Origin of the sequence: Cognatundibacterium jejuense (genome assembly GCF_014284255.1) — a bacterium.
In the GTDB taxonomy this organism is placed as follows: Bacteria; Pseudomonadota; Gammaproteobacteria; order Burkholderiales; family Burkholderiaceae_D; genus Undibacterium; species Undibacterium jejuense.
The window spans coordinates 57,672-159,646 of the sequence record NZ_JACOFV010000013.1 but is presented as its reverse complement, the minus strand read 5'-3'; the positions used below and the strand labels follow the sequence as shown (position 1 = coordinate 159,646).

Here is a 101,975-nt window from a genome sequence, read left to right as displayed (position 1 = left end):
GTAATGGAATTGGAATAAATTCAGGAACTGAGGTGACTGGTGTAGCTTGCGCCGACTGTATCGTCAATTGTTCATGAGCCCTGATCCAAATGCGGACCTGATTGGCGTTTAACTGGTAACGTAAAGCTGTAGCTGCAATTGAAACTCCCGGTTGTTTGCAGGCTTGAATTACCTGAGCCTTGAATTCGGCACTATGTCGCCGACGCCGTCTAGGCGTATCGATTCCATCTTCCATCATGTACAAGTGTCCACTTAATAAGTGGACACGATCATCTACGCTTACGCTCTTAACTTCAAGATGACTTCACCGGGTGCTTACAGTTTAAAACCACAGCCTTTAGCAATATGAGAAATTTCGAGGATGTAAAAAGTTTTAAGTACGCCGGCAGAGTGGTACGGAGTAAAGGGTGAAAGTCCCGAACAATAAAGATTAAGTGATGTTGGCGCGCATCCGATATTGAACGTTCGATGAGGCAAAACACATGCTCACACAATTTGAGACCAAATGGGGCAAGGATTACCAGACCATCGCTATCCTGGCGACGCAACTGGGCACTCATCTCATCACGCCGTTCTTTGACTACCAGCCAAAAAATCGCAAAGCCATTCACACCACCGACGCCATGGTATCGATTAATATGAGCCTGCGCAAAGTGATCAAAACCCGCAGTTCATTTCCGACTGACGACCTCGCCAGTACACATTGCTTTACCTGACGCGCAACAATATCAGTACGAAGTGGACGATGCCGCTGCTGTACTGGAAAAACGAGCGCAACCGCTTCACGATGCAGCTTGAAGATCGGATATACCACGCTTAAAAGAAAACCCGTTTACACAAAATTCCGCATACCCTCCAAAGCCCTACTTTAAATATCCATTAATAATTCTCGTAATTTCACCTGATCGTTCCATTTCTGAAAACTTTAGTCTCATGCTATCAACAATGGATTTATCGGTTTTTAATGAAGCGGCAATCCAATAATTGGTTTTATGCACATTACCATTACAGACATAATTTCCGGGATCTGCGTTAGCGTTAATTGCCGTATACCTACCAACGATTTCCGAGGTATGCCAAGCGGGGATATGAGAGACGGCAATTTTTCTGAAATTTAAAGTATTGTTTGAAAGTGCCTCAATATTTTTGAATCCATTATCTACTAAAAATTTTTCCGTTAATCCTCCAGCGTTGACACCGATACGAACTAATTTTTTTGCATCCTCAACAGAATTGATCGGCCGATCTTTAAATGTAAAAAAACAATTCATATCATCGGATATTTTTCCGATCCATTGCACCTGTACCTCACGATCGACTGTACGAGTGAGAGTGGTAAAGACTATGTTTTCCTCTTTTGCCATTAACATCATTCGCTTGACAGAAACGACAGAAGTGCCTTTTTTTATGTTTCCCGAGTCTTCTATCAAATGATTCAGAATGTCCGCGCCAATACCGGAAAGATTGGCATTGTTCACTATTGAAAATGGAGAATACTCAAATCCAGCAATAAGAATTTCCGCTCCGACCGCTGTTCCTGTAATTGCAAATAGCGGCAGACACAAGATAATCAATTTCATGAGTATTCCCCCATCGAAATTAGTGCAAGAAACGAATTGATATCCGAAACAATTTTTTAGTGCCTCATAAGCAGGTATTTAACGGATGTCAGTGCTTTAAATGAGCATTACCCAAAATGTAGATCTGTTTTTTAAATCCAAGAAAAAATATTGCGCTAAAACACCAAAATAACCCTTTACGATAAAATCGATGCCCCTAACTAACGTTGATTTTAAACTGCTTATTTGTATATCCCACAGTTTATAATGAGATCCCCCTGCTTCTTAAAGTACATTGCCTTATTTTCAATTTGCTTAGTCTCAGGATTTACAAATTTATAATCTTGCCATCCTTCGCCCTTCGTCTTTGCCATCTCAATACGTTCGCGGTAAAAAGGTTTGCCGTCAGCATCTTTCATCTCAAGCAAATTTTTCCCTTGTATTCTTGCATTCGCACCATGCGCAAGATTAATCCCATTCATGTCATTAATGGAGATATATAGGTCCCGATCACGAAAGCGCCCTTGTAAATTGTTTACTTCTGCGATTGTTTTGTCTTTTCCGTTAATCTTCATAAATGCAATAACTTTATTTACCATTGCTACCGCTTCATCAGCAGTTCCATGGCTACCTGTCGCAGCTAATGCAGTGTTCGCAAAAAAAATAAAAACCGATAAGAATAGGGAAAGTAAAAACTTGCTCATAAATCCTCCTTGGTAAATAAAACAGACAATGAATAAATTAAATAAAAGCACTAACAATTGCATTCTGAAAATGGCCAAATTGAAATTCCATTGATCAGTTCTCGATTGATTTCGACTGCTCTATTAGCGCCCCAATCATAGTATCAAGCAAGGCAAGCAACTAGAAAAATATAACCTTCCCCCGCTCAATGTTACATCGTTATTCTTCAATGCGATTAATAATCTACATTCCTAACAATGTTGGCAGCGCTAAAGAAATCATAGGGACATAGGTAATGAGCAGCAAAAATATGACCATTGTAAATAACCACGGCAATACCGCAACCGAGAGCTCAGATATGCCCATTTTAGTAATACCAGACGCCACATAAAGGTTGAGTCCGACCGGGGGATGGCACATACCAACCTCCATATTCACCATCATCAAGACACCGAAATGAATCGGATCAATGCCTAATCTTGCCGCTACTGGAAATAAAATTGGCGCCATAATCAAAACGATAGAGCTCGGTTCCATTACATTTCCAGCGACTAGCAACAAAATGTTGACTACCAGAAGAAACGCAACCGGACCAAGCCCTTGTAAGGTAAGCCAATCCGCCATTTGTTGCGGAATATTTTCGCTTGTCATCAAAAATGAAAACAATACTGCATTAGTAATGATATATAACAACATAGCAGATAAACTAGCGGCATCAAGAACTACCTTTGGGACATTCTTAAGCGATAAGTCTTTGTACACAAAAACAACGACAAAAAATGCATAAACAGCTGCAACCGCGGCCGCCTCCGTTGGGGTAAAAAGACCAGAATAAATACCTCCAATGACCAATATAATAATAGAGAAGCCCCATGCTGAATCTTTAAATGCATTCCACCGTTCTACCCAATTCGCCCTCTTCATTCGCGGATAATTATTTTTACGCGCAATCCACCACGTAGTTAATCCGAGCATACTTGCCAACATCAATCCTGGTATAACTCCTGCCATAAACAACTTGCCAACGGACGTGTTGGTCGATACAGAATACAACACCATAACAACAGATGGGGGTACAAGTATTCCCAAAGCTCCGCTCGTCGTAATAACACCAGCGCCAAATTTCTTGGGAAAACCCTGTTTGACCATTGCTGGCAATACAATAGAACCGACCGCAACAACTGTGGCCACGGATGATCCAGAAATTGCTGCAAATAATGCACAGGAAATCACGCCCGCCAGCGCCAAGCCGCCATGAAAATGACCAACCATGGTTGTTGCGAAATGAATCATCCGTCTAGCCACCCCACCCTGAGTTAACAGACTCCCCGCTAAAATAAAGAACGGAATGGCCATGATGCTGAAATTTTCCAGGCCAGTAAAAAGTTTCAACGCAACCGATGTAATAGGAACATCGGTCATCGTAAATAAAAATGTTAGTACAGTAAGCCCCAGTGAAATACTAATTGGCATCCCGGTCAAAATTAAGCCAATTAACAGTGCAAAAATAATGATCGCATTCATTTTGCACCTTCGTAATTTTCTAAACCTTCGACATGTGCAATGTCGTGGTGAGGTAAATCGCCGGTTCTAAAAAATACAATCGCCACCTCGAAAAATCTAAAACACATCAAATATGAACCTAAAGGAATGCAAAGATAGATAAGCCACATTGGTATATGAATCTCTTCGGAAATTTGATCTGTATGAGCAATGCCCCATACAAACATAGCCCCTAATGTGCCCACGGTTGCGGTAAACAGCATCCCACCACAAAGTCCAAATAGAATTAATTTTTGGCGGTTCTTAGGATGCAAGCGGTTCAATAACACATCGACACCAACATGAATTCCTTCTCTTACTCCATAAGCAGCACCAAATTTTGCCATCCACACAAACATGAAGACACAAAGTTCCTGGGCCCAACTCAAATTAAGTGCCAATAATGGATCTTGAATAAATGGAACGGGGATGGTTGAGGCAAACCTATGCAATACAGCGATAAAAATGATGCAGGTAGCGGATATCATTAAAGAGGTTATTAACGACTCCTCTAAACGATTGAGGTACTTCATACATGTCTCCAGTATTCTATTTAGAATTATTTGTAGTATTGCAAAATGGACTGAGCGCGAATTAGGACGGGGCGATCGATCATCTTGCCATCCAATTGTGCTACTGCGGATGTCTCTGAAAGTGCTAATACTTGTTGAGCCCAAATAAGCTCTTGATTACTTGGGGCAAAAGCTTGGCGCACTAATTCAATTTGTCGTGGATGAATGCAAAGCTTTGCACCAAATCCAGACCGGTAAGCGAACGAAGAATCACTTGAAATTATCACGTCATCATGAATTTCAGGAGTAACTCCTGCAATTGGCATTAAAAGTTCAGCTGCCCGAGAAGCAATGGTAATCACAGAGCAGGGATAAGCCAGATTGCTTGTATCCGCAGAAATGTGGAGATCTGTCGCATAATCGAGATTGCCGAAAGCGAGTCGTTGAACGAGACTGCTCATCGCTATACGCGCGCAGCTCAGAACGCCTTTAGCAGATTCAATAATTGGCACGGCAAATCCATCCGCAGGGAGCACCGACACAAGTGATTCCACCTGATCGTAACTCTCGGCTTTAGGCAGCATTACTCCCTTTACTCCGGACGCATGAACTAATTCTCGATCAGTTGAAAAATCAAACGATTGCGCATCATTAATTCGGAGTAAAATCCGCTCGGAATGATCTCGACGTCGCTCAAACCAATTGGCAAAGGCATCCCTTGCCAAAGACTTATCGCTTAAAGAAACTGAATCCTCAAGATCAACGATAATGGCGTCTGCCCCTGAGTCAAGTGCCTTATCAAAACGGTCCGGGCGATTTCCAGGAACAAATAGGTAGGTGATCGGATATTCTTTCATATAAATTTATTCAACATTCATATCTAAGTTTATTACTTATTCAAAATATCGTTATGTTCTTGGCTGCTCATAAATTGACGATTTCAATTAGTCGCGAGTTCTTTACGGACCGCGTCTAGCACATCTTTACCAATACGCTTTTCTTGTTCCGGATAGATTGAGGTGAGTGCGGCCTTTAAACTACTTTGATTTTCTGGCGTCAATGCTAATAGCTGAGTACGTCCGCTTGCCTTAATTTTAGCCAGCGACTCTTGATTATCTTGCTCCGCAATTTTATTGACGTAGTCGGTTGATTCTTTCATCGCGGCCTCCAGAACGCTCCGAATCTGCGGCGTTAAACCGTCCCAGAATTTTTTATTAACGACCACTGCATATCCTAGATATCCATGATTTGTTAAGGTAATAAATTTTTGAACTTCGAAAAATTTTTGCGTATAAATTTGCGAGGGGGTTTGTTCAGTACCATCGACAACCCCTGTCTGCAAACCTTGATACACCTCAGAAAAGGCCATCACTTGCGGACTGACACCTAAGGTCCTCATTTGAGCATCAAGTATTCGTGAGCTTTGTATTCTCATTTTTTTTCCACGAAAATCTTTCAACGCAACCAAAGGCTTATTTGCGCTCATTACTTTAAAACCATTGTCCCAGTACCCTAACCCCTTAATACCTTTTGTACTTAATGATGTAAGTAGTTGTTGGCCTATTTTTCCATTAGTTACTTTGTGCAAATCGTTGTAATTGCTAAATAAGTAGGGGAGATCAAACAGTTCAAATGCAGTAAACCCCATAGGGCTAAATTTTGACAATGAAGGGGCTAACATTTCAACGGCACCCAATTGCAGCGCCTCCAGCTCTTCTTTGTCTTTGTAAAGTTGACTATTGGGATAGATTTGAACCTTAACGTTACCCTTGGTTCGCTCCTCCACTAATTTCTTAAAATATTCGGCCCCCTTTCCTTTTGGTGTATCTGGTGTCACCACATGACTAAATTTGATGACGATAGGACTAGAATTCGCAGGGGTGATACAAATTGATCCTAGAATTAAGACGATGGAATAAAGCGTATGTTTAAAAAAACTCATGATGGTCTCCTGTTATTGTATAAATTTTTAAATAGCATTAGCTTGTCGCAGCAGTTTGATTCGCTCGCGTGTATATCCCAGATCCACCAAAATTCCTTCAGTGTGTTCTCCTAGTGCTGGAACTGCATCCATGCGAACATTTCTAGCGTCTGAACCGGGCGGTAGCAAGGCGGGTAACTTACCTACAGGAGAGTCAATTTCTTGCCAGCGATTACGCGCCATTAACTGAGGATGTTCCCACACCGCCTGCATGTCATTGACCCTTGCATTCGCAATTTGGGCTGCGTCAAGCAGGTCAATCACTTTTTCTGCCGTCAAGCTAGCGAACGCATTGACAATAATTTTTCGCAGCACAACACGCCCTTCACTGCGTCCGCTGTTAGTAACGAAACGAGCGTCTGATGCCAGATCAGGTAGTCGAAGAACTTTGCTACAAAATGCGGACCACTCTCTTTCATTTTGCAGTCCGAACATGACCGTTTTCCCATCTCCTGTAGGGAATGGTCCGTAGGGATAAATAGTGGCATGGCTTGCACCGGAGCGTTTCGGCGGAGCAGCTCCCTCATAAGAAAAATAGAGTGGAAAATTCATCCATTCAACTAACGATTCAAGCATGGAAATATCGATATGCTTCCCCTTCCCGGTTTTATTTCGTTCTAATACTGCCGTTAAGATATTTGTATAGGCATACATACCGGCGGCAATATCTGCAATGGAGGGACCTGCTTTTGACGGTTCCTCTTCGGTTCCTGTGACTGACAAAAAACCGGATTCACTCTGAATCAATAAGTCATATGCCTTTTTGTCGCGATACGGACCATCATTGCCATATCCAGAAATGTCGCATACGATAAGGCTAGGTTTTTTAGACGACAATAGTTCGTATGACAGTCCGAGACGGGCAGCGGCACCTGGTGCAAGATTTTGCACCACGACATCGGCTTCCTCCAAAATCAACCGGGATAAGATGACTTGAGCTTCTTCTGTTTTGACATCCAACGTCATACTTTCTTTGGAACGATTCGCCCAAACAAAATGAGACGACAAACCACACACCCGTTCATCATATCCCCGCGCAAAATCGCCCCCCCCTGGACGTTCAATTTTTATGACGCGTGCACCAAGATCGGCTAATTGTCTGGTTGCAAACGGTGCCGCGATGGCATGTTCAAGCGTCACGATGGTAATTCCAGTTAACGGTTTCATCATTTAATCTCCGCAATTGCATCCATAGTTAGATAACCCTCGTGATCTTTGGCCCACAAATGAATAGTTTTGCCATCCTTCAAAGGCTCACCACAGACAAAAAAATGATGCAGGTCAAACGTAGGACGAATTGCCTTAAATTCAAAACTAATAAGTTCTGCGTCTGGGTAGTTCCAACGAAGTAAATCCACTAGTAATGTCGCAATTAATGGACCATGTACTATCAACCCTGGATAGCCCTCTATTTGAGTGACGTAACTTCGATCGTAATGAATACGATGCCCATTAAAGGTCAGAGCTGAATATCTGAAGAGGAGCACTTCGCTAGGAATCCACTTACGTTCCCAAGCTGAAGATAATGGTGCTGCCAATGGGATTGTAGGAGTATCATTCACTTTTAAGGCATCGCGATAAACGATATCGTGCCACTCGGACAGCGCTATTTCAGTTGACCCAGAGATGCGAATATCATGACGTACAGTAACGAAAATCAATGATCCTGTTCGTCCTATTTTTTCTGTAATACTTTCAATTTCAGATGTCCGGGATACTGCATCGCCAATACAGACAGGGGCATTAAATTTAAATCGCCCACCTGCCCACATTCGTCGTGGTAAGGTCACCGGAGGTAAAAATGATCCTAATTTTGCATGTCCGTCTAATCCGATTTCAGACTGTAAATGTTTAGGCAAGAAATAGAGCCAATGCCAAAGTGGGGGTAAGGACAAGCCCGGTTCAGCCAGTTTTCCTTGTCGATCTAAAGTTGCGGACAAGGCAGCGTATGGAGCTTGAGAAATCACGTCACAGATAACTTCAGTTTTCCCCAGCCATTTGCTCAATTCAATGTGGTCGTTTTTCATAATTGACGATTCGTAGATTTCCAGTTAATGTGTTTTACATGCGCCCATAATCAGATGAATTGATAATTTGTGGAATTTGTAAGTTTAGAAGACAGTCTTTGAGAAAATAGAACCCTTGCGATACGACCTAGTAGACATGAAGCTTTTTATGCATATTGCCGAAGCAGGCAATATGACACGCGGTGCCGAGAAAATGCACATATCCGTATCTGCAGCAAGTTTGCGTTTAAAAAATTTAGAAGAAGCGCTAGGAGTTCCTCTCTTTGAACGACTGGCAAAGGGTGTTGAATTGACTGCCGCAGGAGAAAATTTTTTAAGTCATGTCAGAAAAATTCACTCAAATCTTGAGCGTATGCATGCTGACTTAAATGAGTTTTCCTTAGGAGTAAAAGGAAGTTTGCGTATTTATGCAAATACCAATTCAATCAACTCATACTTACCCGAAAGTCTCTCTACTTTTTTAGCTAACAATCCGAGTATTAATATTGATCTGCAAGAACACAACAGTAATACCATTGCGCTAGCGGTAATGGAAGGCGTTGCAGATATAGGGATAATGGCTGGCAACATCCCCACTATGGGACTGGAATTTTTACCATTTCGAACTGATCGTTTGATTTTAGTCGTGCCAAAAAATAGTAAATTCGCGGACGAATTATCTATTCCATTTAGTACCGCTTTAACTCACAATTTTGTATGTCTTGACGTTGACTCGGCCATTCAAATTTTTCTACAGCAGATGGCGACCCAGATGGGGCAGCGGCTAAAAGTTCGGATACATGTGCGTAGTTTTGATGCAATATGCCGCATGGTGGCAGCGGGAGTCGGGATTGGCGTAGTACCACATAGTGCTGCTGAGGAGCACATCCAAGCTGGAAAACTATCAGGTATAGAACTAGCGGATGATTGGGCTATGCGAGAAATGAAAATTTGCTTCTTGAATTTTAATAAATTATCCAGTTACGGGCAACAGCTTGTACAATTTCTTTCAAGTGGTTACTGTGGAATAAAGTAATTTATACAGCTACAGTCAAGGATGAACACCTTAACGCTAATATGACCTAAAACTTAGTGCGTTATACCATCCCCACCTGCCTTTTATTGTATTTTAAATAATTTTATCGACATAAACGAAGCTCTTCAGGTAACTAATGGCTTTACCTGAATTGAGAATTACTTATCAGTATCGAATCTAAAATATCTCTTTTAGAAAATTAAGAACTACTGACAAATTCGCTTCAGCCCCATTTGGATTTCGTGTGTGATCAATCGTAGATGAACCATGTATGCTCGTTGTTTTTGCTACGTAATGGACTTTCCTAACGCTTCCAACCGCCGAAAATAACGCGTGTGCTGCGGACACTTCAGTTGGCGTTGCTGCAGAAGTAATGAATACTGGTGCAATGGTTTTTGACGCCGCAGCTTGTGTCCATCCATCTTGTTCAACATCGGTCATTTCCGCAGAAAAAGAAAGTACGGCTTTCACCCTATTTGGGTATTTCGCTGCCAAGCCAAACACTAGTGAAGCAGAATCACTGCTCCCCCAAACTACAATTGGTAAATTTTGTGTAGCCCCCCATTTTAATGCGGCTTCTAAATCAGGAAATGCATCAATATTTTTCGAATCTTTTCCTTGAAATTTTACAGTCTCATTGATCTTATTGAATGCATCGCCACCGTGACGTTCGTCAATGGCAAGCGAGCTGTACCCCTCTCTCATTAAACGGGGAGCGATGTTGTAGTACTCGGCATAGTTCGAATTCCCTTGATGAAAAAACAGAATCAATGCACGCGGTGCGACCGCTGAATAATGTATCGCAAATATTTTAGTACCGTCTGTCGCTTTAATCTGTAACGGAATGCCTAATGGGGCGGAAGGTGCAGCAGGACTGATTTGTTGGTTCATTGCAAAAACGTCATTGCAAACAAGCTGAAACGTAAAAATAATGAATAGGCCGATAACAAAGCATAATCTGCCACTAACGACACTAAAAGTCCTATAAGCGTTGGATAATTGACTCATATCTAAAACTCTCTCAATAACGTTGAATGCGGTCAGCATGATTAATGCTAAACCTATGCACAGAAGGGACGATAAAATAGCTAGAAGTCAAATACAAATTATATCCTTTTCAATTTAAAATTAACCGCGTAAAAATAAGCAAAATAGCATTGCCAACAGAGGAAAACTAAGCGATGGACAAAATTGACAGAGTAATTATCGCAAAGTTGCGAAGCGATGCGCGAATGAGCTATAAAGAATTGGGAGAGAAAATATTTTTAAGTGCTAACGCAGTGTCAGAGCGAGTACGTCAATTAATTGCAAAGAAAATAATTTTAGGCTTTACCACTAACATTAGCTTGACTGAACTCGATTTGAATGTACAGGCGATCATTGATGTGAAACTAGCGACAGGGACTACTGCTGCCTATTTTGAAAGCGTGATTGCATCAATCCCTGGAGTACTAGAAGCAACCTTAATGACTGGAAGCTCCGACTATATGTTAAAAGTGGCATGTACTGACCAGATAGATTTAATGAGGTTGATAGAATCATTGCGGGAGCGAGCAGGCGTTCAGGACACTTATAGCCGACTGATACTTAAGCAATTTATCGTTCAAGAACCAATTAGCTGAAGTTAATTTTTTACAATGTAATCAATAATATTTGCATCCCTGAAGAATGCAAATACACACGGACTGCCTGGACACTTGGACAAATCAAATTTTCAATCGTGGAAGATGAACCTGTCCTGCTCCACCAGCTCCACTACCATCTGTTTTGTCAACTACATAGCTTTTAATGATGTTGGTATCATTGGCAATCTTCAATGCAGGTTTGTAGTCACTGATGATCTCCAAATCTCGTTTAGTCGGTTTATAGCCTGTAATTTGTTCTGGTCTGAATGCCCCTGATAAAACTGCTTGGAGAAAAATTTCGGACCTGAATTCGTCACTGCCTGTCAGGTGAAGCCCTTGCCAGCCTTTTTCTACGGCTAATCTAATCGCTACTTTGATTTCTTCGTCCGTGCCACTCGCTATTTTGATTTGACTACCATAGTCATAAATTTTTCCGCCACCATTGAGATTGATTTGAAAACATGTGCCAATCTCGGTTTCAATCTCGTCCACTCCTTTGCAATCGCTGGCAAATATCTCCAACAAAATCGGAATGTAAGTTCTGGCAAAAATCGCTTCGCGGTATTTTCTACTGTTCTTTGTGTCGGTTGGGTTTAAGAATAAATGCTTGGATTTTTTTGCTTGAACAATTTCTTGCTGGATTGGATCGGCTTCACCCTCCAATTTCAATGAAGCGATTAATTGTTTACTTTTTTCGTTACTCATATTCTTCTCCTGAATTAGTGTGTTGAGTGCCTTTCGTTTTGAGGTAATGCCTCGTTTATCCATCGCATGGCAATTTGCGCCGACATGCACAGTCGGAATTTGGTCCACCCCCTGGTCTTGCAAGCTGCGATGGTCTATGCGGGATTTGCTACTTGCAATTGACAGCCTTCTATTACAGTGACTCGCCCATTGTTCGCGCCATCCCTCTAATTGCTCTTTACTATTCCATTCCCTATTTTTCTTGCCGAAGCCATCAAAAGTGATATTGATTTCACGAGTGTTTAGCAAAATATGTGCATGTGGATTGCCTGGCTTATTGTGAATAACAACGTCGGCTATCATGCCCCTGCTTGTGAGCTGTGTATGCACAAATCGTTCAAGCAAAATAATGTGCTGTGAAGGGCTTAATTCAATCGGTAAGGCGACTTCTATCTCACGAGCTACCTGTGCATCCTTTCTGGTTTCGGACTGCTCTACAGCATTCCAAAGCTGTTCACGGTCTTTCATCCATTGCGGTGCATTGGGTGGTGTAAAGATACGGCGATACGACACTTCTTTTTTGCGGGTGTAATCAAAAAATTGACCCGTGCGGCGATCGTGGATTTTTTGGCCAGCTCTATATGCTGCACTAGCGGTTGAACTTCTCCCGCTGGACCTTGAAATAATTTTTACACTCAAATGGTATATAGCCATATTTAATTCTCCTGAACGTCTTTGTTTGCGCATTCAGCTTTAAGCACACGTTGAGAGATTTATCCTCAATGTATAAGTGCGCATTTCGCTGTTTTATTTTTTTGCCTTTTGCTCTTGACGTTTCTTTTTTGTTTGTTATTCCTAGTACTACAGTGTGAAAATGAAATGTCAACGCTCACACAATAAAAACAGGAGATTAAAAAAAATGAGCAAACCGAATTTGAATAAATTACTTCAGCAGAAAGCAGAACTAGAAGCCCGTATTCAGCAAACGAGAAATCGTGAGGCTTTAGAGGAAAGAAAACGCGATACCAGAAGAAAAATTCTGGCTGGTGCTTATGTGATTAAGCTTGCTGAGAATGACTTGAAAAAGCTTGGGAGGGAATTGATTGCAGCAGGAATGTTGGAACCAAGAGACTATGCCTTATTTGGAGTAGCAAATGATCTTGACGGCACTGATCCTGATCGCCTGGCTTTGGTCTGATTGATTTTTATATATAGTAATATTGGAAAAGTATTTAGATGAGCTATTCGGGAAAAATTGGTCGCCCAATCGCTAATGTGAAAAATGCGTGCGCGGAGCAGTACTGCCAATCCCAGTTAGTTAAGGAAACACGACGGACAGAACCCCGCTGGACGCTTAAATTACAAGCGGCCAAAATACAAGTAAAAGAAAATTGACCATGACTTTCCAATTTAATTTCAATCGTGAAGAAAACTACCTTGTTAACGCCACGCTGTCTACGGATGGCGTTGAGGTCGAAGGAGTGTCTTGTAAGTTATACTTGCCTGAGCGGATTTACGAAAAACCGTATCTAGTTCTCAAGCCAGCTCAACATGAGGCAGGGAAAATTTTTCATTTGTGGAAAGCAGCGTTAAAAGCTAGGGTAATTTCACTAAGTGGAGAAACCGAACTCGCAATAGATGCCCCAGAAGTATATTTTTCCAATGTTTCACGCAGAGCTTTGGGTGGTGGTTTATCTGAAACGACAATGCCAGGCGAGCCACAAGATTTACATATTGTTCAATATATTCACGGCAGTAAATCTAATAAAAACAGGACCAAGATCGCCTTCTGGATTAGTCAAAATAAGACACTCACACCTAGCGCGATTTGTACCACCTCGTACACTGGGGAAGTCAAGTACGAGACCGTACGGAATTTCGAATTCACGCTGAGAGATGGGTTAAAAATCTCATTTGCAAACCACTTTCGGAACAAAACGGAAAAAAATAAAAATCTCATTCAGTGGTCATATTTAGTTGCCGGTGCTGAATTGGAAAGTGCGGCTGATGACGTAGAATCGATAAAGACTCGAGCTCTTGAAGATGTCGATGACTTCCTATTATTGACATCATTTGCCACTAGGCATAGAACAATGTGCCTGGGCTGGACTGCATCAGATGACCAATCATTGACAACATTTTATCGAGGAAATTATGCATTTCCGAAGCCAGAAGATAGCGCTGATGAACGCGACGAAATAGTTGACATTCAACATTTCCAGATGTTCGTTGAAAGGTGCTATCCAACTTTTTCTCAGTTTAAAAATAAGTTGGCTCTTCGCAGTGCACTACATGCAACCGTGACCTCCAAATCAAAAACGATAGAGAATTCGTTTCTGAGTTTATTTGCGGCACTGGAAACGCTGGTTTCAGACTTCAGAAAAAGCGAAAACATGGAGTTTGTTTTGCCTGAAATCGAGTGGAAAAAACTAAGAGATTATTTGCAATGCTGCATAAAGAAATCATCGGATCCCGAACTTATTTCAGACCAAAGAGCCACCATCTATAAAAAGCTTAATGAACTAAATCGCGTATCGCTCAGAGATGCGTTTGAGGCATTTTGTAAAAAATATTCGATAAATCTTACTGACCTATGGCCTATATTCAGCACCAATGGAATTTTGGGACTTTCAGATGTCCGGAACAAATTAATACATGGCGATCCATTTCCTGAAAACTTAATTCAGCCACTCTCGATCGCCAACGAAAATTTACGATATACCGTAGAGCGGATTGTCTTTCATATACTAAGATGGGAGATCGAAAATACCAACCTAAGTATTAGTCTGCTTCGTCAGAATACGAACATTCTGAATCTACATTCTGCACAGACAAGCCTTTCCACACCTATCAATTAGTAAATTGCATTTACTTGCCTACTGCCGCCGCTAGGAGGACTCTACATATTTGTAGAATGTCATATATTGCATATGGTCTTAAGCATATTTCTGAAGGCTTCTTCGTTATTCGGCTTCATACGGACCTCTAGTGGTCGGGGTAAGTTATATTCATCAGAGCGACCTGAAACTTGAAAAAAAATTGCTGTTTCGTTTGCAACACTGCTACTGTCAAGCTTACATGCCTCATTTTTGCTTGCTGACAATTCAAAGTCCATTAATTTGTTAGATTCCAAATGAATAGTAGGAATAATAGTATTTTGATTTGTAGTTGGCTTCCATCTTGTAGAAACAACTATTGGAATTAATCCTTGATTATCTATACTTTTTTCAACTCGCCCATCCCAGTTGGCATACAAAGTATAGTCTTGATAACGCTGAGGAATAACAGTCATTGCACATACGACTTCATCATTTCTTAAAACACAAAAGTTTGTTGTAATAATGATCGGGTTTTTCTTGGCATCAAGCATACGTCTATTTTCTTCAGTCAATGCTTTAGAGCTAAAGTGATGCAATGCCTCAGCAGAAAATTGATTTCCTGTGACCACGAATAAATAAAAGGCGATAGGATATATTTTAGATGATGAGCTGAATAGCTTTAGAACTACCTCATCTTTTAGACCTAATTCGGTTTTAATTTTTCTACGAATAAACCCAAAGTATTTAATTGCACCAAATATGATAAATAATAGATCGCAAAAAACAGATGTAACCACTGTAAAACTACCTTGAAGTAGCGTTGGTTTTGGGGAGATAATTACTATGTGCGAACAAAGTTCTCCGATGAACATTGATAAGGTTCCATAAAAAATCGCTGCAAATATTGATAGCACACCAAATATAAAAACGCTTCTAAAGTCTACGCTGATTTCTTCAACTATTTTTTTTGCGAAAAAAAACGCTACAAGCAGCTCCAAAGAAAGATAAATAGTCAATAAAAGAAATGGGGATAACAACACTGCAACTGGGCTTTGAAGAACTGCTGTATATATCAAGGAAAATTCCCAAAGACTCGGAAAGGCAGTCCCCAATAATATTGTTATAACTATTCCCATTAAAATAGTTGGCAAACATAGCAAAAAAATCAAACTTGCAATAATATATTTTTCATTTTTCTTTTCAATTTCGTCTGTTAAAAATAGATTGAAGTTCGTATCAAAAAACTTAAATCCTAATTTAAATCCAAGAGCTGCTGGCTTTATTAAGCTTTTTGCTGCGTTCAATAAGAGTTTGATTCCAGAAATTTCGTTATCCGCCATCGTCTGCTACCACCTTAAATTTTATTTGTATCCGTTGATTGAAAGTGACCTGCTCCCGTGAATTAGTATGATGATAATCTAGAGTCTGCCCAACGGGAGGCAGGCATGAAAAAGCGATTTACCGAAGAACAGATCATTGGCGCCCTCAAAGGAGGCCGAGGCCGGCGCGAAGGTGGCCGACGTGTGCCGCTACGACATTGCCGATGCGACGTGTGGAGCTACAAGGGACAATAGTTGACTTACTTTTGAATCACTTCACTCGAAACGTATCTCCTAGTCAAGTTTGCCGTCAGAGGGTTTTTTGTCTCCAAATATGCGCGATATTCATTAGGTTCTCGAAGAATTGCGAGATCGTTTTCGTAAAATTTGTTATCGACACATTTGACCGCCGCTAAACCGATTATTGACCCCTCGCTTGGGAATGTAGCCTGGAAATTTTTTATTGAATCCTCGAGAACTTGATTAGAGAAATTTATGTGACCACTTATGCTTTGTCGAACTGTTGTATGTGCTTTCGACAAACCCTCCAAATAATCACGAATTAAAAATTTCAGATCGATTTTTTCTCCAAGTGCTTCTAATTCCTTCAAAACTGTCTTATTAAAATCACCAGTGCGTAATTCATCTGGGCGCAGGTATGGATCAACTGTGTTGCGATTGAGCCCCTTTTTTTGCGTGTCTTGCTCAATCCATTGAGAGTGATAAGTCGTGCCGTGCACGGGGAGCCCTTGATGCTGCACGAAATTTCGCAACTTACACATTGTCCGATAACCTATTCGTGCGTCGTATTCTGTTGAAAATGAGGCTACCGCTGATTCAACTTTACTCTTGTCTCGCAAAAAAATATTATTCAGGTGTTGCTTTGCAGAGTCGGTATACGCTATTGCAGTCGTCAGAAAATTCATTATTCGCCGATCAAAAGTCGCTCGAGTGACTTGAAACCACTGGTGATTTTGGCCACCCAAAACCATGTCACGAAAACTTGATTTGAGCAGAGCTTCCTCAAATTCAATATAGTTCTCTACAATGAAGTCGAATTTCTGCTCCAAATAAAGTGCCTCGCGAAGAACCATCTTAGCTTTGGCGATTTCCTGGTATGTCTCTACCGAAATCGGGAGGAATGTTGACGAGGCAATGACCAACCGTTTCAAACCGTATTGAATTTTTTCTTCCATTTTTATTTAACTTTTTTTGCAGATGTTGTCGTGAGTTCTTAATTGAACTTTAACCTGCATGACACGCTTTGTCAGTGGAAATTTAAAATCCTTCACATCACTTCGATAAAGTTAATTTTAATTTCTATTGGTTCTGCTCGATTCTGCTCTTCCAAAAACTCGCGTAGAACCGGGAAAGCGTTGACACACATAGCTCTTTCCATAGGTTCTGCGGTTCTACTCAAAATATTGATATAAAGAAGAAGAGCAGAAAGCTTACTGCGCTTTTTATCTGTACCTAACTTGTGTCGTTCGCGCAGAACCTGCTTTTTTGTCTGAAACACTGATGAATGTTGACTCTTACGGTTCTACTCGCAGGAGAATCAATACCAGCATAGATTTCACAATAAAAGTGTTACTGGCATTGGCTTTCCCGGTTCTGCGCATTTGGCATGATTGGACATGACTACCCCAGAAATGCAAAAGAGCCTTGCGGCTCTTCGTTCATTGCAGCTCAAATTAATCAGGCTTGCTTCTGGAAATTGACGATATTGGATTTGTCGTCGTTGGACTTCAATGCACTCTCATCTTCATAGTCAAAGAAAACCATCGTTGGCTCGGCATTGCAAATATGTCGTGCAAATCGTTTCATGCATTCAGCTCGGCTTGGCAACTGATAAAAATAGCCCTGAGTTTTACTCTTCCAGTTGGATCGCCAATTTGGGTTGTCCTGGTCGAAGGCAAATACCTTGCTCATGGCTTTACCCATTTCGTCGGCACTGGGCATAAAACGGAAACCAAGGCTTTTGCACCACTCTAGGCAGTCGGCATAGAAAGCATTACGATAACAACGGCTCTGGGTGCTATCAGGAGCCTTCACAATCGTTTTATTCTCTACCATGGCTGAACCATTCAAGACTTCATAGATAAATCGCTCTGGCAATGGCAAGCTACGAATCATTAAATTCATTCGTGCTTTGGTGTTAGGAAAATCTCGTGGTGCAAAGCTAGAAATATCACGAGTTTTAAGTGCATGGAAAATTGCTTCACGACCTCCGTTTTTAATCCACTCATTGTATTGATGAAAGAACTCACCTGGCTTGGTTTTTCCCTTATAACGAGGGCTACCATCAACTACAAAGAAACGACGATCTTCTTCACCCACTGGTACACACCATTCTTCATTGGAAGCGACAAAAATACGGGAATAATTACGGACTTGAATTTCAGGTCGTCCTTTGTCATTGATTGTATTCGTGCCCTCGGTGATCATGGCTTTCAATCGTCCTTCAGCAGATTTGTCGCCACCCCAAACCGCTTCGTCCGCAAAGATAACGAAAGCATTCAATAGATGCCCATTAAATGTACCCGTTAAGCTGTTGGTAGAAGATAAATGTTTATAGTTGTCTGTAAATTCGCCAATCGTCTTCATGAGCGAACCTTTACCGATACCTTGGGTTCCGCGCATCACGATTGCAACTTCTGGTAGCTCGGCTGGTTTTTGGACCATGTGTGCCAAGTAGTTCAATAAGTAGGTGATACAGGTCTCGTCGTCGTTACACAACGCGGCGATCAAATCCAAGAAAAGTGAAATGTCGCCTTGCTTTGGTTGAACTTTAAATCCTCGCCATAAATTCCAATATTTCTTTCCACAAGTTTCTGAAGGGTCAAAGACAATGCCTTCATAACGAGTCGCCTGCTTGTCTTCGAGAAATGCTTGAGTTACAAGCACTTTTTTATCCTCACGAGACTTACCTGACTTAGCTTTTCCCTGTGGGACGAAATGATAATGGTGGGCATTGAAATTATGAAAGTCCACAATATTTTGAAACTCAAGACTTTGCAAATAAGTGTCTTCCCAGCAGATATATGTTTTTCCTGTGCGATTAATAATTGCATATTTTTTACGGAACTCCTGCAAGTCACGAAGTAATGCAATTTCGTTTGCAATACCGCCCTCATTGTCATCAGATTTCATATTCTCATTTTTATTTGCAGCCACACTCACAGTGACTGGAGCACCAAAAAATGGGTCAAAGGATTCTTCATTTAAGTTATCTGTCGTGTTCATGATTTTTCCATAATTTTGAGTTTTTGTTTTCCATGGATACGGTGGAACTTCAAAGCCTACACCCGCAGACCTGAACCGTTGTGTCACCGTGAACCCCGCTGCAACAGGACTCTACACATAGGTACGTCGCTGTAATTGGAATTGAATCGCGATTAGTGAAAAGTCGCGGTGCCGCTGGTTTCGTCTTTGAAAAGTAACTTCAAAGAAAAGTCGTTGCCCAATTGATTGAGCTGAATGGTTTTAAGGTCAGTGACAGAATAGCCTTTGTGGGCAATATCAATAATCAAAGCGAACATAATGCCCATTGCTTCACCGTCCATAATGTCATAGAGACCGTCAGTCAAATTCACCCAAAGTGCAAGGCTGTCTTGAGAGAGCTTTTTGTCCAAAGCAATGCCAGCAACATCGGCAATGTCTAAGATCGTTTGAATGCCTGAAACGGCAGAAATTACTGGGTGCTTTTTTTGTTTGGTTGACATAATGTTTCTCTCTAAAAATAGTGGATTGTTTTTACTGCTACTTTTTTTCTTTTTTCCTAATCTCAGGTAGTGACCGGTGATTTCGGATTGCCGCTACTCCCGGCAAGCTCGCTCTATTTTTTGGAAACTTTGTCGATGTATTTTTTACCGCTTTGTATTACCGACTAACCCACTGTCAGTGCTGCTTATCGTGGGCTAATTTTTTCTATGCTGTTTTACACCTGGGAATAAATGGTGGTGATTACTGGGTCGTTCTTGACATAGCCTTGCCTTGGTTTAGCAAAGTGCTGGTCATGTATCACACTGACTGCTTGGATTTTTTTCATATCCAATAGCTTCCAGCCGACTTCTTCTGTACAACTTGTTCCACCCACTTGAAAGCCGCGCACATATTCTTGTCCTGCTGAATTTGCGCCAACAATATGGGCTTCAATGATTCTTGGTAGTCCCTTGTAACAAACCATTAAGACCTGCCTATTTTTTATCGATTCTTGAATCTCTTGCATGGTGGTTCCTTTCGTTTAAATGTTTTTTACTTCTCCTTGTGCTACAAAACTTCGGTGTTATGCGATTTATTTTCAATCGCTGAATTTGCTACTCAATCAGTTGTACAGTGCTTCGTAATACTTATTACTGAAATTTTCAAAACGATCTGTTTGTCCGTCATAGGGAAAATCGGTATCACCTGATTTAATGCGTTGTTCCAATTCGTAAAATGTTTCACAACGGGCGATATAAGGTGCATAACAACTCTTAGGCTGGTAATTTTCCAGAAACCACTCAATGGCTAATTCCTCGGTAAAGCCACTAGAAATCGTCTCGTTGAATTCACCCATATCCCAATAGCCAATCACATATTTCCTTAACTCCCAAAAATCTTCTTCACAGTCGTATTTGCAGGATGGGCAGCCATTTTTCGTGAATTCGTATTCGGTTACGGTATCGATATAATCATTCCATTCGTCTTCGGTCAACCTGCTGGTTTCAATCAATTCAAATGCGCTAAGCCAGAAACCAACATCAAAGTCGTCGTTATTTTCGGTGTTCATATTCTTTCCTTTATATAAGTTGTGTTTGTGGGGGAAATTATATAAATTTTGCGCATGTAGGAATATTGATCGTTCTGGCAAAACAAGGCTTGGTAAAATCACAATAATTACTATCGTAGAAAACTACCCTCTTTCTTTATCGCAATCAAAAATGAACACCATTAAAAAAACTGACAAGAAATTGACGGGATTACCGAAATTAAAGAACCAGCTTTGGTTAGCGTCCGTAATAGAAAGGAGCCAACAGGTATCCCTTGAGCAAACGTTGTATTGGCTGTATCAAAAAGGGTTGGAAGGCGATTCAAACAAGTGGTATCGGTATAGTGCTTGTTCTTCAAAGCCACGACCAGAACTCATTAGCGAGGTAGATAAAATATTGCCTGGCACAGCAAAAATATACCGTTCAGGGTCAGAGCGGTTTCCCCTGTTTCTTGTACTAGACAAAAATGAAGGTGTTTGTAAAAGGGTGGTATCTAGCTTGCTTGCGGATGCACAGCTCTATAGGTCAGGGCAAACTCTTACCGAAAAATGCCACACATTATTTCAGCACATTGCTGAAATAGATTTTCAGCAAGCTTGGTGTCGCCCACACTATGATTTTGAAAAACTGCTTGCCGAACCGACTGCAAATGCAATAGGTGAGAGTATTAAAATACAGAATTTATCGTCACGGACTATGCTTGCAATTATCGCACTGTGGAACGTTACCATTTTGCAGAACGATATTATCGCGACTAACTGTGCGGAATACTTGATGTTTGGAATTTTAGGTGCCCCAATGGAAGAAAATTTCGGAAAGCCAGTTGCTGAATTCGTTTCAGAAATGTTTCATATGGCGGGTTAATTCATATAAGGACATGGCAATCCAACTATCTCTCTCGTCCGAAAAAATAAACATCGCCTCTCTCTACGGACTACCGTTCAGAGTTATTCCTTTGCTCTTGCCGCCTCCAATTTTATAGCAAAGAACATCAGCGCATATGCGATGTCATCGCACAAGGTATGGAACTTATCAACAAAATTAATTGATGAAGTTAGAGGCTTCACAATCGCGTGGTCAGCCCTTATACGGTATCCCTTCACTTCATCAATGATGATCGTAGCCTTCGGCTCGATCCCAGCTTTTGTTTCGAGTAGCTGTAGCTGCTGGAACGTACTTAAAGCTCTTTTAGACTTATGAGTGAACTCATCTTCCTTGGTGCTAAAGTCTTCTACCAAAATCTTTTTGATAGTGGATGCGACCAAGCTATCGGTACCAATAATTTTGAAGAGCTCGCTACACGCATCGAAAAACGCTTTCTCCGTGTTCTCGAAAGGAATCCTCAAGTGCGGATTGTCCGTGTGTTTGAACAAGACAAGTTTATCCAAACTGCTATTAACATATTTCACGGCTTCTACAAAGTTTTCCAACGGATTTTCATAATCTACAAAAGCACCTTCAAAAGTTCTTTGCATGAACTTGGAATAGTTCTGGTCAAGGCTAGCAACCTCAGGACTAGAGATTTCAAATCCATGCCAATAACGCTGCTGTGCTTCATCAAGGCTAGCGAGATCTTTGTATGGGACTAAGACAGCACTTCTTCCATTTGCGAGCTGTTGCCGCCCATGCCTTACATAAATATGTGTTGCCTCATTAGCAGTGTTGGAACGAATCGAGCCACCTGAGAGAGAATCTTCAACATCATAGAACTCTGGCCTATCAAGGTATTTTGCAAGCACTTCTTCAGAGAAGTACACCATTGCATATTGATGTGATCCCTTGTGGAGTCGTTCAACATATACGGGTAATCCTTGCCGTGCTAAGTCTGAGCTGTAGAAATAATCAGTCAGAATTTCGGGGGTGGGGAAAATGACATGGGCAATCGTCGCTTTCTTTGCAATCCTCATTCTTCCTTTACCAATGCTCATAGTGAAGAGTTCTGCATTTTTGTTTAAGCGGCATTTACCTGCAACCTCTAAGTCAATCATCGCTTCCATGACTTTGCCATTGGATGCTCCGATACGTTTAGCTATGTCAATACTAGTGATCCCAGCATGCGTCTTACTCCATTGCTCTACGGCGCAATCAAGTATCTTTTGGTCCAACGTCTTCGCCATGTTTTTTGAGTTCTCAGTCGTTGTACTTCATTGAATATTTTGTGGAGTTGATCTCTCAAGCTGATTACAGAGGTTGAATAAGTTAATCACTTTATGTAACATCGACGCCTACCGAGGTTATTGAGACCATGCTGTCTATTTAAATTGCAGTCATTCCAATTTATCTATCGTCACTGTTTTAACTCAGATTTTCCCATCGTTTTCTTCAAGGCTTTTGGTATCGCCTTTAGGCTTAAATTTCTCACTAAACTGCTCAACCATTTCAGCAGATTTTTGGTACTTCAAAATATTTTCCGCAAGATTTGTAATTTCTTCCGCCTGTGCGAAGAGATTTCCAGCAAATGCTCTGAGCAAAAATAAGTGCGATAAATTCACACTGGAGGAAGGATGGCTTATCTTCTCTGGCGTTGATTTTTCTTTTTTGGGTTTATCCTCTGGTTCTGCGCTTTGATGCACCGAGCCAGTCAACAAAAAATCAGCAATATGGAAAATAGAATAGTAAACACTGCGCCCAATATTTTGGTGCGGAATGGGAAATTTATTCTCTTCCCTAAGTTTGCTTTGCTGTTTTGGTGAGATTGGAATTTCTTCTGCCAACTGCTTGGGGGTCATCACAAGCTTGCCATTGGTTTTGCCTTTGAGATGTTCAATTAGTTGGTTCTGAATTTCCATTCTTACTCACTTAAAAATCTACTAAAAAGGTTATAATAGCGGGCTTGAGGTCGCCATCGCACAATGGATAGTGCAATCCCCTCCTAAGGGATAGATGCAGGTTCGATTCCTGCTGGCGATACCATTTCATACTCAGACATACGCCCGCAACAAACTCCATTATTAATACTTGCTATTTTAATCGCCAACCATATGTATTGGCGAATTTCGTTCGCCCGACCAAAATAAAGAAAATTTTATTGGGACAAATTTGGGACAATCTGGGACACGAAATTAGAGGAAACAAAGGGACTAGAAAGGACTTAAGCGATTGAATTTATTGAGTTTTTTATTTTCTCAAGGGTAGGATAGTTCGCTTAGGAGGCATACGTTCTATCCATTGAACTACGGCGAGACACGGTGTGAACAAGCGTCCAGCCATGTTCAACAAGCCCGCCATATTACCTGAGCGAAGCGGAACAATCAAATCAAGCTTTTAGAGCCGATTTATTTGATCGTTACTCAGTCACTGAGCCTCTGGATCAACATCCCGTAACTGAAGAAAATACTTCTCAAAAAAAATCCGACCTTGCTTTGATGTAAAAAGTATTTCCATAGCGTCTGAAATGCTTCTTCATTACCGCTAGCAAGTGCATTACCAAAGACACAACTACAGACAGAACTAGAGGCAGAACTACAGGCATGATTACATTCGTAAAATAAGCCATCAACAAAGTCGCTTAAAGTTCATTGCGAAAAAATACAAATATCCTATTCTGTAAAACATCGGATGTGTTTCTCAGGTTCACGACCTACCAATTATTCTGCCAAGAAATAAATACGAAGAAACAACGAGTAGCGACACCGACATTCAAAAAAATTATCGCTGCCTTTTGACTTCACTTCTGCAGAATGTTAGTCAGATAATCAAAGTAAAGCCTTGTTGTAAAGCCTTGTTGTAAAGCCTTATTCTCAGCTTTTTACCGTAGGAGGCAATATGAAAGTATTACGTTCATCGTTCTACATCTTTGGTCTTGCTTACATGCTGACAACTCAACCGAATCTACTCAAAGCCGAAAATTTGGTCACTGAAGATTACCCACCGTTTAATATTGTCAATCCAAAAACGGGCGAAGTTACCGGGATGTCCACAGAAAAAGTGCAGGAACTGATGAAGCGTTCCGATGAAAAATATACCATTGCTGCTTACCCATGGTCTCGCGCAGTACAAATGGCGCAAAACAATCCAGAGACTTGTGTATTTTCAACGTCGCGCACTCCTGGACGCGAGAATCTGTATAAATGGGTAGGTCCCTTAGTCAGAAATAATTGGACCATCTTCGCCCGCGTGGATGACACCCGACACCCGAAAACCCTAGAAGACTTACGTACCTATGTCATCGGTGGATACAGAAATGATGCGGTAGCAGAATTTTTTTCTTTAAAAGGTTTCGAAACCGACCTAGCCAATGCCGATGCAGATAATCCACGCAAATTGCTGGCTGGACGTTTTGATTTCTGGGCTAGCGGTGAGTTACTAGGTATTAACATTCTCAAGCAACAAGGCTTGACCAAACTGATCGTTCCACTATTTACTTTCAATCAAGCTGATATGTATTTGGCATGTAATTTAGGCTTACCACAAGAAAAGATCGACAAGTGGAATCAAATTTTGAAGAATATGGAAAAAGACGGTACCAGTGCAGCGATAGAAAGGAAGTATAAATAATCAGCTTTTCGGGGCATCAGCAGGCAAATACCTGCTGCCCCGTCAATTTAAGCCATAGACGATAGTTTATCTGCACTTCCTCCACAGGCAGACGTGGAATGCACGCCGGTCTCGCGTACAATACGGGTTTTCTCCAATTTAGTCCGGCCTTTTTCGCCGCTGACCTCACAGGTATTTATGGCAGTTATCTCATTAAGCGATGCCCAATTGGCATTCGGTCACGTTGCCCTGCTCGATCATGCAGAGTTTTCCATTGAAGCCGGCGAACGTGTCGGTTTGATCGGCCGTAACGGTACAGGTAAATCTTCTTTACTGAAAATCATCGCACGGACATCCAAAATTGATGACGGTTTGCTTGTCATGCAACAAGGGATCAAAATCGCCTATGTCGAACAGGAACCGCAATTCTCACAAGATTTATCGGTATTTGATGCCGTCGCTTCAGGTCTGGGCGAATTGCCTGGGCTCTTGCAAGAATATGAAGAATTGACAGGTCAATTTGGCGGTGACAATGACGATGCATTGATGGAGCGCATGCATGATATTCAGGTCAAACTGGACGCCGCTGATGCGTGGAGCTTAAATAATAAGGTTGAAACCACACTCGATAAACTGAACTTAGCCAAAGACGCCATCATGGGCACCTTATCTGGTGGTATGAAAAAACGCGTAGCACTGGCATGCGCCTTGGTAAGTGGTCCAGACGTGTTGTTGCTTGATGAACCAACCAATCATCTGGATTTTTCATCGATACAATGGCTGGAAGGTCTGTTAAAAGACTTCAAAGGCAGTGTGTTGTTTATTACCCATGATCGTAGCTTCCTTGATAACGTGGCAACACGCATTATTGAACTCGATCGCGGTAAATTAACCTCATTCCCCGGCAATTTTACGACCTACCAAACGCGTAAAGAAGAACAGTTGGAAGTTGAAGAAGTAGAAAATGCCAAGTTCGACAAATTCCTGGCTCAGGAAGAAATCTGGATACGCAAAGGCGTGAAAGCTCGTCGTGTACGTGATGAAGGTCGGGTTAAGCGTCTTGAACAATTACGCGTTCAGCGCAGCGCCCGTCGCGAACAACAAGGTCAGGTAAAACTCGACGTGTCGTCGGGTGAACGCTCAGGAAAAATCGTAGCTGAGATGGAAAATATCAGCAAAAACTTTGGCGAGAAAATCATCGTGCGCGATTTCTCCAGCATTATTTTGCGTGGCGACAAAGTTGGTTTGATTGGTCAAAACGGTGCTGGTAAAACGACTTTACTAAAAATGATTTTAGGTGAAGATCAACCAGATAGCGGCACGATTAAACAAGGTAGCAAATTGCAAATCGCGTACTTCGATCAGATGCGCGCGCAACTCAATGAAGAAGCCAGTCTCGCCGAGACAATCGCACCAGGTAGTGACTGGGTCGAAGTCAATGGTCAGCGCAAACATGTGATGTCCTATCTCGGCGATTTCCTATTCGCACCCGAACGTGCTCGCTCACCAGTCAAATCATTATCAGGTGGAGAGCGCAATCGCTTGCTATTGGCGCGTTTATTCGCTAAACCTGCCAATGTGCTGGTGCTCGATGAACCGACCAACGATCTGGATATCGATACGCTGGAATTGCTCGAAGAATTGCTAGAAGAATACACAGGTACCGTGTTTTTGGTCAGCCATGACCGTACCTTCCTCGATAACGTAGTGACGCAAGTCATCGTTGCTGAAGGTGAAGGTCAATGGCGTGAATTTATCGGTGGCTACAGCGATTGGGAACGTTATCGCAATACGGTCACCTCTTCGAAATCGACACCAAAAACTGAGGCCAAGACTAACTCATCTAACACCTCTTCTGCGTCCGCTGCACCAGCCGCAAAGGCGAAAAAGCTCAGTTATAAAGAGCAACGAGAGTTAGACGAATTACCAAAACTTATTGCACAATTAGAGGCTGAACAAAAAGAGATCACAGAGAAATTAGCTGATGCTGACCTGTATAAAAACGGGCCGGAAGCAGCAAATAAACTCAATGCACGCTTTGAAGAGATAGACGGCTTATTACTAGAAGCTTTGGAAAAATGGGAAGCGGCAGAAACAAAAGCCAATCCCTAAACCGAGTCAAACACACCCGAAAAATGTCAGACCGGTCGTTTTTACTGACCCGTCTGACAATTGTCAGGTTCTGGTAAGTCATACCTGGCACTCAATCACAAGTAATCAATCACAAGTAATCAATCACAACATAATTAATATTTCACAACTATAGTGAATGCTATTGCAGTAAACTAATTATCCCTTTGCCGATATATAAAAATATCGCTGTCGATAAAGTGAGATGCGCCTGAAATATTGATGCCCCTCTCATTTCGTCCACGTTGTTAGATGGATTCAAGAGGAGCGCATGTCGAGTTCACCTGCCAGTATACCGGCACTGCTTGTCTTACCCTTCGTTGGTTTGCTTTGCGCGCTCGTCCTGACACAATCCACGTATGCAAAAACTGTCTATCATTGCGGCAGCTCGTATCAAGACAAACCTTGTGGCAATTCCGACAAAGAACAAAAAGCGCCGATTGCAAATAAGACGCCTACCAAAGAAAATGCAGACAAGCCCGAAATTGATGCACAGTGCAAACAGCGAGGTGAGGACGCTAAGAGAATTATCTGGATGCGAGGCGCTGGCGCAACACAAGACCGGTTATTAGTCGATGCTGAGGGAGACTACCGCAAACAACTCATCAAAGATATTTATGCACAACAAGGAAACGCCTCTGACGTCAGAGCGGCGATAGAAAAAGAATGCATGAGCGCAAAAGAAAAAGATGCTGGAAAAACTGCCAATGCACCGACACCGGATGCCAAAGCAAACAGTGCAAGTCATGCTGAAAAAAACATCTCTTCAACCGATGCTGTCTGCAAACAGCTCATCGACTTTGTAGCAGGGATAAACAGCGTAAAACTCAACGATACAACTGGTACCACAACGGCTATCGTTCGCCAGCAAAAACAACAACTCGAATTACAAATAAAGAATCTGCACTGCCGCTAGCAATAGCAATAGCAATAGCAATAGCAAATTATGCAGTATGTATCCGATGAAATTCTGCGCACCATATTAACAATTGTTCGGCGGGCATAGGCTTGGCAAAATAAAACCCCTGAATCTGTTCGCACCCCATGTCTTTGAGCAAATTCAACGTTTTCTCGTCTTCGACACCTTCAGCGACGACAGGTAAGCCAAAATTATGTGCGAGATCAATAATGCTCTTCACAATTTGTCGGTCTTGCAGAGACTCGATCATCCCTTGTACAAACAATTTATCGATTTTTAATTCATCAATAGGAAAACGGCGTAAATACGCAAACGATGAATAACCAGTACCAAAATCGTCAATCGATAAATGAAAACCCAAGCGTTTTAATTCGCATAAGACTTCAGTCGTTTGAGCGACATCCTGAATCAATGCGCTTTCAGTAAGTTCCAGACCTATCCTCGATGGATGGGTAAGCCAGATATTCATCTTATGCGCCAACGTCGCAGTCAAATGCGCTTGCGCTAATAGCCTGGCGGATAGATTAATCCAAATGAGTACATCCAGACCGGCGGCCTGCCATTGCGACGATTCGCGTAAGACAATATTGATCACCTGTAATGTAAGTGCTTCCACCAGACCGCAACGTTCAACGGTTTCAATCAAAACATTTACTGGAATATATTCGGGATGATCGGAAGGGCAACGCACCAATGCTTCGACCGAATGAATACGCATGGTACTTAAGTCAACTTTAGGCTGATAGACGACGTTTAAACCATTCGCCTCAATGACCTCAGCGACTAATTTAGGTAGGTTTTCAGGTAGCAAGTTGGTCTGAACATTACCGCTGGCAAAGCTGAACTTTTGATGTTCGTTTAATGCCTTTTTTTGGGCGTTATCAGCAATCCGCAACATTGTCAGCGCATTCGCATCCTGGATCGGCGTACATACGACACCAATGCAAGGGCTAAAATAGACATTGCCTCCATCCACAGGAATGGGTGCCTCAAGTATCGCCAACAACCTGTGCGCAGCAAGTAGCGCAAGCGCGGGTACCGATAAGTCTGGCAACATTACCCACAACTCATTCGGACTCACAAACACCATGCTGTCCCTGGAACGCAATATAGGTTTGAAACGCGACCACAAACTTTCTTGCAATTGGCGCGCTTGCTTGTCAGAGAGTAGCGCTGCAATTCTGTCACTACGCTGCAAATTCACAACCATCAAACCAAGTACCTGATTTTCGGCCGCAAGCGACATTTCTACTTGTAATTTCTCGGCGAATTCACCGCAAGAACTAAGGCAATGCGGATCACCTTTAACAGAACCATAGAGTTGGTTATTCATGATTTAGCCACGTAAAAACTGCGGCTATCGATGCCATACGCACCATCGGGTAAACCGCGTAAGATCCGGATCGGTTCGGCATCTGGTGATTGGTGCATCAGATTTAATACCCAAGGATGTACCAATGCTTCTTTGTCCGCATTGGTGAGCACCAGAATTTGCGGCTCCAGACGCCGCAATTTATTGTGTTCCAACACAATTGCCGCTTCCCCTGTGGAGAGCTCTATCATACTACCGATAGGAAAAATGCCTATCGCCTGAACAAACTCCTCGACCAGCGGCGCATGCAATTCCAACTCAGCCTGTTTAAATAATTCTTTCATGGCATCAAATGCTGAACGTGTCGAATCGTACGCACGCACCGAAGTCATCGCAGCAAAACTATCGACGATAGCAGCCATACGGCCATAGATACTAATTTCCTCTGCTTTTAAACCCTGAGGATAGCCGGTACCGTCTAAACGCTCATGATGTTGACTAATGCCCAAATAAACGTTATGTGACAGTGGCCCATTTTGTTGTAATTTATGAAGACTGGTTGCGACGTGCTGACAAACAATCAAACGTTCTTCATCATCAAGCTTGGCCGGTTTTTTCAAAATTTCTTCCGGCATACTTAACTTACCAACGTCCATCAACAAACCTATCATGCCCAGTTCATTAAGCTGCTGTCTCGCAAAACCTAAATGTCGCCCTAAAGTCATCATATACACAGCCACTTTCAAGCCATGCGCATAAGTTTCTACGTCCTCACTCTGCATACGTATCAACCACATTAAAGCGGACGGATTGGCAATGACACTCTCCGTCAACAACTGCACAGCGGGCCGTACCTGATCTAGTTCCAGCTCCCTTCCATCATGAATGTCATCGGACATTTTCGCTAAGAATTCCTGCGTTCTGCTGACAGCTACCGAGGCATGTTTAATTTCTTCCTGCATCGGCGCCCGGTCTTTATAGATCACCAGATTTAGCGTTGAAGGAATGAATTCCGGATGCTTTTTCCGTGCAATAAATTGCTTTTGTTCACGTGTACTTTGGTAAGGTTTCGCCGCTTTCCACTTGATAACCCACCCTTGTATTCGCTCATAGAAATCGAGTGGTGCGTAGATCACATCCCGCGGGTACAGTTCCTCGATGAATTGGCTAAAAGAAGCGGTTGATGGCGGCACTAATTGCGCAGTGCGTTCAGCCATACTCACATCTTGCGCCGCAGTAGTAACACTGGCATAGCGCAAATAATAAGGAACGGGTTGGATAAAATTTTGCCTTGAATTGCTAGAATTTTCTTGAAAAACCTTGCTCTTCTTGCGTGCGGAAGGCGCATCCTCGACACCGGTAAAGGCTTGCCATATTTGTTTTACGCCATTGGTAACAACACCTAAACTATAGCGTTCATCGATTTTCGCGGGCGGCGCTGAATAACTAACCCGGACAGTCGTTTGCTGCTCTATCGCAGGTTCATCGTCTTCGGGCGGAAGGTGAACACTGTCCCATGGCAAATGCAATAAGGCAGTTGGGTCACTACGACTTGGATCTATCGTCAATTCACGTACCATACTTTGCAAAGTCTGGCAGTCAAGCAGCTCTGTCAATAAAAAACCTTGCAGCAGAAACGATGTTTTTTCCCATGGCCGATCTAACTCGACCACGAACATGCCAACGCGCAGATCGCTAATACTGATCAATAACGCATCCCGTAATTTTCTTTTTTTGCGTATCAAGATAAATGAATGACGTTTTATGCAGACTTCAATTTAATGCTTTTATCGCTAGTCTACGTAGTTACGAATAATAAAATTTTACGCGCATCGTAAAAATATTTTTGGGGACATGCACAGAAAGAAGCAATTTGACGCAAACACCCATTTATTATCGCATCAGTTACCGATTAATTAAGTTCTTTTGACATTCGTTTACATGCAAATTTGTTGTCAATTGTTACATAGCAAAAAACTTAAAAAGTTTATCCTCCCCTTACTTGGCTCACAGCTTATTAAAAAGCTATTATAGACAATGATAAAGCAGGGACAACCCGCTACCAATATCTTGCGTCCATTAAAAATGACCTCATATACTCCCCATCAGTATTATTTCAAGGTCTATATTTAATATTGCGAATTCGTTGAAAAATGGCTCTAAAGGTGGGAGTATATTTATTTCCCCAAAAGATATTCATCATGCTATTCGGTATAGGAAAGCACTCTTTAATAAAAATTCGGCTCGATTTCTAACTCGACACCAAATTTTTTCAGAACATCAGATTGAACTGTCTGTGCCAATAGCTTTACCTCAGCACCAGTGGCATGTCCACGATTGACCAGCACTAAGGCCTGCTTTTCGTAGACCCCCGCGGCGCCCAAACTACGCCCCTTCCAGCCAGTTTGTTCAATCAACCAACCTGCTGCGAGCTTGAAGTCACCTGAGGGCTGAAGATAGCTGACCAGATCAGGATATTGTGCGAGCAAAGCGTGACGAATTGAGGCCGACACGACAGGGTTCTTAAAAAAACTGCCTGCATTACCAATCAATTGTGGATCAGGCAACTTAGCTTGACGTATAGCAATAATTGCTTGACTAATCTGCAATGCATTCGCTTGTTGAATTTGAGCCTGCTCCAGCCATTTCATCACATCAGCATAAGCAAGTCGGGGATGCCACATTTTTGGAAGTGCAAACGTGACATTTAATATCACCATACGATCACGCAAGCTTTGCTTAAAAATGCTATCCCGATAGGAAAACAAACAAGCCGCTTTGTCCAAAGTGACCACTTCACCAGTAGCAAAATCAAATGCTTCCAGACTGTGAAAAACGTCCTGAATTTCGACCCCATATGCACCGATATTTTGGATAGGCGCAGCACCTACAGTGCCGGGAATCAATGACAAGTTTTCTAACCCTGGCCACCCTTGTGCCAGCGTCCACTGAACGAATTCATGCCAATTTTCTCCCGCAGCAGCAGTCACATAATAAAAATCCGCATCATCAGAAGTCAACTTCTTACCTTGCAGGCACATATGCAAGACCAACGCATCTATCTGATCAGATAGAACCAGATTACTGCCACCACCAAGAATTAAACGTGGCAACTGCGACAAGGAAGGATCATTGCGCACCGCCTGCAATTGCGCCAGTTCAATCACTGGTAAAAACAATTTTGCCTGCGCTGCAATACCAAAAGTATTGAGCTTTTGCAGAGAAACATCGCGAGAAAGGGTATTAATAGTCGTCATAAGTCGCAAATTATAGCTGCTAGGCTTTGTAAGCGTCCCGCATTTGATAAAATGCGCTATATTTATTTTTTCACCAAGGAAGCACTATGCCCTCATTTGATACCGTCTCTGAAGCAAACATGGAAGAAGTAAAGAATGCGGTAACGCAATCGAATAAAGTCATCACCAACCGCTTCGACCTCAAAGGCACCAGCGCCAAGATCGAGCTCAAGGACAAAGAGCGCGAAATCGTCGTTTTTGGCGACTCCGATTTTCACTTAGACCAGATTATCGTCGAACTGACCCAGACACTGGGTAAGCGCAAAGTTGACGTGCGTTTTCTCGACATGGGCAAAGTGGAAAAAATTGGCGGCGACAAAGTCAAACAGGTTATCAAAGTCAAAAACGGCATTGAAACTGAAGACGCAAAGAAAATTGTCAAAGCAATCAAAGATAGCAAAATGAAAGTCCAGGCCAGCATTCAAGGCGATGCAGTGCGCGTACAAGGCGCAAAGCGCGATGATTTGCAAGCGGCAATGGCTTTATTACGTAAAGAAATCAAAGATCTGCCACTGGAATTTAATAATTTCCGTGATTAATTAGTCTTATATTCAAAGCTGCTGGATAGATGCTGCGTCGATTTTTTGCAAAATCGACAAATCCGTTGTTCCTATCTGGCAGCCTGCTTCTTGTACCCCATCCATAAAAGGCTTGCCATGAAACGCATTGTTACGCTGGCTTTAATGGGGTTTAGCACATACGCAGCAGCAACTGATGTCGGGGTAGTTGGCTTATTTCCCGGCAAAGCGATTCTTGTCGTCGATGGCGCGCCACCGAAAACTTATAGCGTCGGCAGCATAATCAGCAGCGATACTAAGCTGGTCGACGTTGACCACGATACCGCCACCATTGTCAGTAATGGCAAACGTTCTGTGCTCGCAATGGGTCAGGCCGTTGCGCGTACATCCCCTGGCAAGAGCAATCAAGTTGTATTGCAAGCGGGTGATCAAGGACATTTTATTGCCAACGTTAGCATCAATGGCGTGAGTATCAGGATGATGGTCGATACCGGTGCCAGTCTCGTCACCTTACCTGCTAGCGACGCAGTACGTCTGGGCATTCATTACACGAATGGCACACACGGTAGAATGAACACGGCTGGCGGTGTGGTCAACGCTTACGGCGTGAAACTTGATAGCATCAAGATTGGTGATATCGAACTTTATCAAGTCGATGCCGCCGTCCTTGACTCCGGCTTAAGCATCCCCTTATTGGGTATGTCCTTTTTAAACCGCATGGAAATGCGCCGCGAAGGGGATCAAATGACCCTGAGCAAACGCTTTTGATCCAGACTGCAGAATATACGCGCTAACAAAAATGCCCCTCATAATTCTGTTCCAGCAGCACAAAAAGTGCAGTCAGGAACAAAATCAAGGGTGGGGCTTTTCTCTGTTTCTATATCCGGTCAGAAATCAATCTGGCTCAGCTATTTTTTCTAAGACAAATTTTCTATTTACACCGCAGATTGCACGAGACGGCGTTGTTTAACTGCGTTCGCCAATCCTTCCAGCACAGCGACGCTAGAATCCCAATCGATGCAACCATCGGTCACTGACTGACCGTAGACCAATTCTTTACCTGGTACCAGATCCTGACGTCCCGCGACCAGATGCGACTCGATCATCACGCCAACTATTCGCGTATCGCCAGCAGCAATTTGATTACCAATATCTGCGCAAACTGGGATTTGATTGGCAGGGTTTTTCGAACTATTTGCGTGTGATGCATCAATCATTAAGCGCGAAGCCAGACCTGCATTAGCGATATCTTTGCAAGCTGCATCGACACTGGCAGCATCATAATTCGGTGTTTTACCGCCACGCAAAATGATGTGGCAATCTTCATTGCCATTGGTGGAAACAATCGCAGAATGGCCGCCTTTGGTGACCGATAAAAAGTGATGTGGTTGCGACGAGGCTTTGATCGCATCGACGGCAATTTTGACGTTACCATCAGTGCCATTTTTAAATCCCACCGGGCAGGATAAGCCAGACGCCAACTCACGATGAACTTGGGACTCTGTGGTGCGCGCGCCGATCGCGCCCCAGCTAATTAGATCAGCGATGTATTGCGGGCTGATCACATCCAGGTATTCGGTTCCGGCAGGCAAGCCAAGTTCGTTAATATTGAGCAGCAGTTCACGAGCGATACGCAGGCCGTCGTTAATCCGGAAACTATTGTCCATATAAGGATCATTGATCAAGCCTTTCCAGCCAACGGTGGTGCGTGGTTTCTCGAAATAAACACGCATAACGATTTCTAATTCGCCTGCGAAACGCCCGCGCTCAGCAGCGAGTTTGCGTGCATATTCCATTGCTGCTTGTGTATCGTGGATGGAACAAGGTCCGATGACGACCATCAATCTGTCGTCTTGTCCGTGCAGAATTCTATGCAATGCGGTGCGGGCATTAGCGGCAGTTTCAGAGGCCTTTTCGGAACAGGCAAACTCACGAATCAAATGTGAGGGTGGAACCAATTCCTTCATTTCACGAATACGTAAATCATCGGTGCGCTGCATGTTTTCTCCCGTTTTTCTCAATACTAGGTAACTACTATTTAAATGCTATGTGAATACTAAATGAATACTAAATTCTAAAATTTCTGGCAAAAAAAAACCGCCACAGCTGGCGGTTTTTACGAATTCTGGTTGGGCTCTTTTTCTTTGCGCGCTTACCTTCTTCCGACCGCCTGAGGCTGGGAATAGCTAAAGTAAAAAAAGAAAAAGAAGTGTGTCATTTTCATGAAATTAGGTGCTTGAATGAAAAGCCTGTATTAAATTCTGATAAAACCTGAAAAGTCAGACTTTGATATTGCATCAAAATTTTGCAATTAGCAAGCCTAAAAATCAAAAACCTCGATTATTTTTTCCAAAGTGGCGGCGGCTCTGGTGGAATATCACTATCCGGATAGACATTCATCACCGGATTGCTTTTTTCTGACACTTTGATTTGGGGTGCATTGCGCGCAACCCAACGGCGCATTTCTTGCAAATTGACCACGATATCTGCCCTACCCGGCCCCAGACGTACCGCACGCTCAAGCAAAGCCAGGGCTTTTTCATAATCGCCCTGAGCCGCAACCGCCACTGCCTGATTATTGATCGCAGACGGATCAAACGGATTTACTTTAGCTGCTTCGGCAAATTTTTTGCTCGCTTCTGCATTATCGCCTTGCGAAAGTTGAATCCTGCCTTCTGCCTGTAAATCTGCTGCAAATGAAGCAGTCTGAGCAAAGAAAGCGAGTGGTAACATGGCTACCATGAATAAACGTCTCAAAATTTTACCCATTTGCATTAATTTCCCATGTAATACGGCTTAGGTGCCACTGGTGGGAACGACACCGGACCGCGCTTAGGCTCAAAGGTATAACGTAAGTACACCAGGGCAGATGCATCTGTGAAATCACCTGAGTTATCAACCGACATGCGTCCACCCAGCGCAAAATGCGGCGATAGCAAGTATTCTGCCGCACCAGCTAATTTATATTGAATACCTGTATGTGTTTGCCCAGCATATGTCGTATTGATGCTGACTTTTGGATTCGCCGCAGCAAATAACTCTAAAGAAGTCTGATCAGCACTGACCAGCGGGTAATACGGTGCAGCATCGACGCGGAACGATTGTACGCCTATCGCAGCGCCAAGCTGATACGACAATTTGCCGCTACGGCCACTTACTTCAACTGGCAGGTTCAATGCGTAATAAGATTGTGGGCTAAAGTAGCCACCATTTCCGTAGGTAAAGTTTTGCAGATTTTTCTTATAGAACATGGTGGTCAAATTGAGTCCCACCGTGACACTGGTATTTTTGGTTTTATAGACGCGCCAGTAGGCACCACCGCCGAAATCCAATGCCGTATTTTTGACGACATTGGTTCCCAATAATTCTGCAAAACCAAGACCCCCGTAGACACCGCCATCATCCTCGTTGTAGGCAGCGTCAACCCGCAAGCCGTTCTTGGTCACACCACCCCAGCTTAATCCATAGATGCTATCACGTGCCCCGGCATAAGAGAGGTAGCTATCAGTAACGGAACGGCGTGCCAGTTCAACGCTGAATTTCATGTCATCAACCTGATTGCTCCAACGAATTCCACCAACAACATTCTTGATCGGAAAACCAATAGGACTCGATCCAATATCGACTTTAAAGCCAGAGAGTTCGTAACTCAGACTAAGCGCAACACCTTTCGCGACTTGATCAATCGATGCTGCATTAGACAAGCCTTGTTGTCGCGCAATCGTTGTGAACGGGACATTGGCGAATTGCGCCTGCTGACTCAAAATCACATTTTTACCAAACAAGCCGCCGCTATTCGGATCATTCAAGTTTAAGACGCCTGGATCTACCGTCACCGGAATGATTTTCAAACCAGATTGCCCGTAACCCAAGGTTGAGACATGCGCTTCAATGGGTATTTCCAGGTCTTTAAGTTGTGACAAGCCGCTTTGCCCACTGCGGGCACGTGCAGACAAGCCTACTGTCACTTCTGAACGGTTTAACTCATTAAGCGAATCAATCTCTCTCATCAGCGCCTCTTCTTCAGGGCTGACTGCCGGTCCACCCTTAGAAGACGTCGGCATTGAACTTGTTGAAGCAATAGCGCTCGAACGACCATTCATTGCAGCAGTTGTATAGGTATTCTGAGCGGGACTTTGCGTCGCAGCTTTAGCAACTGTATTGCTATTGAACGTCGTATTTTGACTTGTGGGCGAAATCTTCACCGGAACAGGCACCTGCACAGCAGCAGGCTGTGTTGAAGGTAAGCTCGGTACGCTTTTAAGGACAGGAGCAGGGTTCACCGGAACTACCGGGGCCGTTGATATGCCGACACTTGCAGGTGCCATACTGGTAACGGGAGCAGTTGCTGCAGCGCCGACAGCAGCGGCAGGAATTGTTACCTTCAATGCCGACGGAGCGGAAGTTGTATACTGCGATGGTAGTTGCGGCACTTCTTTTAATGCAGGACCAGCGACCGTCTTAGTCACTACTGCTTCAGTTTTGCGTTCGGCAAACGGATTGACTTTAAAATCGCCAACGTTGACAACAGGTGCTACCGGATCGACTAAACGCAGACCACCAGCACCACTTTTTCCATCACCGGCCAATGGTCTCTGCGCTTGCTCCATTGCCAGCGCTTTTTTGAAGTAGCCTAGTGCTTTACCATTTTGTCCTTGCGCTCTGGCCACATTACCCGCTAAAGCGATAAAGCGTGGATTATCTGGTTGCAGATGCATCAACTTATCAAGATTTTCTTCAGCGCCTTTGAAATCTTTGACCTGTATCGCTGCAAACACCAGTCCTTGTAAAACCTCAGGGTTATCTGGTTCGGTTTTCAGCACCTTGACATACAATTCTTTTGCTGAGTCAGTATCACCAGACGACGAGTAAATGCGAGCAAGAGCCAATAGCAACAGATTGTCGTCTGGATTTTCGATCAGCATTGGCTGAATGTAGGTATAGGCACTAGCGTAATCTCCGGCTTCACGGGCACGGTCTGAGTAGCGCATCGCCAGGGCTTTTTGCAGCTGTTTGAATGCCGCAACCTCATCTTCATTCAGCTTCGGCATACTTGCAACCCGCCGCATAACAGCCTCTAATTCGGCCTCTTGATTAGCTTGCATCAGGGTTGTTGCGTATTCCAACAACAAGCTCGCGGATGGCTTTGGCGTGTCTTGCACCGCCTGACGTATCATCGCGTAGCCGCGCTCGGTATCGCCCAGCTTGATATATAAGGCGGCAACGGTGCCAACAAATTCCGGATCTTTATCAGCGGCAGCGTTGATTTCCCCTAAAATTTCCCTGACCTGCTCGGTCTTGCCGCGCTTATTCAACAAATCGATACGGTCAAGCTGAACACGTATCCACAACCTTTTTTGCAGCGTGAACATTTCTGGTCTGCGCGCATTGGGCGGAATACGCTCCAATGTTGCCAAGCCTTCCCACCACAATTGTTGTAACTGACTGAGCAAGGCACTTACGTACAAGGCCTCGGCTTCCGGTTTATCAACATTGGTCAGCACATCAAGCAAGGCTTGTGCTTGACCGGGCATATTCCGCTTCAAATAAATCTTAGCCAGAGCCATGCGTAACCAGGCATCTTCAGGCTTGATCAAAATCGCATCTTCCAGTGCCATTTGCGCACCGTTAATGTCGCCTGCTGCCTCTAGTTGCTTGGCTTTTTCAACTAATTGCGATGATTTCAAATTGGCCAAAATCGCCAATTGTCGCGGTAACATGTACGGAGTCAACGCTTCCATATCAGCAAGCCGTTTTTGTACATCATAAATTCCGACCAAGCCGTCCAAGGCGCGCATATTGGTTTTGTCGGCGTTAAAAACGCGCTTGTAGTTTTCCTCTGCACCGACCATATCGTTATCAGCTTTGAGTGCATCAGCTAACTGCAAAATACCTGATGGTTCTTTACTGTTGAGCGCGATGGCTTTACGTAACAAGGCAATGCCCTTTGCGCTATCGTCATCTTCAAATGCACTACGAGCCTCTTCGATGATCGCCCAATAGTTTGCACCGTCATACGCTTGCTTCCAGTTGCCCCTGCCGCTACTTGAAGATAATTTCAAGGCTTTTTCTAGATACTTACGTGACTCGACAAATTCTTCCTGACGCATTTTTACCAGGCCCATACCACCATAGCCAACGGGGTCTTTAGGGTGAGTCTTAATCAGTGTCGTGAATTCTTTTTCCGCCGTTGGGACATCGTTGTCGTCTAAGGCAGCAAAACCAGCTGACTGGCCTTTGACAAATGCTGTGTCGACCTTAGGCTTATTTGGCGCACGGCGACTTTCCACTGCCTCTATTTTGGGTACCTTGCCGATGTTGGCAAGTTTAGTCTGTATCATTTTATCGTCAGGATGTTTTTCCAGATAAGCACGGTAGTATTTACTATCGCTTTGTGCCACTCCCATCCAACTTAATGCCTGACGCCAGGCTTCATTCGCCTGTTTAGATACTTCCGGTTTATTACTGAGGTTTTCTAGCAATCCTATGCCTTCATGACGATATGCATCACGATAGGTCAAGGTTTGGGCATAGGCCAGCGCATATTTCAAATTTGTCGGATTCTCTTTGACCAACTTTGCCTGACCAGATTTAGCCTCGTTGTAACCATTCAAGGTACCCGCCAATACCTGATAATATTCGAGCGCAGCATCTCCCTTCAGACGGGACGGATCGCCGAGCAAACGAAAGCTGTCTGCAGCTGCATCAACATCGCCTTGCCGCGCTAATTTACGAGCATCTTCCAGTTGCACCTTGGGATTCACTGCTCCGCGACGTATTGCCTCGTCAACTGGACGAATTTGCGCCTGGGTCGCCTTTAGCTGTTTGAGTTTTTCCAGATAGGTTTTTGCTTGTTCAGGGTGACCGCTACGCGCCTCATACATACCGAGCGCAACCAGCGCATCGATATTATCCGGGTCAACTTTAAGCAATTTGCCCCAGGCATCGGCCGCATTGTCATCACGGCCGCGCTGTTCCCAGAATTGGGCTTGCTCAATTAATTTTTGTTGCAGAGGAGAGTTCGCAAAAGCCACATCGAATTCGAAGTACATCGCCAAAAGCGCTAGTACCATCGCTTTTCTTTTGAAAACCATTCATTTCCCCTGTTAAATCCCTGTTAAATACTTGACAGACCGCGTGATGCCGCATTCTCAGACATCATAAAACTCTTAAAGGTTTTTTGACATTCTAACCAATCAGACCGCAACAAAGCGGCCTGATTGGTTATTTTTTTACATTCACTTATGTACTGCGAATGACATTAGTTATTCATTGCCGTCATTGACGTGCAGGCGATTTGCCGCTTTTCTTCTCAAATAACGGAATAACATCGTTGCTACAATGAGTGACGCCAGCATCAGGAAAATAATCAACACAATCGGGCGAGTTGAAAGACTCCATTTAATCATAGTCCAGAGTGGAAGATGTCCAGAGTAATAAGTGTCACCTACCAGAGCATTGACTATTTTATCTCCTTTAATCAGTACCAAATCCCCCTGAAATTTACTACGTAAATCTGCCTTATTCAATCCGCTCACCACATCAAGTAGGCTCTCGGCATTACCGCCGGTGACTACAATTACTGAGTGTCCAGATGATAAAGGAGACTCAAACTGCATCATCGCTCCAAAAGCGTTCCCGGTTTTTGCTAACATTTCTCCGGAACGACGCTCGACATCATCCAGATCCTTGCCTGCCCATCTTGCCAATACGCGCAAAAAACCACGTGGGATTTGCAAATGATTGCCAGTATCGTCCATGCTCATAGGCATATATTTTGACCACTGTTTCAATAAAGGCTGATCACCATTCGTTGCAATCAACAACAAGTCTTTATCACTGTGTTTGTCAACATCAACGCTACGTATCACCGTACTATTCGTCACCGGGTATCCGGTAGACTCGCCCATACGTCCCATCATATTTAGGAAAACTTGAACTTCCTCGTTACTTGGACGATCAGGCATCACTACGGCTGAAGCAGATAAGTCTGCAAATTTTGTGAATGGGAATCCCGCATTAGCGACATAGGCGAGATTAGGAAAGGTCGCATAATGCGGCATATCCGAAAAATCAATGGTCGAATCCGGGTCAATCGCAGAGCGGACATTATCCAGATAAACGTCCTTACATTGTCCTTGCTTTGGGTAATCGTAAAAGAACTGGAATTGCAATTGATTTTCGGCACCAATTTTAAACAAAGGTACTTGAATTTCTTCTTGCGCAAAGCGATGGCCCTCTTTGAAAAATAACATCACTGATTCTTTGATCTTACCTTTTTCTGTTTCGGCACCGGACAGCGGCAAAGAACGAACAAAGCCATTGTTAATACCGACATTGAGAGTTGATTTATCTATCGTTGGTCGCGGTGTAAAGCGATAACGCAAATCGATAGGTACGCCGTCACGCTGCCAGGTGAACAGATCTGGAGCAACCCGCATATTCAAGCGGATGACATCCGGGTTCATTCCACTCACCTGCAAATCATCGACGGATAAGACTTCACCAAATTTTACCGGGCGATTGGTTGGGAACCAATTCGGTGCATCGTAGGCAGCGCGTAATTCAGGCTCCTTGAAGTCTTTAATCAACGCACTCGGTCCAGATAATACTGATTGCCCCAAAGTTAAAGCCTGAGCCGCAATTTTCAGTTCGGAATTATCACGCCCCAAAACCAGTAACAATTTATATTTAGGATTGGCGGGATTAGCAACGACCATTAATGTTGGGCCATTGATCGTTGGAATTTGTATACCCGCAGGCACTTCTTTACTAGTAGCAAATACGATCGCATGTGCTTTCGGCAGACCTTCTGTCGATACTGGGAAACGCGCGCCACGATACGAGGCAAGGTGACCAAACCATGAGGCGACAACACCCGCATTGCGCAACATGTCTAAGGAAGCTTGTTGTGGCAGAACGAAAGGTAAATCCAATAATTTAGAGTCACGCCGATCAAAGAATGGTGCTGGCAACAATGCCAAGTCATTGGCTAGATCCAGAGAATTCACGGTGAGTTCGAGATAGCTGGTGTTGCTGATTTGCGCCCACAAGCTGGAATGATATGGGTCTTCGCAGTCTCTGGTGTAGTGACCAATCAATTTGAATTTAAGTTGATTGAAGTCAGCGAAAAAACGTGGATCAATCGTATCTTCACGAACGATACCCTTCGATGTTTCTCTTGGTAGAGGAACGGCACTTACTAACTCATTATTGACCAACACTTTGAGGTGCGACAACTCAGGTAATAAGGCGGGAGAATAGGCAACACCATATTTTACTTTCGCTGAAGTAATGACCTCGTCGCTGCGAACCGTAAACGGGAAGCTACGTTCTCCTTCTATGCCACGCAACTCAATTGCATCGCCAGGCAACATTTGTTTTAAGGTAATCGTGTAGACCTTTTGATTGCTTGAAGGTGCAGCCGCAGGAATAGCAGTTGTAGATGGGCCCGCTGGATCATCGCTAGTCTGCTCTTCGGCTGGCTTGCTGTGTTTTGACTTAGCATAAACATTGTCATGCATCGTCAATGACAAACCAGCAGCAATCGCTAATACCAAAGTCGTTTTAGCGGCGCGTTTCCAAGGTAGTTTGGTTTTATTTTTTTTCACAATGTCAGCTTCAGTATGTGTATTCATATTTTCAGATCTTTTTTCCCAGTATTGCTTTAGTCCTTCGCCAAATCTGACGAATCCCTGTACGCTATGAAAAGCAATTTCCTTTAACCCATTCAACGGATGATCAATATTACGATCATCCGACCAATTCAACCAGACATCAGCCCGCCCAACCGTACAACTAATTAAATCTTTTTGTTGTTGCAAATCCAATTCTAAAAACTGCACACTCAGCACGTTTTTCTTCACGAAGATCACTTTAGAGGGAAACAGGCATTCTCCATTTGTTCCGTATAACGAAACCAGAAGTAAATCATCCTTTTGCATGGCAAAACCATCTGGGACTTTCAGGGACATTCCCCCCATAGAAAAATCTTCGGTTTGACAGACGATAGAGTGGCCATTCGATAAGCGCAAGGTAGCGTTTAAGATAGCCCTCACCCTATGCGTTCTGCGCACCTGTTTTGTCTCCGTTGCCACAGCTAATGTAGCGCCTAAAATTACCAGGTTATAAATGGTCCACAACATGTTCAGAATTACGGTATCGAGCTCAAAAGTATTCCACCATAATGCCCGTCCAATGCCGATCAGAAATCCAAGGACATTTAAAGTCAGCATGACCAGATATGGTTTAGAGATCACCCAGTCGAAGTGTTCCTCCTGAACCAAACCACCTTTTGCCGTCACATTGAACGTACCTAATTTAGGGTTAATCAAGGCGACCAGAGTCGGTCGGAAAATATACCAGGCCAATGTAGCTTCATACACTTCAGCCCAAAATGAATGCCGGTGTTGGCCTTGGATACGGGAGTTAGTTAAGTTGGCGTGCAATAAATGAGGCAATGAATAGGCTGCAATGGACAGTGCCGAAGCCTTAATAATGTGAACTTCAAAAAATAGGTAAGAGATGGGTGCCAGCAAAAAGACCATGCGTGGCAAACCGTAGAAAAAGTGGAGCATCGCATTGCTGTAACAAAGGCGCTGCCCGAACTTCAAACCTCTGCCAAATAAAGGATTATCAATCCTAAAAATCTGTGCCATACCCCTGGCCCAACGGATTCGCTGCCCTACGTGAGCGGACAAACTTTCGGTTGCCAGTCCAGCCGCCTGAGGTAAAGCCAAATACGCTGTGTTATAGCCGCGTCTTTGCATTTTGAGGGCTGTATGCGCATCTTCAGTCACGGTTTCTACGGCAATACCCCCGATTTCCTCAAGATAACTACGTCTCAAAATCGCGCATGAACCACAAAAAAAAGTTGCATTCCAAAGGTCATTGCCATCCTGGATCAGACCATAAAAGAGTTCCCCTTCGTTCGGCACGTTTCGGAAAGTTTGCAGATTTCGCTCAAATGGGTCTGGCGACAGAAAATGATGGGGGGTCTGTATCATTGCCAGCTTTGGGTCAACTAAAAACCAGCCCATGGTGTATTGCAAAAATGACCGCGTCGGCATGTGATCACAATCGAAAATTGCAACGTATTCGCCATCTGTTCTTTTGAGAGCGGCATTGATGTTGCCGGCTTTTGCATGTTTATTGTCGGCACGGGTATAACATTTCACGCCTATACTCTCAGCAAATGCTGCAAATTCAGGCCGTCTACCGTCATCCAAAATAATAATGTTTAGTTTATCCCGCGGCCAATCAATACCCATTGCCGCCATCACGGTTGGTTTAACGACACTTAAGTCTTCGTTATACGTCGGAATAAACAAATCAACAGTAGGCCAGGTTGACGTATCCGCTGGCATCATGATTGGCTTACGCTTTAACGGCCATGCCGTTTGCAAATAGCCTAATAACAAAACCACCCATGCATACACTTCTGCCATGACAAGTACCAAGGCAAAAAATAAGTCCAATGGATTTTCACTGCTTATTGTGTAGGTGATACGCCAATAGATGTAGCGACTGGTCGCGCTGACGGAAAACATCACCATGATTAATGAGATCAGGGTTCCGGTATAGCGCCGTAGATAAAGTGCCGTTGAAAAAATAATAGTGGAAAAAAAAGCCTGTAGCGGCAACTCCATAGGAACGCTAATCGCAGCCCAATACAGTAAGGATGCAGCAATTAAAGCCAGTGCACGAGGCACCTTGTGCTCCCACCCTGGCCAGTTGACCATCGATAAGCCAAGCTCATTGAGGCGACCATACAAATAACGAGAATTAAGTATCGAGCGCATTAATCGACCAATCCAAAATTTTTCTGCAACCAAGTCGTCAGGTATTGCATATCCTGAGTGGCAGAACTATGTTGAGCGTAGTAAGAAACTGGCGTCTGGCAAGCGAGCGCTTCACTAACAGCCTCATCACGATGAATGGCCGTAGGCACGAAGCGTTCACCCAGATTTGAACGCAACATCCCAAATACATCACGACACAGTTGTTTAGAGGCATCCATTTGATTCAGCACATAGCAGTAACCTAGAAAATCCTTGCGCCCCTTTGTATAGAACTGAATCAGGGATTCAATGGATGGGATTGTAGAATACGAAGCGGCATCTGGCTTGAGCACAACCAAACCAATATTGGCCACTTTCAATACTTGTTGCAGATAAATACTAGGACCAGGTGGTGTATCAATTAAAACCACGTCGATTTCATTCAGACCAAGGCTGTTGAGGTGTGATAGTAACCAATTCGGTTCAGTCTTGATTGTGTGTTCGAATTTATCCCGCTGTTTTTCGTCAACTGAGCCATACGGCAAAAAATCGACGCCAAAACTACTTTCATGCAAGGCATTTCGCCACTGCCCTTGTGGCAGGTTATAGGTAGCAATCCCGGCAGCATCGTTATGAGGCATGCCAAAATGCAATCTCAGCGCATTTTGCGGGTCTAAATCCAAAACGGTAATTACTGCACCGAGGCGAGCTAAGGAAGCTGCCAGATTGGCGGTCACTGTTGTTTTACCAACGCCGCCTTTGGGAGAAATAACTGCAACAACCCTCATGGTCTGAATATTTTTTTGAAAAATGAATTGACTGGCGCTTCGACTTTTTGTGGTTGTTGATCTTGATTGAGTAAACGCTTAAAAACTTCCGACACTGAATGTGATTTTGAAGAGAGTGGAATAGCACTTACTGAAGCTGATATTGACGCTGTTGTTGATGCTGTTGTTGATGCTGATCCAACAGGACGAGAAGAAAATAAGGAATTCACTTTATTCTCTACAGGTGGTGTAACTACTTTGGTCGCAAAAAGAGATTGTTTGATCTCAAAAAAATCATTGGCGGCAGGAGCAACCGGTGGTGTTGAGTTCAATGCCGCTCCATTGACTTTAGGCGTAGCAACTTGTGACAACAGCGATTCTGCAGTGGCATCAGGAGGAGCCATGATGGCAACTCCAGCCTCTTCGAATTCGTGGCTCAAGTCCTGGGGTGCTTCATTCACACGCACATCACGCAGGAGAGGCCAACGTTGTTTTGCCTGTTCACTATCAATATCACGATTAATTTCCTGATACGAATTCGTTGTTTGTCCAAATTTTTGAAAAAGATTTTTAACATCATCATTCATAATTTTCACCATCCTTGTTTAATTTCCAAGCACGCTACGTAATGCGACCTAACGACGCGTGAAATAAGACGGTTCTTCCACTTGCTTTTTCAACTGGTACACAAACAACTGCCCTTCTTCTAAAACATTATCGCGCTGGGATAAACGTAAAGATTTATCCATTCCCAATCCATCAAACCATTGTGCATAAATGCCCTCCAACAAGGCAGGGGACCATGACAAAGCCTCATTGCCAAATGCCACTTTTAAGGGCGATGCATGATGGGCGATAATCAGGCTATCAACCTCTTCAATGATTTCAACCCAACCCCAATTCAAATCCGACCAAATTTTATTCATACCTGCCTCTAAGGAAAGTAAGCTGCTTCCGTCGCCAATTGAAAATTCCAGAGCCATCGTGCGCCCCAACTGGTGCATAAAGGTACGAAGATCACTGGTGTCCCCTTTCGATGCAAACTCAACGGAAAAAGCTTTCAAAAATGCCTTCCATTGGATCGAGCATTGTTGATTTTCGTAATATTCCGCGCTCTTAGTCGACATAGGTGCAAACTTCCCTGTACTGTTTTATGGCTAAAATTAGATTTCGAATCAATGAACTATTGATATGCAATTACTTTATCATCCTGCGTCCGCAAAAATCTATGCTTCCACCATGCTCAAATGTCAATAAAGTATAAAAAGTAACAATTTGTAAGAGATCCAAGACGGTCGCCCGCCATTACTTTTATAAAGTGCTGGAATTCCTAAGCATTGAGTTATTCAGCAACAATTTTCACACATTGGTTTACGCCAAAAATTTTCGGCTAAATTCACCGATTAGCCACCAAAAATGGCGAATATGTATCCATTTAACCACGAATTCGTGACCCGATAATGTCAAACCAGTAACTAACTGTTGGATATTTTCATCAAGAGCATTACATATGTTTTTTTGAAACAGTTATCCAGAATAAATTAAACAACATGTAATAAAAAATACATGCCTAAAAAGCAACCAAAGAAAACTTGTTAAAATTTTAAAGTAGTTAATACTAGTTAACGTCCTAACAAAGATAAAAATGAACCAAAAACATGAAAAATATCAAATACATCACGATAATTTACAATTGCCTAACAGCATTTTTCTTTGAAACCGTTGTAGTACTAAGTAACTCAGCTGCGTTGCGCGATACCAGCAAGCAACCAATCGATGATTGCCTGTAGATTTTCGGCGGCAGCATTGGTGGGTTTGTATTCTAAAATCGGACGTTCAAAGGCAAGCGCCTCTTCTACTTCTGCACTTTCGGGAATAACAAAAGGAACCATACGATTACCAAGTCGTTCGGCAAAAAGTGCGAGCACATCCTGAGCGAGCTGGCGTTTGGCGCCTTGGTTAATGATATAAGCAGAGCCTATACGTGCACCGGAATGCCCGCCATAGGTTGCAATTAATTCTTCCATCTCAGGCAAAGTTGAATACGAAGCTGCGTCAGCCAACATCACTACGAGTAAAAAATCAGCCGCATGAACCGCTTGCTTCAGATAAACCGAGGGCCCCGGGGGGGTGTCCAACAAAACAATCGTATCCGGATGAAGATTAGCACTTTGCAATTTTTTGAGCAGCCAATCGTCTTGGTTTTCTAATTGCGCTTCAAAACGGAGACGCCTGCTTTCGCCGCCGTTGCCATAAGGAGTGAAGCTGACGCCATAAGGACTGGTGTGCGTCACTCCTGCAAGACGGGTACGACTGGCGTTTAAAGCGCTAATTCCCTTACAGTCATTTTGATCCAGTCCACCCAAGTGCCATTGCATCGCATTTTGCGGATCAAGGTCGATAATTAAAGCCGGACGCCCTCTCTGTGCAATACCGGCACCAAGATTTGCGGAGATCGTAGTTTTACCTACACCACCTTTAGCAGAAACAACGGCGATAACGTACATGGAAATTATCCAACAAATAAAAGAAGTAAATAAAAGCCAAAGTCTGCTTCTTGCAAAAAATTTCCCACACTTCGATCATCTCGTCATATAGAAAGACAACCAATACAGTTCACAAGGTTTGCTTAAGCAGTACCACCAACAGTTAAGCCTTCGATTCTTAAACTTGGTTGACCAACACCGACTGGTAAACTTTGCCCTTCTTTGCCGCAAACTCCGATGCCGGAATCGAGACGTAAATCGTTACCTATCATAGAGACATGATTTAATACTTCTGGTCCATTGCCGATCAAGGTTGCGCCCTTCACCGGATAGGTAACTTTGCCGTTTTCTATCATGTACGCTTCGCTGGCTGAAAATACAAATTTACCATTAGTAATATCAACCTGACCACCACCAAAATTAACCGCGTAAAGCCCGCTCTTGACTGAAGCCAGGATTTCTTCAGGATCTTTATCGCCGGCCAACATATACGTATTCGTCATACGCGGCATAGGAAGATGCGCAAAAGACTCACGGCGGGCATTGCCAGTAATATCCATTTTCATCAGACGGGCATTCATAGTGTCTTGCATATAGCCCTTGAGAATGCCGTCTTCAATCAAGGTGCTGCATTGTGTCGGGTTGCCTTCATCGTCGATATTTAAGGAGCCACGACGGTGTTGCATGGTACCGTCATCAACCACGGTAACTCCTTTCGCAGCTACACGTTGACCAATGCGACCAGAGAAAGTACTGGAACCTTTACGATTAAAATCACCTTCCAGACCATGTCCAATCGCTTCATGCAATAACACGCCTGGCCAACCAGAACCGAGCACCACCGTCATTGGTCCGGCAGGCGCCGGACGTGATTCGAGATTAACCAGCGCCGACTTCACAGCCTCATCTGCATATTGTTCTAGCAAGGCGTCAGAGAAATACGAATAATCATAACGACCACCACCACCGCTCGATCCCGTCTCGCGCCGGCCGTTTTGTTCAGCAATGACAGTGATAGAAATCCGCACTAAAGGACGAATATCAGCAGCAAGTAATCCATCGCTACGCGCCACCAGCACCACATCATACTCACCCGCCAAGCCTGCCATCACTTGCACAATTCGCGGATCTTTAGCACGGGCAATTTTCTCTATGCGTTCCAACAGCAGCACTTTTTGGTTCGCGTCCAAAGAATGCAGCGGGTCTTCACGCAAATACAGGTCACGCCCCATCGCCCCTTGCAAACTTGAAGCCACTTTAATTTTGCCGTTGCCTTGCGTTGCGATCGTACGAGTCGCTTTGGCAGCATCAAATAAAGCCTTTTCAGAAATCTCGTCAGAATAGGCAAAGGCCGTTTTATCACCTGAAATTGCGCGAACACCAACCCCTTGGTCTATGGAGAAATTGCCTGTCTTGACGATACCTTCTTCAAGGCTCCAGCCTTCACTGCGGGTAAACTGGAAGTACAAATCCGCATAATCGACACGATGCGTAAACATGGACCCCAGTACTTTGGACAAATTACGCTCATCAAGACCAAACGGCGTCAATAAAACATCGCGTGCAATCGCGAGGTGGCTCAAACTAGAATCATATGGAGTCATGGATACTAACCAATACTAAAAAATGCGATGTTTGCATTGTATAAAATTTAAAACGAAATGATTGAATTGAAGTGAAATTCAGTCATAACAAAAAGTACTATCGGGCGAAAGGCAATTTATCGACGATTTATAGGCAATAAATTAAATTTACACCAATTTGCCAAAACGATTTATGAATTTGTTTTAAAACATACTCGCAGCCTTCAGGCGTCTGTGCTGTAATGCTGGCAAACTCTCTCTGACACTGCGGATCAATGAGGCGTCGAGCTCTCCGACAACAATGCCTTCTCCTTCGACGAATTCGGAAACAATCTTACCCCATGGGTCAATCAACATACTATGACCCCAGGTGCGACGACCGTTTTCGTGTTTTCCGCCTTGTGCCGACGCCAGTACATAACATTGGTTCTCAATAGCGCGGGATCTTAACAAAATTTCCCAATGTGCCTGCCCTGTCGTATAGGTAAACGCAGCTGGGACGACGATCAACGAGCAATCACCCATAGCGCGATACATTTCAGGGAATCGCAAATCATAGCAAATCGACAAACCAACCCGTCCCACTTCAGTTTCAACGCTGACGACTTTATCACCAGCACTGATCGTACGCGCTTCTTCATACGATTCGTCACCTTTGCGAAAACCGAATAAATGTAACTTGTCGTAGCGGGCTTCGAGCATTCCCTGCGGGTTAAATACCAATGTGGTGTTTAAGACTTTACTTTCTTCTGGTGACTGCAAAGGAATCGTTCCACCAATCACCCACACGCCAAGCGCTTTCGCCATGTCAGCGAGAAAATCCTGCAATTGCCCATGGCCAGGAGCCTCAGCAACGCGGAGCTTATCAGTTTCATGCATTCCCATCAAAGGCCAGTACTCAGGCAACAATAATAGACGAGCACCAGCATCAACCGCCGAGATCATAAGGCGCTTTGCAGTGGCCATGTTGTCAGCAATATTTGGCGTAGAAATCATTTGTATCGCAGCGATTTTCATTATTCACCTTTCTTACCTGGGGCTTGGTGCAATTTATTAGCAGCATCAATTGCTTGTTGATGATCAATTTTAGTGACCTGTGGAGCCAACCACGACCCGCTGATCGTATATTCAAAAGTAAATGCGCGAGCGAGCGGTTCTTTCAAAAATAACTGTGCCAGGAAAGTACCAAGACCGATCACTGGGTTCACAGCCAAACCATATACCACTGAGGCTGCGCCGGCATTCACCACTGGTATGACTGCGACTTGCATTTGCTGTGTCTCATTAACAATGTCTGCAGTGCCACTCATTAATACCGTAGCACTAACGCCACGCATCTTCAAATTATCGGTTTTTGCACTTCCCTGTTCGATTTGTGCCGATCCTGTAATTGCGTCAAAAGCAAAGCCTTCGGAAAATACATCGCTAAAATCCAACGTTAAGCGTCGCGGTAAAGCCTGCATGCTCAACACGCCTAGCAATTTAGCAGCACCCGGATCGACTTTTAAAAACTGGCCTGCAGCGAGATCGAGCTGAACTTTACCGCTCATACTTGGAATATCGATGTCATATGGCAGCCCATTCCATTTCAAATTTCCGTCTAACCGACCACGACCACCGCGCATGACATTCGCAAAACCTAATCGGTCCAATAACTGTCCGGTATTAGCTATATCCAGTACGTAATCCAGTTGCGTATTACCTGTGCCGTCGTGACTTATCCACTTGCCACTGGCTTTTAGTTCGGCGTCAGGATTTTTCAATACGACTTTACTCAATTGCCACTCGCTGACGCCCGCATTGATCTGGTTATTGGCTTGCAGCTCCAGATGTCCCATTTTTTTATTAAACAGCTCAAAATTTTCGGCAATGATATCTAATCCCGGGATCTGTGTCCCGGTCGTTTTGCCAGCAAGCAAATCACCTACGTCTGACGCCGCAGACTGAGGAATGATTAACTGACTTAGGCGCGCCGAGATACTGCCCATAGTTTTGCCGGAGCTGGGCTCATTCCAGGTCAAATGACCAGAAATCTGTTTCGCATCAATATTCGCCTGCCAGATACCATGTTGATGAGATAGCCCCAAAATCACGTTATTGAGTTGCTTATCGAAAATTTGAAGTTGCCCCGTTCTCAATGCCAAGGTATCGGCGGCGATATACGGAGCCAGATCAAAGGCAGCATCAACAGCATCAGTTTTAGCTTTATCGTTGGCGTTGGCTCCAGCACTGGAACTCAGTAAATTACGCCATTCATCGACATTTAAATCGGTCGTTTCTACGTTTGCAGACAAACCTCTTTCAGGCTCGGGGGTTGTAGCGTTAATGCCAATGCCTCCTGCCAGAATTTTCCAGTTAGTATCATTTTCAATATTTTTTTGACGACGATATTTCGCGTGTAATAGATTACCTAGTTGAATGCGTATCTCATTTTGCAAAATTTTTGACATAGCGTCGCCGCCATTTGCCAATGGCATCACATCAACCCGTAATGGCATTAACTCGTTTGGCGCTTTACGTAAAGGTGCAGGAAAATTTAAACCCATTCCTTGCAGCGCCGATTCAATCGTAATTGCAGGTTGCTGCTGTTTTACGTCTACGACCGTAGAATACCTTGTCGCACCATTTAATTTATCGCGCAAATGTGGTCGCAAATTGGCCGGCAAATACTGTACCAGTCCATCACTCGTTGCTGTGCCATCAACGCGAATACGGATGCTATTGTCTTTTTGCGAGCCGCCACTGACGACCACCGGACCGCCTAAAGCACTACCTTTTAGCATGTCGAGATTCACGCCGTGTTCGTTAAATTCTAACTTACCATTAATGCCGCTGATCAGCGGAATTTCTGGCTGAAGTTGGACCTCATTGTTAGAGAACTGTAATGTCCCGTTGACTTTAGTATCAACCACATGTTGCAAAGGAATTTGCAGTTTCAAACGTAGGCCTGCAGCGCCAGAGGCTTTGGTATCTTTTGAGAAATGTCCTAACCATGCATCGACAGGACTGGAGGCAACATAGGTCAGCATTGTTGGCAAATTACTGCTGACAACGCCATCAATATTCAATATGGGATTATGTGTTATCAAATCCGGTATGATGGCCTTTACACCGCGTAAGTCAGCACCCAAAGTTTTTCCGGTATTGCCATTAATTTCCATGCGACTCCGGTCAAAAACAAAATCACCATGGATATCATCAATCAACGGCCACAGCGGCGCATTTCCCACTTCCGTCAGCGCGCCACCGGTAAAATCCAGCTTTGCACCAAGCAGATTACCTTTGACCAAAAACTCACCTTTAGAACGCTCTTTTATGTCGTTCGCTGAAAAAGGGAAATAGGCAAGATCCCCTTTGACGCGCAGGTGAACATCATCGGCGACACCATCAAGTATTCCTCTGATCAGCCAATTGCGAAGATCGACAGGCGTTGCGGCAGGAACGTAACGATCCAAATTTTTTAAATCAAAACCAGTAATATGTGCCGTAATATCTGCATCACCGGGCTGCGCTGTGGAAGTTTTACGCATTGGTAATACATGCTTACCCGTCAGACTCAGATGCATACTGTCTTGCTGGGCTTCCATTTGATCGACTTGAAAAACCAGCTTATCACCTGCATCAAAGCGCCAGTTCGCACGCATTTGCAAACGATTAAATGGCATCACAGGGTCAACAAAGTAACTACTCAGATTTAAAGATAAATCACTCGAATCCAAGGTAAATTGTCCACCTTTATCATTCGCGTCTAAAGTGCCTGACAAATGATCAAAGCCAGGAATCGCAGGCACCGCTGCTTTCGCTGGGGTGGTGGCAGTTTTTACGCTGGCAAGCTGAGCTGGCTGCGCCAACATCGACAGATTGGTGAATTTTCCCTTAACTTTATAGGCTGAAATATTCGGATAATTACCCTGCCAAACTGCTGTAAATTCTTTCAACACACCAGACGGAGAAAAATCAGTGAGCATTTGTCGCTGATCAGGTGGCAATGGAAGGTGAGAGGCAAAATTGGCTAATATCTGCAAATCGAGATATTGCGCATATAACTCTGTACTTTCTGGCTGCCCCTTTACACCGGGAGTAAAACTCTCCGTAATCGTCGTCGGCGGCAACACGCTGCCATCGCGTGCATGCATAGAAAAATGATGAATAGCAATCGAATGCCCTGCTTTACCAAAGATCGATGGTAAATACTTCTTACCCAAATCCGCTTTTTCACTGAGTTGTACACGACCACTGATCTCAGTCATATCGAGTTCAGGCAGGTCATCAGAGAAACGACCTAACACATCAGATATGCGTAGGTCGGCAGTGAAATCCGCAATACGTCCAGCATCCAAATGCAACCATGAACGCACCGAGCCAAATCCTTTATCCACTTCTATCGGATAATCAACATAGGTTTTCAACTGATGCAGATCGGCCTTTGTGAGATCGGCATAGAGGTCACCACTCCAAGAAGATAAATTGGTGAGTTTTTTACTAAATGCCTTGTGTTGCAGATCGCCACGAATATCGATCGGTGCCGAAACTGAGGCTGGCGGGGTCGCATGTAAAGCGAACAAATGATGGCGCCAGCGATTTTGCAGAGCAAAATTAAGTTTAGTTAGTTGCAGTATCGGTGATTTTAATAAGCGATCATCCCAACTCACTGCACCTTGGCTAATCAGTATCTGACGTTGTGCCAGGATCCAATCCACGGCTTTATTGTCGCCATTATTACCACTATCAGAATTTTTCGTGTCAATAAAAAAGCCACCGACATAAAGCTTCCCATCGGGATCCCTGACAATATCTAAAGCGGGTTGTTTAAGTTCTATCGTTTCAAAACGTAAATCAGCTGTCACCAGAGATAACCACGACAAGGTCGTGTTCACTTCCGGCAAGGTCAATGCGGGTTGGCCATGAAGATCAAGAATAACGACATTTTTCAAATCAAGGTGTGGATTTAATCCATGCCAAGAGGCTTGCAAAGAAGCAATATGAACCTCGCGCCCTAATGCACGGCCAATAACTTTTTCTATTTGTGGTTTGTAGTCTGAAACGTGAGGTAAAACCACATACCGCAACACTAATACCAGACTGCAAAAAATGAAGTAAAACAAAACGAGCACGCGCAGCGACCATCGCATGCCAGCATTACAAGCATACGTTGTGTGCGCAAAAAGACGGCTTAAACTGTACCAAAGGCCACGTGGTGCTTGATTTTCTAATGCACTTTTATCTACGTTTTCGATCACAGTTTCAGTAGCAGGAATTTCCGTTGTCATTATGGGCAGTGGCTTTTTACTGTAGCAAGTGTCTCAGAAGTCACTGAATAATCCCTGATTCTCAACATACTCCCCTATTAATTTTCAAAAATATCAAACTTATCAAAACAAACATTATGTATCATAAAATATACTCCTAAGAGTATATTTACTATCTGGAGCCTACAGGTTTATTCTTTGCGTTTTCTCTGACAAATACCTTACCACGTAACAAGAGATACCTTAAAATCAATCCAAGCCTCCCTCCGCACAACGACTGCATCTTTGACAACTTCAGATTATGACGATGACTTCATCTCCCGCTGCCGCCCACCTTACGGCTTCTCGCTTTTTGCAGCGCTGGCTCGATGCGGATGAGCAACGTCAGCCGTTGTTGGATGAGATGTCGAGATTATCCTTGAGCCCAGCCATTTTTGCTCAGATTTTACAAAAAGAAATGTTAAGTGGCGCAAGTCTGAACAAAGCCATGCGACGCCTGCGAAATCTGGTGATCTGCACCCTGATTAAGCGCGATCTCGAAGATAAAGCCGACTTAAACGAAGTAGTAACAACGATCAGTGAATTTGCTGACTTTGTCGTCCATCAACACCTACAAGAATTACACACTGAACTATCCGCGATCTACGGCGTACCGATTGGTGAAGATAGTGGCATTGAGCAAGAAATGATCGTTTTGGGCATGGGCAAGCTAGGCGGCTATGAATTAAATGTGTCTTCGGACATCGATTTAATTTTTTGTTATGCGGAGGATGGTGAAACACACATCAGCAATGAGAATCAGCGCTGCCTGTCAAATCACGAATACTTTAGCCGTCTGGGTAAAAAATTAATTGCAGCAATTGCCGAAATTACCGAAGATGGATTTAGTTTCCGGGTGGATATGGCATTACGTCCCAATGGCAATTCCGGGCCACTCGTCGCCAGCTTTGGCATGATAGAAGAATACTTTATGATCCAAGGGCGCGAATGGGAACGCTACGCTTGGGTCAAAGCCCGCGCCATGACTGGCAAGGCAGATGATATCGCGACGCTGGACAAGATCATTCGCCCGTTTGTGTATCGGCGCTATCTTGATTATGGTTCCATCGACTCATTACGCTCCATGCACGCTCAAATTCGTGCGGAAGTCGTACGTCAGGAAACCAAGCATCCGGAACGCAGTAATAATGTCAAACTTGGCCGCGGTGGTATCCGTGAAGTCGAATTTTTGGCTCAGGTTTTTCAACTGATACGCGGTGGGCGCGATGCCAGCCTGCGTGACCGCTCGACCCGCAACACCTTAAACACATTAGCAAGCAAAGGCATACTCGACCCACATATTGTTGAAAGATTATTGGAATCGTATACCTTCTTACGCAATCTTGAGCATCGCCTGCAATATCTGGATGATGCACAAACGCATACCTTTCCAGTGCAAAGCGAAGATCAGCAAAGAATTGCACAAATGATGCGTTGCGCCGATGTGCCAGAGTTACTTGCCCAACTCCAGCCGCATCGCGCATTTGTGGCAGAACAGTTTGATGCCATCTTTAAAGACAAAGCGAACAGTGATAACGAAGCGGAACAAGATTTATTGGCAGCCAATCTGGCCAACAATGAGAATGAAGAGAACCTCGCAGCACAACTGACCAAGGCAGGCTTTACCGATGCCACTAGTGCCGCACGTCGCCTGATTGCGACTTGGCAGTCTCCCAAAATGCAAACGCTATCAGAAGCCAGTCGCAGCAAATTAATCGCGCTGGTCAACAGTGCGCTAGGATTGATAGCCAGGCAAGACAATAATCACCTGGTCTGCTGGAATCGGCTACTAGACTTTATGGAAGCGATCGCAAGACGATCCGCATACCTTGCATTGCTAACCGAGTATCCGCATGCTTTGGCTCGCGTGGTGAGGATGATGGGTGCCAGTGAATGGGCGGCGATATTTTTGACCCGCCATCCGATACTGCTAGATGAACTGTTAGATGAATCCTCTTTGCATCAGCGCCCTGATTGGCTCGCATTTCAACGGGATTTACAACAACAATTAGCCCAACACACTGGCGATACGGAAAGGCAAATGGAAGCCTTGCGAGAACTCCATCATGCGATGCAGTTCCGGCTACTAGCGCAAGATCTGGAAGGTCAGTTAAGTGTCGAGCACCTGGCCGATGAGCTATCCCAGCTCGCTGATCTGATCGTTACGGCCACCATACAGGCCGCGTGGGAAACCATCGCCAGCCGCCATCGTCCGGTTCCACGCTTTGCGGTCATTGCTTACGGCAAACTGGGGGGCAAAGAACTCGGCTATGCATCCGACCTCGATGTCATTTTTTTGTATGACGATGACGATCAGGATGCGCCAGGAAATTATGCAAAACTGGCGCAACGCTTCATCACCTGGATGACCAGTCATACCCCAGCGGGCATTTTATTTGACATCGATATTGCTTTACGCCCAGATGGTGCGAGCGGATTATTAGTTTCTTCCGTCAATTCATTTGCCAGATATCAGGAAAAATCAGCTTGGCTTTGGGAGCATCAGGCGCTCACGCGAGCACGCTATTGCGCAGGCGATGCAGAAATCGGCCAGCGATTCGAGCAAATCCGCGGTCAGGTTTTAAGGCAAGAACGTGACGCACATAAATTGGCACAAGAAATTCTCAGTATGCGTAAGAAAATGCATGATGCGCATATCAATCGTAGCGATTTATTCGACCTTAAACACGATGCCGGCGGGATGATCGATATCGAATTTATCGTACAAAATCTGGTACTAAGATATGCACACCAATATCCGCAATTAACTGCGAATATCGGCAATATCGCCCTGCTTAAATTAAGTGGAGAATTGGGTCTCATTGACGCTGAATTAGCGGATAGGACTTCGACTGCCTACCGTTGGTTCAGAAAACTCCAGCACAGCATTCGCTTGCAAGGTGAGGATCGCGCACGGATTGCGCATGACAAAATCGAAAACGAAGCGGCAGCAACAGTCTCGTTGTGGCAAGCACTATTTGCTGAGCAGGCATAAAAAAACCGGATCAGCGTCCGGTTTTTTTCGTCTGCACATCGCAGAACATCAGAGCATCAAAGTTGAGGCTTCGTTGTTTCCAGCCATTTTTTGATACGACCAGCGTCCGCCAAGCGTGAATATTTCCCTTTGGAATCGAGGAATACCATGACCACCGCACGCCCTTCTATCATCGCTTGCATCACCAGGCAGCGTCCTGCTTCATTGATGAAACCCGTCTTCTGCAAACCGATTTCCCATGAAGGATTTGAAACTAGTTTATTCGATGAACCATATTCCAAAGACGATCCACCGGGATTCACAACATATTTAGAATCGGTCGAATATTGACGAATAATCGGGAATTGGTAAGCAGCATTCACTAATTTCACCAAGTCTTTTGCGCTGGCCCGATTCTGACTAGACAACCCATTTGAATCAACATAGTGGGTATCAGTCATCCCTAACTGACGTGCTTTCGCATTCATTGCTGAGACAAACGCCTCACGCCCACCCGGATAATTACGTCCCAGCGCGGAAGCTGCGCGATTTTCTGAGCTCATGAGAGCGATATGCAACATATCGGCACGAGAGAGTTTTGCTCCAATTTTTAAACGTGAACCAGTACCTTTTTCTTTATCAATATCATCGGTCGTGACTTCAATTTCTTCATTCATGTCCTGATTCGCTTCAACCACAACCAAGCTGGTCATGAGCTTGGTAATCGAGGCGATAGGTAAAGAAACATCAGGATTTTTTTCAAACAGCACCTTAGAACTGGCCTGATCAACGACATAAGCGACGTTAGATTGAAGTGATAAAGGATCCTTGGAGTGATTCAAACCTTCAGCATCACCAAAGCTCGGTTTATCTAAGGCCACCGGTGCAAGGGTGGCTTTTTGAGTCACCAGACGTCGTTTACCATGCACCAAGACATAACGCTTTACTGGCTGCGTACCTGCGGCATATGTTATTTTTTTATGTACCACATGTTTTTTGGGCGCTGCGTGTTTTGAACGTGATGTATTGTCAGCATTGACCGCCAATACCGACATGGGCAGCAATACTGCAAAAGAAAAAACAAAAGCTTGACGGGCAAATTTCACTATCAACAACTCCTCGAATAAAATGTGCCAAAAATTTAAATGGAGTGTAGCAAATATCCGAAAAATCGCAAGATAATTAAAGGCTTAGCGCAATTTATTGAAGAAAGAGATTACTTCACAAAGGTCACAAAGTGTTGCACGTCATCGCGTTCGGTCACCAAAGTATTTTCAATTTTGCTCTTATCCGCGTAACCCAAGGCCATTCCACACACCAACATTTCATTCGCTGGCAAGTGCAATTTTTCACTAATTATCTTGTGATATTGGGTAAATGCTGCTTGCGGGCAGGTATCAAGCCCACGCGCTTTAGCAGCGATCATAATATTTTGCAGAAACATACCGTAATCCAGCCAGGAACCCCGCTCCATAATGCGATCTATCGTGAAGATCAAACCAACTGGTGCATCAAAGAAAGCGTAATTGCGGCCATGTTGCGCGTGCATGCCTTGCTTATTTTCACGTCCTAAGCCCAATAAAGCGTACAGATCCCACCCCACTTTACGGCGACGCTCAAGATAAGGGCTTACCCAGGTTACCGGATAGTAGTTATATTCTTCAGTATGCGGTTGATCCGCCGATGGATGATTATGCGCCTCCAAAATCGCTGCGGATAACTGTTTGAGCTTATCCCCCATTAGCGCATACACCTTCCACGGTTGAGTATTACTGCCCGAGGGTGCACGCTGAGCGACTTCAAGTATGTTAAGTACATCTTCCTCTGATAATGCGTCAGGTAAAAATGCGCGAATAGAACGACGGCTAAGGATAACTTCATCAACGCACTGCTGAATGGTGGAACTAATCATGTTTATCACTTTGTATCGACATTAATAGATGACGCATGGCGTCAGGAATTGGTGCGGGACGACGCTGTTCACGGTCAACATATACATGAACAAAATGCCCCTGAGCGGAAGCCTGCGATTCATTCTCTTTAAAGATACCCAGTTCGTAGCGAACACTGGAGTTACCTAACTTGCTGACAGCCAGACCGGCAACGATGGTATCGGGAAACGCAACAGAGGCGAAATAATTACATTGAGTTTCAATCACCAGACCAATTACCTGACTTTGCTCTATGTCCAATACCCGATGGGCTATCAAGAATTGATTGACGACCGTATCAAACCAGCTGTAATACACGACGTTATTGACGTGCCCATAAGCGTCATTGTCCATCCATCTAGTTGCAATCGGAAGAAAGTGCCTGAAATGCTCGCGGGATTTCGCCTGTATTTTCATGAGAGCCAATAAAGTGTAACCAAACAACAACATTCAGTCACCGCATTTTTAACGAAGAAAAACGCAGTCAGGATATTTATATTTTGCAAGATCAATCTTAACAGTTCAAAAGTTTAACATAGGGAACTCAGTTCACAATCCTGTCATAAAACAAGTGCAAACTACAATCAAGATGTTGTACTTATTTTATCAATGTAAATAATTATTACGATTAAAATTGTGCAGCAACTTCGCCTTGCAACGCACAAATCAAAGTTGATTAAGTCTTATAAATCAATGTAATATGAGTCGTTGCAACGCACAAATGCAATGTAGCAATACCATTTGACTCATTACAAGCACTCGCATAAGCGACATTTTTGCTTACTTTCCACTTCCGGGAGATCACTATGTTTTCTGTACCAGAACAATTCTCAGCAGCAACTAAAGCCAATATCGATGCACAACTTGCGCTGTTTTCGACATTGAGCGGAAAAGCATTTGAAAGTGTAGAAAAGCTCGTAGAACTCAATTTGAATGCGGTAAAAAGCACATTGGAAGAGTCAGCAGAAACAACCAAGCAACTGTTGGCCGCAAAAGATCCACAGGAATTTTTCACTCTGACATCATCACATACACAACCAACAGCTGAAAAGCTGCTGGCATACAGCCGTCACCTGGCAAGCATTGCATCTAATGCACAGTCCGAATTTACCAGCGCTGCAGAAACGCAAATCGCTGAAAACAATCGTAAAGTGCAAGCTTTGTTTGAAGAAGTGTCTAAAAATGCACCAGCAGGCTCTGAGCAGCTCGTATCCTTTTTTAAAACTGCAATGAACAATGCAAGTGCTGGCTACGAACAACTGAGCCAGACAACAAAACAAGCTGTTGAAACAATGGAAGCAAATCTGAACAGCACAGTCACACAAATTTCTCAAGCGACACAACAAGCATCGAAAGCCGCACCGCGTACATCTGCGAAAAAGTAATTTTTGAATTATTGACGCAGTACGAAACTGAAAGAAAACGCCTGATGCATTCATTTACATCAGGCGTTTTTTAATCCATGTTTGAAGTTATCAACACATTCGTTTATTCGAACTTACGCAAAACTATTCCAGCAAGGCATGGTGACGACGACAGTACAAGGATACGACTAGGTGCTATAACGCCGCTGGGGCGGTTTTACGTAAGTCCTACTTATTTTGTTGGATGTCGTCTTGGTAATCCAAATATTTCCGGGCATCTCCTTTTACCTTGTCGACAGGATATTTCAGCGCATTCAAAGTAATTTTCTCGTGGGTTGCCGAAACCAGGTCAATCTCAAGTTTATCGGCCAACATCACCAGATAACTGAGCACGTCGGCCATTTCATGTTTTACTGCCATATACTGATCTGCGCCGAGCTCTGTTTTGATCCCATGGTTTAACCACTGAAACGGCTCTAATAATTCAGCAGCTTCAACCACCAGCGCACTAGCCAGATTCTTGGGCGTATGAAATTGCTCCCATTGGCGCTCGGCCGCAAACACACGTAAGCGCTCACGAATACTATCTAAACCACCGTGCCCATGATGTTCGTTCGCGCCTTCTTTCATTTCTTCATCCACCACCATTCACCTCGTCAACCGTCAAAAATATACTTGTTGAGGGCTAAGCCCAAACCACCTCTTCAGCTTTATGCCTGATCCATATCGACATGACTATCTACCTTGCCAGACCCAATAATAGCCGTAAGAGAAATGAAGAATAGCATTTGCCCATTTGTCCATTTGCCTTTTTAAGTTTCTACCCAAAATCATTCTTACAGAGTTTTTATGCTGCACCGCAAAACATTTACGTGACGATAGGCAAGAAGCAGAGTTAGAATAGTAAAATGCATTATCGTGATGTTTATTTATGCATTCTTCGGATATTTTGCTGACATTCTACCGACATTAGTGCCCCCCCAACTTTAAGGAGAGATTTATGCCTTTGATTCACCATCAGATTTCTGCTGCAACGCAAGATCAAATAGAGAAGCAACTCGCAACAATCCAAGCGTTCTCCAGCACAGCATTCAGCGGGTTAGAAAAAGTGATCGCACTTAATTTTGCAACGGCAAGACAGGCATTTGAGAGAGTTTCAAGCAAAACTGAACAAGCTTTTTCGGCAAATGCGTCTCATGAATTACTAGCACATGCACATGCGATTCCAGAAATTGAACACCTGTTGGCTTATGGTCGAGAACTAGCAACGATTTCCAGCACATTGCGCGAAGAACTATTGCATCTGGTCGGAAACACCCAGACTTTTTCAGCACCGCCTGTTACCATCGTCGTGGAAACTAAAACCGTGACACTCCCGAGAGTTGAAAAGGCCGAAATTATCGACATTACTCCTGCTCCAAAAAAAGAAATCACTGAAGTTAAAGAAATAACAAAAAAAGCGACGATCAAAGCTACAGCAAAATCACCCGCAAATACGCAATTAAACTTACTCACAGAACCAGAAGTAAAAAAGCTTGCTAAGCCAGTGGTCAAAGCTGCAGCTAAACCGGCAACCAAAAAAGTCAGTAAGCCAGCGAATAAAACAAACGCCAAGGCTACCGCAGAAACCAAGCCAGCGCTCGCAACTAGCGTAAAGCCAAGCCCTAAGAACGTTAACAAAACAACTGAGAAACCAGTGGTAGCTACAAAAAGTACCGCGGTTGCCAGTGAGCCAAAACAAGAAAGCGAAAAAGTCAAAGTGACTTCAACCACACCAAAATCCAACGCCAGCGCGTCGCAAACCAAATCCGTGCCCGATACGGCGGCGGAAGTTTCTAACAAGCCCGTTGTCGAAAAAAAATCTGCCGTGAAATTTCCAGCGGCGCTGACACAAAACTTACAAGCAGATAAACCTGGATTCCCCCAGGCTGGCGGCAGACCAGCATTTAAGGCCAAAACAAGTCCTGCAACTGGCGCAAAGAAGCGCGTACGTCAATAAACCTGACGCTGCATGATAGTTTATTAAATCCTCACGAGTAAAAGTATATAAGGCATGCTGATCACCACCGGCATGCCTTTTTTGTTTAATGCTGAAGCTATTGGTGCGACTGCTTTTTCTGTCGTTTTAACGAATTTTCAGCATTCATCATGCAAATTTTTTAAAAAACTTAGTATAAAAACCTTTAAAAAAAACAACAAAGCACCAGCAATTAATTTAAATAAGTACAATTAAACAGCGTATTTATTCAAAAAAATTACAAATTACTAAATTTTATTTATTTTTAATAAATTTCAAATAAGCTTGTAAGTTATTCATATGCAGCCCGACCAAGTCACTGTAGCATCAAAAATCGCATCACCTATTTAGCCTAGCTACAGGCTCGTTTAATCAAACCGGAGGAACATATGAAATCTACATCCCTGACAAGTGCTCTGAAAAAAGTTGTTGGCGCTTCTGTAGTTGCCGCATCCGCCATTGCCGCTGCACCTGTTGCAGCAGTAGCAGCCTGTGCACCAAAATCAGCTTGTGCTGGCAAAAAAGCCTGCTGTGCAGCTAAAACTGGCTGCTGCGCCGCTAAAAAAGGTTGCTGTGCTGCGAAAAAGGGCTGCTGTGGCGCGAAGAAGCATCCTAAACACCACGCAAAAAAAGGCTGCTGTGCTGCTAAAGCGGGCTGCTGTGCTGCGAAAAAAGGTTGCTGCGCTGCCAAGAAGTAATTTTTCTAAGAATGCACGCAACAACGAATATTTGTCGTTGATTGCGTGCATTTTTCGTTCCACCATTCCCCTTCACACCATTCACGCTTTGGCAAAATAATGAAACTCCCCCGGGTACTTAACAACACACCTGACTGGACACAATTTTCAAACGCTGAACTCGAGATTTCCTTGAAAGCAGCAACTAAGCTCGTTAGCAGCCTGCAGGCACTTAGCGAAAAAAATCAACAAATCGTTCAAACACTGATTGCCGATGATGTTTTTGTCGAATGGAATCATTACCCCGAAAACGACGTGCGCGATGAGAAAAATGCTTCGCAATATTTTTACCATGCACATCCCGGATTGCAGCGCCCCTTTGTCGAACACGGCCATTTTCATCTGTTTGTGCATGCAGAAAAAATGGGATTACGAAAACCTGACCCTCGCTATTCTTCTGCGCCAGCCCATTTAATTGCGGTGTCTATGGACGCTCAAGGTATACCAAGTGGATTTTTTGTGGTAAATCGCTGGGTAACTAAAGGTGCCTGGTTGACGAAGGCACAATGTGAGCAGGGATTACAGCATTTTAAAATTCAGGCTAGCAAGGGCAAAAAAGAGATCAATACCTTTTTGCAGGCATTAGTACAGTTATACCGTCACCATATTTCGGCGTTGCTCGAACAACGTGATGTCATCATGAAAAAATTATCTGAGAAACGCGATCGCCGCACTGTGTTTGCTGATCCGCAAATAGAAGTATTATGTTACGTCCCAATTCAAATCATGGATGATATTGCAGCGCTGGAAGCCGCAATGTAGGTTCTTAAAAATAGAGAATTTTCTATGTAAGGTTTTTGTATCAGCGTCGACTACTTGTTATGTCAGTTTTTTAAATTTGCTTTGATACGATTAAAGGAGCCTCACCATGCTAACTACTCGCCGTTCACTCTTGATCAAATTATTTGCGGCTGCCGTTTTTTCAATCGCTGGCAGCACAGCATTCGCTGATCCGATTGCGCCTATCTTCTCTACGCAAGCTGGGGCGATCCGTGGTTACGACCCGGTCGCCTACTTTAAACTCAACAAGCCGGTCAAAGGCAAAGCCAATTTATCGTATGAATGGCAAGGTGCAACCTGGCATTTTAGTAACCAGGCTAATCTGGACGCATTCAAAGCCGACCCGGAAAAATACGCACCACAATACGGCGGCTACTGCGCTTATGGTGTGGCGCAAGGCTACACACCTGAGACGGATCCAAATGCCTACAAAGTGGTCGACGGCAAACTTTATCTGAATCTGAGTAAAGTCGTACTGAAGCGCTGGCAGGAAGATATCCCAGGCTACATCAAAGATGCTAATCAAAACTGGCCAGAATTAAAAGCTGGTACTTATGTAGAGAAGTAGAGAAATAAATCGACCAACCTCATGTGTACAACATGAGGTTTTTTTGTGGGACATTGGCTTTGACGAGACATTTTATTGTAAGGCGCGGGCGCAACCCGCCAAGTCTGCTACCGTAAAATTGCAGCGCTGTTTGCACCCGCCCGAACTGAATTGTATTTAACTTTTACATCTCTGCCATACGGCGCAAACGTTCCTGTTCTTCGAAAATCGCTGATTCAATTTCTTTCATAACCTCACCAACATTGACCGGTCGAGTATCTGCGGCAACATGCCCCGTTAATTTACTTTCTGGTGTCAATTCTCCGGCGACATATAGTTTCCAGATTTCCTTACCGTATTGGGTATCGTTGAGTTCGGGTGCAAACTGACCAAAATACGACGCCAGATTGGTGACATCGCGGTCTAACATTTTTGCCGCTTCGGTATTGCTTGCCGCGTCAATCGCTTGCGGCAAATCGATAATGACTGGACCATCAGCATCGACCAGAATATTAAATTCAGACAGATCGCCATGAATCACGCCAGCACATAACATCAAAACTACCTGCTGCAATAATTGTGCATGGTATTGCAATGCCAATGTGTGTGAGAGTTCAACATCATTCAGGCGTGGTGCGGCATTGCCATCAGCATCCGTCACCAAATCCATCAGCAACACGCCCTCAAAGCAAATATACGGCTTAGGCACTTTGACGCCAGCCGCAGCCAGTTTATACAGGGCATCGACTTCGGCATTTTGCCAGACTTCTTCCTGCATCTTGCGACCGTAGCGTGTGCCTTTTTCCATGGCGCGCGCTTGCCGGCTATTTTTGACTTTGCGACCTTCCTGATAAGATGCCGCTTGCTTAAAGCTGCGCTGACTTGCTTCCTTATACACTTTGGCGCAGCGAATTTCATTCTCGCATCGCACCACGTAGACCGTCGCTTCTTTACCACTCATCAATTGACGCAGAACCTCATCAACCAGTCCTTCTTCGACCAGTGGTTGGATTCTTTTTGGTGTTTTCATCTAATCTCTTTACTCTTTAGCGGAGTGAATTATTTACGCGGCTTGGAAGGACGCTGCGGTGGTGTATGTGGACGGGACTTGTTGCGCTGATCATAAATCGTCTGTGCGTCTTGTTCTGCACGTTCCTGGGTGCGCATTTCAGGCACATCGTCATGCAAAGTGAAAAAGTCGTTGGCTTGCGCACGCATTACATGTTTGATCGCATCCTCGTCAGTCAGATCAAATTTCTCAGTCATCAGTGTGGTGACTTCGTCCAGATATTGCTCATAGGTCATCATAATGGAAATTCCTTAAAAACAGGTGTTAATACACCTGATAATGGGTAAAAATTTTGGCAATAGCCTCAAGATATCAGAAGATGCCAGGAAATCAGCTTGGAGAATGGATGCCAACTCTGACTAACGCAATAAGAAAGCGCGCAAAAAACACTGGATTGGCATTTTTATCGTTCAATTAGCGCAAATAATGTCATCTTTCAGTATAGCTGTTGGTATGAAAAAGGCAGGCTACGCTTTGTTAAGCACAGTATTGTACACGCGACAGGCAATCCGACCGTAATCTAAGCTAGAGCAGCCCTACTTCTACGCTGACATGATTTCTGGACAGATTTCTCAGCTACAATTTCGCCTTCCATGAAATATTGCAAGGGTAGAACGATGAACATCACTATTCACGAGGCATTACGCGCTTATATTGATCCACTGACCGAGCATGAGTATGCAGCCCTGGAACGTAGCATATTGACCGAAGGCTGCCGCGATGCGTTGGTTTGCTGGGGTGACGTGCTGATTGATGGACATAACCGCTACGCTATCTGCCAAAAGCATCAAATACCGTTTAAGGTTGTGCAAAACGACAATTTCAGTAATATTGAAGATGTTCAACTGTGGATGATAGACAATCACCTTGCGCGTCGCAGCGTATCTGACTTTCAGCGTGGCATGCTGGCTTTGAGAAAAAAAGAAATCATCACTGCCCGCACTAAGCACCATGACACCAATGCTCCGTCTGTGGAAGGTGAAGCGGATATCGCCGTTCCCGTAATTAAGCCGACCCAAAGCCGACAGGAAATAGCTCGGGAAGCAGGCATTAGCAGCAATGCAGTCGTGCAAATTGAAAAAATCCAAAGGACAGCGTCACCTGCATTGGTGCAAGCGGTGCGAGATGGTACGATTTCTATCAGTGCAGCAGCGGCTGTCGCTTCATTGCCTGATGAGGAACAGCAAGCCGCAGTGGCAGGTGGTCGTAAAGAATTACAGCAAGCGGCCAGACAAGTACGCGAAAAAATTCGTGAGCAAAAAGCACCAACCAAAATCGCAAAGCAAGTCGCAGAATCTGAAGAATCCTCAGATGTCAATAATGGCAATGCAGTGACATCACATCACTATGGCGGCGATGCGGAAGTGCCGGTTCTTCAACAAAAGATTATTGCTTTACAATCCGAAAATGCCGCCCTGCTTAAAAAAATTGCGGAGTTGCAGGCGGCATTAGAAAAAGTACACACTGGTAGCTATTAGCCTATCAACAGCACGCCTAAAACTGAACACCTTGAAGTGATGATATTCGAAAAGGTTTTTTGCATTCAACGTAGACATTGAAAATATAAACTACCATGGCTAAAGCTCGTCAAAGTTTATCGCGTTTGTTTTTGAATAAGCCGAGTACCGAGGAGTTGCAGCATCAAGCAACATTGAAAGGGCTGGCGGAGGCTGCAGCAGGCAAACCGTTTATTCTGAACGATGAGCCACTGCGCATGATGTATCTGACACCTACTTGTATGCAAAGCGTTATGCGTATTGATCAACCGGATCAGTTGTTATGTGCGTATTCCAGAGCAATGATGGGTTTTTTACTATTCAATCCAAACCCCAAACACATTATTCTGATTGGACTCGGCGGTGGCTCGCTGGTCAAATATTGTTATCAAAATTTACCAGATTGCCGTATTACCGCAGTAGAAATTAATGCTGATGTTATCGCTATGCGTCGGCAATTTATGATTCCTGACGATGACGCGCGACTCAGAATTATTCATGCTGACGCAGTTGAATGGCTGCCGCAACAAGAATGTAATGCCGATGTGATTTTTCTGGATGCGTATGACATCCACGGTCTGGTTCCGTCACTCAATTCAGCTCAATTCTATGCCAACTGTTACCGACAACTGAACCACAGTGGTGTGCTGGTCGCTAACGTGTGGGGGAAGCCCAGCGTTTTAACACCCATGCTCACAATGTTGCACCAACAGTTTTCAAATAACGTCTGGTGGATAAAATCTGCCGACAGTTATAACTTATTAGTGTATGCGGTCAAGCATATGTCCAGAGATTTTGAGCAGTTGCATGCAATTGAAAAAGATTCTGCACTACATCTCAACCATCCAACTTTAGATCTGCAATGGCTGACAAATAATTTACAATCTATTCAAGATCAACGATTCAAGCCTACATCAGAAAATTCGAAAAACCTGCTACAAGAAGAACTGATCAAACGACTACGCACCGTATTAGTACATGACGGGAATGTACCGCAAAGTTATACCGAATTTAAATCCTTGATATTAAATTTGGATGCAGCTTCAAGATTTGTTTAACCTTAATGCTTACGGAATAGCAATTTTTTTCGCTTCCTGTTCTGGCAAATAATTACTCAGAATTTTACGCACGGTTCCGTCCTTGTGCATCCTCAATATCAATGCCCCCCACTTCTCGGCTTCAATTTCGGAAAATGAAAGCCGGGATAGCGCCAGGCCTCCGTATTTACCAGTGCGCGGTGGACTGACATCATACACAAGCAAGCTATCGTCCAATTGCAACTCTTTAGCGATCGGGCGATAAGACATAGGATAGACTAAGGCTAGATTAAACCTTTTTGCAACTAACATTTTCAATAGTGTCTCCGTATCCGCGGCTTCGACCAGTCTTTTTTTTTCGCGTAGTTGCTCTAAGTAGTGATTAAAATAAGAGCCATGATCAAATTGTCGCTGGATGCCTAAAGTGATATCCGGGTCAAGCATCAACTGATCCATTGTTTCGATTTTCTTTTGCATTGATCGTGTCGAAATAAGATACGGCGTTGAGTAACGTAAATTGTAAAAATACGCGTGTTTCACACGCTCCGGCGTTTGGACTCCAGTTCCTACCATATCCACTTTACCGTTTTGAATTTCGACCCAAATACGGGCAATGGGTAGAACAATAATCTCAAATTCACATGATGTTCTGGTTTTCAATGCATTGGCAATATCGACATCCATCCCTTTACCGTTATGATAGTAAAATCCCGAGTCAAATACTGCATAACGAATTGGATGCTTCGGACAAATCGGCAAATCCGAAGATAAAGAAATTCTGGAAAACAGAATGAAAGAAAATATAAAAAGGATCTTCAGTATTTGCATATTTCTTCATCCCGTTTCAAACTAGGCAATCAGCAAGTTTGCGTTTCGTTCAATGTGAAAGTTGGCATCGTTAAATGTGAGCTACGTTCATTAAACACGGACCAAATCAATTAATTTCTGAAAAAAATATTGCCCTTCGCTTCTGCCTATTCATAATAGGTAGGGATAGATCCATCTGTCAAGGCTAGAACTTAATCATTCATCACCATACGCTAACAACGATGCGACATCGATCAAATCAGTTTCTCTTAGAGACGCCGCGATCGCTTTTAATCTCAGTCCATTCATGATCGCGTCATAACGTGCTTTCTCCAACTCTCTTCTTGTCTGATGTAGTTGGTGTTGTGCATTCAAGACGTCAATGTTAATGCGCACACCGACTTCGTAACCCCGAACATTTGAAGCCAATGAAGCGGCTCCGGATACAACTGCGACTTCTAACGCCTTTACCTTCTCCATGCCACTGTTAAAACCGAATAACGTAGTGCGAGCATTTTGCGCAGCTCCACGGCGAGCAGACTCCAGATCAAATCTCGCCTTTTCCTTCAAGGCAATTGCTTCGTTTACCTGACTGCTCACCATGAAGCCAGAAAACAAAGGAATACTTACTTGAATCCCGATACTATTGGTTCTATTTGAATCGGCGCTGGGAAACGATCCAGGTAAGTCACCACTGGCTCGTGTGCGCTGCATTGTCGCAAGTAAATCTACCGTCGGATAATGTCCTGCGCGACTAACCGAAATGGCTCTTTTGGCGATTTCCAATCGTACCTGTGCTGCAATTACTTCATAATTTTTGGTGTCAACCAAACTTAACCAATAGGCTTCTTCCGCTGATTCAAGTGGTGCAAGAGTCACTCCCTTCTTTAACATAGGCAGTTCACCAATATCTTTAGAACTCATCTGTTGCAACACCGCGCGTTTCAAATTCAAATCTGCAATGGCAGCATATTCTTGGGCTACCACAAGATCATATCTAGCTTGCGCCTCATGACTATCGGTAATCGTTGCGGTTCCTATGTCAAAGTTACGCTTTGCAGCTATGCGCTGTTGCGCAATGGATAACTTTTCTGCCTGTAGGGTGGTCGACACGTTTTGAGCATCTAACACATCAAAATAGGCCTGTGCCACACGAACAATCAGATCTAATTTTGCCTGCGCAAACTGCGCGTCACTAGCAACGACTGCCAACTTACCTTGCTCGTATTGCTGCCAATTCGCCCAACGAAACAGTGGCTGGGTTACTTGCAAGGTGTATGACAATTGCAATCCGTAAGTTTTATTTGAAGCAGACGTCGCTAGTGCAGCACCAGTTGAGGAAAAGTCGCCAATACTTTCTTGCGAAGTGCGTGTAATTTGACCACTCAATACGACGTTGGGCATCAAACTGGAACGCCCCTGGACTGCTTTCTCTTCACCGGCTAACTGGCTGGCACGAGCGCTTGCATAGATAGAATCACTTATCAATGCCTCTCTATAAATTTGTAATAACCCCATTGCCTTCGCAGATGAAGAATGAAAAATACTTAACGCCATTATGGCGAAAAAAAGCTGACGCATTTACTTACCTAGAAATTTAAATAAATCATCCGATTTAATTCTTTGTAACTTACAGTTCATAAAAACGGATTTATCAAAAAAAAACATCGAACATACGGCAGACAATATCCACAAAAAAGATTCGTCCTTCCTCAGAAAGTCATCATCACAAGTCATATTGATCGAGAATGTTTGGACTTCGATGAGAAGCGGCAGACATTGTGACGAACTTGTGAACGACGGTGCTATAAGGGAAATAGTCTTGGATAATCAAAACCAGTTTGACTCTCACTATCTGTCACAAGCTGTTCGTATGTTGGAACGTCATTTACGGATGGCGAATCCGGATTTAAATCAATAACACGATCCGCCATCGCCAAAGTTTGAGGGCGATGTGCTACCGCGATACGGGTGATTGATAGGCGTTTGATATTTTCATTAATCTGAAATTCGAGTGACACGTCCAGATTGCTCGTTGCCTCATCCATGAACAAAATCTGTGGGCGCCGGTACAAAGCGCGTGCCAGCAACAAGCGTTGCTTTTGACCTCCTGACAAGGCACTTCCCATATCCCCCACCAATGTGCTGTAACCCATAGGCATCGCCAAAATCTCTTCATGCAGACAGGCTAATTTCGCACACTCTTCTATCCACTGTTGATCTGCTTGCGCGTCGAAAAAGGCGATATTTTCCGCCAGACTACCCGCCAGTAAATGGTCACTTTGCATTACCGCTGCGATTCTCTTTCTATATTCAGAACCCAGTTGATTTATATTGACACCACCAAACTTGAGCTCACCTTGCTCAGGACTCAATAAGCCTAACATCAGCTTCAAAAGCGTTGTTTTACCCAAGCCAGATCTTCCTGCAATAGCAACGTACTCGCCTGCATGTACTTTGAGGGAAACGGCATCAATGACGCGCGGTAAAAATGAACCATAGCGAAAACACACGTTGTGCAACTCTAAATCTGATTGCAATTCGCCAATGCCTAAGAATGGGATCTGTGGCAACTCTTCCGGTTCTGTTTGTACGATATCGGAAAGACGCTCGGCATAAAGCCGTATCATTCCCAAATTAGCAAGCTTATCAATCAAAGCATCCAACCCACTGATAAACTGGTCTTTCCATGAAAGATAGGCCAATAATGCACCGACGCTAAAAACGCCACCCAACACTGCCTGCGCCCCTAGCCATAAAACTAAGCCATGCTCAAATGCGACCAGCAATCCTTGTGCAATGTGAAATAGCAGATCCAACTTACGCAAACGCAGACCTTCGTTGGTTGTCCGAATCAAACGACGCAGCCATTCATCTCTGCGAATATCGCCACCAGAAAAAAGTTTAACCGTTTGCATCCCTCGCACCGTCTCAAGAAAGTGTGATTCAAGTTCTGCGCGAGAGACAATTTGTGCCTCTTGAGCGTAGCGAACAGGACGAAAGCGCAACCAACGTAAAAAACCATAACTCAAGACAAAACCTAAAGCCACAAACGCTAAGGTCGGGCTATACATGAGCATCAAAACAAACGCGATGAGGGCAACGACACCGTCGAGAATCCCTTCGATTAATTGCATCGTCAACATCTCTTGAATCGAATGCAAAGATTCAAAGCGTGACACAATATCGCCAACATGGCGCTTTTCAAAGTACGCGAGCGGCAACTTCAGCAAATGTTCAAACACCCGTGTTTGCCACAACACATTGAGTCTTGTTGATATATGCGTAATCACCCAACCACGAACAAAATTAGTCATGGTTTTTGCAAGTCCAAGGCCTATCGTTCCAATGATCAATAAGGTTAATAAATCACGATCAAAACTGACCAACACTTCATCTGTCACCATTTGCATAACTAAGGGTGTGGCAAGAACAAATATTTCCATCACCAGTGACAACAATAAAATGTGTACCATCGCAGCGTTGAGGCCATCTACCTTGCCCATGATGGAACGCAAATTGATCGCGTTACGCGTGTCTTCTTTCTGAAATTTCTCAGTCGGTTCTAACTCCAAAGCGATACCAGTAAAGTGCTGACTAAACTCTGTAAAACTGAGTTTTTTAATACCGCTTGCAGGATCATGAATAATGATGTGCCGACGACCAACTTTTTTTAGAACGACAAAATGGTTCATGTCCCAATGAAGAATTGCCGGACACTTCAATTGAGTTAATTCCGAAAGTTCAAGTCTCAATGCTCTTCCACTCATGTCCATGTTCTTAGCTACGTTGATCATATCGAACATCGTCATTCCCAGAAGAGAAATGCCAATTTGACGCCGCAGTTGTGCTATGTCCAGCATTTTTCCGTAGTAACTGGCTACCATCGTGACACAAACAAGTCCACATTCGGCTGCTTCAGTTTGCCGAAGCACCGGCAATCGACGACGCCAGCTCGTTTGCAGCATCGTCAAAAAACTGTCTATCGTACTCATGACTTCATTCTTTCAGAATTCAATTTTTGATTCTTTTTCAAACCGAGAAGTGGTTCAAATAACCACTCCCAAATAGGACGCGTATCTAATGTCACATCCGCTTCTACCTTCATGCCGCTTTGCAAATCCCAGCTTTGATTCGCATGATTTATTTTCTGAGAGGACAATTTGACCAGTAAGCGGTAATAGTCTTCACGTTCAGGTAAGCTGACTGACAATTCACGAGCTGGAATCACTGTCTTAGTCAGCTCCAACACACGTCCAGTCTGAACACCAAATTTTTGATACGGAAAAGCTTCATACCTTAACGATACCTGCATCCCCGTTTTTACAAATCCAATATCTCGACTTGGAACGAATAGCTCCACCTGGTAGCTATCGCCTTCTGGCAATAATTGAAGTAGAACCGTTTGCTCAGTGACAGTCGCGCCTTGCTTTATCTGTAATGCAGTCACGATGCCATCTCGTGGTGCAATCACTCGCATCTCACGTTGGCTTTCTTGGTGTGCACGTTCTGCCGCCAGCGCAGCAATATCTCGATTCAAGCTATTTCGCTCAGATTGCGACGACAAAGGCAGCTGTTCCAATAACGATGTTGCAGTTGCTTGTTGTTGGGCCATTTCCGCAACTGAACTGCGCAACGCTGCTAACTGGCTATCAGCCATCGCCAGCTCCGCACGTTTTTCATCTACACTTGCCGCTGACACGTAGCCTTCTTCCAGTAACTTTTGTTGTCTCTGCAAAGCCAAATTTGCTAACTTACTTCTTTGCTCCAACAAGCTTTTCTGCTTAGCCAAATCACTTGCCTGCGCACTAAGTTGTCTGACTTTTTCTTTTGCCTCGCGTTTTTTGGCACGATACATAGAGTGCACAACTTCCTTGCTTTCTTCTAAATTGGCTGATCGTTCATCAATGCTAGTCAGTACCTCTTTTTGCAAACTGCCATGAACGAGTGCTTTACTTGAATTAATCTGTAATAAAACATCGCCGGCTTTGACATGCTGACCTTCGGTAACCCGCAAATCATTGACCACCCCAGCCTGCAATGCGATGACTTTGGTCAACCCCTGACTAGGAACAACTTGTCCCAACACTCTGGCTTTTTTTGTGTAATCGCATAGCCAGATAAGGAGCAACACTGTCAACGCCATGATTGCCAATAATATGGACGTTAAGCGCCAGGGACTCATGCCGAGTTGTATCGTTTCATGACCGTAACGATGTGCTTGTCTGGCGATTATTTCTGTACGAGACTGCATTGCTTGCTCTTATATTTCGTGATGTTGATGAATTCAATTCTTTACTTCGGCCAACTCTCAGCGATGCAGCAACAGTAGCCTGCATTTGCATAAAGGAGAGTTAGTCAAATCGTGATCGACAAGCGATCACATGTGATGAAACCGGATAGGCGTAACAGGTTTAGTTGGTAACGGTTCGTTCCTTACTGGCGTTTCAGGAAATATAGGACGAAGCACAGGCATTATCCGAAAACGACGATCAATCACGCCGGTAAATTTTGTTTGTATAACGTTAAAATTCATTCTATTCACTTCAACTCCTATTTCACTTTAATGATTCAATACAATATTGGTCGTTTCTTGTGATGCCCAAACCATGTCTGATACGTCAGCGTCAGACATGGCGTCACGACCAATATATTCGGAACACGATCCCTTAGACTAGCGGCGGCGACTCATGGGGCCAGGGTTATAATTACCAAAGTAAAAACCTAGCGTACCGCCAACAACCGCACCACCGAATGCACCAACAAACGGATGACCAGTTGCACCGCCAAGAGTTGAACCTAAATAGGCGCCACTACCTGCTCCGGTCAGGGCGTTATTGAAGCGAAAATTTGTTTGAGCATTGACTGCTGGCCAGGAAAAGCCGCCGCCTACATGCTGAAGATCACTGACATTGAGAACTAATTGCATAATGAAATATTCGTGTAAAATTAGAGCCGCTATACGTACCAAATACGTATGGCTTGTTGACATGGTTACTTCATGTGATGCCAACTCAGGTTGACATCACATGCCTTCTAGCAAGGAGCAAAGTAAGCTTTAAGGGAGTACCGTTTCTCTGCTTTATCAGGAGAAGGGAAACGTACTCGCCTTATATTAACGACGGCGGCTGCTTGGAGTATAGGTGTAACGACCGTACACATAACCAGCAAAAGCGACAAAGCCTAGCGCTGCATAAGTAAATGGGTGAGTAGCAGCGCCTTGTGCAGCGTCAAGACCTGCGCTCAACGCATTGTTGAAGCGATTGAATCCATTTGCAGCACCATTGATTTGTTTCAGCTCAGATGTAGTAGAGATAACTTGCATTTTTTTCCTTTCAAAGCTATCACATTGATATTTATGTGATGCCAGATGAATATTAAGATACGTTTAAGTTTTTAACGACGATTGCATTTCATTAGCGGCGCTTGGCAGATTCGCCACGGAAATATGTAGAAATGCTGCTATATAAAAATACTCCAGCAGCACCAAGAATGAGCCCAGCTGCTCCCCAATTTCTTCCGCTTATTACGGCACTATTATGTGCCGGACCAGAAAAAAAACCAGCACCACCAGCGACTTGTTGCAATTCATTACTATTGTTTAAAACTTGCATTTTATTTCCTTAAAAAATCACACTTTTTCATATTGAAATGTGACGTTAGTAAAATGTTTGAACCTGATAAAACATCTGGTTCAAACCGCTTTTTAAGTTTCATGTGCATCTTGTGCACAAGCTACTTAAACTTGCTCAACCGTGCCTATACATGGCGAGTGATAACTAAGCACGGTTAAAAATTTTTGACGCAACTCTCCATTCAGCACAGTCATCATCAACTGTGTCAGTCATTCATAAAAAATTTCTCTGGAAAATGAGTCGAACGCGAAAGCTGTTACCGACTTATGCCTAACCTATTGCAGACGGTTCGCTTTAGTCGCTATCGTGCTAACTGATAATAGCTCCGCAGATAGGTAGTTTTGCATTTTTCGATTTGATGCATATCGTGTGGGTATACGATTTTTTCAAATCATCCGTTGCTTTCAAAGTGACAGCACGTAGCTGGTCGATCTGTGCAGATGAAGTATTACATGTGCTATTTCTCTGAATTGAGATAATCCGATCGGCGTCAAATACTGTGTGTTGTTCGACCTGAAAGTGCGAAAGGAATACAGTTGCCAGATAACGAAAAAAACGATCTATCGTATGGCTAGAAAACACACCGTTTGCGTTGGACAAAAAATTCGTCGAGCCGAGATCTGAATCGACTGATGGTAGATGTGCTTTCGCAATCGGCGTTGCGGGTTGATTCACGGATAGTGCAATCGATTGTGCGAAGGATCGAAATGTGTCACGACCCCAACCAAGGCATGCTTGCTCCACCTTTGAGAACAATGGGGTACCATGAGATGTCGTACGGTCCAATAAATACTTACTCTGCGTCGACAATAAAACCAGAAATATAATTGTCCCAAGCACTTTTGATGCTGAGAGCAAACGTTTGCTTAACATTTTTTTAATACCTAAAAAATGCAATACATACTGGCTGATTTTTTGAATTGGCTGGTATTGCGATTGACTCGATGCACAAATTATAGGCATCAAAATTTAGAATGTAAATTCAAATAGCGAGTAGTAACAATAAGTAACATATCATGTCAATGAATAATAAATCTGCATTTTGAGAGAAAACTAATTGATGTTAGTACTTGTTTTTCTATTGATAATTATTTCCAATAATTGCCAATAGTTGCCAATAATTGCGATTAATAAAATATTTCTTGGTATTTTTTGAATTATCGAAAGCCATCAAACTAACAATCAATGCAGCCCATGAAAGCGATTTGATGATTCAGTTCAAGTGGATAAATAAAGTGGGACAAAGCATCGCCCCCTCTCAAGTCACCTATTCGTTTTTGCAAAGAAAATTTGAATGTAAGGAAAACCGAATATTGCAGACTGATGATTAACTTACTACGAGGTCCAAGTATGAAACTCCCAATAGCCACTTTCTGTTTACTCGCGTCATGTATATCCACTGGCAACGCCATTGAGCTCTGCAGCAGATCGAGCCCTACACATACTGTTGCACTTTTGGAGTTATATACATCGGAAGGATGCAGCAGCTGTCCACCGGCGGACAAATTTTTACAAAACGTCGCTCAAAACGCTGGTTTGCATCCGGATCAAGTAATTCCACTCGCACTTCATGTTGATTACTGGGATTATATCGGCTGGAAAGATCCGTTTGCCAAGCGCTTGTTCACAGAGCGACAACAGGAATTATCAGCCTACGTTCATAGCAGGACGGTATATACACCAGAGTTTTTTATTAACGGCAAAGAATTCCGCAACTGGAATTCCGGCCTTACTTCAGAATTAGAAAAAATCAAACAGCAAGCTGCACTGGCCTCGATCAAGCTACGTCAAACAGGAATAAGTAACGATAAGATTTCTATCGAGATTGACAGCAATAGCAGCCAGTCAGGCGAATTACATGTGGCGCTGCTAGAAAATGGTTTGTCGAGTAAAGTCTCTGCGGGAGAAAATCAGGGAATAACTTTACGTCACGATGCGGTTGCCAGAGTGTGGATAGATCCCATCGCTGTTGTCGCATCAACGCCTAAAAAAACTACCATGACGGTCAATATTCCAGCTAACGCCAATCGACAGCATTTATCGTTGGTTGCTTTTATTCAAAACCAACAAGGAAATATCCTGCAAGCAGTCGAATTAACCGTATGCCTTTAGATTACATCGGCCATGTTGAGGTAGACAAACAAGCCAACAACAAGATTTTGCATCGCGATTGTCAATTAGCTTGAATTCTGGCAAAGTTAGATCATACATTCGTGCAACAGTAGTTGTACGCATACGCCAATCAAGGAGTTTGTCATGTACGATGAAAACGATTTTACTGCTGTATCAAAATTTCTAAAATTAGGCGTCAAAATCAACGTCAAAAATCCCATGGGACAAAACCCTTCATTTGAAACCAGCTTTCCAACACCCAAGGGAGCGATGGTCAACTTAAATGAAAAAAGTCTGTACGATGTAGAACGCAAGTTGCGCGCCTTAATCGGTAACGATACCCCCGTAAAAACAAAGTTATCGCCGTTTGTTTATCTTGGTACAAATTTTCGGGGCATACTGTACTGCACCAAAGGTTCAAACGAATTCATCATTCAAGAGACGCACGATGTATTTGGAAGCGAATCCAAGCGTATCGTTCGTCAAGCTGATGAGTTTATACAATTGCTGAGCTAAGTCATTTCTGACGTCAATGTTGGTCAATAAGCTGGCTGACAGATTTCCCTATATTACGGCCACGTTGCGGTGATTGACGCCTTCGATCGTCAATCACCGACATCTTTCCGTCATTCGCCGATGACTGCACGACAAGCCGGCGCGCTTGCAGTATCGTGAGTACCACAAAATAAACGTATTCGAAAGGAAAGACTATGCGTGACGATACGATGAGCCCGGCTGCCAGAAATGCCAAGAATCTGGTTTTTGGTATTGCTTTAGTCGGTACCGGTGTTTTATTTCTGATAAACGGTTTGGACTTTATCGCTTACCTGAAATGGTGGATATTTGTTCCCGCGCTAATTGCATTGGGCGGGTTGATTGACATCCTGGTTTCACGTAGAGCAAAACAAATCGCCAAGGGTTGTTTCAACATTATCTTTGCGTTCTGGATCTATGCATCGATGGAACATTTGTGGGGCTGGACCTTTGGCACCAGTTGGCCAATTATTCTGATCGCCGTCGGCGTGCAAAGTATCGTGTTCGGCTTATTGTCGTTAAACAAATCATCCTCAGAATCCGGAATATCCTCAGAGTCCCATTGACGAAGGAGAATTACATGAACCAACAAAAGCAACACAACCGCGTTGTGTTTGGCACCATTATTCTGATCTTTGGCGCCCTCGCTTTAATCGATAATTTAAACATTTTTAATACCAGAGAAATTCTCCAATTTTGGCCAACTGTTTTCATCGTTATCGGCGCGCTAAAAATGTCGCGCAGCGACACGGTCTCTGGTCATCTGATCGGTGGCGGCTTTATTGCGGTAGGTGCGTTGATGACCTTACAGCATCTGGGTATTGTCTATTTCAGTAGCCGTAGTTTGTGGCCAGTGGTGATGATTTTTGCGGGCTTATCTATCATCTTCAAAGACCGCCTGAAGGCCGAAATTTCGCCGTCGATTGGCAATATGGAAGACGGCGACAATTGCTGTAATTTATCCGCCGTCATGAGTGGGTCTAAAAGCCAAAATTCATCGCAAAATTTTCGCGGAGGAGAGCTCACAGCGGTCATGGGCGGCATCGAGCTCGACTTGCGCAATGCATCGATCGACGGTAGCGCAACCATCAATGTTTTCGCAGTGTGGGGTGGCATAGAAATAAAGGTACCTGGTGACTGGACTGTCATCTCACAAGGGATTCCGATCTTAGGCGGTATTGAAGATCGTACCGTTCCACCGATGGATCGTAGCAAGACCTTGTTCATACAAGGATATGCGATTATGGGTGGTGTCGAAATCAGAAACTAAATTCACGAGAGCCCCATGCATCCACTGCTATCGGATTTCCGTAGATTTCTCTGGCACATCGCGATATGGCTTGCAGCGGGGCTAATAATGGGAAAAATATTAGTATCGGCAGAGTTCAGCGATTTTTCCTACGCTTGCTTTTTCGCAGTGCCAGTCAGTTTATTTTTTGGTTTTTTGACCAGCTCCGCATACTATATTTGTCGTTCATTTCAGATTCAGAAATACACGTTCTTTCTTATAGCACTGGTATTTATCATCAGCTCGTTCATCTCTGCTGCACTGGCGTTATGCGTAGCCCATGCATGGAATCTCCTGCTGGAAAATTTAAACGACGTTGCGTCTCCTCATAACATCACATCAAAACTTGATATCGCACTCTTTGCCAGCTATTTTGTCTTATACCTGTTAGCGCTATTGACTTATGACGTCGTGATTGCATTTGAACATATGCGAGCAGCGGAAAAACGCGAGACCTATGCTCACCTGTTAGCACGTGATGCAGAGTTGCAAGTGTTGCGCTCGCAGATTGATCCACATTTTCTATTCAATAGTCTTAACTCGATTAGCGCTCTGACAGCGATTGATGCGAAAGCAGCTCGAGAAATGACCATCGCCCTGGCAGATTTTTTTCGTAAAACGCTGACCTTATCGGAACAAGAAAAAGTTAGCCTGGACCAAGAGCTGAGTTTATGTGAGGATTTTTTGGCGGTAGAAAAAATCCGCTTTGGGAAGAAATTGCAAATCGCAATCGAGGTCGATACGTCAACAAATGATGCGTTAATTCCTTCTATGATCTTACAGCCATTATTAGAAAATGCAATTAAACATGGCATCCGCACCATCCGTCAAGGCGGATGTATTACGGTAAAAATTCTGAGGAATACGGATTGGTTACACATTCGCGTTACCAATCCGGTTACTACGGATATTTCTCCTGCCACTGGTTCTGGTCTTGGCTTACAAAATCTGCGTTGCCGCTTTCACGCTTTGTATGATGATCAAGCCAGAGTCGAGTGGAAGCGCACAGAACAAGAATTTATCGTTGAACTGACTCTACCCTGGGAATCAAAGAAATCATGACAAAGCAAATCAGCGTAGTCATTGCCGATGACGAAGAACTGGCACGTCGCCTGATCACCGAATATTTACGCCATCACCAAGATATTCACATTATTACCGAGTGCGAAACCGGCACAGAAGCGATGGATGCGATCAATCAACAATGCCCTGATCTGATTTTTCTTGATATCCAGATGCCAGAGTTGACGGGCTTAGAAGTCTTAGAAATGACCGGCCGCCGTAGCGGTGTTATTTTTACCACCGCCTACGATCAATTTGCCTTGAAAGCATTTGATTTGCATGCGATTGATTACCTGCTAAAACCGTATTCACAACAACGCTTTGACGAGGCACTGAATAAGGCAAGAAAACTCCTGCAGCAAACAGATGCATCTCCTGAAACTGCCATTCAACAATTAATCGCAGAAAACACAAAAAAAAACAAAAGGTTGCTGATTCGCGATCGCAACCAGGTTCATGTTGTTCCCATTGCCTCTATCGACTACATCAAAGCAGAAGATGATTATATTTTGATCCATGCCGCCGGCAAATCCTGGATGAAAACACAAAGCCTGTCAGACATTGAAACGCAATTAAATCCAGTGCAGTTTATACGGATACATCGCTCTTACCTCCTGCAACTAAATGCGCTAAAAGGAATAGAACGCCAAAACAAAGACAGCGTCGTTGCAGTATTAAACAATGGTGAAAAATTACCCGTAAGCCGTTCAGGCTACGAGCGTCTGAAGGAACATTTACAGTAGCTTGCAAATATCTGCCCTGACAGAAAATAATGATGCATTGATAGAAAAAAGGCGTATTCTTTACATTTTGCCTCGAAGTATCGCCAATAGTTATTTGCAAAAAACATCACCTTTATTTGTGCTATTTTTCAGAAAAGAAAGAATCCATGAACGCGCCTGAATTAAATCATCGGTCTTACGCCATGCCTGCCGAATTCAGCGAATGCTTTGATTTGCAACGGGCTGCCTACCTTACCAACCCCTACCCTGATTATGCAAGCCGCCGCGCAGATTTAGAAAATTTGGCACGCTTACTAAAAGAGAATAAGGATGCATTGGTCGCAGCGATCAACCAAGATTATGGTAACCGTTCGAGCTTTGAAACTTTGTTTGCAGAATTTTTCGTTGTGCTGCAAGAGATCAAAGATAATCTCAAACACATGAAAAAGTGGATGAAGCCGCAGCGTCGCCATATCGACGTCTTACTGTACCCGGGCTCTGAAGTCGCTGTCATACCACAACCATTGGGGGTGATTGGTGTCATTGTTCCATGGAATTTCCCGCTCAATTTGTCGTTTGCTCCTTTGGCGGCGATTTTTGCTGCGGGCAATCGTGCCATGCTAAAGATGTCAGAAAACTCTGTGCACCTGGCACGCTTGCTCATTGAAATCACACCGAAGTATTTTCCGCCAGAAAAGCTGCAATTCTTTGAGGATGGGGGTGGCCGTGGGCCGGCATTCTCATCGCTACCGTTTGATCACTTATTCTTTACAGGCTCTGGGCAGACAGGTCGGGCTGTCATGGCGAATGCGGCCCGCAATTTGACGCCTGTTACTTTGGAATTGGGCGGAAAATCCCCTGCCGTTGTAGCGCCCGATTTTCCCTTAGCAACAGCTGCCGATCGAATTATCTGGGTCAAGGCGTTTAATGCAGGTCAGATTTGTACCAATGTCGATTACGTTTATCTGCCCGAGGGCAGCGAGGAAGCATTCACAACCGAAGCCAAACGACTAGTCGCAGAACGCTATCCGGATATCAACCATCCTGATTACACCTCGATCATCGATGAACGCTCGTATTGCAGGTTAGAAGCAACCTTAAATGACGCGCTGGACAAAGGAGCACGTGTAGTTAATTTATTTGAATCTGTTCACTCTGCACAGCCAGACCGTGCACTACGTAAATTCCCGCTCACGCTGGTATTTAACGTGACCGATGATATGGAAATCATGCAGCGAGAAATTTTTGGCCCGCTGCTCCCGGTAAAAACCTATCAACGGCCACAAGAAGTCGTCGATTACGTCAATGCACATGATCGGCCGCTAGCCTTCTATCCATTTACAAACGATGCTGTACTTTTGGATTTTTATCTGAAACGAATTATGTCGGGCGGTGTGTCGGTCAACACGGCTTTATTACACGTCGCTCAGCACGATATTCCGTTTGGTGGTGTAGGTGCAAGCGGTATGGGTCATTACCATGGCTACGAAGGATTTGCGACGTTTTCAAAAATGCGCCCCGTGTTTTATCAAGGGCGATTTTCTGCGATTAAATTAATGATGCTGCCACCGTACGATAAGAGAGCCAATAAGTTGATCGCGTTGATGATTAAATTATTTGGCTGATCCGGTCACATCAACAGTGCAGCTTAACTAATTGCTTTCATCACCATGGTTAATTCAACTCTGGTGTCTTGCAACAGTTTTTCGATATTTTCCTGATTCACACCGAGTAGCAGCAAGCTCGGTGGAACTGCGGACCAATCAAGCTGGTCAATATTTTCAGCGACAAAGTGGGCGTCCAGGAAATCTGCGGTGGCCAGCACATCGGTCAGGTTCGCTTTGACTCCGCGTCCGGGAATGTACCCACGGTGATTAAGAACTGCATTGCGAATATCCTCAGAAATATCCCAATCTTCCAGAATTGCACTCCCAATGCTGGCATGCCATTGATCGATCAAGTCCCAAAGGATCTTATCCGTCGTAAATAATGCCTGGAAATGATGCGCACGATTCAAGATATAAAACTTGCCGATGTCATGTAGCAAGCCCGCCAACATGGCTTTATCTGCGCTCAATTTGGTATGCGTGCGCGCAATCACCATCGATAAAGCAGCAACCCGTAAACTACGTCGCCATAAGCCATCCATTTGCGTCGCTAAGTTACCGTTGAATTTATTTTCTGCAAGTTGTTTCATGCCAACGGCGATAGCGACATTGCGTACTGCTGCAAAACCTAACAGCATCGTCGCCGCACGTAAATCACTGATAGGACGCGCTTGTGGATTGAATGCTGCGGTATTACTCAGATGTAAAACTTTGGCCGACAAAACCGGTTCACTACCGATAATACGTGCAATCAAATCATTTGATATATCAAGCTGGCTCAAGGCTTTCCTGATTTTCATGGTAGCCGCGACCGACGTCGGGAAGATTAACTTTTTATTTGACAGCTCTGTGGAAAAATCTTCCAAAAAGGCAAATTCATTCATCTTATTGTCACTCATAGCGGGCTCTCATTGATCGTCTGGTCTGCCTTCTAATTTTTTTTATATGCTATCAGGATATACATTTTCGAGCTCTAGTTGTGAATTAGTAGCAATTTAGTTGATCTTTGGTTGATCTTTGGTTGCTCTTTGGTTACACGATCAAACTCGCGAGTGACGGTGGCAGCATACGCTGATTTTACAAGTCTTCACTCGCAAGCTTTCGAGATTAATTCCGATACTGATTAATAGCGTCTCGAGTTTCTAAAGCAATACGACGTGCCGCATCTGCGTAATTTTCGTCTCCTATCGCTTTGGCATACAAAATAGCGCGAGAAGAATTGATCATCATTCCGTTACCATTATTTGTTTTGCCGGCATGTACTGTAGCGGCAATATCACCACCCTGGGCACCAATACCTGGGACTAACAAAGGCATGTCGCCAATAATGTGTCGTACCTGTGCCAGTTCGTTCGGGAACGTCGCACCTACGACCAACGCGCATTGGCCGTTGACATTCCATTTATCGGCAACCAATTGCGCCACATGTTGGTATAAAGGTTTACCGCCTACATCTAAAAATTGCAGATCTGAACCACCAGCGTTAGAAGTGCGACATAAGACAATCGCGCCTTTGTCTTTCCATTCCATGTATGGTGCGACGGAGTCAAAGCCCATGTAGGGGTTGACGGTTACCGCATCAGCCTCATAACGTTCGAAAGCTTCACGCGCATATTGTTCAGCGGTAGCACCAATATCACCACGCTTGGCGTCGAGCACTAACGGAATCGTCGGATAAGTCGTTTTGATATAGCGGCAAATTTCTTCCAATTGATCTTCCGCACGTAAAGCTGCAAAGTACGCAATCTGTGGCTTGAAAGAACAAGCCAGATCGGCGGTAGCATCAATGATGGTTTTACAAAAGCTCAGGATCGCATCTGGTTTGCCCGCTAATTCAGCTGGGAAGCGCGTTACATCGGGATCAAGGCCTACACACAGTAAGGAATGATTGCCGGCCCATGCGGCATTGAGTTTTTTGATAAAAGTCACGATTACCTCTGCATTTTCATTTTTTTGGAATATCGACATTATACCGTGGGGCACCGTCAGCAAATGCTGCAACCGTTCAGCTTAAATTTGATTATCATGTCATAGTAGACTTTAGAACGATCACTATTCACTGAAAAATCGGCAATTTTATGACCAAAAAAACAACAAAAGAGATCAATTTGCTCGCCCTGGAAAATCAAATCTGTTTTGCGCTGTACTCCACTTCTCTCGCATTGACCAAAACTTATAAACCTTTGCTGGAACAGCTCAATCTTACCTATCCACAATATCTGGTCATGCTGGTACTGTGGGAGCAAGACGATGTGCTGGTGAAAGATATCGGGAATGCCTTGTTTCTTGACTCAGGCACCCTGACCCCGCTATTAAAACGCCTCGAAGCATCGGGTTTATTAATCCGTCGCCGTGATGAGGCGGATGAACGTCAGGTTAGAATTGTTCTGACTCAGGAAGGCAAACAATTACGAAAAGCCGCCAGCACGATTCCGCCAAAAATTTTGTGCGCTAGCGGCCAGACGCAAGAGCGATTGGTCGCCCTACGCCAGCAACTTTCAGAATTACGCGACCAGTTACATACTGAATTTAACGAATAAACCGTGCCATCATTGATGGCTTAAATAGTCAAAAAAAGAGACTACGCTATCGACTCCATAGAAAAAATCAATCGAAATCATGAAATATTAGATTGCACACAATTTAATTGTGCACTATTATTAATCCATCGATGCAGCCAGTCGTTTTTTTAAATTTCATTACCGGAGAATTCCATGCAAGTACTTTACACAGCAAATGCAACCGCAACTGGCGGCCGTGATGGTCGCGCTACATCCAATGATGGTCACCTCGATGTCAAGTTGACGACACCAAAAGAATTAGGTGGTGCAGGTGGTGACGGCACCAATCCTGAGCAATTATTCGCAGCGGGTTATTCAGCTTGCTTTATTGGTGCAATGAAGTTTGTGGCATCAACTGCAAAAATAGCTTTGCCTGCAGGTGTTTCAGTAAATGGTCTGGTCGGTATTGGCCCCAATGGCAAAGGTGGCTTCGGCATTACCGTTGCGCTCAATGTTTCCTTGCCAGGCATGGACAGAGCAGCGGCACAAGACTTAATCAATAAAGCACACGAAGTTTGCCCATATTCAAACGCAACTCGCGGCAACGTGGAAGTGACGATTACTTTGCTGTAATTCATTTGCACCTTGCAAAAAAAAGAGACCGATTTAATATCGGTCTCTTTTTTATTCTAACTTTCGTTACAGCAAGGCCTTTCATACCACGACCTCATTGCAATCAGACTTTCGGTGTGCCGCCTAACAGGAATGCACGTTTTTGTGGCTTGGTGGTCGTGTTACCAGTTGAACTAAGGCTATTTGCTGGAATAGCCACCGGTAAAGTACTGGCGCTAGGCTCATACGGTTTGAGAAACCATGGATCAACCTTCTCTCGCGGCGCTTGAAAACTGCGTCCCGATTTTTCTGGTCTATCTGTCCCGCTACGATCTGTGCGATCAGAACGATCACGTGAATGACGCGCGCGCTCAGGTGCCTGTACAGAAGTCGCCACAAAACCAGCCAGCGTCAAACGCACAATTTTTTGTTTGATCAGTTTTTCAATATCGACCAGCAGACGCTCGTCCTGATCGGTATGCAGCGAGATCGCATCGCCCTTTGCACCGGCACGACCAGTACGTCCAATACGATGAACATAGTCTTCAGCGTTATATGGCAGGTCGTAGTTAATCACGCACGGCATTTCAGAAATATCCAGACCGCGTGCTGCTACGTCGGTAGCAACCAAGACTTCTACTTCACCGCGCTTGAAATCTTCCAGCGCCAACATACGCTCAGATTGCGATTTATCACCGTGAATTGCAGAGGCTTTGACACCCTGCTTCACCAAATGCACGGCCAGACGCGAAGCACCAATTTTGGTATTAGAAAAGACGATGACTTGTTTCAAACCACGTTCACGGATAATGAAAGAAACGGCATCGCGTTTTTCATCTTCAGCGACTTTATACAAAATCTGCGTTACGTTATCAGCTGTCGCATTGCTACGCGCAACTTCTATCGTTTGCGGATTATTTAAAAAGCTTGCTGCCAGTTTTTTGATTTCTGGCGAGAACGTCGCCGAGAACATCAAATTTTGTCGCTGTTTAGGCAGTAAATTAATAATCCGCTGCAAGTCTGGCAAGAAACCCATATCCAGCATGCGATCGGCTTCGTCCATGACCAGTATCTGTGTCTGCGACAAATTAATCGTTTTCTGCTGCACATGATCCAGCAAGCGACCGGGCGTCGCAATCACAATTTCAACACCGGAACGCAGGATGGCAGTTTGCGGCGCCATGTCTACGCCACCAAACACCACGGTCGAACGTAGTGGCGTAAAACGCGAGTAGGCTTTGACATTTTCCGCTACCTGATCCGCCAGTTCGCGGGTTGGCGTCAGGATCAATGCCCGTACAGGATGACGCGCTGGAGAAGCACTGCTGCTGGCATGCGCCAGCAAACGTTGAATGATAGGTAAAGAGAAGCCAGCGGTTTTACCGGTACCAGTTTGCGCAGCACCCATGACGTCTTTGCCTTGCAAAACAACAGGAATCGCTTCCGCTTGAATCGGCGTCGGGTGTACATAACCCTGCTCAGACAAAGCGCGCAAAATTTCAGGAGCCAAACCAAAATCTTCAAAACGAGTAGTGGCTATAGGCGTGTCTATGAGGGTCGGGCTGGCAGCGCCCTGAACAAGGTCGGACTTTATATCAGTCATGTATTCTATGGTGGGCCTCCCGCAAGCCGCACAGGGAACCAGCAAAATTACCGGCATCACCTCTATCTGCGACAATCTAAGGAGAGTAAGCGTAGGCTAAGAAAGCAGAGATTATATTACAAATCAAGGGCTTAGAGCAAACAAGTGATTTTACTCTGGGTTCTGCGTTTAACATGGATGCAATCTCTTCCCCGATGTCAGTCTTAACCCGTATCTGATTGCGTGAAGCACAGCATAAATCCCCCCCAAGGGCGCGCACCAGACTGAAGTTTAGGATGCATTATTTGCATCACCCTTTACTTCGACGAGCAAAAATAGCTTAACCAACACAGCGTAACTATCAAAAAATACCCTTCTTATCAACTTAATATCTCAAAAAATTTATTCTTCAGATTTTTTGCACTAAATTAGCAAATACAATTGATAACAATTCTCATTTGCATTAAAATTGTAACTTAAAGTAGCCAGCCGCCAACTTTCCTCTCCGTTGAACTCACATAGAAAGAAACCATGGATCGTCGCACTCCTATTGCCGCCGCATTGATTACTTTGTTCGCACAACCAGTCACCACATTCGCCCAGGCAACGTCCAGCGCACCAGCTACACAGCAAAATAAAAGCAGCTTGCCAGAAATCAACGTACAGGCCAGTCAGAATGATTTTGCACCCGGTGCTGTTTCTTTAAGCAAATTGCCTGCCGACCTGCGCGATGTGCCGCAATCAGTCACGGTCGTAAACAAAGCACTCATGCAATCGCAAGGTGCCAATTCAATGGCGGAAGCCTTGCGCAATGTTTCGGGCATTACCTTGGGTGGTGCAGAAGGCGGACAAATCGGTAATAACGTTAATCTGAATGGCTTCTCTGCAAGAACCGACGTGTATCTGGATGGTTTCCGCGATCGTGGGCAATACTACCGTGATACCTTTGCGCTGGATTCGATTGAAGTATTGATGGGGCCTTCATCGATGTTGTTCGGTCGCGGTTCAACTGGTGGCGCGATCAACCAAGTGACCAAAAAGCCTTTCCTCAAGAACCAAACTGAATTGACAGGATCCGTCACCAGCAATGGTCTGGTACGTTCCACAGTTGACTTCAACAAAGTGACGTCTGATACATCTGCTGTCCGTGTTCTGGCGATGGCGCAAGACGGCAGTGCCACGACTCGCGATCAAACCAAACTGCAAGATTTTGGTCTCGCTCCGTCGGTAAGATTAGGCATAGGTACACCAACAGAAATCACCTTATCTGCCCTGCTACAACATAACCACGACATGCCTGACTATGGAGTAGGCCCACTCAACGGACGCCCAGCGCCAGTAGATCGCAATACCGCCTATGGTTACAACGACGATCATACTGACTCCGATATCGCGGCATTAAACAGCACTATCGTGCATAAGCTTAGCCCACAAACAACGCTGCGCAACCAGACGCAATTCAATTACGTCAGCACAAAAGCTGTCGAGACAGCGCCAAATACAATAGGTACGGTAGGACCAAAAGGTTTTACACCGCTGCCTGTTTCTGCGATGAGCAATTTGCCCTTGTCGAGCCTATACGAACGTTTACAAAGCCATGACCGCAACATCCGCGACTATTCGATTTTCAATCAGACTGAAATATCGACAACGGTCATGAGTGGCGGCTACAAACACAACCTGTTAGCGGGTCTGGAGCTTGGTCACGATGGTTACGATAATCAGAATTTTTATAGAAATGGCTCCTGCAACGGCGTCCCTCTCACGACGGCAACGGCGACCAGCGGCTTTGTTGCTTGTGTACCGTTGATCAATCCCAATGCTGGCAACTCACCAACTAACGTTGCCAGCAAAGCAGGCAATCGCGCCGGAGGTTCATCTAACACAGTAGCCACTTATATCAACGACACGCTGGAACTTAATCCATACGTGAAATTGGTCGGGGGATTACGCTACGACAGATTCAGCGCCAGCATTACTAATTCCATCAATTCCAGCAATACCGCAGGAAGCACAACGTTGCCGTCGGCTGACCAAACCATAGGATTTACCAGCGTCCGACTGGGTAGCATCTGGCAACCTGACGCGCAGCAATCTTACTATGCATCCTACGGTACTTCGTTCAATCCATCTCTGGAACAATTGACCGGTACAGTAGGCCAAACCAATCTTGCGCCAGAAAAAAATCGTTCTTATGAGTTGGGAGGTAAATGGGATTTATTGAACGGAAATCTGGCATTAAATTCAGCCGTTTTCCAAATTCAAAAAGAAAACGCCCGTAGCCAGATCAGTGCTGGCGTGTACAGCATGGATGGCACAGTGCGTGTCAATGGCTTTAGAGTTGGTGCTAGTGGTTTGCTGAGCAAAGGTTTACAACTCGCCATGAATTACACCTATCTCGATGCAAAAGTAGTAGCGGCATCAGCAGCAGATGGTACGCTGGGCAAAATCCCTGCCAACACACCACGCAATACGCTCACTGCATGGACGACGTATGAATTCGCTCCACGTTGGGAAATCGGTGGTGGTCCAGTGTACATGTCACAGCGATATGCAAGTGGGGCGAATGTCGTCAGTGTCGCAGGTTACACGCGCTGGGACGCAACCATGGCGTATAAGCAAAAAAATTACGACGTTCGTCTGAACGTGTTTAATCTGAGCGATAAGATGTACTACGATGCTTTAATTCCATCCGACGGCGGTCGCTCAGTGCCAGGCACTGGTCGTAGCGCGATGCTGTCGGTGGCGTATCGTTTCTGATCACACATTGTTCATCGTTTTCTGCATTCATTAAAGGTCGACCATGTTGATTCATATTCCCGGCGTATTAGATACCAACACGTTAAATACCGTACGCACGATGCTGCTACAGGCGGGCGACGCGTGGGTGGATGGCCGCATCACGGCTGGCTATCAAGGTGCGCCAGTAAAGTTGAATCAACAAATCGACGAACGTTCCGAAGTGGCGCACCAATGCCAGCACATTGTGCTATCCGCATTGGAACGTAACCCGCTGTTCATCAGTGCAGCGTTGCCGAATGTCGTTTATCCACCGATGTTTAACCGCTACGGTGAAGGCATGGGATTTGGATTGCACGTCGATGGTAGCGTACGCTTACATCCTCATAATGGAAGTAAGCTGCGCACTGACGTCTCTGGCACGCTGTTTCTGGCAGAACCTGATGAATACGAGGGTGGTGAGTTACAGATTGCCGACACCTATGGTACACACAGCGTAAAACTGGCTGCGGGAGACATGGTAGTGTATCCCTCCACCAGCTTACATCAGGTAACGACGGTCACTCGCGGCATCCGCTTAGCGTGCTTTTTGTGGGTGCAGAGTCTGGTCAAAGATGATGGTCAACGCAGCTTATTATTTGATATGGATACGTCGATTCAAACGCTCAATCGCACCCAGGCTGACGAAACCGCGCGCCGCAGTTTGGTAGGCTGTTACCATAATCTGCTGCGTCAGTGGAGTGAAACCTGATTTAGGTAATCTACGTTCTCATTCGGTTCTGTGGCCAAACACGTGGAAAATCGATGGTTACGATATGCAGCTTTGCAAGCATCTTTTCCAACTTTTTTAAAAGGCTCAATGCATTTATAGGCCGGACGATATAGTCGTCTGCTCCAGCATTTGCCGCATCAAGAATATTCTTTTTGCTTGCATGAGAGCTGCACATCAAGATCGGTAAATGATTTAACTCTGGGTCACCACGCAGTGAACGAATCAAATTCAAGCCATCCATAAGTGGCATGACAAAATCGGTGATAATGAATTCGATAGGTGCGCCAATATACTTAGTGGTATTTAACGTCCGTAATGCCATTTCACCGTTTTCCGCTTCCGATACTCTGACAAAGCCGATTTCTTTTAAAAGGCTAACAATCAAAGACCTCAGATTTGGCTCATCGCTGACCACCAGAAAATGAAGTTCTGTATCCATGAAGATAATACCTTCCAGCTCTCTCTGGAACTGAGAGCATTTAAATTTTTAATAATCACGTTAAAAAGAATATCGAAAATAGATTATTGATGTCAGTGCGGTGAACAACAAACGGCATCGAAAAAAATGGCTTTAAGTTGCGTGTATATGTTCACTTCCTCTGTACCCCAAAAAAAATTCCTCCCGCCACTATAAGCACATTCCACGGCTCAAAACAATGTGCCAGCGTTAGCTCGTTTAATATCGGCAGTTACACGCCGCCTTATGTTTGCCAGCGTACTGATCTTTGCGATCGTATGAAATAACGTCAGTCACTTAGTCCACTGCAACAGAAAGTATTTATCATGACTTCAACACGTAAAGCTTATTTCGTTGGCGGCGGAATCGGCTCACTGGCTGGTGCTGCATTTTTGATTCGCGACGGCGGGATGGCAGGCAATCAGATTTCCATCTTTGATGCGGCTTCGGTCATGGGTGGCAGTCTGGATGGCTGCGGCGACGCGGTCAAAGGCTATTCTATGCGTGGCGGACGTATGTTGACCACGGATAACTACGAATGCACCTGGAATCTTTTCAAATCTATCCCATCACTGACACTCTCAGGTAAAAGCATTTTTGAAGAAACCGCAGAATTTAACGAAAAACATCATTCCAACGCGATGGCACGTCTGGTCGACAGCCGCCGCGCCAAAGTACCGGTTAAATCGATGGGTTTCTCAATCCATGATCGTGTTGAGCTGCTCAAACTAGCGAGTGCTGACGAAGAGGCATTAGGCAACAGCCGAATTACCGATCACCTATCGCCAGAATTTTTTGAAACTGAATTTTGGTATATGTGGGTAACGACTTTTGCCTTTCAGCCCTGGCATAGCGCGGTCGAATTCAGACGCTACCTGCATCGTTTCCTGATGGAGTTTGTACGCATCGAAACGCTGGCGGGTGTAAAGCGCACTGTATTGAACCAATATGATTCTCTGGTCGTACCTTTGCAACGGTGGCTGGAAGCACAAGGTGTGCATATGATTTCTAACTGCCTGGTAACGGATCTGGAATTCAAGAACGATGGCGATAACATCGAAGTTCTCGGTCTGCGTTACTTACTGAAGGGTCAGACCGAGACCTTGCAATTAGAAGATGGCGACCTCACGTTTCTACAAAATGGCTCTATGACAGACGCCTCAAGCTTAGGCTCGATGACTGCTGCACCTGCCAAATTAAAGAAAACACAAAGCGGCAGTTGGTCTTTATGGGAAAAAATCGCCGAAGGAAGACCCATGTTGGGCAATCCAAAAGCCTTCAATAGCTGCGTCGCACAATCAGATTGGGCATCATTTACGGTCACTTTAAAGGACTCAGCTTTCTTTGACCAGATGCACAACTTTAGTGGGAATGAGGCAGGTACAGGGGGATTAGTTACATTTAAAGATTCGAACTGGCTTATGTCTATTGTGCTGGCACACCAACCGCATTTTGCCAACCAACCTTCAGACGTGTTCGTATTTTGGGGCTATGGATTATTTCCAGACCGTATCGGCAATTTCATTCCCAAGGCAATGGCTGACTGTACAGGTGAAGAAATACTTCAGGAGCTTTGCGGGCATTTACGCTTTGACTTTGATACGGTGCTCACGGCAAACTGTATTCCATGTCGCATGCCCTACATCACGAGTATGTTTATGCCACGCGCCCAAGGTGACCGGCCGCTGCCGATTCCACCCGGGACTAAAAATTTCGCCTTCATCAGCCAGTTTGTTGAGATTCCGCTAGACACCGTTTTTACGGTGGAATTTTCAGTACGCGCAGCACAAATGGCGGTCTACGAATTACTGGGTATCACCACACCTATCCCACCCGTAACACCTCATGACAAATCGCTGCATACACAATTTGAGGCCTTAATCAAAGCGCTGTGACAAAATGTATTACGTTTTGTCATTTTAAACTTCACAAAAAGGCCTGCACATTAAAGAGAAGTTGAAGAAATTGGAATAATCGGAACAATCGAAACAATCACTTTCGACATAAACACGCTGTTTGGGTCTTCAGCATAATCTGCAAATGGCTCACAGTATTCAAAGCCAAAACTCCGGTACAAGTCACGCGCAGGTTCGAAGAATTTGATAGAACCTGTTTCAAGACTGAGTCTGGAATAATTTCTTTGACGCGCTTCGTCGATTAGATGCTGCAGTAATTGTCTGGCAGCACCACGCCGGCGCAAATTGCGTGGCGTGCGCATGGATTTGATTTCGGCATGCAGCGTATCAAGCTGCTTGAGCGCAATACATCCTGCCAGCTGATTTTCATCCCAGATAGTCCAAAAGGTAATGCGTGGATCTCGTAAAGCTTCGAGGTCAAGCGCATGTACGCTTTCAGCCGGGCTATTGGCATACATGTCTTGTAAATGTTCTTCCAGCAAGGCGCGAATTTCATCACCGTGCAAATCATCGATACGGATTTTCATAATTACTTTCTTATTTCTAAATTTTTGCGCTAGATAAAAACGACGAAGTATCAAATTTGTATGATGAGCATGATTAATATCTTGCATCTTTGGGTTTATCACCGTTTGGCCAGTCCAAGGATTTTTTGGAATAAACCGGACGTATCTGGTGCGTGAAGTACTCGGCAACGTCAATCGCTTCCTGATCAGTCAGCGTTTCACCTTGCCCCAGCGGCATATTATGTTTGACAAATGCAGCGGCGGTATATGTCCTTGCCATACCAGCACCATCGTTGAATGAATCAGGCCCCCAGAGCGGCGGAAAAGTATAGGTCTTTTCCGTTTTACTACCCTCCCCTTTTTTACCATGACAACTCGCGCATTTTTCCTCATAGATACTCGCCCCGCTCTCACTGTCTGGTTTCAATTTCTGATTGATCGATATAAAACCCCGACCGGCAATGCTGGTACCAGTTGGGACACCTGTTGAAAGCCAACGCATATAAGCGAGAATATTATTCATTTCCGGAGAAGCAAAATCTAATGGCTTCCCATTCATCGAACGTTCGAAACAATCGTTAATCCGCTCCTGCAAAGAAATGAGTTTGCCGCTGCGCGCCCTGTACTCGGGAAACACACCCCAGATACCAAGCCAAGGTGCAGCTCCCGCCACTGTTCCGGCTTTGAGATGGCAATTCGCACAATTGAGACCATTGTCAACGTTGCGGGGCAAGACCAAATTCGTTTCAGTCAGGATTTTTTTACCCATGCGAATGGCATCGCCACTGATACCGCTGGGAATACTCGATTCAGGTGGCGCTGAAATCACCTCCGAGGCAGTTGCCAGAAGACAGGTGTTACAGACAAGAAAAAGCCCAATCTGGCATAGTTGACGTAAAGTGTTCACTATCTATTCTTCCGGTAAAATGCAAGTTTGCATTCATGCTTTATTCATGCTTTTTATGCAATAACATCCTGAATCATAACGTAAAAATAAAGCCCATAGGAAACAAAAGAGCCTCAGTCTGTCCGACCAAGGCTCGCACAAAAATTAGTAAATTCAAACACCTAACGCCTATTGCAATTACTTGATCGTCACCACAATTTTGCCCTTGGCACGACCAGATTGGCTGTAATTCAATGCCTCTTGCGCCTGAGACAGTGGGAATGTTTTATCAATCAATGGTTTGATCACCGCTTGCTCTGCCAATTTGCCAATCTGTGCCAACTGTTCACCGCTGGCCCACATAAAGAAGACTTCCGACTTCACACCGAATTGTTCAGCAATGCCGCTGGTATCGGGAGGTGCGATGATAGAGATTAGCGTTCCACCTTTTTTCAATACTGCATACGATTTTTCGCGTGTGTTACCACCAAGAGTGTCAAACACCACGTCATAGTCATGCACGATATCTTCAAATTTTTCGTGCTTGTAATCGATCACGATATCAGCACCCAATTCGCGTACCAAGGCCAGGTTATCAGTGCTGGTGGTAGCAGCGACAGTGGCTCCCAAATGTTTAGCCAACTGAATCGCAATCGAACCTACACCGCCTGAACCCGCATGTATCAAGACTTTTTGCCCACCTTGCAGATTTGCCTTAGTAACCAAGGCTTGCCATGCGGTCAGTGCAACCAACGGTAAAGAAGCGGCTTGCTCATGGCTCAGGTTGGCAGGTTTGTGGGCTACGTCAACGGCTTTGATTACCACGTATTCGGCAAACGTACCTGACTGCATGCTTTGCGGTCTGGCGAATACAGCGTCACCTACTTTAAAGGTTGTGACGTCTTTACCGACGGCGGTCACAATGCCCGACACATCATTGCCAACGACATACGGTAAAGGCAAAGGGAGCATACTCTGCAAATAACCGGCGCGTATCAGATTATCGACCGGATTCACGCTGGTAGCGTGTACTTCTATCATCAGACTATCATCTAGTAAAACCGGTTGTGCAATATCTGTGATTTCCAACTCAGATCCGTATGCTTTAACGATGGCTGCTTTCATTTTTGAACTCCTGGTAAATTAAATGCCGTGATCAAAAGGACCAAGGCTAAGTGATCGAAATTTTATGTTGTGTTGCGTTATCAGTTATCGCGCAGTGCATTGGGCTTGCTGCTGAATAAGGATGCTTTAAAGCCTACTCATGACAGTTTCCCTCTTAGTCGCGACGTGATGAAGCAAAGTATAGAGTCACTATTAGTGCTTGAATAGTCAGTAATTATGCATAATACTGTTGCTCTATAAGCATAAATAAACAAGGAGTTACCCATGAATACGCTGCGCCTGGCGATGTTCAGTGCGATCGTCAATGCTGGCAGTATCAGCAAAGCTGCTACCACTTTGGGAATGGATAAATCGGTCTTATCTCGTCAACTTGCCAAGCTGGAGGATGAGCTTGGTGCCCGCCTTATCCAGCGTTCTACCCGGCGTCTGACACTAACTGAAATTGGTGAGCTGGTCTTTGCAGAAGCGCGCTCAATTGATCGAGCAGTATCAAATATTGAGCAACTTACTGAACAACACCAAAGCGAGGTGCAGGGGCGCTTACGTGTTACTTGCCCCAGACCACTTGGGCAACGCTATCTGGTGCCTTTGCTGGTCGAATTCACTGCACTCCATCCGAAGATAGAAATCGCGCTGACGGTCGACGATCACATGGTTGACTTGATTGCAGAGCATATCGATGTGGCACTGCGCGTTGCCCACTTAGAAGACTCCACGTTGGTCGCTCGCAAGTTAGGCGATAACCCACGGGTTTTGGTCGCCTCCCCCTCCTATCTGACGCGCAGAGGCGCGCCGCATAGTCCCACGGATCTATTAACGCACGACTGCTTGCTCTATAGCAGCGGTGCGAGAGTATTTGACGAGTGGCATTTCACAAAAGACGACATCAGTACGCCAGTACGTGTCACTAGCAAGATACAGATCAACGATGGGATGGCATTGGCTGCCGCTGCCGTCGCCGGGGGCGGCGTGACGTTGCTCGATCGATTACTGGTTGCGCATGAGTTGGCTGATGGTAGTCTGGTGCAGCTTTTGCCTGACTATCAATTACGTCACGGGCAACCAGTCTATGCCGTTTACCCGGCACGTCCGTGGCTGGCTCTGAAGACAGCGACATTTGTGACGTTTTTGCAGGAGCGGCTATTTATCTGAACGTCTGCCGCCGATTTATTTTGCCAAAAAGCCTGCCCGTTAAAAACGCTCAGGCGGGATAGGCAATTATTCATATTCTCGCATCACGTCGGCAACCCAATTCATAAATAGCTGGGTACGTTTTGGTAAATGACGCCGGTTTGGATACAACATCGATACCGGCATCGGTGCCGCGCAATACTCAGGAAGTACGGCAATTAATCTGCCTTGTTGCAGCAGATCCAACACTCCGATTTCAGGGGCTTGTATGATCCCCAATCCGGCCAGACAAGCGGACTGATAGGCATCGGCATTATTAACGACAATTGCGGCAGAGACTTGCTTTTGATACGACTGGTCACCAATCGTGTAATCAAACGTGCTGGTTGAGGCGCCAAAGCTGGGCGAGTAATGAATCATTTGATGAGCATCCAGATCGTCGATACGGAGAGGCATCCCATGCCGTTTGAGATACTCAGGGCTGGCACAATTGATCAATTTAAACTGACCTAAGGGACGTGCAATCAAATTGGAGTCGATTAAAGTACCGACCCGGATGACGCAGTCAAAACCTTCCCGTATCAAATCAACCCGTCTGTCGGTACTACTTAACTCAATATCGAGCTTGGGATGGGCGCGCATAAATTCTGGCAACCTCGGAATAATCTTTACTCTCGCGACACCAACTGGCATATCCACCCGCAGTCGGCCACTGATCTCTACCTCATTTTGCCGGAACATGGATTGCAGCTCATCCATGTCGATCAACATATCTTTGCTACACTCATAGTAAACCAAACCATCCTGCGTCATCTGCACGGTGCGGGTCGTGCGCTGCAACAGGCGCGTGCCCAGAGCGTTTTCTAACTGCTTGATCGCCATCGATACACTGGCCTTAGGCAAGCCCAGACTGTCAGCAGCCTGGGTAAAACTCGCCAACTCGGCTACCCGTACGAAGATTTTCATGGCTTCAAGCTGATTCATCGCATCACCCTCAAAAATTATTGTTTGTGAATTTTGAACAGTTTAATCATTTTTTGCATCTTTGTTTAAATTAAATAGACTAATAAACTCTCTTCATTCCCAATCACGGGGACCAACATTGAGGAGAAAAACATGACAAGCAAGATTGCAATCATCACTGGCGCCAGCCGCGGTTTGGGAAAAAGTGCAGCATTAAAGCTGGCACAGCAGGGAGTCGACATCATCTTGACCTACCACAGTAAAGAAGCGGAAGCCGCTGCCGTGGTAGCCGAAATTGAAAAATTGGGTCAGAAAGCGCTTGCACTGCGATTAGATGTCGGTGACAGCCATAGCTTTGACGCCTTCGTCAAAACTATCCAGCAAGCGCTGGAACAAAAATGGCAACGTAGCGACTTTGATTTTCTGGTGAATAACGCAGGCATAGGCATCTACGCAGGATTTAACGAAACCACCGAAGCGCAATTTGATCAATTGCTGAATATCCAATTCAAAGGCGTATTTTTCCTGACACAGAAATTGCTGCCAATCATCGCTGACCATGGCCGCATCATCAATATATCGACTGGTTTGACGCGCTTCTCCCTGCCCGGCTATGCGGCCTACGCTGCAATGAAAGGGGCAATTGAAGTACTGAGCAAATATCTGGCCAAAGAATTGGGACCTCGTTCTATCGCAGTCAATGTCGTAGCTCCTGGTGCCATTGAAACTGATTTTGGTCACGGCGCAGTACGCGACAATGCTGATTTAAATTCATTTATCGCTTCGCAAACAGCGCTTGGCCGCGTCGGGCTTCCTGATGATATCGGTGGTGTGATTGCCTCCTTATTAAATCAGGATAACGGCTGGATCAATGCACAACGTATTGAAGCGTCTGGCGGGATGTTTTTGTAAAGTAAAAATGATTGGGAATTCCTGAAGGGCTCGGTGGCTTGCAGCCAATACCTAGCCCCCAATTCTAGAAAATATTTAAAAAAAATATCTTCAAATAATATCTTCAAATGAATAGTGCTTTTTATTTGGGAAAGCGTTCAAGTTTTTTTCCATCAGCAGGTATCTGATACTCGGCGACATTCAGCTCCATTGCTAACAAGGTGTAGTAAGCAATGATACCTGTTAAATCGACGGTGCCTTTTTTGCCAAAGCGATTTTCCACGCGCTTAAACGTCGGTTCTGATACCCGCTTATTATGTTGGAGTTCGATACAAAAATCATAGACCATTTCTTCATCGGCACTCATCACGCCCGGACGACGACCGTCTGCAATGGCGTCAACAATTTCTCTTTTTAGACCGGCTTTTAAAGCAATAGGTTGATGAACATACCATTCATAATCCTGAGTCCATTCGCGTGCCGTCATTAAAATGGCTAACTCGCTGAGAGTGTTTCCGATCGCAGATTTGTAGCGCAAATAGTCGCCCATAGAACGCGCTAGTGTCATTACTTGAGGGCTGTGCATCAAAGGTTCAAAAGGACCAAAAACGGGGACTTTACGATTTGCTTCAAAATCTTGCGCTGCCTGCTTTTGTTCATCGTTATAATTTTCTGGAGCGATTGTCGGTAAGCGATCGGCAGCGTACGCACATGTAGTAATGCTTATCAGCGATGCCAGCATAATTGAATGTCGAATTTTCATATCTTACTCCCTAAAAAAATCAATTCCTTAAAGACAAAGTTCTATATCAAACGATGATAAATATTTTTTAAGTAACAGCAATCGATCTGAAATTTCGTATTCTAAATTGAATCCTGAAGCACTGATTCTACGACAATTTACCTCAACTACTTATTTGGGATTGGAAATGAATTCGTTCGTAAACGTATTGTTGAGATTGATGTGCTTCCCATAGAGGGATTTATCATAGTCGCGCAAAACTTTGAGTACCGTTTCTGGTCCACCCTCAGGCATCTTGCCGTCAGCGGTAAACATTTCCTTGCTATTTTTCAAAGCAAGAACGTAGTTTTCTTTGTCGTTGGCATAAAAGGAAGCGGGCATTTGATCGCTGATTTCGGATGCGCTATGCGTTTGAATGTAGTTGAGCGCCTTAACCAAAGCGATGACGATTTTTTGCACCTCGTTGCGATGTGTTGTCACCCATGCGTTGGGCATATAGAGACAGGCCGCCGGATAAGCCCCGCCGAATACAGCTTGAGTTTCTTTGATGCCACGCAAATCGAGCAATACTGTCGCCCGGCCAGCAGAGGTAAGTCGTGAAATAGTGGGCTCACTAGAAATACCGGCCTGTACCCGCCCTTGCATCATTGCGTTTATAAAGTTATCGCCCGATCCAACGGGTAGTATGTTGATTGCATTACTTTGAACACCTGACTTTTGCGCAAGATATCGAATAATCGTATTGGTAGACGAACCCAAACCCGTCACACCAAATGAGCGCCCCTTAAGCTGTTTTAAAGAGGTAATTTCTTTTGCACTTTTTTCAGCAACCAGGATAGCCTGCCCTGGTGTTTGCGTAAGCTGAATCACGGATTTCACTAATTTACCGCGTGCCTGCAAACTAATCGTATGATCATAAAAACCGATCACACCTTGTACTGAGCCAGACAATAATTCAGTCTCTGCATTGATGCCATTACGGTCGGTCAAAAATTCTATATCCAGCCCGGACTCGGCAAAATAACCAAGCTGTTCAGCAAGTTTCACCGGCAGATAAATTTGCTTTTCTATGCCTGCAACCACAATGCTGATTTTTTCGCCTGCGTAGGCCACCGCACAGCCCAGGTATAAAAACACCGTCAGCAATAGCTTAAAACAAAATGTCATGTCGTTTCCAAAACAGAAAATAGGTGCTCTTTGAAGAAGACTAAATCTTTACATTATTATAGCAACCGGCCGGTATGATTTTTACTGAGCAGGGAATCTGACCTCAACCTGAAGACCACTACCTTGATCTACACCAGTTAATCGTATTGACGCTGACAAAGAATCACAAATACTCTTGGCAATCGCCAAA

At 44.3% G+C, this 101,975-nt stretch carries 92 protein-coding genes and 1 tRNA gene (1 of these 93 only partly in view); 35 read left to right on the top strand and 58 right to left on the bottom strand.

Annotated features, from left to right (window positions below; translation table 11 throughout):
- Positions 1 to 238, bottom strand: a 238-nt coding sequence (locus H8K32_RS14550; RefSeq protein WP_186913260.1) for a transposase, incomplete at its 3' end; no start/stop codon positions are given.
- Positions 239 to 482: 244 nt separating this feature from the next.
- Here H8K32_RS14550 and H8K32_RS14545 point away from each other — a divergent pair.
- The gene (locus H8K32_RS14545) at positions 483 to 716 is read left to right on the top strand and encodes a transposase (RefSeq protein WP_186913259.1); all 234 of its coding nucleotides are present in this window, start codon (positions 483 to 485) and stop codon (positions 714 to 716) included.
- A gap of 147 nt (positions 717 to 863) precedes the next feature.
- Here H8K32_RS14545 and H8K32_RS14540 read toward each other — a convergent pair whose 3' ends face one another.
- From H8K32_RS14540 to H8K32_RS14505, 8 genes are all read right to left on the bottom strand, one after another.
- The gene (locus tag H8K32_RS14540; RefSeq protein WP_186913258.1) at positions 864 to 1,580 is read right to left on the bottom strand and encodes a substrate-binding periplasmic protein; all 717 of its coding nucleotides are present in this window, start codon (positions 1,578 to 1,580) and stop codon (positions 864 to 866) included.
- A 221-nt stretch (positions 1,581 to 1,801) separates the two neighbouring features.
- Entirely contained in the window at positions 1,802 to 2,263 is a 462-nt protein-coding gene (locus tag H8K32_RS14535; protein ID WP_186913257.1) for a cache domain-containing protein, read from the bottom strand.
- 223 nt (positions 2,264 to 2,486) lie between these two features.
- Complete coding sequence (locus H8K32_RS14530) at positions 2,487 to 3,767, bottom strand: TRAP transporter large permease (RefSeq protein WP_186913256.1); 1,281 nt, start codon at positions 3,765 to 3,767, stop codon at positions 2,487 to 2,489.
- Positions 3,764 to 4,318 (bottom strand): TRAP transporter small permease, encoded by a 555-nt coding sequence (locus H8K32_RS14525; protein ID WP_186913255.1) that lies wholly within the window; start codon positions 4,316 to 4,318, stop codon positions 3,764 to 3,766. Before H8K32_RS14525 ends, H8K32_RS14530 begins: the two co-directional genes overlap by 4 nt.
- A 26-nt stretch (positions 4,319 to 4,344) precedes the next feature.
- On the bottom strand, positions 4,345 to 5,154 hold the full coding sequence (locus H8K32_RS14520; RefSeq protein WP_186913254.1) for an HpcH/HpaI aldolase/citrate lyase family protein: 810 nt from the start codon (positions 5,152 to 5,154) through the stop codon (positions 4,345 to 4,347).
- A gap of 83 nt (positions 5,155 to 5,237) precedes the next feature.
- On the bottom strand, positions 5,238 to 6,239 hold the full coding sequence (locus tag H8K32_RS14515; protein WP_186913253.1) for a TRAP transporter substrate-binding protein: 1,002 nt from the start codon (positions 6,237 to 6,239) through the stop codon (positions 5,238 to 5,240).
- Positions 6,240 to 6,266: 27 nt separating this feature from the next.
- Complete coding sequence (locus H8K32_RS14510) at positions 6,267 to 7,445, bottom strand: CaiB/BaiF CoA transferase family protein (protein WP_186913252.1); 1,179 nt, start codon at positions 7,443 to 7,445, stop codon at positions 6,267 to 6,269.
- The gene (locus tag H8K32_RS14505) at positions 7,445 to 8,305 is read right to left on the bottom strand and encodes an HTD2 family dehydratase (RefSeq protein WP_222613123.1); all 861 of its coding nucleotides are present in this window, start codon (positions 8,303 to 8,305) and stop codon (positions 7,445 to 7,447) included. Before H8K32_RS14505 ends, H8K32_RS14510 begins: the two co-directional genes overlap by 1 nt.
- A 136-nt stretch (positions 8,306 to 8,441) precedes the next feature.
- Here H8K32_RS14505 and H8K32_RS14500 point away from each other — a divergent pair, with 136 nt between their 5' ends.
- Positions 8,442 to 9,320, top strand: coding sequence for a LysR family transcriptional regulator (locus tag H8K32_RS14500; RefSeq protein ID WP_281388557.1), 879 nt, complete (start codon positions 8,442 to 8,444; stop codon positions 9,318 to 9,320).
- A gap of 177 nt (positions 9,321 to 9,497) precedes the next feature.
- Here H8K32_RS14500 and H8K32_RS14495 read toward each other — a convergent pair whose 3' ends face one another.
- Entirely contained in the window at positions 9,498 to 10,367 is an 870-nt protein-coding gene (locus H8K32_RS14495; RefSeq protein WP_186913250.1) for an alpha/beta hydrolase, read from the bottom strand.
- Between the two features lie 134 nt (positions 10,368 to 10,501).
- Between H8K32_RS14495 and H8K32_RS14490 the strand changes: the two genes are divergently transcribed.
- A complete protein-coding gene (locus H8K32_RS14490) occupies positions 10,502 to 10,942 on the top strand; it encodes an Lrp/AsnC family transcriptional regulator (RefSeq protein WP_186913249.1) in 441 nt (146 codons plus the stop codon).
- 84 nt (positions 10,943 to 11,026) lie between these two features.
- Here H8K32_RS14490 and mobQ read toward each other — a convergent pair whose 3' ends face one another.
- Positions 11,027 to 12,376 carry a MobQ family relaxase gene (gene mobQ / locus H8K32_RS14485; RefSeq protein WP_186913248.1) on the bottom strand — a complete coding sequence of 450 codons (1,350 nt, stop codon included), beginning with the start codon at positions 12,374 to 12,376 and terminating at the stop codon, positions 11,027 to 11,029.
- A 172-nt stretch (positions 12,377 to 12,548) separates the two neighbouring features.
- On the opposite strand from mobQ, the gene H8K32_RS14480 reads away from it, so the two are divergent.
- Both H8K32_RS14480 and H8K32_RS14475 read left to right on the top strand, forming a co-directional pair.
- The gene (locus tag H8K32_RS14480) at positions 12,549 to 12,827 is read left to right on the top strand and encodes a mobilization protein (protein ID WP_186913247.1); all 279 of its coding nucleotides are present in this window, start codon (positions 12,549 to 12,551) and stop codon (positions 12,825 to 12,827) included.
- 199 nt (positions 12,828 to 13,026) lie between these two features.
- Positions 13,027 to 14,487: a hypothetical protein gene (locus tag H8K32_RS14475; protein WP_186913246.1), complete on the top strand. Its 1,461-nt coding sequence runs from the start codon at positions 13,027 to 13,029 to the stop codon at positions 14,485 to 14,487.
- A 59-nt stretch (positions 14,488 to 14,546) separates the two neighbouring features.
- Here the strand turns inward: H8K32_RS14475 and H8K32_RS14470 are convergent, their stop codons facing one another.
- From H8K32_RS14470 to H8K32_RS14445, 6 genes are all read right to left on the bottom strand, one after another.
- On the bottom strand, positions 14,547 to 15,788 hold the full coding sequence (locus tag H8K32_RS14470; RefSeq protein WP_186913245.1) for a hypothetical protein: 1,242 nt from the start codon (positions 15,786 to 15,788) through the stop codon (positions 14,547 to 14,549).
- A 239-nt stretch (positions 15,789 to 16,027) separates the two neighbouring features.
- Complete coding sequence (locus H8K32_RS14465) at positions 16,028 to 16,963, bottom strand: hypothetical protein (protein ID WP_186913244.1); 936 nt, start codon at positions 16,961 to 16,963, stop codon at positions 16,028 to 16,030.
- Between the two features lie 502 nt (positions 16,964 to 17,465).
- The gene (locus tag H8K32_RS14460; protein ID WP_186913243.1) at positions 17,466 to 19,013 is read right to left on the bottom strand and encodes a primase-helicase family protein; all 1,548 of its coding nucleotides are present in this window, start codon (positions 19,011 to 19,013) and stop codon (positions 17,466 to 17,468) included.
- Positions 19,014 to 19,165: 152 nt separating this feature from the next.
- The gene (locus H8K32_RS14455) at positions 19,166 to 19,492 is read right to left on the bottom strand and encodes a hypothetical protein (RefSeq protein WP_186913242.1); all 327 of its coding nucleotides are present in this window, start codon (positions 19,490 to 19,492) and stop codon (positions 19,166 to 19,168) included.
- Between the two features lie 215 nt (positions 19,493 to 19,707).
- Positions 19,708 to 19,998 carry a hypothetical protein gene (locus H8K32_RS14450; protein WP_186913241.1) on the bottom strand — a complete coding sequence of 97 codons (291 nt, stop codon included), beginning with the start codon at positions 19,996 to 19,998 and terminating at the stop codon, positions 19,708 to 19,710.
- 96 nt (positions 19,999 to 20,094) lie between these two features.
- A complete protein-coding gene (locus H8K32_RS14445; RefSeq protein ID WP_186913240.1) occupies positions 20,095 to 20,541 on the bottom strand; it encodes a hypothetical protein in 447 nt (148 codons plus the stop codon).
- 151 nt (positions 20,542 to 20,692) lie between these two features.
- Here H8K32_RS14445 and H8K32_RS14440 point away from each other — a divergent pair, with 151 nt between their 5' ends.
- Complete coding sequence (locus H8K32_RS14440) at positions 20,693 to 21,385, top strand: hypothetical protein (protein ID WP_186913239.1); 693 nt, start codon at positions 20,693 to 20,695, stop codon at positions 21,383 to 21,385.
- Between the two features lie 83 nt (positions 21,386 to 21,468).
- Here H8K32_RS14440 and H8K32_RS14435 read toward each other — a convergent pair whose 3' ends face one another.
- A complete protein-coding gene (locus H8K32_RS14435; protein WP_222613122.1) occupies positions 21,469 to 22,626 on the bottom strand; it encodes a hypothetical protein in 1,158 nt (385 codons plus the stop codon).
- A 195-nt stretch (positions 22,627 to 22,821) separates the two neighbouring features.
- Entirely contained in the window at positions 22,822 to 23,310 is a 489-nt protein-coding gene (locus tag H8K32_RS14430; protein WP_186913237.1) for a hypothetical protein, read from the bottom strand.
- A 49-nt stretch (positions 23,311 to 23,359) separates the two neighbouring features.
- Between H8K32_RS14430 and H8K32_RS14425 the strand changes: the two genes are divergently transcribed.
- The 4 genes from H8K32_RS14425 to H8K32_RS14410 all read left to right on the top strand — a co-directional run bounded on the left by H8K32_RS14425 (position 23,360) and on the right by H8K32_RS14410 (position 28,043).
- Positions 23,360 to 23,434, top strand: a tRNA-Arg gene (locus tag H8K32_RS14425).
- A gap of 852 nt (positions 23,435 to 24,286) precedes the next feature.
- Positions 24,287 to 25,018 (top strand): substrate-binding periplasmic protein, encoded by a 732-nt coding sequence (locus tag H8K32_RS14420; RefSeq protein WP_186913236.1) that lies wholly within the window; start codon positions 24,287 to 24,289, stop codon positions 25,016 to 25,018.
- Positions 25,019 to 25,195: 177 nt separating this feature from the next.
- Positions 25,196 to 27,109: an ATP-binding cassette domain-containing protein gene (locus H8K32_RS14415; protein WP_186913235.1), complete on the top strand. Its 1,914-nt coding sequence runs from the start codon at positions 25,196 to 25,198 to the stop codon at positions 27,107 to 27,109.
- Between the two features lie 289 nt (positions 27,110 to 27,398).
- Positions 27,399 to 28,043: a hypothetical protein gene (locus tag H8K32_RS14410; RefSeq protein WP_186913234.1), complete on the top strand. Its 645-nt coding sequence runs from the start codon at positions 27,399 to 27,401 to the stop codon at positions 28,041 to 28,043.
- A 28-nt stretch (positions 28,044 to 28,071) separates the two neighbouring features.
- Here H8K32_RS14410 and H8K32_RS14405 read toward each other — a convergent pair whose 3' ends face one another.
- From H8K32_RS14405 to murB, 3 genes are all read right to left on the bottom strand, one after another.
- Positions 28,072 to 29,379 (bottom strand): putative bifunctional diguanylate cyclase/phosphodiesterase, encoded by a 1,308-nt coding sequence (locus H8K32_RS14405; RefSeq protein ID WP_186913233.1) that lies wholly within the window; start codon positions 29,377 to 29,379, stop codon positions 28,072 to 28,074.
- A complete protein-coding gene (locus tag H8K32_RS14400) occupies positions 29,376 to 31,067 on the bottom strand; it encodes an HD-GYP domain-containing protein (protein ID WP_222613121.1) in 1,692 nt (563 codons plus the stop codon). The genes H8K32_RS14405 and H8K32_RS14400 overlap by 4 nt, the downstream gene beginning before the upstream one ends.
- Before the next feature lie 519 nt (positions 31,068 to 31,586).
- Positions 31,587 to 32,615 (bottom strand): UDP-N-acetylmuramate dehydrogenase, encoded by a 1,029-nt coding sequence (murB, locus tag H8K32_RS14395; protein ID WP_186913231.1) that lies wholly within the window; start codon positions 32,613 to 32,615, stop codon positions 31,587 to 31,589.
- Between the two features lie 86 nt (positions 32,616 to 32,701).
- Here murB and H8K32_RS14390 point away from each other — a divergent pair, with 86 nt between their 5' ends.
- Together H8K32_RS14390 and H8K32_RS14385 are read left to right on the top strand one after the other, a co-directional pair.
- Positions 32,702 to 33,193, top strand: coding sequence for a YajQ family cyclic di-GMP-binding protein (locus H8K32_RS14390; protein WP_186913230.1), 492 nt, complete (start codon positions 32,702 to 32,704; stop codon positions 33,191 to 33,193).
- Positions 33,194 to 33,310: 117 nt separating this feature from the next.
- A complete protein-coding gene (locus H8K32_RS14385) occupies positions 33,311 to 33,940 on the top strand; it encodes a retropepsin-like aspartic protease family protein (RefSeq protein WP_246447367.1) in 630 nt (209 codons plus the stop codon).
- A gap of 167 nt (positions 33,941 to 34,107) precedes the next feature.
- On the opposite strand, the gene aroG is transcribed toward H8K32_RS14385, so the two are convergent.
- The 11 genes from aroG to H8K32_RS14330 form a co-directional block, all read right to left on the bottom strand.
- The gene (gene aroG / locus H8K32_RS14380) at positions 34,108 to 35,172 is read right to left on the bottom strand and encodes a 3-deoxy-7-phosphoheptulonate synthase AroG (protein ID WP_186913229.1); all 1,065 of its coding nucleotides are present in this window, start codon (positions 35,170 to 35,172) and stop codon (positions 34,108 to 34,110) included.
- 340 nt (positions 35,173 to 35,512) lie between these two features.
- Positions 35,513 to 35,914, bottom strand: coding sequence for a tetratricopeptide repeat protein (locus tag H8K32_RS14375; RefSeq protein WP_222613120.1), 402 nt, complete (start codon positions 35,912 to 35,914; stop codon positions 35,513 to 35,515).
- 32 nt (positions 35,915 to 35,946) lie between these two features.
- Entirely contained in the window at positions 35,947 to 40,266 is a 4,320-nt protein-coding gene (locus tag H8K32_RS14370; protein WP_186913227.1) for a cellulose biosynthesis protein BcsC, read from the bottom strand.
- A 171-nt stretch (positions 40,267 to 40,437) separates the two neighbouring features.
- Complete coding sequence (gene bcsA / locus H8K32_RS20730) at positions 40,438 to 44,973, bottom strand: UDP-forming cellulose synthase catalytic subunit (RefSeq protein ID WP_186913226.1); 4,536 nt, start codon at positions 44,971 to 44,973, stop codon at positions 40,438 to 40,440.
- Entirely contained in the window at positions 44,973 to 45,740 is a 768-nt protein-coding gene (gene bcsQ / locus H8K32_RS14360; RefSeq protein WP_186913225.1) for a cellulose biosynthesis protein BcsQ, read from the bottom strand. Before bcsQ (H8K32_RS14360) ends, bcsA begins: the two co-directional genes overlap by 1 nt.
- Positions 45,737 to 46,306 carry a cellulose biosynthesis protein BcsP gene (gene bcsP / locus H8K32_RS14355; RefSeq protein ID WP_186913224.1) on the bottom strand — a complete coding sequence of 190 codons (570 nt, stop codon included), beginning with the start codon at positions 46,304 to 46,306 and terminating at the stop codon, positions 45,737 to 45,739. The genes bcsQ (H8K32_RS14360) and bcsP overlap by 4 nt, the downstream gene beginning before the upstream one ends.
- 48 nt (positions 46,307 to 46,354) lie before the next feature.
- Entirely contained in the window at positions 46,355 to 46,846 is a 492-nt protein-coding gene (gene bcsD / locus H8K32_RS14350; protein ID WP_186913223.1) for a cellulose biosynthesis protein BcsD, read from the bottom strand.
- A gap of 612 nt (positions 46,847 to 47,458) precedes the next feature.
- A complete protein-coding gene (bcsQ, locus tag H8K32_RS14345; protein WP_186913222.1) occupies positions 47,459 to 48,226 on the bottom strand; it encodes a cellulose biosynthesis protein BcsQ in 768 nt (255 codons plus the stop codon).
- 122 nt (positions 48,227 to 48,348) lie between these two features.
- Positions 48,349 to 49,809, bottom strand: coding sequence for a metalloprotease TldD (gene tldD, locus H8K32_RS14340; protein ID WP_186913221.1), 1,461 nt, complete (start codon positions 49,807 to 49,809; stop codon positions 48,349 to 48,351).
- A gap of 183 nt (positions 49,810 to 49,992) precedes the next feature.
- The gene (locus tag H8K32_RS14335; protein ID WP_186913220.1) at positions 49,993 to 50,805 is read right to left on the bottom strand and encodes a carbon-nitrogen hydrolase family protein; all 813 of its coding nucleotides are present in this window, start codon (positions 50,803 to 50,805) and stop codon (positions 49,993 to 49,995) included.
- Positions 50,805 to 55,058: a YhdP family protein gene (locus H8K32_RS14330; RefSeq protein WP_186913219.1), complete on the bottom strand. Its 4,254-nt coding sequence runs from the start codon at positions 55,056 to 55,058 to the stop codon at positions 50,805 to 50,807. Before H8K32_RS14330 ends, H8K32_RS14335 begins: the two co-directional genes overlap by 1 nt.
- Before the next feature lie 286 nt (positions 55,059 to 55,344).
- On the opposite strand from H8K32_RS14330, the gene glnE reads away from it, so the two are divergent.
- The gene (gene glnE, locus H8K32_RS14325; RefSeq protein WP_186913218.1) at positions 55,345 to 58,071 is read left to right on the top strand and encodes a bifunctional [glutamate--ammonia ligase]-adenylyl-L-tyrosine phosphorylase/[glutamate--ammonia-ligase] adenylyltransferase; all 2,727 of its coding nucleotides are present in this window, start codon (positions 55,345 to 55,347) and stop codon (positions 58,069 to 58,071) included.
- A gap of 56 nt (positions 58,072 to 58,127) precedes the next feature.
- On the opposite strand, the gene pbpG is transcribed toward glnE, so the two are convergent.
- The 3 genes from pbpG to H8K32_RS14310 form a co-directional block, all read right to left on the bottom strand.
- Positions 58,128 to 59,159: a D-alanyl-D-alanine endopeptidase gene (gene pbpG / locus H8K32_RS14320; protein WP_390312657.1), complete on the bottom strand. Its 1,032-nt coding sequence runs from the start codon at positions 59,157 to 59,159 to the stop codon at positions 58,128 to 58,130.
- A 107-nt stretch (positions 59,160 to 59,266) separates the two neighbouring features.
- Positions 59,267 to 59,962, bottom strand: a complete 696-nt coding sequence (locus H8K32_RS14315; protein WP_186913217.1) for a nitroreductase — start codon at positions 59,960 to 59,962, stop codon at positions 59,267 to 59,269.
- Positions 59,955 to 60,398, bottom strand: a complete 444-nt coding sequence (locus tag H8K32_RS14310; protein ID WP_186913216.1) for an acyl-CoA thioesterase — start codon at positions 60,396 to 60,398, stop codon at positions 59,955 to 59,957. Before H8K32_RS14310 ends, H8K32_RS14315 begins: the two co-directional genes overlap by 8 nt.
- Before the next feature lie 389 nt (positions 60,399 to 60,787).
- Here H8K32_RS14310 and H8K32_RS14305 point away from each other — a divergent pair, with 389 nt between their 5' ends.
- Complete coding sequence (locus H8K32_RS14305) at positions 60,788 to 61,366, top strand: phasin family protein (RefSeq protein WP_186913215.1); 579 nt, start codon at positions 60,788 to 60,790, stop codon at positions 61,364 to 61,366.
- Between the two features lie 207 nt (positions 61,367 to 61,573).
- On the opposite strand, the gene H8K32_RS14300 is transcribed toward H8K32_RS14305, so the two are convergent.
- Complete coding sequence (locus H8K32_RS14300; RefSeq protein WP_390312622.1) at positions 61,574 to 61,993, bottom strand: nucleotide pyrophosphohydrolase; 420 nt, start codon at positions 61,991 to 61,993, stop codon at positions 61,574 to 61,576.
- Between the two features lie 352 nt (positions 61,994 to 62,345).
- Here H8K32_RS14300 and H8K32_RS20605 point away from each other — a divergent pair, with 352 nt between their 5' ends.
- From H8K32_RS20605 to H8K32_RS14275, 5 genes are all read left to right on the top strand, one after another.
- A complete protein-coding gene (locus tag H8K32_RS20605; protein WP_186913214.1) occupies positions 62,346 to 63,344 on the top strand; it encodes a phasin family protein in 999 nt (332 codons plus the stop codon).
- Positions 63,345 to 63,398: 54 nt separating this feature from the next.
- Entirely contained in the window at positions 63,399 to 63,578 is a 180-nt protein-coding gene (locus H8K32_RS14290) for a hypothetical protein (RefSeq protein ID WP_186913213.1), read from the top strand.
- A 173-nt stretch (positions 63,579 to 63,751) separates the two neighbouring features.
- The gene (locus H8K32_RS14285) at positions 63,752 to 64,060 is read left to right on the top strand and encodes a hypothetical protein (protein WP_186913212.1); all 309 of its coding nucleotides are present in this window, start codon (positions 63,752 to 63,754) and stop codon (positions 64,058 to 64,060) included.
- Between the two features lie 99 nt (positions 64,061 to 64,159).
- The gene (locus H8K32_RS14280) at positions 64,160 to 64,861 is read left to right on the top strand and encodes a DUF6969 family protein (protein ID WP_186913211.1); all 702 of its coding nucleotides are present in this window, start codon (positions 64,160 to 64,162) and stop codon (positions 64,859 to 64,861) included.
- Positions 64,862 to 64,967: 106 nt separating this feature from the next.
- Positions 64,968 to 65,447 carry a YHS domain-containing (seleno)protein gene (locus tag H8K32_RS14275; protein ID WP_186913210.1) on the top strand — a complete coding sequence of 160 codons (480 nt, stop codon included), beginning with the start codon at positions 64,968 to 64,970 and terminating at the stop codon, positions 65,445 to 65,447.
- Positions 65,448 to 65,610: 163 nt separating this feature from the next.
- On the opposite strand, the gene H8K32_RS14270 is transcribed toward H8K32_RS14275, so the two are convergent.
- Positions 65,611 to 66,456, bottom strand: coding sequence for a PA4780 family RIO1-like protein kinase (locus H8K32_RS14270; RefSeq protein ID WP_186913209.1), 846 nt, complete (start codon positions 66,454 to 66,456; stop codon positions 65,611 to 65,613).
- A 29-nt stretch (positions 66,457 to 66,485) separates the two neighbouring features.
- Entirely contained in the window at positions 66,486 to 66,734 is a 249-nt protein-coding gene (locus H8K32_RS14265) for a hypothetical protein (RefSeq protein ID WP_246447366.1), read from the bottom strand.
- A 378-nt stretch (positions 66,735 to 67,112) separates the two neighbouring features.
- Here H8K32_RS14265 and H8K32_RS14260 point away from each other — a divergent pair, with 378 nt between their 5' ends.
- Together H8K32_RS14260 and H8K32_RS14255 are read left to right on the top strand one after the other, a co-directional pair.
- Positions 67,113 to 67,973 carry a ParB N-terminal domain-containing protein gene (locus H8K32_RS14260; protein WP_186913208.1) on the top strand — a complete coding sequence of 287 codons (861 nt, stop codon included), beginning with the start codon at positions 67,113 to 67,115 and terminating at the stop codon, positions 67,971 to 67,973.
- 95 nt (positions 67,974 to 68,068) lie between these two features.
- Positions 68,069 to 69,049 carry a fused MFS/spermidine synthase gene (locus tag H8K32_RS14255; protein ID WP_186913207.1) on the top strand — a complete coding sequence of 327 codons (981 nt, stop codon included), beginning with the start codon at positions 68,069 to 68,071 and terminating at the stop codon, positions 69,047 to 69,049.
- 9 nt (positions 69,050 to 69,058) lie between these two features.
- On the opposite strand, the gene H8K32_RS14250 is transcribed toward H8K32_RS14255, so the two are convergent.
- From H8K32_RS14250 to H8K32_RS14215, 8 genes are all read right to left on the bottom strand, one after another.
- Positions 69,059 to 69,712: a substrate-binding periplasmic protein gene (locus tag H8K32_RS14250; RefSeq protein ID WP_186913206.1), complete on the bottom strand. Its 654-nt coding sequence runs from the start codon at positions 69,710 to 69,712 to the stop codon at positions 69,059 to 69,061.
- 339 nt (positions 69,713 to 70,051) lie between these two features.
- Positions 70,052 to 71,416, bottom strand: a complete 1,365-nt coding sequence (locus H8K32_RS14245; RefSeq protein WP_186913205.1) for a TolC family outer membrane protein — start codon at positions 71,414 to 71,416, stop codon at positions 70,052 to 70,054.
- A 224-nt stretch (positions 71,417 to 71,640) separates the two neighbouring features.
- Positions 71,641 to 73,830 (bottom strand): peptidase domain-containing ABC transporter, encoded by a 2,190-nt coding sequence (locus H8K32_RS14240; RefSeq protein WP_186913204.1) that lies wholly within the window; start codon positions 73,828 to 73,830, stop codon positions 71,641 to 71,643.
- Positions 73,827 to 75,089: an HlyD family secretion protein gene (locus tag H8K32_RS14235; protein WP_186913203.1), complete on the bottom strand. Its 1,263-nt coding sequence runs from the start codon at positions 75,087 to 75,089 to the stop codon at positions 73,827 to 73,829. Before H8K32_RS14235 ends, H8K32_RS14240 begins: the two co-directional genes overlap by 4 nt.
- A gap of 420 nt (positions 75,090 to 75,509) precedes the next feature.
- Positions 75,510 to 75,827, bottom strand: a complete 318-nt coding sequence (locus tag H8K32_RS14230) for a glycine zipper domain-containing protein (protein WP_246447365.1) — start codon at positions 75,825 to 75,827, stop codon at positions 75,510 to 75,512.
- A 123-nt stretch (positions 75,828 to 75,950) separates the two neighbouring features.
- On the bottom strand, positions 75,951 to 76,160 hold the full coding sequence (locus H8K32_RS14225; protein WP_186913201.1) for a hypothetical protein: 210 nt from the start codon (positions 76,158 to 76,160) through the stop codon (positions 75,951 to 75,953).
- A 91-nt stretch (positions 76,161 to 76,251) separates the two neighbouring features.
- Positions 76,252 to 76,449 carry a hypothetical protein gene (locus H8K32_RS14220; protein WP_186913200.1) on the bottom strand — a complete coding sequence of 66 codons (198 nt, stop codon included), beginning with the start codon at positions 76,447 to 76,449 and terminating at the stop codon, positions 76,252 to 76,254.
- A 330-nt stretch (positions 76,450 to 76,779) separates the two neighbouring features.
- Entirely contained in the window at positions 76,780 to 77,343 is a 564-nt protein-coding gene (locus H8K32_RS14215; RefSeq protein ID WP_186913199.1) for a hypothetical protein, read from the bottom strand.
- 477 nt (positions 77,344 to 77,820) lie between these two features.
- Between H8K32_RS14215 and H8K32_RS14210 the strand changes: the two genes are divergently transcribed.
- From H8K32_RS14210 to H8K32_RS14180, 7 genes are all read left to right on the top strand, one after another.
- Positions 77,821 to 78,582 carry a DUF1223 domain-containing protein gene (locus tag H8K32_RS14210; protein WP_186913198.1) on the top strand — a complete coding sequence of 254 codons (762 nt, stop codon included), beginning with the start codon at positions 77,821 to 77,823 and terminating at the stop codon, positions 78,580 to 78,582.
- A 144-nt stretch (positions 78,583 to 78,726) separates the two neighbouring features.
- On the top strand, positions 78,727 to 79,098 hold the full coding sequence (locus H8K32_RS14205; protein ID WP_186913197.1) for a hypothetical protein: 372 nt from the start codon (positions 78,727 to 78,729) through the stop codon (positions 79,096 to 79,098).
- Between the two features lie 194 nt (positions 79,099 to 79,292).
- Complete coding sequence (locus H8K32_RS14200; RefSeq protein ID WP_186913196.1) at positions 79,293 to 79,682, top strand: LiaF transmembrane domain-containing protein; 390 nt, start codon at positions 79,293 to 79,295, stop codon at positions 79,680 to 79,682.
- 14 nt (positions 79,683 to 79,696) lie between these two features.
- Entirely contained in the window at positions 79,697 to 80,386 is a 690-nt protein-coding gene (locus H8K32_RS14195) for a LiaI-LiaF-like domain-containing protein (protein ID WP_186913195.1), read from the top strand.
- 87 nt (positions 80,387 to 80,473) lie between these two features.
- Positions 80,474 to 81,466 (top strand): sensor histidine kinase, encoded by a 993-nt coding sequence (locus H8K32_RS14190; RefSeq protein ID WP_186913194.1) that lies wholly within the window; start codon positions 80,474 to 80,476, stop codon positions 81,464 to 81,466.
- On the top strand, positions 81,463 to 82,209 hold the full coding sequence (locus H8K32_RS14185) for a LytR/AlgR family response regulator transcription factor (protein WP_222613119.1): 747 nt from the start codon (positions 81,463 to 81,465) through the stop codon (positions 82,207 to 82,209). The genes H8K32_RS14190 and H8K32_RS14185 overlap by 4 nt, the downstream gene beginning before the upstream one ends.
- A gap of 146 nt (positions 82,210 to 82,355) precedes the next feature.
- Positions 82,356 to 83,813, top strand: a complete 1,458-nt coding sequence (locus tag H8K32_RS14180) for a coniferyl aldehyde dehydrogenase (RefSeq protein ID WP_186913193.1) — start codon at positions 82,356 to 82,358, stop codon at positions 83,811 to 83,813.
- A 23-nt stretch (positions 83,814 to 83,836) separates the two neighbouring features.
- On the opposite strand, the gene H8K32_RS14175 is transcribed toward H8K32_RS14180, so the two are convergent.
- On the bottom strand, positions 83,837 to 84,694 hold the full coding sequence (locus H8K32_RS14175) for an HDOD domain-containing protein (protein ID WP_186913192.1): 858 nt from the start codon (positions 84,692 to 84,694) through the stop codon (positions 83,837 to 83,839).
- A 208-nt stretch (positions 84,695 to 84,902) separates the two neighbouring features.
- On the bottom strand, positions 84,903 to 85,724 hold the full coding sequence (gene pyrF / locus H8K32_RS14170; RefSeq protein WP_186913191.1) for an orotidine-5'-phosphate decarboxylase: 822 nt from the start codon (positions 85,722 to 85,724) through the stop codon (positions 84,903 to 84,905).
- 149 nt (positions 85,725 to 85,873) lie between these two features.
- On the opposite strand from pyrF, the gene H8K32_RS14165 reads away from it, so the two are divergent.
- Together H8K32_RS14165 and H8K32_RS14160 are read left to right on the top strand one after the other, a co-directional pair.
- The gene (locus tag H8K32_RS14165; protein ID WP_186913190.1) at positions 85,874 to 86,335 is read left to right on the top strand and encodes a MarR family winged helix-turn-helix transcriptional regulator; all 462 of its coding nucleotides are present in this window, start codon (positions 85,874 to 85,876) and stop codon (positions 86,333 to 86,335) included.
- Between the two features lie 174 nt (positions 86,336 to 86,509).
- Positions 86,510 to 86,929 carry an organic hydroperoxide resistance protein gene (locus H8K32_RS14160; RefSeq protein WP_186913189.1) on the top strand — a complete coding sequence of 140 codons (420 nt, stop codon included), beginning with the start codon at positions 86,510 to 86,512 and terminating at the stop codon, positions 86,927 to 86,929.
- A 103-nt stretch (positions 86,930 to 87,032) separates the two neighbouring features.
- On the opposite strand, the gene H8K32_RS14155 is transcribed toward H8K32_RS14160, so the two are convergent.
- The gene (locus tag H8K32_RS14155) at positions 87,033 to 88,511 is read right to left on the bottom strand and encodes a DEAD/DEAH box helicase (RefSeq protein ID WP_186913188.1); all 1,479 of its coding nucleotides are present in this window, start codon (positions 88,509 to 88,511) and stop codon (positions 87,033 to 87,035) included.
- Positions 88,512 to 89,021: 510 nt separating this feature from the next.
- On the opposite strand from H8K32_RS14155, the gene H8K32_RS14150 reads away from it, so the two are divergent.
- Positions 89,022 to 91,250 carry a TonB-dependent receptor gene (locus tag H8K32_RS14150; protein ID WP_186913187.1) on the top strand — a complete coding sequence of 743 codons (2,229 nt, stop codon included), beginning with the start codon at positions 89,022 to 89,024 and terminating at the stop codon, positions 91,248 to 91,250.
- A gap of 43 nt (positions 91,251 to 91,293) precedes the next feature.
- Positions 91,294 to 91,980 carry a Fe2+-dependent dioxygenase gene (locus H8K32_RS14145; protein WP_186913186.1) on the top strand — a complete coding sequence of 229 codons (687 nt, stop codon included), beginning with the start codon at positions 91,294 to 91,296 and terminating at the stop codon, positions 91,978 to 91,980.
- Between the two features lie 10 nt (positions 91,981 to 91,990).
- On the opposite strand, the gene H8K32_RS14140 is transcribed toward H8K32_RS14145, so the two are convergent.
- Positions 91,991 to 92,440, bottom strand: a complete 450-nt coding sequence (locus H8K32_RS14140) for a response regulator (protein ID WP_186913185.1) — start codon at positions 92,438 to 92,440, stop codon at positions 91,991 to 91,993.
- 344 nt (positions 92,441 to 92,784) lie between these two features.
- Between H8K32_RS14140 and H8K32_RS14135 the strand changes: the two genes are divergently transcribed.
- Positions 92,785 to 94,353, top strand: a complete 1,569-nt coding sequence (locus H8K32_RS14135; protein ID WP_186913184.1) for an oleate hydratase — start codon at positions 92,785 to 92,787, stop codon at positions 94,351 to 94,353.
- Between the two features lie 50 nt (positions 94,354 to 94,403).
- On the opposite strand, the gene H8K32_RS14130 is transcribed toward H8K32_RS14135, so the two are convergent.
- The 3 genes from H8K32_RS14130 to H8K32_RS14120 form a co-directional block, all read right to left on the bottom strand.
- Positions 94,404 to 94,901 (bottom strand): GNAT family N-acetyltransferase, encoded by a 498-nt coding sequence (locus tag H8K32_RS14130; RefSeq protein ID WP_186913183.1) that lies wholly within the window; start codon positions 94,899 to 94,901, stop codon positions 94,404 to 94,406.
- Positions 94,902 to 94,974: 73 nt separating this feature from the next.
- Positions 94,975 to 95,787: a c-type cytochrome gene (locus tag H8K32_RS14125; RefSeq protein ID WP_343068013.1), complete on the bottom strand. Its 813-nt coding sequence runs from the start codon at positions 95,785 to 95,787 to the stop codon at positions 94,975 to 94,977.
- 177 nt (positions 95,788 to 95,964) lie between these two features.
- Positions 95,965 to 96,891 carry an NADP-dependent oxidoreductase gene (locus H8K32_RS14120; RefSeq protein ID WP_186913182.1) on the bottom strand — a complete coding sequence of 309 codons (927 nt, stop codon included), beginning with the start codon at positions 96,889 to 96,891 and terminating at the stop codon, positions 95,965 to 95,967.
- A 264-nt stretch (positions 96,892 to 97,155) separates the two neighbouring features.
- Here H8K32_RS14120 and H8K32_RS14115 point away from each other — a divergent pair, with 264 nt between their 5' ends.
- Positions 97,156 to 98,043, top strand: a complete 888-nt coding sequence (locus H8K32_RS14115) for a LysR family transcriptional regulator (protein ID WP_186913181.1) — start codon at positions 97,156 to 97,158, stop codon at positions 98,041 to 98,043.
- Positions 98,044 to 98,109: 66 nt separating this feature from the next.
- On the opposite strand, the gene H8K32_RS14110 is transcribed toward H8K32_RS14115, so the two are convergent.
- The gene (locus H8K32_RS14110) at positions 98,110 to 99,006 is read right to left on the bottom strand and encodes a LysR family transcriptional regulator (protein WP_186913180.1); all 897 of its coding nucleotides are present in this window, start codon (positions 99,004 to 99,006) and stop codon (positions 98,110 to 98,112) included.
- A 132-nt stretch (positions 99,007 to 99,138) separates the two neighbouring features.
- Here H8K32_RS14110 and H8K32_RS14105 point away from each other — a divergent pair, with 132 nt between their 5' ends.
- Positions 99,139 to 99,897: an SDR family NAD(P)-dependent oxidoreductase gene (locus H8K32_RS14105; protein WP_186913179.1), complete on the top strand. Its 759-nt coding sequence runs from the start codon at positions 99,139 to 99,141 to the stop codon at positions 99,895 to 99,897.
- A 121-nt stretch (positions 99,898 to 100,018) separates the two neighbouring features.
- Here the strand turns inward: H8K32_RS14105 and H8K32_RS14100 are convergent, their stop codons facing one another.
- From H8K32_RS14100 to H8K32_RS14090, 3 genes are all read right to left on the bottom strand, one after another.
- On the bottom strand, positions 100,019 to 100,639 hold the full coding sequence (locus H8K32_RS14100) for a carboxymuconolactone decarboxylase family protein (protein WP_186913178.1): 621 nt from the start codon (positions 100,637 to 100,639) through the stop codon (positions 100,019 to 100,021).
- 150 nt (positions 100,640 to 100,789) lie between these two features.
- Entirely contained in the window at positions 100,790 to 101,785 is a 996-nt protein-coding gene (locus H8K32_RS14095) for an ABC transporter substrate-binding protein (protein WP_186913177.1), read from the bottom strand.
- An 81-nt stretch (positions 101,786 to 101,866) separates the two neighbouring features.
- Positions 101,867 to 101,975, bottom strand: the final stretch of a protein-coding gene (locus H8K32_RS14090; protein WP_186913176.1) for a sensor histidine kinase. The gene runs 1,280 nt beyond the window's last position; only the last 109 of its 1,389 coding nucleotides appear in the window; its start codon lies off the right edge, out of view; its stop codon occupies positions 101,867 to 101,869.

What these genes read in the sequence shown, in the direction of transcription:
- H8K32_RS14215 (WP_186913199.1), bottom strand. Translation starts at nt 77,343, where the DNA reads ATGTTAAGCAAACGTTTGCTCTCAGCATCAAAAGTGCTTGGGACAATT.
- bcsP (WP_186913224.1), bottom strand. Translation starts at nt 46,306, where the DNA reads ATGAATGATGATGTTAAAAATCTTTTTCAAAAATTTGGACAAACAACG.
- H8K32_RS14315 (WP_186913217.1), bottom strand. Translation starts at nt 59,962, where the DNA reads ATGATTAGTTCCACCATTCAGCAGTGCGTTGATGAAGTTATCCTTAGC.
- H8K32_RS14410 (WP_186913234.1), top strand. Translation starts at nt 27,399, where the DNA reads ATGTCGAGTTCACCTGCCAGTATACCGGCACTGCTTGTCTTACCCTTC.
- H8K32_RS14285 (WP_186913212.1), top strand. Translation starts at nt 63,752, where the DNA reads ATGAAATCTACATCCCTGACAAGTGCTCTGAAAAAAGTTGTTGGCGCT.
- mobQ (WP_186913248.1), bottom strand. Translation starts at nt 12,376, where the DNA reads ATGCGCAAACAAAGACGTTCAGGAGAATTAAATATGGCTATATACCAT.
- H8K32_RS14225 (WP_186913201.1), bottom strand. Translation starts at nt 76,160, where the DNA reads ATGCAAGTTATCTCTACTACATCTGAGCTGAAACAAATCAATGGTGCT.
- H8K32_RS14195 (WP_186913195.1), top strand. Translation starts at nt 79,697, where the DNA reads ATGAACCAACAAAAGCAACACAACCGCGTTGTGTTTGGCACCATTATT.
- H8K32_RS14510 (WP_186913252.1), bottom strand. Translation starts at nt 7,445, where the DNA reads ATGAAACCGTTAACTGGAATTACCATCGTGACGCTTGAACATGCCATC.
- H8K32_RS14120 (WP_186913182.1), bottom strand. Translation starts at nt 96,891, where the DNA reads ATGAAAGCAGCCATCGTTAAAGCATACGGATCTGAGTTGGAAATCACA.
- H8K32_RS14165 (WP_186913190.1), top strand. Translation starts at nt 85,874, where the DNA reads ATGACCAAAAAAACAACAAAAGAGATCAATTTGCTCGCCCTGGAAAAT.
- H8K32_RS14430 (WP_186913237.1), bottom strand. Translation starts at nt 23,310, where the DNA reads ATGGAAATTCAGAACCAACTAATTGAACATCTCAAAGGCAAAACCAAT.
- H8K32_RS14255 (WP_186913207.1), top strand. Translation starts at nt 68,069, where the DNA reads ATGGCTAAAGCTCGTCAAAGTTTATCGCGTTTGTTTTTGAATAAGCCG.
- H8K32_RS14260 (WP_186913208.1), top strand. Translation starts at nt 67,113, where the DNA reads ATGAACATCACTATTCACGAGGCATTACGCGCTTATATTGATCCACTG.
- H8K32_RS14240 (WP_186913204.1), bottom strand. Translation starts at nt 73,830, where the DNA reads ATGAGTACGATAGACAGTTTTTTGACGATGCTGCAAACGAGCTGGCGT.
- H8K32_RS14415 (WP_186913235.1), top strand. Translation starts at nt 25,196, where the DNA reads ATGGCAGTTATCTCATTAAGCGATGCCCAATTGGCATTCGGTCACGTT.
- H8K32_RS14525 (WP_186913255.1), bottom strand. Translation starts at nt 4,318, where the DNA reads ATGAAGTACCTCAATCGTTTAGAGGAGTCGTTAATAACCTCTTTAATG.
- tldD (WP_186913221.1), bottom strand. Translation starts at nt 49,809, where the DNA reads ATGACTCCATATGATTCTAGTTTGAGCCACCTCGCGATTGCACGCGAT.
- H8K32_RS20605 (WP_186913214.1), top strand. Translation starts at nt 62,346, where the DNA reads ATGCCTTTGATTCACCATCAGATTTCTGCTGCAACGCAAGATCAAATA.
- H8K32_RS14130 (WP_186913183.1), bottom strand. Translation starts at nt 94,901, where the DNA reads ATGAAAATCCGTATCGATGATTTGCACGGTGATGAAATTCGCGCCTTG.
- H8K32_RS14310 (WP_186913216.1), bottom strand. Translation starts at nt 60,398, where the DNA reads ATGAAAATACAGGCGAAATCCCGCGAGCATTTCAGGCACTTTCTTCCG.
- H8K32_RS14290 (WP_186913213.1), top strand. Translation starts at nt 63,399, where the DNA reads ATGCTGATCACCACCGGCATGCCTTTTTTGTTTAATGCTGAAGCTATT.
- glnE (WP_186913218.1), top strand. Translation starts at nt 55,345, where the DNA reads ATGACTTCATCTCCCGCTGCCGCCCACCTTACGGCTTCTCGCTTTTTG.
- H8K32_RS14540 (WP_186913258.1), bottom strand. Translation starts at nt 1,580, where the DNA reads ATGAAATTGATTATCTTGTGTCTGCCGCTATTTGCAATTACAGGAACA.
- H8K32_RS14495 (WP_186913250.1), bottom strand. Translation starts at nt 10,367, where the DNA reads ATGCTGACCGCATTCAACGTTATTGAGAGAGTTTTAGATATGAGTCAA.
- H8K32_RS14220 (WP_186913200.1), bottom strand. Translation starts at nt 76,449, where the DNA reads ATGCAAGTTTTAAACAATAGTAATGAATTGCAACAAGTCGCTGGTGGT.
- H8K32_RS14300 (WP_390312622.1), bottom strand. Translation starts at nt 61,993, where the DNA reads ATGGTGGTGGATGAAGAAATGAAAGAAGGCGCGAACGAACATCATGGG.
- H8K32_RS14375 (WP_222613120.1), bottom strand. Translation starts at nt 35,914, where the DNA reads ATGGTAGCCATGTTACCACTCGCTTTCTTTGCTCAGACTGCTTCATTT.
- H8K32_RS14475 (WP_186913246.1), top strand. Translation starts at nt 13,027, where the DNA reads ATGACTTTCCAATTTAATTTCAATCGTGAAGAAAACTACCTTGTTAAC.
- H8K32_RS14180 (WP_186913193.1), top strand. Translation starts at nt 82,356, where the DNA reads ATGAACGCGCCTGAATTAAATCATCGGTCTTACGCCATGCCTGCCGAA.
- H8K32_RS14305 (WP_186913215.1), top strand. Translation starts at nt 60,788, where the DNA reads ATGTTTTCTGTACCAGAACAATTCTCAGCAGCAACTAAAGCCAATATC.
- H8K32_RS14390 (WP_186913230.1), top strand. Translation starts at nt 32,702, where the DNA reads ATGCCCTCATTTGATACCGTCTCTGAAGCAAACATGGAAGAAGTAAAG.
- H8K32_RS14330 (WP_186913219.1), bottom strand. Translation starts at nt 55,058, where the DNA reads ATGACAACGGAAATTCCTGCTACTGAAACTGTGATCGAAAACGTAGAT.
- bcsQ (WP_186913225.1), bottom strand. Translation starts at nt 45,740, where the DNA reads ATGAGGGTTGTTGCAGTTATTTCTCCCAAAGGCGGCGTTGGTAAAACA.
- H8K32_RS14450 (WP_186913241.1), bottom strand. Translation starts at nt 19,998, where the DNA reads ATGCAAGAGATTCAAGAATCGATAAAAAATAGGCAGGTCTTAATGGTT.
- H8K32_RS14500 (WP_281388557.1), top strand. Translation starts at nt 8,442, where the DNA reads ATGAAGCTTTTTATGCATATTGCCGAAGCAGGCAATATGACACGCGGT.
- H8K32_RS14370 (WP_186913227.1), bottom strand. Translation starts at nt 40,266, where the DNA reads ATGGTTTTCAAAAGAAAAGCGATGGTACTAGCGCTTTTGGCGATGTAC.
- H8K32_RS14235 (WP_186913203.1), bottom strand. Translation starts at nt 75,089, where the DNA reads ATGCAGTCTCGTACAGAAATAATCGCCAGACAAGCACATCGTTACGGT.
- H8K32_RS14385 (WP_246447367.1), top strand. Translation starts at nt 33,311, where the DNA reads ATGAAACGCATTGTTACGCTGGCTTTAATGGGGTTTAGCACATACGCA.
- H8K32_RS14445 (WP_186913240.1), bottom strand. Translation starts at nt 20,541, where the DNA reads ATGAACACCGAAAATAACGACGACTTTGATGTTGGTTTCTGGCTTAGC.
- H8K32_RS14265 (WP_246447366.1), bottom strand. Translation starts at nt 66,734, where the DNA reads ATGATGACCTATGAGCAATATCTGGACGAAGTCACCACACTGATGACT.
- bcsA (WP_186913226.1), bottom strand. Translation starts at nt 44,973, where the DNA reads ATGCGCTCGATACTTAATTCTCGTTATTTGTATGGTCGCCTCAATGAG.
- H8K32_RS14105 (WP_186913179.1), top strand. Translation starts at nt 99,139, where the DNA reads ATGACAAGCAAGATTGCAATCATCACTGGCGCCAGCCGCGGTTTGGGA.
- H8K32_RS14505 (WP_222613123.1), bottom strand. Translation starts at nt 8,305, where the DNA reads ATGAAAAACGACCACATTGAATTGAGCAAATGGCTGGGGAAAACTGAA.
- H8K32_RS14460 (WP_186913243.1), bottom strand. Translation starts at nt 19,013, where the DNA reads ATGAACACGACAGATAACTTAAATGAAGAATCCTTTGACCCATTTTTT.
- H8K32_RS14110 (WP_186913180.1), bottom strand. Translation starts at nt 99,006, where the DNA reads ATGAATCAGCTTGAAGCCATGAAAATCTTCGTACGGGTAGCCGAGTTG.
- H8K32_RS14175 (WP_186913192.1), bottom strand. Translation starts at nt 84,694, where the DNA reads ATGAGTGACAATAAGATGAATGAATTTGCCTTTTTGGAAGATTTTTCC.
- H8K32_RS14335 (WP_186913220.1), bottom strand. Translation starts at nt 50,805, where the DNA reads ATGAAAATCGCTGCGATACAAATGATTTCTACGCCAAATATTGCTGAC.
- bcsD (WP_186913223.1), bottom strand. Translation starts at nt 46,846, where the DNA reads ATGTCGACTAAGAGCGCGGAATATTACGAAAATCAACAATGCTCGATC.
- H8K32_RS14465 (WP_186913244.1), bottom strand. Translation starts at nt 16,963, where the DNA reads ATGGAAGAAAAAATTCAATACGGTTTGAAACGGTTGGTCATTGCCTCG.
- H8K32_RS14545 (WP_186913259.1), top strand. Translation starts at nt 483, where the DNA reads ATGCTCACACAATTTGAGACCAAATGGGGCAAGGATTACCAGACCATC.
- H8K32_RS14190 (WP_186913194.1), top strand. Translation starts at nt 80,474, where the DNA reads ATGGGAAAAATATTAGTATCGGCAGAGTTCAGCGATTTTTCCTACGCT.
- H8K32_RS14205 (WP_186913197.1), top strand. Translation starts at nt 78,727, where the DNA reads ATGTACGATGAAAACGATTTTACTGCTGTATCAAAATTTCTAAAATTA.
- H8K32_RS14535 (WP_186913257.1), bottom strand. Translation starts at nt 2,263, where the DNA reads ATGAGCAAGTTTTTACTTTCCCTATTCTTATCGGTTTTTATTTTTTTT.
- bcsQ (WP_186913222.1), bottom strand. Translation starts at nt 48,226, where the DNA reads ATGTACGTTATCGCCGTTGTTTCTGCTAAAGGTGGTGTAGGTAAAACT.
- H8K32_RS14470 (WP_186913245.1), bottom strand. Translation starts at nt 15,788, where the DNA reads ATGGCGGATAACGAAATTTCTGGAATCAAACTCTTATTGAACGCAGCA.
- H8K32_RS14275 (WP_186913210.1), top strand. Translation starts at nt 64,968, where the DNA reads ATGCTAACTACTCGCCGTTCACTCTTGATCAAATTATTTGCGGCTGCC.
- murB (WP_186913231.1), bottom strand. Translation starts at nt 32,615, where the DNA reads ATGACGACTATTAATACCCTTTCTCGCGATGTTTCTCTGCAAAAGCTC.
- H8K32_RS14145 (WP_186913186.1), top strand. Translation starts at nt 91,294, where the DNA reads ATGTTGATTCATATTCCCGGCGTATTAGATACCAACACGTTAAATACC.
- H8K32_RS14245 (WP_186913205.1), bottom strand. Translation starts at nt 71,416, where the DNA reads ATGCGTCAGCTTTTTTTCGCCATAATGGCGTTAAGTATTTTTCATTCT.
- H8K32_RS14135 (WP_186913184.1), top strand. Translation starts at nt 92,785, where the DNA reads ATGACTTCAACACGTAAAGCTTATTTCGTTGGCGGCGGAATCGGCTCA.
- H8K32_RS14520 (WP_186913254.1), bottom strand. Translation starts at nt 5,154, where the DNA reads ATGAAAGAATATCCGATCACCTACCTATTTGTTCCTGGAAATCGCCCG.
- H8K32_RS14115 (WP_186913181.1), top strand. Translation starts at nt 97,156, where the DNA reads ATGAATACGCTGCGCCTGGCGATGTTCAGTGCGATCGTCAATGCTGGC.
- H8K32_RS14095 (WP_186913177.1), bottom strand. Translation starts at nt 101,785, where the DNA reads ATGACATTTTGTTTTAAGCTATTGCTGACGGTGTTTTTATACCTGGGC.
- H8K32_RS14185 (WP_222613119.1), top strand. Translation starts at nt 81,463, where the DNA reads ATGACAAAGCAAATCAGCGTAGTCATTGCCGATGACGAAGAACTGGCA.
- H8K32_RS14200 (WP_186913196.1), top strand. Translation starts at nt 79,293, where the DNA reads ATGCGTGACGATACGATGAGCCCGGCTGCCAGAAATGCCAAGAATCTG.
- H8K32_RS14455 (WP_186913242.1), bottom strand. Translation starts at nt 19,492, where the DNA reads ATGTCAACCAAACAAAAAAAGCACCCAGTAATTTCTGCCGTTTCAGGC.
- H8K32_RS14270 (WP_186913209.1), bottom strand. Translation starts at nt 66,456, where the DNA reads ATGAAAACACCAAAAAGAATCCAACCACTGGTCGAAGAAGGACTGGTT.
- H8K32_RS14140 (WP_186913185.1), bottom strand. Translation starts at nt 92,440, where the DNA reads ATGGATACAGAACTTCATTTTCTGGTGGTCAGCGATGAGCCAAATCTG.
- H8K32_RS14530 (WP_186913256.1), bottom strand. Translation starts at nt 3,767, where the DNA reads ATGAATGCGATCATTATTTTTGCACTGTTAATTGGCTTAATTTTGACC.
- aroG (WP_186913229.1), bottom strand. Translation starts at nt 35,172, where the DNA reads ATGCAGCGCACCGATGATTTACGTATTCGTGAAATGAAGGAATTGGTT.
- H8K32_RS14230 (WP_246447365.1), bottom strand. Translation starts at nt 75,827, where the DNA reads ATGTCAACAAGCCATACGTATTTGGTACGTATAGCGGCTCTAATTTTA.
- H8K32_RS14280 (WP_186913211.1), top strand. Translation starts at nt 64,160, where the DNA reads ATGAAACTCCCCCGGGTACTTAACAACACACCTGACTGGACACAATTT.
- H8K32_RS14100 (WP_186913178.1), bottom strand. Translation starts at nt 100,639, where the DNA reads ATGAAAATTCGACATTCAATTATGCTGGCATCGCTGATAAGCATTACT.
- H8K32_RS14490 (WP_186913249.1), top strand. Translation starts at nt 10,502, where the DNA reads ATGGACAAAATTGACAGAGTAATTATCGCAAAGTTGCGAAGCGATGCG.
- H8K32_RS14210 (WP_186913198.1), top strand. Translation starts at nt 77,821, where the DNA reads ATGAAACTCCCAATAGCCACTTTCTGTTTACTCGCGTCATGTATATCC.
- H8K32_RS14160 (WP_186913189.1), top strand. Translation starts at nt 86,510, where the DNA reads ATGCAAGTACTTTACACAGCAAATGCAACCGCAACTGGCGGCCGTGAT.
- H8K32_RS14150 (WP_186913187.1), top strand. Translation starts at nt 89,022, where the DNA reads ATGGATCGTCGCACTCCTATTGCCGCCGCATTGATTACTTTGTTCGCA.
- H8K32_RS14420 (WP_186913236.1), top strand. Translation starts at nt 24,287, where the DNA reads ATGAAAGTATTACGTTCATCGTTCTACATCTTTGGTCTTGCTTACATG.
- H8K32_RS14250 (WP_186913206.1), bottom strand. Translation starts at nt 69,712, where the DNA reads ATGGATGTCGATATTGCCAATGCATTGAAAACCAGAACATCATGTGAA.
- H8K32_RS14405 (WP_186913233.1), bottom strand. Translation starts at nt 29,379, where the DNA reads ATGAATAACCAACTCTATGGTTCTGTTAAAGGTGATCCGCATTGCCTT.
- H8K32_RS14440 (WP_186913239.1), top strand. Translation starts at nt 20,693, where the DNA reads ATGAACACCATTAAAAAAACTGACAAGAAATTGACGGGATTACCGAAA.
- H8K32_RS14155 (WP_186913188.1), bottom strand. Translation starts at nt 88,511, where the DNA reads ATGACTGATATAAAGTCCGACCTTGTTCAGGGCGCTGCCAGCCCGACC.
- H8K32_RS14480 (WP_186913247.1), top strand. Translation starts at nt 12,549, where the DNA reads ATGAGCAAACCGAATTTGAATAAATTACTTCAGCAGAAAGCAGAACTA.
- H8K32_RS14515 (WP_186913253.1), bottom strand. Translation starts at nt 6,239, where the DNA reads ATGAGTTTTTTTAAACATACGCTTTATTCCATCGTCTTAATTCTAGGA.